Below are 115,343 nucleotides of genomic sequence, written 5' to 3'. Positions count from 1 at the left end.
GAGACGGCGTCCACGCTCACGGGCCCGGCGCCGGGGACGGTCAGCTCGGAGTCGAAGCTGCGCAGGGTCGCCACGACGCGGTCCTCACCGGCGACGGTGTCGTGCACCGCGGTGAGCCGGTGCCCGCGCACCGCCCGCCGGCGGTCCTCCAGACCCTCCTCGGTCGGCGCGGCCTCCAGGAAGGCCGTCCGGCTCGGGACCGCCCAGGCCCGCAGGGCCTGCCGGTCGTCGGGGTCCACCTGCGTCGTCCGGAGCTGGGGCGGGGCTGGTCGTCCGGTGTCCTGCACGGCTGCGACGGTACCGTTCCCCCGTGAGCGTCGCCGTCCGTGTCATCCCCTGCCTCGACGTCGACGCCGGCCGCGTCGTCAAGGGCGTCAACTTCACCGACCTGCGCGACGCGGGCGACCCGGTCGAGCTGGCCCGCCGCTACGACGAGCAGGGCGCCGACGAGCTGACCTTCCTCGACGTCACCGCCTCCTCGGGCTCGCGGGAGACGACGTACGACGTCGTGCGCCGCACCGCCGAGCAGGTCTTCATCCCGCTGACCGTCGGGGGCGGCGTGCGCACGGTGGCCGACGTGGAGAGGCTGCTGCGCGCCGGTGCCGACAAGGTCGGCGTCAACACCGCCGCCATCGCCCGGCCCGGTCTCATCACCGAGATCGCCGAGCGCTTCGGCGCCCAGGTGCTCGTCCTGTCCGTCGACGCCCGCCGCACGCCCGCGGGGGAGCCGGCGACCGCGTCCGGCTACGAGGTCACCACCCACGGCGGCCGCCGCGGCACCGGTCTGGACGCCGTGGAGTGGGCCGCGCGCGCCGCGGAGCTGGGGGCGGGGGAGATCCTGCTGAACTCGATGGACGCCGACGGCACCAAGCAGGGGTTCGACCTGCCGATGCTGGCCGAGGTCCGCTCCCGCGTCACCGTCCCGCTGGTGGCCAGCGGCGGGGCCGGTGCGGTGGAGCACTTCCCGCCCGCGGTGGCCGCCGGGGCCGACGCCGTCCTGGCCGCCAGCGTCTTCCACTTCGGCCAGCTCACCGTCGCCGAGGTCAAGGACGCCCTGCGCGCCGGGGGCGCCCCCGTCCGCTGAGCTACTCGCCCACCGCGCCCGGGTACGTGGCCCGGAAGCGGTCCACCGCGTGCGGGGCCCCCTCCAGGTGCACCAGGGCGCGCGTGCGGCGGCCGAAGGCGTGCAGCAGCAGCTCGGCGACCGGGCCGGTCAGGGCGACCGAGTCCGCGCCCGGCCGCACCACCGCCCGCGGGCCGTCGGGGGTTACCAGCACCACGCCCACGGGGCAGCGGCGGTAGGCGACCCGGCCCAGGACCCGCGCGGTGCGCCACAGCGCCTCCTCCTGGCCGCGGGCCAGCTCGCGCGGGCCCCAGCCGGGCTGGGCGCGCAGGACGTCCTCGTGGTGCACGAAGAACTCCGCGCTGTTGACCAGACCGTCCAGCGCCCGGACCCGCAGCGGGCCGTGCGGGCCGTTGCGGACCCGCTCGACGAGCTGCTCGAACGGCTGGGACGCCAGCTCGGAGACCACCTTGTCCCGGTGCGGGCGCAGCGGCGGCAGCGCCTCACCCAGCGCCACGTCCGGGCGGTTGTCGCGCACGGCCAGGTGCACCACCAGGTCCCGCACGTCCCAGCCGGCGCACAGCGTGGGCGCCTGCGGTCCGACGCGCAACGCGGTCTCGCACAGCCCGTCCCGCTCGCGTCGGGCGTCACCGGGCTGCCTGGGGGAGAGGGCCATGGCGCCGATGGTGCCACCCGGACCCGCCGGCGCGCCCCGCGGCCGGTGAGACGATGACCCGCGTGTCGTCCAACCAGCTCGATCCCCGCACCGCCGCCCGCCTGAAGCGGGACGCCGCCGGACTCGTCTGCGCCGTCGTCCAGCAGCACGACACCCGGGAGGTGCTCATGGTCGCGTGGATGAACGACGAGGCCCTGGCCCGGACGCTGGCCACCGGCCGGGCGACGTACTGGTCGCGCAGCCGCGGGCAGCTGTGGCGCAAGGGCGACACCTCCGGGCACGTCCAGCACGTGCGCAGGGTCTCCCTGGACTGCGACGGCGACGCCCTGCTCCTGGAGGTCGAGCAGGTCGGTGCCGCCTGCCACACCGGTGACCGCACCTGCTTCGAGGCGACCACGCTGCCGCTGGCCGTCACGACCGCGTGAGCACCCCAACCACCCCGCCCACCCCGCCCGACCCGCCCACCGCGCGCCGGCGCTCCCCGCGCGGGCCGCTGCTGCTCGTGGCCGCGCTGGGGGCCGTGGTCGCCCTCGGCGCCGGGGCGCCCACCTGGGTCGAGGGCCGGGTCGCCACGGCGACGGGCACCACGGCCGTGCTCGCCACCGGCCGCGACGCGGCCCCCGTGGCCACGGCGCTGGCCCTGGTCAGCCTGGCCGCCGTCGTCGCCTCGACCCTGGGCCGGCGGGTGGCGCGCCTGGTCGCCGCGCTCGTGCTCGTCGCCGGTGGCGCCGGGGTCCTCGCCGCCAGCACCGGCCCGCTGCGCGAGCCCGCCACCGCGCTCAGCGCCCCGGCCCGCGCCGCCAGCGGCACGACGCAGGCGCGGGTCCAGGCCGGGACCGACGTCGCGCCCTGGCCCGTCGTCTCCGCCGCCGGCGGGGGCCTGGTCGCGGTGGCCGGGGCGGGCCTGGTGCTCGGTGCCCGCCGGCGCGAGGACCCCCGCGCCTCCGACCGCTACGCCCGCGACGCCCGCTCCGGTGCGCCCGCCCCGGCGCACCAGGACCCGGCCGCGGCCTGGGACGCGCTCTCGCACGGGGAGGACCCCACGCGCTGACCCGTCCCGGCGGACCCGGGCCCGAGTGGGTACGGTGTGCGTAGTACCCGAGCGCGCCGGCGGCGCGCCGACGACCCGCCCCGAGGAGATCCCGTGAGCACCGAGCCGAGCCAGCAGTCCCGCGGGGAGTCCGAGGTCCAGCACCTGGCCGACATCGTCGACGAGCACGGCCACGGGCACAGCATCGCGGCGTGGGCCGGGGTCGGGGTGTGCCTGGTCGGGTTCCTCATCCTGTGCCTGGCCGTCGTCTTCCCCAGCCTGACCTGGGGGATCGTCGGTGGCGTGGTCATCCTCGGCTCGCTCGTGGTCTCCGCCGTGCTCGCCAAGGCGGGCTACGGGGTCAAGGGCCCGGACGGCAAGCCCGTCGGCCTGGGGCGTCCCGGCCGCTGATCCCGGCGGTCGGTCACCGGCGGACGGGGCTGTCGGTGCGCGGCGATACCCTCGTGCCGTGACAGTCCTCGACGACATCCTGACCGGCGTCCGCGAGGACCTGGCCGCGCGCAAGGCGCTCACCTCGCTGGAGGAGCTGAAGGAGCGGGCGCACCGCCAGGTGCCGGCCAAGGACGCCCAGGCCCTCCTGAAGCCCCGCGACGACGAGCAGCGGGGGGTGAAGGTCATCGCGGAGGTCAAGCGCAAGAGCCCCTCCAAGGGCGCGCTGGCGACCATCCCGGACCCGGCCGACCTCGCGGCGCAGTACGAGGCCGGCGGGGCCAGCGTCATCAGCGTGCTCACCGAGCAGCGCCGCTTCGGCGGCAGCCTGGACGACCTGCGGGCCGTCCGCTGCGCCGTCGACGTCCCGGTGCTGCGCAAGGACTTCGTCGTGGAGTCCTACCAGTTGTGGGAGGCCCGCGCCTGGGGGGCCGACGTCGTCCTCCTCATCGTCGCCGCCCTCGAGCAGGAGGCCCTCGTGTCCCTCGTCGAACGCACCCGCTCCCTGGGGATGACCGCCCTGGTGGAGGTCCACACCGCCGAGGAGGTCGCGCGCGCCCTGGACGCCGGTGCGCGCGTGGTCGGGGTGAACAACCGCGACCTCAAGACCCTCGCGGTCGACAACGGCACCTTCGCCGACCTCGCCCCGCTCATCCCCGACCACGTGGTCAAGGTCGCCGAGTCCGGGGTCTCCGGCCCGCGCGACGTCGTGGAGTTCGCCCGCGCCGGCGCCGACGCCGTGCTCGTGGGGGAGACGCTCGTCACGGGCGAGGACCCGCGCCGCGCCGTGGCCGACCTCGTCGCCGCCGGTGCGCACCCGGCCGTGCAGGCGGTGCGCCCGTGACCACCTCGGACACCTCGACCACGCCCACCGGGTCCCTCAGCGGCGAGCGCGGGCCCTACTTCGGCGCCTTCGGCGGCCGGTTCGTGCCCGAGGCCCTGGTGGCCGCCCTCGACGAGATCGACGCCGCGCACACCGCCGCGATGGCCGACCCCGGCTTCCTGGCCGAGCTCGCCGAGCTGCACCGCACGTACTCCGGCCGCCCCAGCATCATCACCGAGGTGCCCCGCTTCGCCGCCCACGCGGGGGGCGCGCGGGTCCTGCTCAAGCGCGAGGACCTCAACCACACCGGCTCGCACAAGATCAACAACGTGCTCGGCCAGGCGCTGCTGACCAAGCGCATGGGCAAGAACCGCATCATCGCCGAGACGGGCGCCGGCCAGCACGGCGTCGCGACGGCGACGGCGGCCGCCCTCATGGGGCTGGAGTGCGTGGTCTACATGGGCGAGGAGGACACCCGCCGCCAGGCCCTGAACGTGGCCCGGATGCGCCTGCTCGGCGCCACCGTCGTGCCCGTGACGGCCGGCAGCCGCACGCTCAAGGACGCCGTCAACGAGGCGTTCCGCGACTGGGTCTCCTCGGTCGACACGACGCACTACGCCTTCGGCACCGTCGCGGGCCCGCACCCGTTCCCGGTGCTCGTGCGCGACTTCCAGCGCATCGTCGGCATCGAGGCGCGCCAGCAGGTGCTCGACCTCACCGGCCGGCTGCCCGACGCGGTCGCGGCGTGCGTCGGCGGCGGGTCGAACGCCATCGGCATCTTCCACGCCTTCCTCGACGACCCCGGCGTCGCGCTGCACGGCTACGAGGCCGGCGGTGACGGGGTGGACTCGGGCCGGCACGCCGCGCCCATCTCGGCGGGGGCGACGGGGGTCTTCCAGGGCGCCCGGCAGTACGTCATGCAGGACGAGGACGGGCAGACGGTCGAGTCGCACTCGATCTCGGCCGGTCTGGACTACCCCGGGGTCGGGCCGGAGCACTCGTGGCTGGCCGCCAGCGGCCGGGCGCAGTACCACCCCGTCACCGACACCCAGGCCATGGAGGCGTTCCGGTTGCTGTGCCGCACCGAGGGGATCATCCCGGCCATCGAGAGCGCGCACGCCCTGGCCGGGGCCCTCGACCTCGGCCAGGAGCTCGGGCCCGAGGCCACCGTCCTGGTGAGCCTGTCCGGGCGGGGGGACAAGGACGTGGACACGGCGGCCCGCTGGTTCGGGCTCGTCAGCGACGCCGACCTCGTCGCCTCGGAGGTCGAACGGGTCGCCGGCGCGCCCCAGGACGCGGAAGGGTCGGGCTGGTGAGCACCGAACTGCACCCCGGGACGGGGTCCACGGCACGGGCGGGGACGGCGGCCGCGGCCGTCGACGCGGCGACGGCCGAGGGGCGGGCCGCCCTCGTGGCCTACCTGCCCGTGGGCTACCCCGACGTCGACGGCTCCATCGCGGCGGCCAAGGCGGCCGTCGCGGGCGGGGCCGACGTCGTCGAGCTGGGCCTGCCGTACTCCGACCCCACGATGGACGGGGCCACGATCCAGCGGGCCGCGGAGGTCTGCCTGGCCAACCGCACCCGCCCGGCCGACGTGCTGCGCGCGGTGGAGGAGGTCGCCTCGACCGGGGCGGCCGTCCTCGTCATGACCTACTGGCCCCCGGTGGACCGCTACGGCGTCCGGCGCTGGGCGCAGGACCTGGCCGCCGCCGGCGGGGCCGGGCTCATCACGCCCGACCTCATCCCCGACGAGGCCGGGGAGTGGCTGCGGGCCAGCGACGAGCACGACCTCGAGCACGTCTTCCTCGTCGCCCCCAGCTCCACCGACGCCCGGCTGGCCACGACCGCGAGCGCCTGCCGCGGGTTCGTCTACGCGGCCTCGTTGATGGGGGTCACAGGAACGCGTGCCACGGTGGGCGCGGGGGCGGCCGAGCTGGTGCGGCGCACCCGGGCCGCCGGCGCCGAGCGCGTCTGCGTGGGGCTCGGCGTGTCGACCCCGGCGCAGGCGACCGAGGTCGCCCAGTACGCCGACGGCGTCATCGTCGGGTCCGCGTTCGTCCAGCGCCTGCTGGACGCGGACTCGCCGGCCGCCGGCGCGCGGGCCGTCGGGGAGCTGGCCGAGCAGCTGGCCGCCGGCGTCCGCACCCGACCCTGACGAGCACCACCGCGGAGGAGACGAGCGTGAGCACGAAGAAGCCCGGTGGGCACCCGGCGCGAGCGGGCCAGGCCGAGGACGCGCGCGAGGCGCGGCGGGCCAAGGCCGCCGCGCTGCGCCAGCGCGAACTGGCCCGTGAGCGCAGCCGGCGGGTGCTGCTGGTCAGCACCGCCGTCGTCGTGGTGCTCGCGATCGTCGCCGTCGTCGTGGTCGTCATCAACCGCTCGCGCCCGGCGGAGGTGGCCCTGGCCGAGCAGCAGGTCCCGCCGAGCGCGAGCGCGATGGGGGCCGGTCTCACGCTGCCGGGGACCCCGGCGCCCGGCGCCCCGACGCTGGACGTCTGGCTGGACTACCAGTGCCCCTACTGCGCGCGGTTCGAGACGGCCGCGGGTGACGCGGTGGTCCAGCTCGCCGCCGACGGCCAGGCGCAGGTCGTCGTGCACACGCTGACCTTCCTCGACGGCAACCTCGGCAACGACGCCTCCCAGCGGGCCGCCGAGGCCGCGGCCGCCGCCGACGCGCAGGGGAGGTTCGTCGAGTACAACCGCACCGTCTTCGCCAACCAGCCCGAGCGCGAGGGGGCCGGGTACACCGACGCCCAGCTGCGCGACTTCGCCGAGCAGGCCGGGGTCCCGGACCTGGAGCAGTGGCAGGCCGCCTACGACGGGCACGCCTACCGCGACTACGTGCAGTCCGTCGCCGACACCATGCGCGACAACGACGTCTCCGGGACGCCGACGGTCACGGTGACCCCGCAGGGCGGGCAGAAGCAGGAGGTCCCGACGCAGGACCTGCTGGGCCCGGACCCGGCGGCGGCGCTGCAGCGGGCCGTCGCGGCCGCGACGACGACGCCGTGATCCCCGCCGCCGTCCCGAGCCCGACGGTCGCGGTCTGGCACCTGGGCCCGGTCCCGGTGCGGGCCTACGCGCTGTGCATCGTCGTCGGCATCGTCCTCGGCGTGATCATCGCCGAGCGCCGGTGGCGGGCCAGGGGCGGCCGGGAGGACTTCGTCCTCGACGTCGCCGTCTGGGCCGTGCCGCTGGGGGTGGTCGGGGCCCGGCTCTACCACGTGATCACCTCCCCGCAGGCGTACTTCGGCGAGGGCGGGGACCCCGTGCGCGCCCTGTACGTGTGGGAGGGCGGCCTGGGGATCTGGGGCGCCATCGCCGGCGGGGCGCTGGGGGCGTGGATCGCCTGCCGCCGCGCGGGCTACCGCTTCCTGCCCCTGGCCGACGCGATGGCTCCGGGGCTGCTCGTCGCCCAGGCCGCGGGCCGGTGGGGCAACTGGTTCAACAACGAGCTGTACGGCCGGGCCACCGACGTGCCGTGGGCGCTGACGGTGCACCGCTGGGACGAGTCGGCGGGCCGGGCGGTCCTGGACGCGCAGGGGAACCCGGAGGTGCTGGGCACCTTCCACCCGACGTTCCTCTACGAGTCGCTGTGGTGCCTGCTCGTCGCGGCCGTCATCGTGCTGACCGACCGGCGCTGGTCGCTGCGCCACGGGCAGGCGTTCTTCGCCTACGTCGCGCTGTACTGCCTGGGCCGGTCGTACTTCGAGGCGCTGCGCATCGACGACGCGAACCACCTGCTGGGTCTCCGGGTCAACCAGTGGGTCGCGGGTGCCGTCTTCCTCATCGCACTCATCGCATTCGTCTGGTCACGCAGGGTAAATAGTGGTCGGCCCGAGGCCCTGGAGCGGGTAGATTCCTCGCAGTCGTCGCCGGCCACCAGCCCGGACGACGACCTCGCGAACCAGTCCGGCGGGCCCACCGTCACCGCCCGTGCTGATCGCCCCTCACCGGACCGCGACCCGCGGCCGGACGCGCGGGAGTCGTGACCGAACCTCGACCTCGGTGTGATGGTCCGGTGCACGTGAGCACGGCACCACGCGCGTTACAGTGAGGTGAACGGGGGCCAGCGCCGCCCCTCGTTCGTGGTGCGCGCCCCCCAGGCGCGAACCTCATCTCGAAGAGACTGACCCGGCTCCCCGAGATCCGCCCGACCGGGCGACCCTCGAGGAGACCCGTCGAGAGACCCCCTGTCCACCGAGGTCCTGGACCTCTCTCTTCAGGACGGTGCACTGCATGTCGCTCCACACGTCCACGCACACGGCGTCGCAGCCGGGCCGGCAGGTCCGCCCGCTGCCCTTCACCGGATTCCCGGACGACGCCGGGCTCTACGACCGCGCCCACGAGAAGGACGCCTGCGGCGTCGCCTTCGTGGCGACCATGCGCGGCGAACCCGGGCACGACATCGTCGAGCACGCCCTGACCGCGCTGCGCAACCTCGACCACCGCGGCGCCGTCGGCGCCGAGGCCAGCACCGGGGACGGTGCGGGCATCCTCACCCAGGTCCCCGACGAGTTCCTGCGCGCCGTCATGGCCGAGCAGGGCGTCGAGCTGCCCGCCAAGGGGGCCTACGCCGTCGGCAACGCCTTCCTGCCGCTGGCCGAGGCCGAGCGCGCCGAGGCCGTGGCCCGCATCGAGGAGATCGCCGAGGCCGAGGGCCTGGACGTCCTGGGCTGGCGCGACGTCCCCGTGACCGCCGACCTCGTGGGGCAGCAGGCCCGCGCCTGCATGCCGTTCTTCGCCCAGCTCTTCCTCGCCACCCGCACCGACGGGCTGCGCCCGCTGGAGACGGGGGTCGACCTGGACCGCCGGGTCTACGTGCTGCGCAAGCTCGCCGAGCGCGACCTGGGCGTCTACTTCCCCTCGCTGTCGGCGCGCACGATGGTCTACAAGGGGATGCTCACCACCGGCCAGCTCGAGCCGTTCTTCCCCGACCTGTCCGACCGCCGGTTCACCTCCGAGCTCGGGCTGGTCCACTCCCGCTTCTCCACGAACACGTTCCCGAGCTGGCCGCTGGCCCACCCCTTCCGCACCATCGCCCACAACGGCGAGATCAACACGGTCAAGGGCAACCGCAACTGGACCGCCGCGCGCGAGTCGACGATGAGCACCCCGCTCATCCCCGGTGACGTCCAGCGCCTGGGCCCCATCTGCGCCACCGAGGGCTCGGACTCGGCCTCCTTCGACGAGGTCCTGGAGCTGCTGCACCTGGCCGGGCGCTCCCTGCCGCACGCGGTGCTGATGATGATCCCGGAGGCGTGGGAGAACAACACCGAGATGGACCCGGCCCGCCGGGCCTTCTACGAGTTCCACTCGATGTTCTCCGAGCCGTGGGACGGCCCGGCCAACCTGACCTTCACCGACGGCACCGTCATCGGCGGCGTCCTGGACCGCAACGGCCTGCGCCCCTCGCGGTACTGGGTGACCGACGACGGCCTGGTCGTGCTGGCCTCCGAGACCGGGGTCCTGGAACTGGACCCCAGCTCGATCGTGACCCGCGGCCGGGTCGCGCCGGGGAAGATGTTCCTCGTCGACACGGCCAAGGGGCGCATCGTCGAGGACGAGGAGATCAAGGCCGAGCTCGCCGCGGCCCAGCCCTACGCGGAGTGGCTGAAGAACGTCGTGCACCTGGGGGACCTGCCCCCGCGCGAGCACATCGTGCACAGCCACGCGTCGGTGACCCGTCGCCAGCAGACCTTCGGCTACACCGAGGAGGAGCTGCGGCTCATCCTCGCCCCGATGGCCCGCGCCGGCGCCGAGCCGATCGGCTCCATGGGGTCCGACACCCCCCTGGCGGTGCTGTCCACCCGGCCGCGGATGCTGTTCGACTACTTCACCCAGCTCTTCGCGCAGGTGACGAACCCGCCGCTGGACGCGATCCGCGAGGAGCTGGTCACCTCCCTCATCACCGTGACCGGCCCGCAGCAGAACGCGCTGTCGGAGTCGGCGGCGCACTGCCACCAGCTCGTGCTGCCGTTCCCGGTCATCGACAACGACGAGCTCGCCAAGATCGTCCACATCGACCGCGACCGCCGGAACCCGGGCCGGACGACCCTCGTCGTCAAGGGCCTGTACCGCGTGGCCGGCGGGGGAGCGGAGCTGGCCCGGCGCATCGAGGAGATCCGCGCGGAGGTCTCGCGCGCCATCGCCGACGGCGCCGTCTTCGTCGTGCTCTCCGACCGCGACTCCAACGCCGAGTACGCGCCGATCCCCTCGCTGCTGCTGACCTCGGCCGTGCACCACCACCTCGTGCGCCAGAAGCTGCGCACCCAGGTCGGTCTGGTCGTCGAGGCCGGCGACGTGCGCGAGGTCCACCACGTCGCGCTGCTCATCGGCTACGGCGCGGCCGCGATCAACCCCTACCTGGCGATGGAGACGGTCGAGGACCTCGTCCGCCACCAGGTCATCACGACGGTCGACGCCCAGACCGCGGTGAAGAACCTCATCAAGGCGCTCGGCAAGGGCGTCCTGAAGGTCATGTCCAAGATGGGCATCTCCACCGTCGCCTCCTACCGCGGCGCGCAGGTCTTCGAGGCCCTGGGCCTGTCGCAGACCCTCGTGGAGGAGTACTTCACGGCCACGACCTCCCGCCTGGGCGGCGTCGGGCTGGACGTGCTGGCCGAGGAGGTCGCCCAGCGGCACCGCCTGGCCTACCCCGTGGAGGGCCAGGAGCGCGCCCACCGCACCTTGGAGACGGGTGGGGAGTACCAGTGGCGCCGCGAGGGCGAGCCGCACCTGTTCGACCCCGAGACGGTCTTCCAGCTGCAGCACTCCACCCGCTCGCGCAACGAGACCCTCTTCCGCAAGTACACCTCCCGCGTGGACGAGCAGTCCGAGCGCCTCATGACGCTGCGCGGTCTGCTGCAGCTGAAGAAGGGCACCCGCGAGCCGGTGGCGCTGGAGGAGGTCGAACCCGTCAGCGAGATCGTCAAGCGCTTCTCCACCGGGGCGATGAGCTACGGCTCCATCTCCCAGGAGGCGCACGAGGTCCTCGCCGTCGCGATGAACCGCCTCGGCGGCCGGTCGAACTCCGGGGAGGGCGGGGAGGACGTCGAGCGCCTGTACGACCCCGAGCGCACCTCGAAGGTCAAGCAGATCGCCTCGGGCCGCTTCGGCGTCACCAGCAACTACCTGACCTCGGCCACCGACCTGCAGATCAAGGTCGCCCAGGGCGCCAAGCCCGGTGAGGGCGGTCAGCTGCCGGGCCACAAGGTGTACCCGAACATCGCCAAGACCCGGCACTCCACGCCCGGCGTGGGGCTCATCTCCCCGCCGCCGCACCACGACATCTACTCGATCGAGGACATCGCCCAGCTCATCCACGACCTCAAGAACGCGAACCCGGACGCCCGGGTGCACGTGAAGCTGGTCTCGCAGGTGGGGGTCGGCACGGTGGCGACCGGGGTGTCGAAGGCCAAGGCCGACGTCGTCCTCATCTCCGGGGCCGACGGCGGGACGGGCGCCGCGCCGCTGACGAGCCTGAAGCACGCCGGCGGCCCCTGGGAGCTCGGTCTGGCCGAGACCCAGCAGACCCTCGTCGTCAACGGGCTGCGCGACCGGATCACCGTGCAGGTGGACGGGCAGTTCAAGACCGGCCGCGACGTGGTCATCGCCGCGCTGCTCGGTGCGGAGGAGTACGGGTTCGCCACCGCCCCGCTCGTCGTCTCCGGCTGCATCATGATGCGCGTGTGCCAGCTCGACACCTGCCCGGTGGGTGTCGCCACGCAGAACCCCGAGCTGCGCGCCCGCTTCACCGGTCAGGCCGACCACGTCGTGAACTTCTTCGAGTTCGTGGCCCAGGAGGTCCGCGAGCTGCTGGCTTCCCTCGGCTTCCGCTCGCTGGAGGAGGCCGTGGGGCACGTCGAGGTCCTCGACACCCGCCGCGCCGTGGCGCACTGGAAGGCGTCCGGGCTGGACCTGGCGCCGATCCTGCAGGCCCCGGTGGGCCCGGAGGGCTCGACGCTGCACCGGTCCACCACGCAGGACCACGGCCTGGAGAAGGCCCTGGACCACGTCCTGGTCGAGCGGGCCGCCGACGCCCTCGCCAGCGGCACCCCGGTGCGCATCGAGCTGCCCGTGCGCAACGTCAACCGCACGGTCGGCACCCTGCTGGGCCACGAGCTGACGAAGAAGTGGGGCGAGGAGGGGCTGCCCGAGGGCACGGTCGACGTGACCTTCACCGGGTCGGCGGGCCAGTCCTTCGGCGCGTTCCTGCCCCGCGGCATCACCCTGCGGCTGTTCGGCGACGCCAACGACTACGTCGGCAAGGGCCTGTCCGGCGGCACCGTCGTCGTGCGCCCCGACACCGCCTCGGGCCCGCGCGAGCGCGACATCGTGGCGGGCAACGTCATCGCCTACGGCGCCACCAGCGGCAGGCTGTTCCTGCGCGGTGAGGTCGGGGAGCGGTTCTGCGTGCGCAACTCCGGGGCGACCGCGGTCGTGGAGGGCGTGGGCGACCACGCGCTGGAGTACATGACCGGCGGCGAGGTCGTCGTCCTGGGCCGCGTGGGCCGCAACGTGGCCGCGGGCATGTCGGGTGGGTTCGCCCACGTGCTCGACCTGCCGCAGGCCCGGGTCAACCGCGACATGGTCGACCTCGTCCCGCTGACCGACGAGGCCGCCGCCCGGGTCCACGACCTGCTCGTGGCCCACCGCGAGCACACCGACTCCACCGCCGCCGCGAAGCTGCTCTCCGACTGGGGAGCCGCCCGGCAGCGCTTCACGACGATCGTCCCGCGGGACTACGCCCGCGTGCTCGAGGTCCGCGCCCAGGCCGTCTCCGACGGGCTGGAACCGGACTCCGACGCCGTGCTCACCCGCATCATGGAGGCTTCGCATGGTTGACCCCCGGGGGTTCCTCAAGGTCCGCGAGCGGGAGCTGCCGCCCCGCCGCCCCGTCCCGCTGCGCCTGATGGACTGGCGCGAGGTGTACGAGAAGCAGGACCAGCAGCAGTTGCAGCGCCAGGCCGGGCGCTGCATGGACTGCGGCATCCCGTTCTGCCACAACGCCTGTCCGCTGGGGAACCTCATCCCCGAGTGGAACGACCTGGTCAGTCGCGGGGACATGCGCGAGGCCATCGAGCGCCTGCACGCCACGAACAACTTCCCGGAGTTCACCGGCAAGCTGTGCCCGGCGCCGTGCGAGTCGGCGTGCGTGCTGGGGATCAACCAGCCGCCGGTGACCATCAAGCAGGTCGAGGTGATGATCGCCGAGAACGCCGCCGAGGCCGGCTGGATCACCCCGCAGGTGCCCGAGCGCCTCACCGGCAAGACGGTCGCGGTGGTCGGCTCGGGTCCGGCCGGGCTCGCCGCCGCCCAGCAGCTGACCCGCTCGGGGCACACCGTCGTGGTGTACGAGCGCGACGACGCCGTCGGCGGGCTCATGCGCTACGGGATCCCCGAGTTCAAGATGGAGCGTTCCGTCCTGGACCGCCGCCTGGCCCAGATGGAGGCCGAGGGCACCCGCTTCCGGGCCGGCGTCGACGTCGGCGCCGACATCACCGGTGAGCAGCTGCGGGACCGCTTCGACGCGGTCGTCGTGGCCACCGGCGCCACCCAGTGGCGCGAGGTGGACCTGCCCGGGCGCGACCTGGCCGGCATCCACCAGGCCATGGAGTACCTGCCGCCGACGAACCGCGTCGCCGTGGGCCAGGAGGCGCCCGCCGACCTCATCGACGCCCACGGCCTGGACGTCGTGGTCATCGGCGGGGGCGACACCGGCTCGGACTGCTACGGCACGGCCCTGCGCCAGGGGGCCCGCTCGGTCACCCAGCTCGACATCTACCCGACCGCGCCGGAGGAGCGGGCCGACCACGAACCGTGGCCGACCATGCCCAAGGTGTTCTCCGTCTCCTCCTCCCACGAGGAGGGGGGCCAGCGGAAGTTCTCCGCCTCCACGCAGGCCTTCGTCGGCGAGGACGGGCGCGTCAGCGGGCTGCGCATCGTCGAGGTCACCAAGGTCGACGGGGTGTGGACGCCGGTGGAGGGGACCGAGCAGGACCTGCCGGCCCAGCTGGTGCTGCTGGCCATCGGGTTCGCCGGGCCCGAGCACGGCGGCCTGGTGGCCCAGCTCGGGCTGGAGGCCGACGCGCGGACGCGGTTCACCCGCACGCCGGGCTACGCCACGGGCACCCCCGGGGTCTTCGTCGCCGGGGACGCCGGCCGGGGCCAGTCGCTCATCGTGTGGGCCATCGCCGAGGGCCGCGCGTGCGCGGCGGCGGTGGACGAGTTCCTCATGGGGGACACGGCGCTGCCCGTGCCCATCCGGGCCGACGCGGTGCCGCTGACCGCCTGAGGGCCGGGCACGACACGCACGAGAGGGGGTGGGCACCGGCCGGTGCCCACCCCCTCCGGTGCGTCGTGCCGGCCGGCTACCAGCCGGCGACCTCGTCGCGGTCGAAGGTCCACACGGCCTGGTCCGAGAGCACCGTGACGTCGGCGGCGTGCCCGGCCAGGTCCCGGGCCGCCGCGGCCGCCGTGACGCGGCCCAGCGCGTGCCGGGCGGCGCCCTCGGCGTCCAGGCCGTCGCCGTCGACGCTGATGACGACGTCGTGCTCGGGGGCCTGCCCGCCGGCCAGCGCCCGTTCCACCCGCGGGTGGGCCGCGTGCAGGTCCGCCAGCAGCCCGGCGAGGGCGCCCTCGGGCCACCGGCCCCCCTCGTGCAGCCGGACGTACACGGCGTACTCGTGGTCCAGGCTCTCCTCGACCACCTCGTCGATCTCGCGCTCGAAGTCGAGGTCCCGGGCTGCGTCGCGCTGCGGTTCGTGCGTGGTCACGCCGCCATGGTGGGGTGGACGCCGGGACGGCGCACCCCGGCGCACCCCCGCGGGCGGCGGCCGGCCGGTGATGATCCGGTGACCGTCCGGGGTGCGGCACGCCCCACGCGTCGGCCCGCGTCCGGGGCGCAATAGGCTCGGTGCATGCGCAGAGCGAAGATCGTCTGCACCCTCGGACCCGCTGTGGCCGGTCCCGAAGGGTTGCGGTCACTGGTGGACGCCGGGATGGACGTCGCCCGGATGAACCTGAGCCACGGCTCCCACGACGACCACCGGGCGAACTTCGAGGGGGTGCGTGCCGCCGCTGAAGGCACCGGCCGGTCCGTCGCCGTCCTCGCGGACCTGCAGGGTCCGAAGATCCGCCTGGGGAAGTTCGCCGACGGCCCGCACGCCCTCGCCGTCGGTGACGTCTTCACGATCACCACCGAGGACGTCGTCGGCACCAAGGACGTGTGCTCCACGACGTACGAGGGGCTGACGGGCGACGTCGCGGTGGGCGACCGGATCCTCATCGACGACGGCAAGGTCGGCCTGGAGGTCACCGCGGTCGAGGGACCCCGCGTCGTCACCACGGTCACCGTGCCGGGTCCGGTGAGCAACAACAAGGGCATCAACCTGCCCGGCGTGGCCGTCAGCGTCCCGGCCCTGTCCGAGAAGGACGTCGAGGACCTGCGCTTCGCGCTGCGCCTGGGCGTGGACATGGTCGCCCTGTCCTTCGTGCGCTCGGCCGCCGACGCCGAGGACGTGCACAAGATCATGGAGGAGGAGGGCGTCACCGTCCCCGTCATCGCCAAGGTCGAGAAGCCGCAGGCGGTGGAGAACCTCCGCGAGGTCGTGGCCGCCTTCGACGGGATCATGGTGGCCCGCGGTGACCTCGGCGTGGAGCTGCCGCTGGAGGAGGTGCCGCTGGTCCAGAAGCGCGCCATCGAGCTGGCCCGCCGCCAGGCCAAGCCCGTCATCGTCGCCACGCAGATGCTCGAGTCGATGATCACCGCTCCGCGCCCGACGCGCGCGGAGGCCTCCGACTGCGCCAACGCCGTCCTGGACGGCGCCGACGCCCTCATGCTCTCGGGCGAGACGAGCGTGGGGGCCTTCCCGTTCGAGGCGGTGCGCACGATGTCCCGCATCATCGAGAACACCGAGACCCACGGCGCGGACCGCATCGCAGCCCTGGGCACCGTCCCGCACACCAAGGGCGGCGCCATCACCCTGGCGGCCTCGGAGATCGGCAAGCAGCTCGACGCCAAGCTGCTCGTGACCTTCACCCAGTCGGGTGACTCCGCCCGCCGCCTGTCCCGCTTGCGCGCGGGCATCCCCCTGGTGGCCTTCACGGCCGAGGAGACCACGCGCCGCCGCTTGGCGCTGTCGTGGGGCGTGGACCCGCAGTACGCCGCGTTCATCTCCACGACCGACGAGATGGTCAAGGAGGTCGACCGCCGCCTGCAGGAGATGGGCCGCTGCTCCGTGGGCGACCTCGTCGTCATCGTCGCCGGGGCCCCGCCCGGGATCGTCGGGTCGACCAACGCCGTTCGCGTGCACCGCATCGGCGACGCCACCGCCGGCGTCTCCAGCGCCTACGCCTGACCGGCCGCCCGAGACGGGGAGAGCCCCGGAGCCGCTGCTCCGGGGCTCTCCCCGTCTCACGTGGTCCTGCGCGGTGCCCTGGGTGGGATTCGAACCCACACTGGATCGAGTTTGAGTCGATTGCCTCTGCCGGTTGGGCTACCAGGGCGCGTGCCGATCACCCTACACAGCGCGGCGGCGCCCTCCGTGCACCCTCCCCGCCACGACGGCCGGTAGTAGGCGCGGTGTGCGGCCGGCGCGCGGACGACTAGGATGCCCGCGTGACGAACACTGCCGACACCGCCGCCGCGTCCGCCACGACCACACGTCGGGTGGTCGTCGCGGAGGACGAGGCCATCATCCGTCTCGACATCGTCGAGATGCTCACCGAGGCCGGCTACGACGTCGTGGGTCAGGCCGGGGACGGGGAGCAGGCCGTGGCCCTGGCCGAGGAGCACAAGCCCGACCTGGTCGTCATGGACATCAAGATGCCCGTCCTGGACGGCATCTCGGCGGCCGAGCGGATCGCCAAGGCGCGCATCGCCCCCGTCGTCCTGCTCACCGCGTTCTCCCAGGCCGAGCTGGTCGAGCGTGCCCGCGACGCCGGGGCGATGGCCTACGTCGTCAAGCCGTTCACCTCCGCCGACCTGCTGCCCGCCGTGGAGATCGCGGTGAGCCGCCACCAGCAGATCATGGCCCTGGAGGACGAGGTCGCCGACCTCGCCGACCGCTTCGAGACCCGCAAGCTGGTGGACCGCGCGAAGTCGAAGCTGCAGACCCAGTTCGGGATGACCGAACCGGAGGCGTTCCGCTGGATCCAGAAGACGTCGATGGACAAGCGCCTGACGATGCGCGAGGTCGCGAACACCGTCATCAGCGCCGGCGACGACCGCGGCTGACCCGGCTCCGACCCGCTCGACGACGGCCCCGCACCCTCTGGTGCGGGGCCGTCGTCGCACCCTCGCCGCACCACTGTCGCCGCCGAGGGTGGTGAACCGGTCCATCTGCGCAGTTCCAGGCCGCCCCGGTGGCCGGAATGTGTAACGACCCGATGAACTCGTGCACCGAATCCACCCGAATGCGCCGGGCTACCCCTAGTGTTCACCACGGCTCCACCGCTCCCGGGTGGTGCTGACGGGAACGCGCGTCGTGGCGCGTGCTCCGTGCCCTCTCCTCCAGGAGGACAAGCCCAGTGCGCTCCATCGTCAAACTCGCGGCCCCGGCCGCTGCGGCCGCCCTGCTGCTGGCCGCGTGCGGCACCACCGGTGGGGACGAGACCTCCTCCGGTTCGGCGTCCGGCTCCTCCGGGGGCGACTGCCCCGAGGGCATCAGCATCGGGTTCTTCGGTGCCCTCACCGGGCCGAACGCCAACCTCGGGGTGAACATCAACAACGGCGTGAAGCTGGCCGTGGACCAGCACAACGCCGAGTCCGGTGCCTGCCAGGTGGCCCTGAAGCCCTTCGACTCCCAGGGCGACCAGAACCAGGCCCAGGGCCAGGCGCAGCAGGCCGTCGGGGACTCCGACGTCGTCGGCATCGTGGGCCCGGCGTTCTCCGGGGAGTCCAAGGTGGCCGACCCGATCCTCGCCGAGGCCGGCCTCGTCGGGATCACGCCGTCGGCGACGAACCCGGCGCTGGCCGAGAACGGCTGGAAGACCTTCTTCCGGGTCCTGGGCAACGACGCCACGCAGGGCCCGGCCGCGGCGACGTTCATCACCGACACCCTCGGCAAGCAGAAGGTGTACGTCGTCGACGACTCCTCCGAGTACGGCAAGGGCCTGGCCGACCTGGTCCGCGAGGACCTCGGCAGCGCCGACATCAAGGACAACACCATCCAGACGGGGCAGACGGACTTCTCGGCCGTCGTCGCCGACATCCGCGCCTCGGGGGCCGACGCGGTGTTCTTCGGCGGGTACTACTCCGAGGCCGGGCTGCTGCTGAAGCAGATGCGCGACGCGGGCCTGTCCAGCGACCAGGTCGCGTTCATCAGCGACGACGGCGCCAAGGACGAGGGGCTCATCACCGCCGCCGGGGTCGAGGCCGCGAACGGTGCGTACGTGACCTGCCCGTGCCTGCCGCCGGACCAGGCCGAGGGCAGTTTCGTGGAGGACTACACCGCGGCCTACGGCACCGCCCCGGCGACGTACTCGGCCGAGGGGTACGACGCCGCGACGATCCTGCTCGACGGGATCGCCGAGGGCAACGTCACCCGCGAGGACCTGCTGTCCTACGTCGCCTCCTACGACCAGCCGGGTGTGACCAAGCAGCTGAAGTTCGACGACCAGGGCGAACCGAGCGCGGTCAGCGTCTGGTCCTACAAGATCGAGGACGGCCAGATCGTGGCCGACCAGGAGATCGGCTCCTGATCCCGTGACGGCCCCACCCGCCCACCGGCGGGTGGGGCCGTCCCACGTCCGACCCTCCCTCCCCGTCAGTTCACCTCACCCCGGGTGGTTCCCCTGTCCACGTTCCTCGACCTGACCTTCACGGGTCTGGTGATCGGCGCGATCTACTCGCTGTTCGCGCTGGGCTACACGCTCGTCTACGGCGTCCTGCGCCTCATCAACTTCGCCCACTCCGAGGTCTTCATGTGGGGGAGTTTCGGTGCGGTCTGGGCGCTGACCTTCCTCGGCTCGCGCCAGGGCATGGCCTGGCCCGCGGCCGTCGGGCTCCTGCTCGTCGCCCTCGTGGTCGCGATGGCCGTCAGCGGCGGGGTCGCCCTCGTCGTGGAACGCATCGCCTACCGCCGCCTGCGCGAGAAGAACGCCCCGCCGCTGGTCGCGCTCATCTCCGCCATCGGGGCCTCCTTCATGCTCTCCGAGCTCATGGGCCTGCGCGACCGCATCGCCGGCTGGGTCGGGCTGGACGGCGTCCTGGCCCCGTACGTCCGCCAGGCCCGCGAGAACACCGCCTTCGTCAACCCGCTGCCGAACGTCACCGTCCTGTCGGTCGGCGGGTTCGAGATCCGCAGCAACCAGCTCATCGTCCTGGTCGGCGCGATCGTCATGATGATCGCCCTGGACCAGTTCGTGTCCCGGTCGCGGCTGGGTCGCGGGGTGCGCGCGGTGTCCCAGGACCCCGAGGCCGCCGCGCTCATGGGCGTCAACCAGAAGCAGGTCGTCCAGCTCACCTTCCTCATCGGCGGGCTCATGGCCGGGGCCGCCGCGGTCCTGTACCTCATCCACATCCCCGTGACCCGGTACAACGTCGGGTTCATCCTGGGCATCAAGGCCTTCACGGCCGCGGTCCTGGGCGGCATCGGCAACATCCGCGGCGCCCTCGTCGGCGGTCTGGTCCTGGGCCTGGTGGAGAACTACGCCACGCTCGTCGGGCTGGCCAGCTCGTGGAAGGACGTCGTCTCGTTCCTGCTGCTGGTCGTGGTCCTGCTGTTCCGCCCCACCGGAATCCTCGGTGAGTCCCTCGGGAAGGCCCGCGCATGAGCACCGACACCGCCCCCACGCCCCGCGGTTCGACCCGCGCGTCGCGCCCGTCGTTCGCCGACCGCTGGACGGCGCTGCCCCGACCGGTGCAGATCCTCGTCTGGTGCGCGATCGCGGTCTTCTTCTTCGTCCTGCCGCTGCTGAACCTGCCGATCGTGTCCACCCCGGACGCGGAGTTCGGCGCGGTCCTGGCGACCGTGGCGAACTACGCCCTGGTCGCCCTCGGCCTGAACATCGTCCTCGGCTACGCCGGCCTGCTCGACCTGGGGTACGTCGGCTTCTACGCCATCGGCGCGTACACGGTCGGGGTGTTCGGTTCCCTGCACGGCCAGGTCAACTGGTTCGTCCTCGTCGTCATGGCCGTCACCATCTCCACGGCCAGCGGGCTGCTGCTGGGCGCGCCGACGCTGCGGGTGCGGGGGGACTACCTTGCGATCGTGACCCTCGGGTTCGGGGAGATCATCCGCATCACGGCGCTGAACTCGGAGTGGCTGAACCAGGCCCGCGGCATCACCGGCATCCCGCGCCCGCCGTCCACGGAACTGTTCGGCCTGCCCAGCCTGCTGTGGGACGGGGCCACGGCCAAGGTTGACCTCGGCGAGGGTGCGCGGTCGGTGTTCCTGAAGTTCGGGCTCATCGACGCGGTGCCGTACTACTGGCTCTCGCTCATCGTCATCATCGTCGTGATCTTCGCGGACAAGCTGCTGCAGGCCAGCCGCGTCGGCCGCGCGTGGGAGGCGACCCGCGAGGACGAGGAGGCCGCCGAGCTCAACGGCGTCCCGACGTTCCGGTTCAAGCTGCTGGCCTTCGCCATGGGCGCGTTCGTCGGGGGTCTGTCCGGGGCGCTGTACGCCAGCCGCATCGGGGCGATCAACCCGGACTCGTTCATGATCCAGCTGTCGATGATGTTCCTGGCCGCCGTCGTCATCGGCGGGCAGGGCAACCGCTGGGGCGCCATCGCCGGCGGGGTCGTCGTGGCCTACCTGCCCGAGCGGTTCCGCGAGTTCGCCGACTTCCGCATCGTCGTCTTCGGCCTGCTCCTGCTGCTGCTGGCCAACTTCCGCCCCCAGGGCCTGCTGCCCCCGCGCCGGGCCCGTCGGGCCCGGCGCGCCGACGAGGCGACCACACGACTCGAAGGGACCGAGGAGGGCGCTCGTGCCTGACCTGACCGAGGACACCGCGGCCGCGGCTCCCCGCGAGCCCGGCCTGCCCCTGCTCACCATGGAGAACGTCACGCTGCGCTTCGGCGGCGTCGTCGCGCTGAACGACGTCTCCTTCGACATCCGCCAGGGCGAGATCCTGGGCCTCATCGGCCCCAACGGGGCCGGCAAGACGACGTGCTTCAACGCCCTCACCGGCGTCTACCAGCCGACCGAGGGCCGGGTCGTCTTCGACGGCAAACCCCTGGGCCGGCGCAAGCGGTACCAGATCAACCGCCTGGGCATTGCGCGCACGTTCCAGAACATCCGCCTGTTCGGCAACATGACGGCGCGCGAGAACGTCCTCGTCGGAGCGGACTCCCACCACCGCTCCGGCGTCGTGAACTCGCTGTTCCGGCTCCCGCGGCACCGGCGCGAGACCCGCGAGGGTCACGCCCTGGCCGAGGAGCTGCTGGAGATGATGGACCTGGCCCACCGCGGGGACGACCTGGCCCGCAACCTGTCCTACGGCGAGCAGCGCCGGCTGGAGATCGCCCGCGCGCTGGCGACCCGGCCCAAGCTGCTGTGCCTGGACGAACCGGCCGCGGGGTTCAACCCGGTGGAGAAGCAGCGCCTCATGGACCTCATCCGCAGGGTCCGCGACCTGGGCAACACCGTCCTGCTCATCGAGCACGACATGCGCCTGGTCATGGGCGTCACCGACCGCATCGTCGTGCTGGAGTTCGGCAAGAAGATCGCCGAGGGCCTGCCCGCCGACATCCGCAACGACCCGGCCGTCATCGCCGCCTACCTCGGCGTCGACGACGACCAGCTCTCCGCAGAGGACGAGGACCTGTGACGACTCCCGCAGGCACCAGCAAGGGTGCCGACCAGCTCGTCGTCACCGGTCTCAGCGTCAACTACGGGCGCATCGAGGCCATCCGCGACGTCTCCTTCACGGTGCCGACCGGTGCCATCGCCACGCTCATCGGCGCCAACGGGGCCGGCAAGACGACGACCCTGAAGACGGTCTCGGGGCTGCGCACCGTGCGCACGGGCTCGATCGTGTTCGAGGGTGAGGACATCACCAAGGTCCCCTCGCACAAGCTCGTCACCCGCGGGCTGTGCCAGGCGCCCGAGGGCCGCGGGACGTTCGTCGGGATGACGGTCGAGGAGAACCTCGACATGGGGGCCTACACCCGCAAGGACCGCCGCTCACCGGCGTACCGGCAGGACCTCGACCGCGTCTTCTCCCTGTTCCCGCGGCTGGCCGAGCGCCGCTCCCAGATCGCCGGGACGATGTCGGGCGGGGAGCAGCAGATGCTGGCCATCGGCCGGGCCCTCATGAGCCGCCCGCGGGTGCTGCTGCTCGACGAACCGTCGATGGGGCTGGCCCCCAAGCTCATCCAGCAGATCTTCTCGATCATCGTGGAGATCAACCAGCAGGGCACGACCGTGCTGCTGGTGGAGCAGAACGCCGCCCAGGCCCTGCGCATCTCCGACGTCGCCTACGTCCTGGAGACGGGCACGGTGGTCCGTTCGGGCACGGGCGCCGAGCTGGCCGCCGACGACTCCATCCGCGCCGCCTACCTCGGCGGCGACGTCTAGGCCCCCGTCCACAGCCCGGGTGGGTCGTTGACGCGCAGCGCCGGTAGGTTCGGCGCTCCGCGTCAACGACCTCCCCTCAGCGCGCTGGTGAGGTGGCTCGCTGTGGAGCGTTCGCCACTCCGGGTGAAGGTCACGGTGTGATCGCGGGGGGATCTTCCGCCCGCGCGCGCCGTGCCCTAGTGTCCGGCGCAGTCGCCCTCTCCGAGGAGGGGACCACCGGAGCGGGGGCCCGGTCTGCTTCGTCGTGCGCACCGTGCGGTGCGCCGCGCGGAAGGGGATCCACCCGTGGCACGACCCGCAGTCGAGGTCCGCGACGCCGGCACCGGTGACGTCGACGTCCTCATGGGCCTGTACGCCTCCGCCCGCTTCGACCAGGCCCAGCTGCGCGCCTCCGTCGAGAACGTCCGGGCCCGGCTCCTGCGGGCGCTGGCCGACGGTGAGGTGCGGGTCCTGCTGGCCTTCTGCGGCGCCGAGCCGGCCGGGTACGCCCTGCTGACGACCTCCCCGCTGCTGCCGCTGGGCAACTGCGCCGGCCCCAGCATCGAGCACCTGCACGTCGTGCCGGGCCTGCGCCGGCGCGGGGTGGGCCGGGCCCTGCTGCGGCGGGCCGTGCACGTGGCCGACAGCGAGGGCGCCGACCAGATCGCCTGCACGGTGCTGCCGGGGGACCGCGACTACACCCGCTACCTGGCCCGCCTCGGCTTCGCCCCCGTCGTCGTGCGCCGGGCGGTGTCCCTGTCGGTGCTGCGCCGCCGCCTGTCCGACGGCCCCGCCGCCGCCCACACCACCGACGTGGTGGCCCGGCGCCGGTCGCTGCGGGCCCGGCTGGCCCGCGCCGGGGGGACCGTCGAGGTGCCCACCGCCAGCTGACCGGCGAGCTGAGGTGGGGGCCTGTCCGAGGGGCTGACTACCCTGGCCGACGTGACCCCCGCCCCGAGCACCAGCGCAGCCCGCACGACCAGCTCGTCCCGCTCCGGCGCGAAGGGGGGCGCGGCGGGGAAGGCGGCGCCGACGAAGCCGCGGCTGCTGCTCGTCGACGGGCACTCGATGGCCTACCGCGCCTTCTACGCGCTGCCGGTGCAGAACTTCTCCACCACCACGGGCCAGCCGACCAACGCGGTCTACGGCTTCACCTCCATGCTCATCAACCTCCTGCGCGACGAGGAACCCACGCACGTCGCCGTCACCTTCGACGTCTCCCGCGCCTCCTTCCGCACCGAGGTCTACGCCGACTACAAGGGCACCCGGACCAAGAGCCCGGACGAGTTCCGCGGCCAGGTCGACCTCGTCAAGGAGGTCCTGGCCGCGCTGCGCGTACCGGTCGTGGAGGTCGAGGGCTACGAGGCCGACGACGTCATCGCCACCCTCACCGAACGCGCCGTCGCCCAGGACGTCGAGGTGCTCATCTCCTCGGGGGACCGGGACGCCTTCCAGCTCGTGCGCCCCGGCGTCACGGTGCTGTACCCGGTCCGGGGCGTCTCCGAGCTCATCCGCATGACCCCGGAGGCCGTGGAGGACAAGTACGGCGTCCCGCCGCAGCGCTACCCCGACCTGGCCGCCCTCGTGGGGGAGACCTCCGACAACCTGCCCGGCATCCCCGGGGTCGGGGCCAAGACGGCCGCGAAGTGGATCACCGCCTACGACGGTCTCGACGGCGTCATCGCCAACGCCGACCTCGTCAAGGGCAAGGCGGGGGAGAACCTGCGCGCCCACCTCGACTCCGTCATCCGCAACCGCCGCCTCAACGCCCTCGTCGGCGACCTCGCCCTCGACGTCGACGTCCCCGACCTCCTGCGCCGCGCCTGGGACCGCGAGCAGGTCCACACCGTCTTCGACGGCCTGGAGTTCCGCGTCCTGCGCGACCGGCTGTTCGCCACGCTGGAGTCGGCCGAACCCGAGGCCGAGGAGGGCTTCGGCGTCGACGGCGCCGTCCTGCTGGCCGGGGAGGTCGGGCCGTGGCTGACCGAGCACGCCGCCGACCGCACCGGCGTGCACGTGCAGGGGCAGTGGGGCCGCGGGACGGGGGAGGTGACGGGCCTGGCGCTCGCGGGCGCCGACGGCGTCGCCGCCTGGGTCGACCCGGTGACGCTGGAACCGGCCGACGAGCAGGCGCTCGCCGCGTGGCTGGCCGACCCCGTCCGCCCGAAGGTCGCCCACGACGTCAAGGGCCCCTCGCACGCGCTGCGCGCCCGCGGCTGGGACCTGGCCGGGGTCGTCTTCGACACCGCGCTGGCCGCCTACCTGTGCCGGCCCGACCAGCGCAGCTACGACCTGGCCGACCTCGCCGTGCGCCACCTCAAGCGCGAGCTGCGGGCCGAGGGGTCCGGGGCCGCCGCGGCGCAGGAGGCGGCCGAGCAGCTCACCCTCGACGGCGGCGAGGGCCCCGTCGGCGGGGACCAGCAGGCGCGCGCCGAGGAGGGCATGATCCGGGCGCTGGCGACCACCGAGCTCGCCGGGGTCCTGGCCACCGAGCTCACCGAGCGCGGGGGCACCCGGTTGCTGGCCGAGGTGGAACTGCCGCTCGTGGACGTCCTGGCCCGCCAGGAGCGTGTCGGGATCGCCGTCGACACCGGTCTGCTGGCCGACCTGGAGCAGCACTTCGCCGACCGCGTCGGGCAGGCCCAGGCCCAGGCCTACGAGGTCATCGGCACCGAGATCAACCTCGGCTCGCCCAAGCAGCTGCAGACGGTCCTGTTCGACCAGCTCCAGATGCCCAAGACCAAGCGCACCAAGACGGGCTACACGACCGACGCCGACGCCCTGGCCGCGCTGTTCGTCAAAACCGAGCACCCGTTCCTGGCCCACCTGCTGGAGCACCGCGACGCCTCCCGGCTGCGCCAGACGGCCGAGGGGCTGCGCAAGTCGATCGCCGACGACGGCCGCATCCACACCACCTACCAGCAGATGATCGCCGCGACGGGCCGGCTCAGCTCCACCGACCCCAACCTGCAGAACATCCCCATCCGCACCGAGGAGGGCCGGCGCATCCGCGAGGCCTTCGTCGTGGGGCCCGGGGCCTCGGACGCCGGCTCGGACGCCGGCTCGGGCGCCGGCTCGGGCGCCGGCTCGGGCGGCGGGTACGAGTGCCTGCTGACGGCCGACTACTCCCAGATCGAGATGCGGATCATGGCGCACCTGTCCGGGGACGAGGGCCTCATCGCGGCCTTCCACTCCGGGGAGGACCTGCACCGCTTCGTCGGCAGCCGCGTCTTCGCCGTCGCGCCCGCGGACGTGACGCCGGAGATGCGCGCCAAGATCAAGGCGATGTCGTACGGCCTGGCCTACGGGCTGTCCGCGTTCGGGCTGTCGAACCAGCTGAAGATCTCCACCGAGGAGGCCAAGGGCCTCATGGACGAGTACTTCGAGCGCTTCGGCGGGGTCCGCGACTACCTGCGCGGTGTCGTGGAGGAGGCGCGCCGCACGGGGTGGACCGAGACGATCCTGGGCCGGCGCCGCTACCTGCCGGACCTGGCCAGCGACAACCGCCAGCGCCGGGAGATGGCCGAGCGGATGGCGCTGAACGCGCCCATCCAGGGCAGCGCCGCGGACATCATCAAGGTCGCGATGCTCGACCTGGACCGCGGCCTGCGCGAGTCCGGCCTGCGCTCGCGGCTGCTGCTGCAGGTCCACGACGAGCTCGTGCTGGAGGTGGCGCAGGGCGAGCGCGAACCGCTGGAGCAGCTCGTGCGCTCCACGATGGCCGGGGCCGCCGACCTCGCCGTCCCCCTCGACGTCTCGGTCGGCGTGGGCCGGTCCTGGCACGAGGCGGGTCACTGACCCCCTCGGGTCAGGCGCGGTCGGCGACCAGGACGAGGGTGCCGGGGACCAGCTCCCCGCGCAGCCGGCTCCACCCGCCCCAGACCGCCTCGCCCGAGCCCCACTCCGGCTCGACGAGGTCGCACACGACGAGACCGGCCGCCACGAGCAGCCGCACCCAGTCCCCGACGGTGCGGTGGTGCTCGGCGTAGGTGACGGTGCCGTGCTCGTCGGCCTCGACGTAGGCGTTCCGGTCGAAGTAGGAGTGCGTCACGGTCAGCCCCTCCCGTCCGGGCACGTCGGGCAGGGCCCAGCGCAGCGGGTGCGGCACGCTGGCGGCGAACCGGCCGCCCGGGCGCAGCACGCGCGCGGCCTCGGCCAGCACCCGGCCGGCGTCGGCGACGAAGGGCAGCGCGCCGTAGGAGGTGAACACGACGTCGAAGGCGGCGTCGGGGAGGGGCAGCGCCCGGGCGTCGCACTGCACGAGCGGCACCCCGGCCGCCCGCGCCGGCCCCGCACCCTCGCGCAGCATCCCCAGGGACAGGTCGGTCGCCACGACGCGGGCGCCGCGCCCGGCGACCCACCGCGCGCACTGCGCCGCCCCGGCCCCGATCTCCAGCACGTCGCGGCCGGCCAGGTCGCCCAGGAGGTGCGCGTCCTGCTCCCGCAGCCCGTCCGGGCCCCACACGAGGTCGGAGCCGGGCCGGGCGTCGCCGAGGAAGGCGCCGTGCTCGCGGCGGTACTGCGCCGCCTCGGCGTCCCACCAGGACCGTTGCGCGGCAACGGTCTCGGCGGCTCCCACGGCCCGGCGGCCGACGCTGGGCTGGGCGGTCTGGTCGGGGTCCACCCGGTGATCCTGCCAGCCCCGCCCGGCCGGTGCGGGGGGTGCTTTGCCCGCCCCGGCGCGCGCCGCTAGTCTTGGACGGCGCGCGCCCGGTGGTCCGACCCGAGGTGGACGAACCGCTCCTCCCCGGAGATCGACGGCCCGGCGGGCACGCGTGACGGACGGGAACCCCCGGACGTGCACCTACGACTGTCCCTGACGGAGCCCCTACCTCCATGACGACCACCACGACCGCGCCGGCGGGCACCACTCCTCAGATCGCGATCAACGACATCGGGTCGGCTGAGGACTTCCTTGCCGCGGTCGACGCGACCATCAAGTACTTCAACGACGGTGACATCGTCTCCGGCACCATCGTGAAGGTCGACCGGGACGAGGTCCTCCTCGACATCGGTTACAAGACCGAGGGCGTCATCCCCTCGCGCGAGCTCTCGATCAAGCACGACGTCGACCCCAACGAGGTCGTCGGCGTCGGCGACGAGGTCGAGGCCCTGGTCCTCCAGAAGGAGGACAAGGAAGGCCGCCTGATCCTGTCCAAGAAGCGCGCCCAGTACGAGCGCGCCTGGGGCACGATCGAGGCCAAGAAGGAGGCCGACGAGGTCGTCGAGGGCACCGTCATCGAGGTCGTCAAGGGTGGGCTCATCCTCGACATCGGCCTCCGTGGCTTCCTGCCCGCCTCGCTGGTCGAGATGCGTCGCGTCCGCGATCTGCAGCCGTACGTCGGCAAGACGATCGAGGCCAAGATCATCGAGCTGGACAAGAACCGCAACAACGTGGTCCTGTCCCGCCGCGCCTGGCTCGAGCAGACCCAGTCCGAGGTCCGCCAGAACTTCCTCACGACCCTGCAGAAGGGTCAGGTCCGTTCCGGCGTCGTCTCCTCGATCGTCAACTTCGGTGCGTTCGTCGACCTCGGCGGCGTCGACGGTCTGGTGCACGTCTCGGAGCTGTCCTGGAAGCACATCGACCACCCCTCCGAGGTCGTCGAGGTCGGCCAGGAGGTCACGGTCGAGGTCCTGGACGTCGACATGGACCGCGAGCGCGTGTCCCTGTCGCTCAAGGCGACCCAGGAAGACCCGTGGCAGCAGTTCGCCCGGACCCACGCGATCGGTCAGGTCGTGCCGGGCAAGGTCACCAAGCTCGTCCCGTTCGGTGCGTTCGTGCGCGTCGACGACGGCATCGAGGGCCTGGTCCACATCTCCGAGCTGGCCGAGCGCCACGTCGAGGTGCCCGAGCAGGTCGTCCAGGTCAACAGCGACATCTTCGTCAAGGTCATCGACATCGACCTGGAGCGTCGCCGGATCTCGCTGTCGCTGAAGCAGGCCACCGAGTCCCTCGCCGCCGCCGGCGACGAGTTCGACCCGTCGCTGTACGGCATGGCCGCGGACTACGACGAGCAGGGGAACTACAAGTACCCCGAGGGCTTCGACCCCGAGACGAACGAGTGGCTCGAGGGCTACGAGGCCCAGCGCGAGGAGTGGGAGGGGCAGTACGCCCTGGCCCACGAGCGCTGGGAGCAGCACAAGAAGCAGGTCGCCGAGGCCGCCGAGGCCGAGGCCAAGGCCGAGGCCGAGGGCACCACGGCGACCGCCTCGAGCAGCAGCTCCAGCAGCAGCAGCAGCTCGTCGTCGGCTCCGTCGTCCTACACCTCCGAGGCTCCGGAGGCCGCGGGCACGCTCGCGTCCGACGAGGCCCTCGCCGCCCTGCGCGAGAAGCTGACCGGTGGCAACTGAGGCTGACCGCCCCGGTGCTCCGCTGAGCTGACGAGCGAAGGCCCCGACCGCTGCTGCGGTCGGGGCCTTCGTGCGTCCGGCGGGCCGCTCAGCGCAGCAGGGGCGGGGCAGCGGTGCTGGCGCGGACGACCAGGCCCGGGGTGGAGGTGCCCGCCTCCACGACCCGGTCGTGCAACCGGCCCAGCAGCACCCGCACGCAGCGCCGGCCGATCTCGGCGAAGTCCTGGTGCACCGTCGTCAACGGCGGGGCGTAGTACGCCGCTTCGGGGACGTCGTCGAACCCCACGACGGACACGTCGTCCGGGACGTGCATCCCCTTGCCCGCCAGCGCGCTCAGGGCCCCGACGGCCATGGCGTCGTTGGCCACGAACAGCGCGGTGACCTCCTGCAGCGGCAGGCCGAGGGTGGCGGCGTGCCCGGAGGCGGCGCTCCAGTCGCCCCGCACGGGGCGCGGCACCACGCGCATCCGCTCCACCAGCGCCGTGCGCCACCCGGTCGCGCGCGCCCGGGACTCGGCCCAGTCGGAGGGGCCGGCGACGTGGTGCACGGTGCGGTGCCCCAGGTCGAGCAGGTGGTCGGTGGCCGCGCGCGCGGCGGCGACCTCGGCCCAGTAGGCGTCGGCCACGCCGGCCCCGTCCAGGCCCGGGGCCAGGACGCAGGGGAAGGCGGCGTCCACGGCGCGCACCGCGTCCTGGGCCCCGTCCTCGGGCACGACGGCGATCGCGCCGTCGACGTACTGGGCGCGCAGCTCCTCCAGCGCCTCCTGGACGCTGACCGTCGTGAGCTCGGGGAGCATGACGAGCGAGACCGAGTACCCCGTGGCGCGGGCCGCCTCCTGGATGCCCTGCAGGGTCATGGCCGCGCCGTAGAGGGAGGCGTTGGCGGCGACGACGCCGATGCGGTGTGAGCGCTTGGTGACCAGGGTCCGGGCGACGACGTTGGGGCGGTAGCCGACCTCGGCGATGGCGGCCTCGACCCGTTCCCGGGTCCGGCGCGCGACCGAGGGGCTGCCGCGCACGACGCGGGAGACGGTCTGCTGGGAGACGCCGGCGAGCTGGGCCACGTCGGCCAGGACGGGCACCCGCGCCTCGGCGTCGGCGCTCGCGCCCCGCTCGTCGGAGTCCGCGGACATGACGGTCCCACTTCCTGCAGGCCTGCCTCGGCGTCGAGGACCGGTGGTGGACGGGTGGCGAGGGAGCGTCGCACCGTCCTCGCCGGAGCAGAGTAACCCAGCTCCGGGGCCGTGCGGTCGCTCCCGGGGACGGTGCGTGCAACCGGGTGATCGGCTTGACGGTGCCGATTGGCAACGCTAACAATGAGCACATCCGATCCACCCGCCGGTGGCTGACGAGACGAGGAAGCTCGGCTCCCACCCGGCGACCCCCGCGCCACCACGGCGCACATCCCCATCCCGTCGCGGCCGGTCGCCGCGCGGGTTCACGAGGTACAGAGGAGTCCCGCCGTGATGAAACGCCGCAGTGCCCTTGCCGTCTTCGGGGCCGGTCTGGCCCTGACCCTCGCCGCCTGTGGCGGTGGCGGGGCCGGGACCGGGACCGACGGGGGCGACGGCGGGTCCGCCGACGCCTCCGACATCACCGTCGGCGTCGCCATGCCGACCCAGACGTCCGAGCGCTGGATCGCCGACGGCAACAACGTCAAGGCGGGTCTGGAGAAGGCCGGCTACAAGGTCGACCTCCAGTACGCCAACGACGACATCCCGACCCAGTCGCAGCAGATCGACCAGATGATCACCAAGGGCGACAAGGTCCTCATCGTCGCCGCGATCGACGGCACCGCGCTGAGCAGCCAGCTCGCGAACGCCGCGTCCTCGGGCGTGAAGATCATCTCCTACGACCGCCTCATCCGCGGGTCCGGCGACGTGGACTTCTACGTCTCCTTCGACAACTACAACGTCGGTGTGCAGCAGGGCACCTCGCTGCTGACCGGGCTGGGCCTGAAGAACGCCGACGGGTCCGAGGGGACCGCCCCCGGCCCGTTCAACGTCGAGCTGTTCGCCGGTTCGCTGGACGACAACAACGCGCAGTTCTTCTGGGACGGGGCGTTCGACACCCTCAAGCCCTACATCGACTCCGGCAAGCTCGTCGTGAAGTCCGGCCAGACGAAGATCGACCAGGCCGCCATCCTGCGCTGGCAGCAGGAGACCGCGCAGAAGCGCATGGAGGACCTGCTCACCTCCGCCTACAACGACGGCAGCACCGTCGACGGCGTCCTGTCGCCCTACGACGGCATCTCCCGCGGCATCATCACCGCGCTGCAGAACGCCGGCTACGGCGGGTCCGGCAAGCCGATGCCGGTCATCACCGGTCAGGACGCCGAGATCGCCTCGGTCAAGCTGATCAACGACGGTGTCCAGTACTCCACGATCTTCAAGGACACCCGCAAGCTCGCCGACGAGGCCGTCAAGGTGGCCTCGGCCCTCGTCGAGGGTGACGAGCCCGAGGCGAACGACACCGAGACCTACAACAACGGCGTCAAGGTCGTCCCCTCGTACCTGCTGGAGTCGCAGATCGTGACGAAGGAGAACGTCACGAGCGCGCTCGTGGACACCGGGTACTACACCCAGGCCCAGGTCGACGCCGGCAAGTGATCCACCCCACCCACCCCGCTCCGGAGCACTCCGGAGCGGGGTGTCGTGGCGTCAAGACTCCCCACCCAGAACGAGGGACGACGGTTCACCGATGACCGAGAACACCCGCGCCACCGGCGCCGAGAACATCCTCGAGATGCGCTCCATCACCAAGACCTTCCCGGGGGTCAAGGCCCTGTCCGAGGTCTCCCTGTCGGTGCGTCGCGGTGAGGTCCACGCGATCTGCGGGGAGAACGGCGCCGGGAAGTCGACCCTCATGAAGGTCCTGTCCGGGGTCTACCCGCACGGCACCTACGAGGGTGAGATCCACTTCGACGGCAAGCTCTCGACGTTCTCCGGGATCGTCGACTCCGAGAAGGCCGGTATCGCCATCATCCACCAGGAACTGGCCCTCGTGCCGTACCTGTCGGTGGCCGAGAACCTCTTCCTGGGCAACGAGATCAAGGGCCGCGGCGGGCTGATCGACTGGAACCGCACGAACGGCGAGGCCTCGAAGCTGCTGGCGCGCGTGGGGCTGGCGGAGAACCCCACCACGCCCATCGGCCAGCTCGGCGTCGGCAAGCAGCAGCTCGTCGAGATCGCCAAGGCCCTCAGCAAGGACGTCAAGCTCCTCATCCTCGACGAGCCGACCGCGGCGCTGAACGACAACGACTCCGCGCACCTGCTCGACCTCCTGCGCCAGCTGCGCGAGGAGGGCATGACGAGCATCATGATCTCGCACAAGCTGAACGAGATCGAGGCGATCTCGGACGCGGTGACCATCATCCGCGACGGCCAGACCATCGAGACCCTGGACATGCGGGCCGACGCCGTCACCGAGGACCGCATCATCCGCGGCATGGTCGGCCGCGACCTGGACAGCCGCTACCCCGAGCGCGAGTCGCGCCCGGGGGAGGAGATCCTGCGCATCGAGGACTGGACCGTGGGGCACGCCTCCCAGGACCGCCTCGTCGTCGACCACGCCTCCCTCAACGTGCGCGCCGGTGAGGTCGTCGGCATCGCCGGTCTCATGGGCGCCGGGCGCACCGAACTGGCCATGAGCGTGTTCGGCCGCAGCTACGGCCGCTACCTCGGCGGGAGGCTGTACCTGCACGGCAAACCCGTGCAGGCCCGCTCGGTGCGCGAGGCCATCAAGGTCGGGCTGGCCTACGCCACCGAGGACCGCAAGAAGTTCGGCCTGAACCTCATCGACGACATCAAGCGCAACGTCTCGGCGGCCGCGCTCGGCAAGCTCGCCACGGGCGGTTTCGTCGACGCGAACGAGGAGATCAAGGTCGCCGAGGACAGCAAGCGGAGCATGAACATCAAGGCTCCGACCGTCAGCGCGCTGACCGGGAAGCTGTCGGGCGGGAACCAGCAGAAGGTCGTCCTGTCCAAGTGGATCTTCTCCGACCCCGAGGTCCTCATCCTCGACGAGCCGACGCGCGGCATCGACGTCGGCGCCAAGTACGAGATCTACACGATCATCAACCGGCTCGTGGCCGCCGGCAAGGCCGTCATCGTCATCTCCTCCGAACTGCCCGAACTGCTCGGCATCTGCGACCGCATCTACACGCTGTCGGCCGGTCGCATCACCGGCCAGCTGCCGATCGAGCAGGCCTCCCAGGAGAGCCTCATGGTCCTCATGACCAAGGGCGGTGGTCTCACCACCGAGCCCGACCCCCACCCGACCACCCCGTCCGGCGACGACCTCCCCCCGTCCGGCGACGACCTCACCCCGCAGGAGCGCACCGCATGAGCGGCAGCACGCTGACCAAGGACAAACCCGCACCGACGCCGCGCACGGGGACCGCCAACCCGTTCGTCGCGATCACCCAGAACCTGCGCGAGAGCGGCATCTACATCGCCTTCGTCGTCGTGGTGGTGCTGTTCGCGATCCTCACCGACGGGCTGTCCCTCAGCCCGGGCAACATCACCAACATCGTCCTGCAGTACTCCTACGTGCTGGTGCTGGCCATCGGCATGCTCATCGTCATCGTCGCCGGGCACATCGACCTCTCCGTCGGGTCGGTCGTGGCGCTGACGGGGGCCGTCTCGGCCCAGCTCGTCATCGGGTCCAGCCAGCCGTGGTGGGTCGGCGTCCTGGCCGCCCTCGGCGTCGGGCTCGTCATCGGGGCCTGGCAGGGCTTCTGGGTCGCCGTCGTCGGGATCCCGGCGTTCATCGTCACCCTGGCCGGCATGCTGCTGTTCCGCGGTCTGACGTTCTTCGTCCTCAACAACGTCTCGCTCTCGCCGTTCCCGCAGCAGTACGGCAAGATCGCCACCGGGTTCTCCAACGGGCTCATCGGCGGCAACGGCTACGACGCCTTCACCCTGCTCATCGCGGTCCTGGCCGTCGTCGCCTTCGCGGTCAGCCAGGTCCGCACCCGCATCGTGAAGATCCGCTACCAGCAGGTCGTGGACGCGATGCCGCTGTTCGTCCTGAAGATCGTCGCCGTGGCCGCGGTCGTCATGGCCTTCGCCTGGCAGCTCGCGAACAGCCGCGGCCTGCCCTACGTGCTCGTCATCCTCGCCGTGCTCATCCTGACGTACTCGATGGTCATGAAGTCGTCCGTCTTCGGCCGGCAGGTCTACGCCATCGGCGGGAACCTCGCCGCGGCCCAGCTCTCGGGCGTCAACGTCCGCCGGGTCAACTTCTGGATCTTCGTCAACATGGGCTTCCTGGCCGCCGTGGCCGGGGTCATCTTCTCCTCGCGCTCCAACGGGGCCCAGCCCAGCGCCGGCAACAGCTTCGAGCTGGACGCCATCGCCGCGGCCTTCATCGGCGGCGCCGCCGTCACCGGTGGGGTCGGCAAGATCCAGGGCGCGATGATCGGTGGTCTGCTCGTCGGCGTCATCTCCAACGGGATGCAGCTGCTCGGGGTCGACCAGTCGCTCCAGTCGGTCATCAAGGGCCTGGTCCTGCTGCTGGCCGTCGCCTTCGACGTCTTCAACAAGCGCCGCAGCGGCGTGCGCTGACCCGTCCCGCCTCCCGCAGGGCCCGTCCGGTCGAGCGGACGGGCCCTGCGTGCGTGCGCGGTGGGACGGGCTGGGCTGAGTAGGGTCGGACGCGTGCTGCGCGTGGGGCTGACCGGCGGGATCGGGGCGGGCAAGTCGACGGTGTCGCGGCTGCTGGTGCAGCTCGGGGCCGTGCTCGTGGACGCCGACGTCGTCGCGCGCGAGGTCGTGGCCGCCGGCACCCCGGGCCTGGCCGCCGTGGTCGCGGAGTTCGGGCCGGCGGTGGTGGCGCCCGACGGGTCGCTGGACCGCCCGGCCCTGGGCCGGGTCGTCTTCGGCGACGCCGGCCGCCGCGCCGCGCTCAACGCGATCGTGCACCCGCTGGTGGCGGCCCGGCGCGCCGAGCTGGCCGCGGCCGCCCCCGCGGACGCCGTCGTCGTCGAGGACGTGCCGCTGCTGGTGGAGACCGGGGCCGCCCCGACCTACCCGCTCGTCGTGGTCGTCGACGCCGGCGCCGCCGAGCGGGAGCGGCGGCTGGTCAGCGACCGGGGGATGGACGCGCCGGCGGCCCGGGCCCGCATCGCCGCGCAGGCCGACGACGAGGAGCGCAGGGCGGCCGCCGACGTGCTCCTGCCCAACCCGCGCCGCGACCCCGGCGTCCCGGACCCGCTGCCCGGCCTCGTCGGGCGGTTGTGGCGCGAACGGCTCGTCCCCTTCGAGGAGGGGACGCGCACGGGCCGGCCGGGGGCGACGCCCGAGGGGAGGCCCACCGGCGGGGACGAGCGGCGCGTGCTGGCCCGGCTGGAACGGGCGGCCGGCCCCGCCCGGCTGACCGCCACCGGCACCTGGCCGTTGCGGGCGGTCGTGTCCGCCGAGGGCGCCCTGGCCGGGCTGGGGTACGTCCGGGCGGGTCGGGGCCGGTGGGCCAGCGCCGACCCGGGGTGCGCCGTGCGCGCCGAGGTCCGGGTCGAGGCCGGGGCGCGGTGAGGGTGGGCCTCGCCGGGAAGGCCCGTGTCGGAGGTCCGACCTAGGCTTCCCCCCATGCGGCCCACGACTGACCTCCAGCGCCGGGTGGCCCCCTTCGAGGTGGTCTCCGAGTTCTCCCCCTCCGGGGACCAGCCCACCGCCATCGCCGAGCTGGCGCGGCGGGTGAACGCGGGCGAGCAGGACGTCGTGCTCCTGGGCGCCACCGGCACGGGGAAGTCGGCGACGACGGCCTGGCTCATCGAGCAGGTGCAGCGCCCGACGCTGGTCATGGCCCCGAACAAGACGCTCGCCGCGCAGCTGGCCAACGAGTTCCGCGAGCTGCTGCCGAACAACGCGGTGGAGTACTTCGTCTCCTACTACGACTACTACCAGCCCGAGGCGTACGTCCCGCAGTCGGACACGTACATCGAGAAGGACTCCTCGGTCAACGACGAGGTCGAGCGGCTGCGGCACTCGGCGACGAACTCGCTGCTGACCCGCCGCGACGTCGTCGTGGTCGCGACGGTCTCCTGCATCTACGGCCTGGGCACCCCGCAGGAGTACGTCGACCGCATGGTGACCCTCAGGGTCGGCGACACCATCGAGCGCGACGAGCTGCTGCGCAAGTTCATCGTGGAGCAGTACACCCGCAACGACCTGGCCTTCACCCGCGGCACCTTCCGGGTCCGCGGCGACACGGTCGAGATCATCCCGCAGTACGAGGAGCACGCGCTGCGGATCGAGTTCTTCGGCGACGAGATCGACAAGCTCTACACGCTGAACCCGCTGACGGGGGAGGTGCTGCGCGAGGAGGAGCTGGTCTACGTCTTCCCCGCCTCCCACTACGTCGCCGGGCCCGAACGCCTCGAACGGGCCATCGGCACGATCGAGGCCGAGCTCACCGAGCGGCTGGCCGAGCTGGAGCAGCAGGGCAAGCTGCTGGAGGCCCAGCGGCTGCGGATGCGCACGACGTACGACATCGAGATGCTGCGCCAGGTCGGCGCCTGCTCGGGGGTGGAGAACTACTCCCGCCACCTCGACGGCCGCGGTCCGGGGTCGGCGTCGAACACGCTGCTGGACTACTTCCCCGAGGACTTCCTCCTCGTCCTCGACGAGTCCCACGTGACCGTCCCGCAGATCGGGGCGATGTACGAGGGGGACATGTCCCGCAAGCGGACCCTCGTCGACTTCGGGTTCCGGCTGCCCAGCGCCATGGACAACCGGCCGCTGCGCTGGGAGGAGTTCCTCGAGCGCACGGGCCAGACGGTCTACCTGTCGGCGACCCCGGGGGACTACGAGCTCTCCCGGGGCGAGGGGGTCGTGGAGCAGATCATCCGCCCGACCGGCCTGGTCGACCCGGAGGTCGTCGTGAAGCCGACCAAGGGGCAGATCGACGACCTGCTGCACGAGATCTCGCTGCGCACGGCCCGGGACGAGCGCGTCCTGGTCACCACGCTGACGAAGAAGATGGCCGAGGACCTCACCGACTACTTCCTGGAGCAGGGCGTGCGGGTGCGGTACCTGCACTCCGAGGTCGACACCCTGCGGCGCGTGGAACTGCTGCGCGAGCTGCGCCAGGGCGACTACGACGTCCTCGTCGGCATCAACCTCCTGCGCGAGGGCCTGGACCTGCCGGAGGTCTCCCTCGTGGCGATCCTGGACGCCGACAAGGAGGGGTTCCTGCGCTCATCGAAGTCGCTCATCCAGACGATCGGGCGCGCGGCCCGCAACGTCTCGGGCCAGGTGCACATGTACGCCGACCGCATCACCCCCTCCATGGCCGAGGCCATCGAGGAGACCAACCGCCGGCGCGAGAAGCAGATCGCGTACAACACCGAACGCGGCGTCGACCCGATGCCGCTGCGCAAGAAGATCGCCGACATCACCGACCTCATCGCCCGCGAGGACGCCGACACCGCCGAGCTCCTCGCCGCGGCCAAGGGCGGGCAGGGCGGCAGCGGGCGCGCGCAGTCGCGGGGCAAGGCCCCCGCACCGGCCAAGGGGGCCAAGGGCAAGAACGTCGGTCGCGAGGTCGGGCCCGAGCCCCGGGCCGGGATGCCGCAGGCCGACCTCGCCGACCTCATCCAGGAGCTCACCGACCAGATGCACTCCGCGGCCGCGGAGCTGCAGTTCGAGCTGGCCGCGCGGCTGCGCGACGAGGTGGGCGACCTGAAGAAGGAGCTGCGGGGGATGCGCGCGGCCCAGGGGGCCTGAGCCCCGCCCCGGCCCCGCCCGGGGGCCGGCCGTCCCCTCCTGACCGGCCGGCACCCGGGGTGGGCGGGTCGCCTGCGACCCTCAGGCCGCTCCGGGGGCCGGCGGGACGGGGGAGACGCTGCCGGTGTCCTGCAGGTGGGTGAGCAGGACGGTGCTGATCTCGCGCAGCTGCCGCTGCTGCTCGGGGGACAGCCGGTCGAACAGGGTGGCGCGCACCGTCTCCACGTGCCCGGGGGCGGCCGCCGCGAGCGCGGCCCGCCCCTCGTCGGTGAGGACGGCGAGGAAGCCGCGGCCGTCGGTGGGGCAGGCCTGCCGCTGGATCCAGCCGCGCTCCTCCATGCGGGCCACCGCGTGCGAGACGCGGCTGCGCGAGGACAGGGAGGACTCGGCGAGCTCGCTCATCCGCAGCGAGCGGCCGGGGGCCTCCGAGAGCCGGACGAGCATCTCGTAGTAGGTCAGGAGGATGCCGGAGTCGCGCTGCAGCTGCCGGTCGAAGCGGTCCAGCAGCAGCTGGGTCGCCGACAGGAAGGTCCGCCAGGTCACCTGCTCGTCGTCGTCGAGCCAGCGCGTCCCCGCCGGCTCGTGCGCTGCCGCCGCCTCGGGCGTCACCACCGGGGTGCCGGGGGGCGTGTCCTGCAGGGCAGATCCGGGTGGAGCCATGCGCCGAGGGTAAGCAGAACGCTCAACTACCTGCCTCCCCCGAACGGTGGACGCCCACCCGTGCAGTCCTCACGGGTCCGGCGCCCCGACCTCGTGCGCGGGCCCGTGTCGGAGGTGACGCCTAGGGTTGCCCCGTGGCATCCCGGACCCCCTCGAAGACCCCCTCGAAGACCCCCTCGACGACCCCCTCGACGACCCCCTCGGCCAGCGCCGGGCAGGCCGTGCCGGCCCAGGGCAGCGGTGGCCCCCGCCGGGCCCGGACGGCGGCGGGCGCGTCGGCGGGTACGTCGGCGGGTACGTCGGCGCGCGCGGTGGGCGGTGCCCGCGCCTCTGGCGACCGCCTCGTCGTGCGCGGGGCCCGGGAGCACAACCTCAAGAACGTCTCGGTCGAGCTGCCCCGGGACAGCCTCGTCGTCTTCACCGGCCTGTCCGGGTCGGGCAAGAGCTCGCTGGCCTTCGACACCGTCTTCGCCGAGGGTCAGCGCCGCTACGTGGAGTCGCTGTCGGCCTACGCCCGCCAGTTCCTCGGTCAGATGGACAAGCCCGACGTCGACTTCATCGAGGGTCTGTCCCCGGCGGTCTCCATCGACCAGAAGTCGACCTCGCGCAACCCGCGCTCGACGGTCGGGACGATCACCGAGGTCTACGACTACCTGCGGCTGCTGTTCGCCCGCGCGGGCACGCCGCACTGCCCGGTCTGCGGTGAGCCGGTGGGCCGGCAGACGCCGCAGCAGATCGTCGACCAGCTCCTGGAGATGGAGCCGGGCACGCGCTTCCAGGTGCTGGCCCCGGTGGTGCGCGAGCGCAAGGGCGAGTACGCCGAGCTGTTCCGCGAGCTGCAGGCCAAGGGCTTCGCCCGCGCCCGCGTCGACGGCGAGGTCGTCCCGCTGGAGGCCCCCCCGACGCTGCAGAAGCGCCTGAAGCACACCATCGAGGTCGTCGTGGACCGCCTCGTGGTCAAGGACGGCGTCAAGCGCCGCCTGACGGACTCCGTCGAGACGGCCCTGCAGCTGTCCTCGGGCCTGCTCGTCGCCGACCTCGTCGACGTCGAGGGCCCCGAGGGCGAGCGCCGCTTCTCCGAGAAGATGGCCTGCCCCAACGAGCACCCCCTGGAGCTGGACGAGATCGAGCCGCGCTCGTTCTCCTTCAACTCCCCCTTCGGGGCGTGCCCGGAGTGCACGGGCATCGGCACCCAGCTCGAGGTGGACCCCGAGCTGGTGGTCCCCGACGAGGACCTGTCGCTGCAGGAGGGCGCGATCGCGCCGTGGGCGGCGGGGTCGGCCGACTACTTCGAGCGCCTGGTCACCGCCCTGGCCGACGACCTGTCGTTCTCGATGACGACGCCGTGGCGGGCGCTGCCCAAGCGCGCCAAGGACGCCCTGCTGCACGGCAAGGACCACCAGGTCCACGTCCGCTACAAGAACCGGTGGGGCCGGGAACGCTCGTACTCCACCGGCTTCGAGGGCGTGGTGGAGTTCGTCAAGCGCCGGCACGCCGAGACGGAGTCGGACTCCTCCAAGGAGCGCTACGAGGGGTACATGCGCGAGACACCGTGCCCGGTGTGCCACGGGGCCCGGCTCAAGCCCACCTCCCTGGCCGTGAAGATCGCCGGGCACTCCATCTCCGACATCTGCGCGCTGCCCATCGACGAGTGCTCCCGCTTCCTGGACACGATGGAGCTGTCCCCGCGGGCCCGGAAGATCGCCGGGCAGGTGCTCAAGGAGATCCAGGCCCGGATGGGGTTCCTGCTCGACGTCGGCCTGGACTACCTGTCCCTGTCGCGGCCCTCGGGCACGCTGTCCGGCGGCGAGGCCCAGCGGATCCGGCTGGCCACCCAGATCGGCTCGGGCCTGGTGGGCGTGCTGTACGTCCTGGACGAGCCCTCCATCGGGCTGCACCAGCGCGACAACCGCCGCCTCATCGACACCCTCACCCGGCTGCGGGACCTGGGCAACACCCTCATCGTCGTCGAGCACGACGAGGACACCGTGCGCGTCGCGGACTGGATCGTCGACTTCGGCCCGGGCGCCGGGGAACGCGGCGGGGAGGTCGTGCACTCCGGGGACCTGCAGGGGCTGCTGGAGAACCCGACGTCCCTCACGGGCCAGTACCTCTCCGGGGCGCGCGCCATCGAGGTCCCCGACCAGCGCCGGCCGCGGGACGGGCGCACGCTCGTCGTGACCGGGGCCCGGCAGAACAACCTCAAGGACGTGACCGTCGAGTTCCCCCTCGGTCAGCTCGTCGCGGTGACGGGCGTGTCCGGCTCGGGCAAGTCCACCCTGGTCAACGACATCCTCTACACGGTGCTGGCCAACAAGCTCAACGGCGCCCGCCGGGTGCCGGGCCGGCACAAGTCGGTGGAGGGGCTGGAGCACCTCGACAAGGTCGTGCACGTCGACCAGAGCCCCATCGGGCGCACCCCGCGGTCGAACCCGGCGACCTACACCGGCGTCTTCGACCACATCCGCAAGCTGTTCGCCTCGGCCCCGGAGTCGAAGCTGCGCGGGTACCAGCCGGGCCGGTTCTCCTTCAACATCAAGGGCGGGCGCTGCGAGGCGTGCGCGGGCGACGGCACCCTGAAGATCGAGATGAACTTCCTGCCCGACGTCTACGTCCCCTGCGAGGTGTGCCACGGGGCCCGGTACAACCGGGAGACGCTGGAGGTGCACTTCAAGGGCAGGACCATCGCCGAGGTCCTCGACATGCCCATCGAGGAGGCCGCCGACTTCTTCGCCGCCGTCCCGGCCATCTCCCGGTACATGAGCACGCTCACCGAGGTCGGCCTGGGCTACGTCCGTCTCGGGCAGCCGGCCACGACGCTGTCCGGTGGGGAGGCCCAGCGCGTGAAGCTGGCCTCGGAGCTGCAGCGGCGCTCCAACGGCCGCACCGTCTACGTCCTGGACGAACCGACGACGGGGCTGCACTTCGAGGACATCCGCAAGCTGCTCGGCGTCGTGCAGGGGCTGGTCGACAAGGGCAACAGCGTCCTGGTCATCGAGCACAACCTCGACGTCATCAAGTCCGCCGACTGGATCGTGGACATGGGTCCCGAGGGCGGCAACGGCGGGGGGACCGTCGTGTGCGCCGGCACCCCCGAGGAGGTCGCGGCGGACCCGGCCAGCTACACCGGCCAGTTCCTCGCCGAGGTCCTGCAGACCCCGGCCACCGGTACCGGGACGCGGCGCCGGCGCGCCCGCGCGAGCTGACGCTCGGAGACGTCCGCGGCTGCGTCGAGTCGCGGGCGTCCTACTCTCCGTACGTCTTTCCCCGTCTGGTGACGACCGACGGTGAGGTGCGGGGGACTCCTCGTGGTGGTCTCTGACCGGTGCGGGAGAACGCCTCCGGGACCGCCCCGTGGCCTGCCACACTCGGCCGCGATCACGGGCCGCCCGCACGGGGATGGACGGCCCCCGCGCGGGAGGGGACCCATGAGCCAGACACCGACGAGCACCGACCAGCACGGGCCCACCGTCGAGACCGGCGTGGCGACCGGTGTGGGGAGCGGCGTGGGGACCGGCGTGGGGACCGGGTCGGGCCCGGTCGGTCTCGGCGTCCTCCCGCGTCCCCGCAGCGCCGAGGCGGCCCGCGCCCTGCGCGCGGCCCGCGCCGGGGTGCGGTGGCTGCAGGAGTCGGGGATCCAGAGCGCCGGCGGCGGTTACCACTCCTGGTTCGACCGCGACAGCCGCCGCTACCCCTTCGAGTACGCCGAGGTCACCGGCTACCAGGTCACCCTCGCCGCCTGGCTGGCCGCGCGGGGCGACCTCGCGCTGCGGGAGGTCGCCCTCGGCGACGCCGAGCGCGCCGTGCAGTGGCTCAGCACCGCCGTCCAGCCCGTCCCCGGCGCCTTCCGCTGCCTGGCCCCCTCCGCCGACGGCGAGGAGGCCGCCGGCCGCTTCGCCGGCAAGGCCGCGCGGCTCTACACCTTCGACGCCGGGATCATCCTGCAGGGCCTGGTCGCCCACCACGTCGCCACCGGCAGCCAGGACGCGTTGCGGACCGCCCGCGACACCGGTGACGGGCTCCTGCGGCACGTCGACGCCGACGGCGTCGTGCAGCCCTGGCCGTCCACCCCCGAGGCCGGTCGCTGGCAGGACGCCGCCGGTGACTGGTCCACCCGCCCCGGCGTGCACCACGCCAAGATCGGCATCGGCCTGGCCGCGCTGGGCGACGTGACCGGCGAGCAGCGGTACACGCGCGCCGCCGTGGCCGTCTGCGAGGACGCCCTCACCCGCCAGCTCCCCTCCGGGCGCTTCGTCACCCACCCCGCGGCCGGCACCACGAACATCCACCCGCACTGCTACGCCGCCGAGGCGCTGTGGGCCGTCGGCACCGCCACCGGCCGGGGCGACCTCCTCGAGGCCTCCGAACGGGCCACCCTCTGGGCCCTGGCCGCCACCGACGGCGACGGCCTGCCCCCGCGGCGCTACGGCGACGCCCCCGACGGGCACGTCAGCGTCGTGCGCCACCCCCGCCTCGACGGCGTCGCGCAGGTGCTGCGGCTGGCCGCGCTGCACTCGGCCCACGCCGGCCACGCGGCCCGGCGCCTGGTGACGACCCTGCTCGCCCACCAGGTCGACGCCCCCGGGGAGCCCCGCGCCCACGGCGGGTTCGCCTTCGGAGCCGGCACGGACGGCACCCCGCTGCCGCACGCCAACGTCTGGGTCACCGCCTTCGCCGTGCAGGCCCTCGTCCTCGCCGCCGGGGAGCGCCGCGGAGCCGCGGTCCTCGACTGGCGCCACCTGGTCTGAGGGGGCGAGCGTCGTGGCCCGCGTCCTGCTGCTCATGACCCGGCCGCTGGCGGGGGCCGGCGGCCGGGGACTGGTGCTGCGCACCATCGTCGACTCCCTGGCCGCCGCCGGCCACGACGTCGTCTGCGCCGTCGTCGGCGGTCCCGACCCGGCGGTCCCGGTGGACCGTTCCGTGGCCACCCACCGGCTGCCCGACGTCCGCTGGTGGGAGGTCGCCGGACCCGGCGCCCGCCGCCGTGGCCTGCGCTCGTGGAACGAACGGCTCTACTGGTCCCCGCGCGTGGCCCGGGTCGTGCGCGAGCTGGTCACCGCCGAGGGCATCGACGCCGTCGTCGCCGACGGGGTGCGCCTCGCGCCCCACGCGCAGGACTCTGGCCGGCCCTGGTTCGTCGACCTCGACGACCTGCTCTCGGACCGCTACGAGCTGTGGCGCTCGCGGGCCCTGGACCTGCACCAGCTCCTGGGGCACCGGCGACCCGCCTGGGCGCCGGCCGCCGGGGTGCTGCGTCGCGTCCCCGTCGCCCGCGTCCTGGCCACCGAGGCGCGCCGGCTGCGCGTCCGCGAGGACGACCTGGCCCGCACCGCCGACGGCACCTCCCTCGTGTCCCCGACCGAGGCCGCCCGGCTCGCCGCACGCTGCGGCGCGCCGGTGCGGGCGCTGCCGATGGCGGTCACGGCCGCGGTCCGCCGCGACTGGACGGCGGGGGCGGGCCTGGACCGCCGCCTGGCCTTCCCCGGCGCCCTGACGGCCTACGCCAACGAGGAGGCCGTCCGCTGGTGGATCGAGGAGCTGGAACCGGCCCTGCGCGCCCACGGCCTGCACGGCTGGCAGCTCCACGTCTTCGGTGCCGTCCCCGACGCGGTGAAGGCCCGGGTGCAGGCCCCCTCGGTCGTCCTGCGCGGCAGCTTCGACCGCGAGCGGCTGCACGACGAGCTCGTCCAGCACTCCTTCCTGCTCGCCCCGCAGCGCGAGGCCCTCGGCCTGACCGTCAAGGTCGTCGAGGCCGCCGTCCTGGGACTGGTGCCCCTGACCACGCCGCAGGGCGCCTCGGGCCTGGACGTGGAGCACGGCCGGCAGGTGCTGCTGTTCAGCGACGGGCACGAACTCGCCCGCGTCCTGGCCACCCTGGAGGGGTGGGCCGCCGACGGCGGGGCCCGCACCGCCGAACTGGCGGACCGGGCCCACGCCTGGGCCCGGGACGGCTTCGCCCCCGAGGTCCTCACCCGGCGCTGGGCGGCGGTGGTGGACGACCTCGTGCCCGAGGGTCGGACGGCGCGGACGGCGCGGACGGCGCGGACGGCGCCGGCGGGACCCGCCGGGAACCACGGGGAGGGGAGCCGACGGTGAGCGCACCGAGCGTGGCCGCAGGCGGCCCGGGTCTTCCCCGTGGGGAGGACCCCGTCGTCGTCATCGGCGCCGGCCCGGCCGGACTGGCCGCCGCCGAACACCTCCTCGACGCGGGGCGGCGGGTCGTCGTCGTCGACGGGGCCCCCGTCGTCGGCGGGCTCAGCCGCTCGGTCGAGCGCTGGGGCCACCGCCTCGACCTCGGCCCGCACAGCTTCCTGTCCTCCTCCCACCCGGAGTCGGTGGCCCGCTGGCTCGACCTGGCCGGCGCCGCGGGCGGCGTCGAACGCACCGAGGCCGTCCGCGCCGCCGTGTGGCGCGGCCGCGTCGTCGGGTTCCCGCCCCGCCCCCTCGACGTCCTGCGCACGGCCGGGCCCGTGACCACGGCCCGCTTCGCCCTGGACCGCCTGCGGCCCCGCCGGCCCGCACCCGGCACGACCGGTGGCTCCGCGTACGACGCGCTCGTCGCCCGGCACGGTCTCGCGGTCGTGGCCGACCTGTTCGTCCCCTACTGCCGCAAGTACCTCGGCGTGCACCCCCGGGACCTGTCCCCGGCGTTCGCCCACAAGCTGCAGGGCACGCGCCGGGGGTGGACCGGACCCGTCGACCTGCTCACCCCGCGCGCGGGTACCGGTGCCGTCTGGGACGAGCTGGCCCGCCGGTTGCGCGCCCGCGGGGCCCGCGTCCTCCTCGGCACCCCCGTCGTCGGCCTGACCGTCGCGGGCGAGCGCGTCACGGGTGTCCGCTGCGGGCGGGCCGGGGCGACCGGCCCGGAGCAGGAGCAGACCCTGGCCGCCTCCGCCGTCGTCTCCAGCGCCCCCGCCGCCGTCCTGCGCCGCTGGCTGCCGGGGACCGGGACGAGCACCCCCACCCCGGCGGCCGCCCCCGCGTTCACGGCGCGCGACACCTACCTCGTGCACCTGCGGCTCGCCGCCGGGCCCGGGGGAGGTGTGGGGCAGAACGCCCACTACGTCACCGCCTACGACCCGCAGGTGCGCACCGGGCGGCTGAGCAACACGCGTTCCTGGCGGCCGGAGACCTTCGGCCGGGCCCCCGACACCGTCCTGTGCGCGGAGTTCTGGAGCTCGGGCCAGGACGACCTGTCGGCGCGCACCGACGACCAGCTCGCCGCGCTCGCGGTCTCCGAGCTCCCGGTGTTCGGGGTCGACCCGCGGGTGCGGGTCCTGGACCACGACGTCCTGCGGCTGCCCCGCAGCGTGCCGGTGCTGACGCGCGGGGTGGAGGCCGCGCGCGCCGGGCTCGACGCCGCCCTGGACCGCTGGACCAACCTGACCCGGGTCGGCCGCCACGGGACGCACGACTGGGACGGGCAGGAGGACGCGCTGCTCACCGGCCGCAGCACCGGTGCGCACGTCCTGCGGGGGGCCTGAGCGCCCGCCGCCCGGGCCTCAGGACGGCGCGACGAGCTTGACGATCGACTCCACCACGACGCGGCTGGCCGACCCGTCCCCGTAGGGCGAGGGCAGCGAGCGCAGCGCGGCGGGGTCCTCGGCCAGCGCCGCGCGCACGGCCGCCCCCAGGCGCACCCCGGCGGGCACCAGGGAGGCGAAGGTGCCGAGCACCTCGGGGCGCTCGGTCGAGCGGCGCACCACGACGAGCCGCTTCTTGAGGACCGAGACCTCCTCCTGCACCCCGCCGGAGTCCGAGACGATCAGCCGGGCCCGGTTCGCCAGGGCGAGGAACTCGGCCGGGGGCTGCGGGGGGATTGTCGTGAGGCGGTCGAGGAGGTCGCTGAGCCCGTGGCCGTGCAACCGGGCCAGGGTGCGCGGGTGGGCCGGGAAGACCACCGGCAGCCCCTCGGTGACGAGGCCGGCGACCTCGGTGAGGATCTGCCGCAGCACGTCGGGGTGGTCGGCGTTCTCGGGGCGGTGCACCGTCAGCAGCAGGTACTGCGCGGGCAGTCCCAGCCGGGCGAGCACCGCGTCCTGGGCGCTCTCGTCCGGCAGCAGGTGGTGGACGGACTCCACGACCGTGTTGCCCGTCAGCAGGATGCGTTCGTCGGCGACGCCCTCGGCCCGCAGGTGGGCGACGGCGGTCGGCGTCGGGGCGCAGCACAGGTCGGCGAGGTGGTCGATGACGACGCGGTGGTGCTCCTCGGGCATCCGCCGGTCGAAGCTGCGCAGGCCCGCCTCGACGTGGACGAGCGGCAGCTCGGCGGCGTTGGCCGCCAGCGCCCCCGCCAGGGCCGCGGTGGTGTCGCCCTGCACGACGACGGCGCTGGGGCGGTGCTCGGCGAACGTGGCGTCCAGGGCCGCCACGGCCCCGCCCAGCTGCCGGCCGCGCGGGCCCCCGCCGACGCCCAGCGACAGCGGCGCGGCGGCGAACCCGAGCTGGGCCGTGACGTCGGACCACATCGTCGCGTCGTAGTGCTGGCCGGTGTGGACCACCAGGCCCGCGGCGCCGAGGCGGCGGACCACCTCGGCGAGCTTGATGGCCTCCGGGCGGGTGCCGAGGACGACCGCGACGGGACCGGGAGCACCGTCGCCCACCGGGAAGCCCAGCGGCCGGCGGAGCCGGGGCGGCGTCCCCCGGGACGACCCCGGGCGCAGGGGGGTGCTCGCGGGGGTGCTGGCGGGGGTGCTGGCGGGGGTGATCGTCGGCGTGGCCACAGGCGGACGGTAGGCGCTGGACCCGGTCCGGGGAGCCGTTCGCGACGATCCGACCACGGAGGTCGTGCGCCCGCACACGTGTTGTCGCACAACGTGTCTGCCCACTCGCTCAGCGTCGCGGGTCAGGGGCGGCGGGCCCGTGTCGGAGCCGCGACCTACCCTCGATGCCGTGCCCGACCCTGCCACCTACCGCCCCAAGCCGGGGGAGATCCCGCTCGAACCGGGGGTCTACCGCTTCCGCGACCCGCACGGCCGGGTGATCTACGTCGGGAAGGCCAAGAACCTGCGGGCGCGCCTGTCGAACTACTTCCAGGACCTGTCCGCCCTGCACCCGCGCACCATGACCATGGTCACCACGGCCGCCAGCGTCGAGTGGACCGTCGTGACCACCGAGGTCGAGGCCCTGCAGCTGGAGTACTCCTGGATCAAGGAGTACGACCCGCGCTTCAACGTCAAGTACCGCGACGACAAGTCCTACCCCTACCTGGCCGTCACGATGGGCGAGCAGGTCCCGCGGGTGCAGGTCATGCGCGGGGCCAAGCGCAAGGGCACCCGCTACTTCGGCCCCTACACCCACGCCTGGGCCATCCGCGAGACCGTCGACCTGCTGCTGCGCGTCTTCCCCGTGCGCACCTGCTCCACGGGGGTGTTCAAGCGCGCCGGCCAGGTCGGCCGGCCCTGCCTGCTGGGCTACATCGACAAGTGCTCGGCCCCGTGCGTCGGCAAGATCTCCGAGCAGGACCACAAGGACCTCGCGCAGGACTTCTGCGACTTCATGGCCGGCAACACCGCCAGGTTCGTCCGCCGCGCCGAGCGGGAGATGCAGGCCGCCGCCGCCGAGATGGACTACGAGCGCGCCGCCCGGCTGCGCGACGACCTCGGCGCCCTGACCAAGGCCCTGGAGAAGTCCGCCGTCGTCCTGCCCGACGCCACCGACGCCGACGTCTTCGCCATCGCCGACGACGAGCTCGAGGCCGCCGTGCAGGTCTTCCACGTCCGCGGCGGCCGCGTCCGCGGTCAGCGCGGCTGGATCTCCGAGAAGGTCCAGGACGTCGCCACCCCCGACCTCGTCGAGCAGCTCCTCCTGCAGGTCTACGGCGGGGAGTCCGGCGAGGGCGTCCCCCGCGAGGTCCTCGTCCCCGAACTGCCCGCCACCGTCGAGGCCGACGTGGAGGACTGGCTCAGCGAGCTGCGCGGGTCCCGCGTGGACCTGCGCGTGCCCCAGCGCGGGGACAAGCGCGCCCTCATGGAGACCGTGCACCGCAACGCCACCCAGGCCCTGGCCCTCCACAAGACCCGCCGCGGCGGGGACCTGACCACCCGCAGCCTGGCCCTGCAGGAGCTGCAGGAGGCGCTCGGCCTGGACGAGGCCCCCCTGCGCATCGAGTGCTACGACGTCTCCCACACCCAGGAGACCAACGTCGTGGCCTCCATGGTCGTCTTCGAGGACGGCCTGCCCAAGAAGGGCGACTACCGCCGCTTCGCCGTGCGCGGTGAGGAGGGCGGCCTGGACGACACCCGCGCCATGCGCGAGGTCCTCTCGCGCCGCTTCCGCCGGGCGCGCACCGAGCAGGACGGCGAACCGGGACAGCCGCAGGACGGCCGCATCACCGAGACCGCCGACGGCCTGGAGGTCGAGACCTCCGGCGCGGTCGGCGGGGAGGTGCTGGCCGGCCTGGACCCCGACACCGGCCGCCCCCGCCGGTTCGCCTACACCCCCCACCTCGTCGTCGTCGACGGCGGCCGGCCCCAGGTCGAGGCCGCCGCCCGCGCCCTGGCCGACGTCGGCGTCGTCGACGTCGCCCTGTGCGGCCTGGCCAAGCGCCTGGAGGAGGTCTGGCTGCCGGGGGAGGAGCACCCCGTCGTGCTGCCCCGCACCAGCCAGGGCCTGTTCCTCCTGCAGCGCGTGCGCGACGAGGCCCACCGCTTCGCCATCACCTACCACCGGGCCAAGCGGTCCAAGGCCATGACCACCTCCGCCCTCGACGGCGTCCCCGGGCTCGGCCAGGCCCGCAGGAGCGCGCTGCTGAAGCACTTCGGCTCCGTCAAGAAGCTGCGCGCCGCCACCGAGGACGAGGTCGCCGCCGTCCCCGGCATGGGCGTCAAGACCGCCCGGGCCGTCGTCGCGGCGCTCGCGGGCGCCGCCGCGGCCGAACCGGCCGTGAACACGGCCACGGGTGAGCTCCTGGACTGACCCCCACCACGACCGGGGGAGGAGAGCACGGCAGGTGACCACCCGAACGCGGCGGGTACCCACCTCGTCGCGGCCGACACGCCCGGGGTGACAGGATGAGCGCGTGCAGGAGACGGTGCGGGGCGCAGGCCCGGGGGACGGCGCGGAGGACCGGCAGGCGCGGGACGCCACGGGCACCGCACCCGCCCGCCCCCGGCGGCCGGAGCTGCTGATCATCACCGGGATGTCCGGGGCGGGCCGGTCCACGACCGGCAAGGCCCTGGAGGACCTGGGCTGGTACGTCGTGGACAACCTGCCCCCGCAGATGCTCGAACCGCTCGCCGAGCTGGCCGCCCGCGCCGGGCAGGCGATCCCCCGGCTGGCCGTCGTCGTCGACGTGCGCGGGCGCAGCTTCTTCGCCGAGCTCACCGGCGCCCTCGCCTCCCTCGACACCCGCCACGTCTCCCCGCGGGTGCTGTTCCTCGACGCCACCGACGAGGTCCTCGTCCGCCGCTTCGAGTCCGTCCGCCGCCCCCACCCCCTGCAGGGCGACGACCGCATCGTCGACGGCATCGCCCGCGAACGCGCCCTGACCGGGGAGCTGCGCGCCCGCGCCGACGTCGTCGTCGACTCCAGCTCCTTCAACGTCCACCAGCTCGGCTCGCTGGTCGCCTCCCTGTTCGAGGCCGAGCGCGCCGACGACCTGCGCGTGACCGTCATGAGCTTCGGGTTCAAGTACGGCACCCCCGCCGACGCCGAGCACGTCGCCGACGTCCGGTTCATCCCCAACCCGCACTGGGAACCGGAGCTGCGCCCCCTCACCGGCCAGGACCAGCCCGTGTCCCGGTTCGTCCTGAGCGCCGAGGGCGCCACCCCCTTCCTGGACCGCTACGAGTCCGCGCTGGCCCCCGTCTTCGACGGCTACCGGCGCGAGAACAAGCGCTACGCGACCATCGCGGTGGGCTGCACCGGCGGCAAGCACCGCTCCGTGGCCATGGCCGAGGAGCTGGGCGCCCGCCTGCGCCGCGACGGCGTGCCCGTCCGCGTCCTGCACCGCGACCTGGGCCGGGAGTGAGCCCGCTGCCCGGTGCGGGCCACCCCTCCTCGACGAGCTTCCCCACCGGCCTCGTCCCCACCGTGGCGGCGGCCCCCGCCGCGGCCGCCCACCCCGCGGGGGCCTCCCGCGCCCCCTCCGTCGTCGCCCTCGGCGGCGGCCACGGCCTGGCCGCCTCGCTGTCCGCCCTGCGCCACCTCACCGACCGGCTCACCGCCGTCGTCACCGTCGCCGACGACGGCGGCTCCTCGGGCCGGCTGCGCCGCGAGCTCGGCGGCCTGCCGCCGGGGGACCTGCGGATGGCCCTGTCGGCCCTGTGCGACGACTCCGAGTGGGGCCGCACGTGGCGCGACGTGCTGCAGCACCGCTTCACCAGCGAGGGCTCCCTGCACCAGCACGCCACCGGCAACCTGCTCATCGCGACCCTGTGGGAACTGCTCGGCGACGAGGTCGCCGGCCTGGACTGGGTGGGCCGCCTGCTCGGCGCCCGCGGCCGGGTGCTGCCCATGGCCGCCGTCCCCCTCGACATCGTCGCCGACGTGCTCGGGCTCGTCCCCGGAGCACCCGGGCAGGTCACCGAGGTGCGCGGCCAGGTCGCCGTCGCCTCCACCACCGGCCGGGTCGCCACCGTCCGGCTGCTGCCGCCGGACCCGCCGGTACCCCCCGAGGTCGTGGAGGCCGTCGCCACCGCCGACTGGGTCGTGCTCGGTCCGGGGTCCTGGTTCACCAGCGTCCTGCCGCACCTCATGGTCCCGGCGCTGGCGCACGCGCTGACGCGGACCGCGGCGCGCACCTGCGTCACCCTCAACCTCGCGGCCCAGCCGGGGGAGACCGACGGCTTCAGCGCCGAGGCCCACCTGGAGGTCCTCGCCGCCCACGCCCCGGGCCTGCGGGTGGACACCGTCCTGGCCGACCCGGTCGCCGTCACCGACGAGTCCGCCCTGCGCGCCAGCGCGGCCGCCCTGGGGGCGGACGTGGTGCTGCGCACGGTCTCCGCCGGCGACGGCACCCCCCGGCACGACGCGCTGCGGCTCGCCGCGGCCTACCGTGACGTCTTCGCGGCAGGCACCTGACGGTGCGCCCGAGCGAGCACGGCACGAGCACACGGACACGGACACGGACGCTGGACGAGGAACCCCGGGGAGGACGCGCCATGGCGATGACGGCGGCGGTCAAGGACGAGCTGAGCCGGTTGCCGGTCACGACGACGGCGGCCCGCAAGGCCGAGGTGTCGGTCATGCTGCGCTTCGCCGGGGGTCTGCACATCGTCTCCGGGCGCATCGTCATCGAGGCCGAGCTGGACTCCGCTTCCATCGCCCGGCGGTTGCGGCGCGACATCGCCGACGTCTTCGGCCACCCCAGCGACCTGCTCGTCGTGCAGGCCGGGGGGCTGCGCCGGGCCACCCGCTACGTCCTGCGCGTGGGCCGCGACGGGGAGTCCCTGGCCCGCCAGACCGGCCTGCTCGACGGCCGCGGCCGGCCCGTGCGCGGGCTGCCCTCCCACATCGTCTCCAGCTCCACCCAGATCGCCGAGGCCGCCTGGCGCGGGGCCTTCCTGGCCCGCGGTTCGCTCACCGAACCCGGCCGCTCGGCCGCCCTGGAGGTCACCTGCCCGGGGCCGGAGGCGGCGCTGGCGCTCGTGGGCGCGGCCCGCCGCCTGGAGCTGGCGGCCAAGGCCCGCGAGGTGCGGGGGGTGGACCGGGTCGTGCTGCGCGACGGGGACGCCATCTCGGCGCTGCTGACGCGCCTGGGCGCCCACGACGCGATGATGACGTGGGAGGAGCGGCGGATGCGCCGCGAGGTGCGGGCCACCGCCAACCGCCTCGCCAACTTCGACGACGCCAACCTGCGCCGCTCGGCGCGGGCCGCGGTCGCCGCCGGTGCCCGCGTCGAACGCGCCCTGGAGCTGCTCGGGGAGGACATCCCCGACCACCTGCTGCAGGCCGGCCGGCTGCGCCTGGAGCACAAGCAGGCCAGCCTGGAGGAGCTGGGCCAGCTGGCCGACCCGCCCATGACCAAGGACGCCATCGCCGGGCGGATCCGGCGGCTGCTGGGGATGGCCGACAAGAAGGCCATCGAGCTCGGTGTGCCCGGGACCGAGTCCGGTCTGACCGCGGACATGCTCGACGCCTGAGGCCCCGCGCACCCTCCCCGCACCCCCGCCCACCCACCCCGGGTCCGCGCGGACGTGACGCAGGCCATAGGGTCGTGCCGACGCCGCGGGGCCCGCGGCGGGTGTCCCCCGGCCCTCGGCGGGGGAGTCAGCACCAGTACTGATCACGTACGGGACGCACGAGACGCACCCGGCCCGCCCGGTCACGGGGTGCGTCAAGGGATGGAGAGCGCATGACCACTCGGGTCGGCATCAACGGATTCGGCCGCATCGGCCGCAACTTCTTCCGCGCCGCACTCGCGCAGGGCGCGGACGTCGAGATCGTGGCGGTCAACGACCTCACCGACGCCAAGGCGCTGGCGCACCTGCTCAAGCACGACTCGGTCCTCGGCAAGCTGTCCGAGGACGTCCGCGTCGAGGGCGACTCGATCGTCGTCGGCTCCCGGACCATCAAGGTCCTGGCCGACCGCGACCCCGCCAACCTCGGCTGGGGCGACCTGGGCGTCGACGTCGTCGTGGAGTCCACCGGCTTCTTCACCGACGGCGAGAAGGCCAAGGCCCACCTGGCCGCGGGGGCCAAGAAGGTCGTCGTCTCCGCGCCGGCCACCAACAACGACGTCACCGTCGTCATGGGCGTCAACGACTCCGACTACGACGCCTCGCAGCACTCGATCATCTCGAACGCGTCCTGCACCACGAACTGCCTGGCCCCGCTGGCCAAGGTCCTCGACGACGCCTTCGGCATCGAGCGCGGCCTCATGACCACCGTGCACGCCTACACCGCCGACCAGAACCTGCAGGACGGCCCGCACAAGGACCTGCGCCGCGCCCGCGCCGCCGCCCTGAACATCGTGCCGACCTCGACCGGGGCCGCCAAGGCCATCGGCCTGGTCCTGCCGACGCTGAAGGGCAAGCTCGACGGGTACGCGCTGCGGGTGCCGGTCCCGACCGGCTCGGCCACCGACCTGACGGTCACCCTGGGCCGCGAGGTCACCGCCGAGGAGGTCGACGCCGCGTACAAGGCCGCGGCCGAGGGCCCGCTGAAGGGGTACCTGACGTACTCCGACGAGCCGCTGGTCTCCTCCGACATCGTCACCGACCCGGCCTCGTGCATCTACGACTCGGGCCTGACCAAGGTCAACGGCAACCAGGTCAAGGTCGTCGGCTGGTACGACAACGAGTGGGGCTACTCCAACCGCCTCGTCGACCTCGTCACGCTGGTGGGATCCTCCCTCTGAGCTTCTGACACACTCCGGCCCGGGTGCCCGCGCGACCGCGGGGCCCGGGCCGTCGTCCGTCCGACCCCGGGTGGCAGCGGACCCGGACAGCAGCAGAAGGGAACGTCCGTGAAGACCATCGACGACCTCCAGGCCCAGCTCGGCGGCCTCACCGGCCAGCGGGTCCTCGTCCGCAGCGACCTCAACGTCCCGCTGGACCACTCCGGGGACCGGTCCGTCATCACCGACGACGGGCGCATCCGCGCCTCGGTGCCGACGCTGCGGCGCCTCCTGGAGGCCGGGGCCCGCGTGGTCGTCACGGCCCACCTGGGCCGCCCGAAGGGGGCCCCCGAGGCCAAGTACTCCCTGGCCCCCGTGCACGCGCGCCTCGCCGAGCTGCTGGACGGCGTCGACGTCGCCTTCTGCCCCGAGACCGTGGGGGAGCGGTCCCGCGCCGCCGTGGAGGCGCTGGGCGAGGGCCGGCTGCTGCTGCTGGAGAACATCCGCTTCAACGCCGGGGAGACGAGCAAGGACGAGGCCGAGCGCGGCGCGTTCGCCGACGAGCTCGCCGCCCTGGCCGACGCCTACGTCTCCGACGGCTTCGGCGCGGTGCACCGCAAGCACGCCAGCGTCTACGACGTCGCGCTGCGCCTGCCGCACGCCGCCGGCGGTCTCGTGGCGACCGAGGTCGAGGTCCTGCGCCGCCTGACGAGCGAGCCCGAGCGGCCCTACGCCGTCGTCCTGGGCGGTTCGAAGGTCTCCGACAAGCTCGGGGTCATCGACAACCTCCTCGGCTCCCTGCTGGCCCCCGGCGACCGCCTGCTCGTGGGCGGCGGGATGGTCTTCACCTTCCTGGCCGCGACCGGCCACGAGGTCGGCAAGAGCCTGCTCGAGGCCGACCAGCTCGACCGCGTCCGCGGGTACGTGCAGGCGGCGCAGGACAAGGGCGTCGACCTCGTCCTGCCCACCGACGTGATCGCCGCCACGGCCTTCGCCGCCGACGCCGACCCGCAGGTCGTCCCCGCCGACGCCATCCCCGCCGACCGCCTCGGCCTGGACATCGGCCCCGACTCCGCCGCGGCCTTCGCCGCCGCCCTGGCCGACGCCCGCACCGTGTTCTGGAACGGGCCCATGGGCGTGTTCGAGATGGAGCCCTACGCCGGCGGCACCCGCGCCGTGGCGCAGGCCCTCGTCGAGGCGAAGGCCGCCACCGGCGCGTTCAGCGTCGTCGGCGGCGGCGACTCGGCCGCCGCGGTGCGCACCCTCGGCTTCACCGACGAGCAGTTCGGGCACATCTCCACCGGCGGTGGGGCGAGTCTGGAGTACCTCGAGGGCAAGCGGCTGCCCGGCCTCGACGTCCTCGACTGACCCCCGCGACCCCGCCCACACCCCGCAGGAAGGCGCACCCATGCCCCGCACCCCGCTGATCGCCGGCAACTGGAAGATGGTCCTGGACCACCAGCAGGGCACCCTGCTGGTCCAGAAGCTCGACTGGACCCTCAAGGACGCCCGGCACGACTACTCGGCCGTCGAGGTGGCCGTCCTGCCCTCGCACCCGAGCCTGCGCACCGTGCAGACGCTCATCGAGGGCGACAAGCTGTCCATCCGCCTCGGGGCCCAGGACGTCTCCGCGCACGAGGCGGGCGCCTACACCGGTGAGGTGTCGGCGGCCCAGCTCGCCAAGCTCGGCGTCACGTACGTGGCCGTGGGTCACTCCGAGCGCCGCCAGCACCACGGCGAGGACGACGCGGTCGTGCGGGCCAAGACGGCCCGGGCGCTGGCCGGTGGGCTCGTCCCCATCGTCTGCGTCGGCGAGCCCCTGGAGGTGCGCAAGGCCGAGCAGCACGTCGAGCACACCGTCGGGCAGGTCACCCAGGCCCTGACGGGCCTGAGCGCCGAGCAGGTCGCCGGGCTCGTGCTGGCCTACGAGCCGGTGTGGGCCATCGGCACCGGCGAGGTCGCCACGCCGCAGGACGCCCAGGAGGTGTGCGCCGCGCTGCGCTCGGCCGTGGCCGAGCAGTTCGACCAGGCGAGCGCCGACGCGGTGCGGGTCCTGTACGGCGGCAGCGTCAAGCCCGCCAACATCGCCTCGATCATGCAGCAGCCCGACGTGGACGGGGCCCTGGTCGGCGGGGCCAGCACCGACGCGGGGGACTTCGCCGCGATCGTGCGCTTCCGCGATCACCCGGCCTGACCACCGCCGGTGATGGCCTAGGCTGAGCGGCGTGAGCGTCCTCCGCATCGTGCTGCAGGTGATCCTCGCGATCTCCAGCCTGTTCCTGACCCTGCTCATCCTGCTGCACAAGGGCAAGGGGGGCGGCCTGTCGGACATGTTCGGCGGTGGCGTCACCACGAGCCTGTCGGGGTCGAGCATGGCCGAGCGGAACCTCAACCGCTTCACGATCACGGTCGGTTGCGTCTGGTTCGCCACCGTCGTGCTGCTCGGCCTGGTCGAGCGCTTCACCCACGAGTTCTGAGGAGACGACCGACGTGGCAGGTGGCAACGCCATCCGGGGCAGCAGGGTCGGCGCCGGCCCCATGGGCGAGGCGGAACGGGGCGACACCGCGCCCCGCGTCCGCATCTCGTACTGGTGCGCGAACGGGCACGAGACCAAGCCCAGCTTCGCCGAGGAGTCCGGGGTCGAGCCGCCGGAGACGTGGGACTGCCCGCGCTGCGGCTTCCCCGCCGGCACCGACCGGGCCAACCCCCCGGCCCCGCCGAAGAACGAGCCCTACAAGACGCACCTCGCCTACGTGAAGGAGCGCCGCTCCGACGCCGACGGCGAGGCCATCCTCAACGAGGCGCTGGACTCGCTGCGGGCGCGCGGTCTCATCCGCTGAGCCCCCCCCGCACCGAGCACGACGAAGGCCCCCCGCACACCGCGCGGGGGGCCTTCGTCGTGCTCGGTGCCGGACGACCGACCTCAGAGGTCGCCGGCCGCGGCCTCGTCGATCAGCCACAGGGTCCGCTCGGTCCCGGCCACCCCGGCGGCCGGTGTCTCGGACACGTCACCGGCGGCGACCCCCCGGGCGACGGCGGCGGCCTTCTCCGCCCCGGCGGCCACCAGCCACACCTGCCGGGCCCGGGCGATGGCCCCGAAGGTGAACGAGACCCGCAGCGGCGGCGGCTTCGGGGACTCGCGGATCCCCACGACGCTGGACTCGTCGCGCGCCAGCCCCGGGTGAGCGGGGAACAGGGACGCGACGTGCCCGTCCGGGCCCATGCCCAGCAGCAGGACGTCGAAGGCGGGGACCTCCGCCCCCTCGCCGTGCTGCAGCAGCTCCGCGGCGTACCGGGCGGCGGCCGCGTCCAGGTCGTCCCCGTCCGGACCGTCCGTGGCCGGCGGGTAGTGGACCGTCGACAGGTCCAGGTCCAGCGCGTCGAGCAGCGCGTCCTGGGCCTGCGTGGCGTTGCGCTCGGGGTCGCCGGTGGGCAGGAACCGCTCGTCGGACCACCAGAAGTGCACCCGGCGCCAGTCCACCGCGTCCCGGGTCGCGGCCGCGGCGACCGCGGCCAGGGTCCTGCCGCCGATCGTGCCGCCGGTCAGGGCGACGTGGGCGGTGCCGCGGGCCGCCTGCGCGTCGGCCAGGGCCGACAGCAGGCGGTCCGCGGTGGCCGCGGCCAGCAGGTCCGGGGTGGCGTACCGGACGACGGAGGTGCCCTCGCGGGTCACCGGTCCACCGCCGGACGCGCCGACCGGGACCCCGAGCCGGTGCTCTTCGCCGCGGTCTTCGTGGCGGTGGTCTTCTTCGCCGCCTTCGTCGCCGTCTTCGTGGCCGTGGTCCTCTTCGCGGTCCGCGACCCGGTCGTCGCCGCGACCGCCTCCTCCGCGCGGTCGGTGGCGTCGGCGGTGCGCGTGCGGGCCGAGCGGACCTGCGGGCTCTCGGACTCCGGGGCCTCCCCGGCCACGGGGGAGGAGCCGTCGGTGCGTTCCTGCTCCGGCGGGGCGCCCTTCATCTGCTCCGAGACCGCCGCCGAAGCCGCCTCGGCCGCCGCCTGGCGGGCCGCGGCGCGCCGGCTGCCGGACAGCTTCCCGGCGTGCTCGGCGTCCCGGGCCGACATGACCTTCTTGCCCACCTGGGGCAGGCCGTCGCGCAGGACCTCGCCGTAGACCTCGTCGGGGTCCAGCCGGCGCAGCTCCTCGGTCAGGCAGTCCTTGACCTGGCGGCGGGCCAGCGACAACCGCCGGTCCGGCTGACCCGGCTGGGTCAGCGTGGCGACGGTCGCGTCGGGCCGGATGAGCTCGACCGCACCGGAGGGGCGTTCCAGGCGCACGCTCTGGACCCCGGTGCCGCGGCGGGTGCGGGCCCGCACGACCGGCGCCTTGAGCTTGGCCGCGAGCCAGGCGGCGAGCAGCTCGGTGCTCGGGCTGTCCGGGGCACCGGCGACCGTGATGGAGGTGACCCGCTCGTACGGCGGCTGGTCCAGCGCCGCGGCCAGCAGGGCGCGCCAGTTCGTCAGGCGCGTCCAGGCCAGGTCGGTGTCGCCCTCGCGGTACGTCGCCCGGCGGGACTCCAGCGCCTTGGCCGGGTCGCGCGACTCCGCGGAGTCGGTGATCCGGCGCTGGGCGATGCGCCCGATCGGGTCGGCGCGCAGGTCCTCCGGCGCCGCCCCGGGCCAGTAGGCCACGATCGGCGCGTCGGGCAGCAGCAGCGAGACGATGGTGGTCTCCCCGTGCTCGACCAGCGGGCCGTACGCGCGCAGCACGATGACCTCGCTGGCCCCGGCGTCGCCGCCGACGCGGATCTGCGCGTCGAGCCGGGCCGCACCGCGCTTGTTGCCGCGGGCCAGCACCAGCACCCGGCACGGGTGCTCGCGGCTGGCCTCGTTGGCCGCGGAGATGGCGTCCTCGGCGTGCGCGTCGTCGGTGATGACGACGAGCGTCAGGACACGGCCCAGGGCCACGGCCCCGCCGGAGTCGCGCAGGTCGATGAGCGCCTTGTTGATCGCGCTCGTCGACGTGCTGGGCAGGTCGATGATCATCGCGAGACCTCCTCGGTGCCGGTCACGGTCGCCGCCACTGCCGGCCGGTGCGTTCGAGCATGGCGTCCGCCGACGGCGGCCCCCACGTGCCCGACGAGTACGGCTCGGGCCGGCCGTTCTTGGCCCAGAACGAGGTGATGGGGTCCAGGATCTTCCACGACAGCTCCACCTCCTCGTGCCGGGGGAACAGCGGCGGGTCCCCGAGCAGGACGTCGAGGATGAGCCGCTCGTACGCCTCGGGGCTGGACTCGGTGAAGGAGTGCCCGTACCCGAAGTCCATCGTCACGTCCCGCACCTCCATCGCGGTGCCCGGGACCTTGGACCCGAACCGCATGGTGATGCCCTCGTCGGGCTGGACCCGCACCACGAGCGCGTTCTGCCCGAGCTCCTCGGTGGCGGTGCGCTCGAACGGCAGGTGCGGGGCGCGCTTGAAGACGACGGCGATCTCGGTCACCCGCCGGCCCAGGCGCTTGCCGGCCCGCAGGTAGAACGGCACGCCCGCCCAGCGGCGGGTGTCGATCTCCAGCTCGATGGCGGCGTACGTCTCGGTCCGGGAGTCCGGTGCGATGCCGTCCTCGTCGAGGAAGCCCTTGACGAACTCCGAGCCCTGCCAGCCCGCGGCGTACTGCCCGCGGGCGGTGGACCGGCTCAGGTCCTTCAGGGGCCGCACGGCCGAGAGGACCTTGGCCTTCTCCGCGCGCAGGTCGGCCGCCTCGAAGGAGACCGGTTCCTCCATCGCCGTCAGGGCCAGCAGCTGCAGCAGGTGGTTCTGGATGACGTCGCGCGCCGCGCCGATGCCGTCGTAGTACCCCGCCCGGCCACCGATGCCGATGTCCTCGGCCATGGTGATCTGCACGTGGTCGACGTGGTTGGCGTTCCACAGCGGCTCGAACATCTGGTTCGCGAAGCGCAGCGCCAGGATGTTCTGGACCGTCTCCTTGCCCAGGTAGTGGTCGATGCGGAACACCGAGTCCGGGGGGAAGACGTCCTCCACGACGGCGTTCAGCTCGCGCGCGGACTTCAGGTCGTGCCCGAAGGGTTTCTCGATGACCACGCGACGCCACTGGTCCCCGTGCTGGGCGCTCAACCCGCTGCGGGCCAGCTGCTTGGCCACGACGGGGAAGAACCGCGGCGGGATCGACATGTAGAACGCGTGGTTCCCGCCGGTCCCGCGGACCCGGTCGAGGTCGGCGACGGTGGTGGCGAGCTGGTCGAACGCCTCGTCGTCGTCGAACTCCCCGGGCACGAACCGGAAACCCTCGGCGAGCTGGGCCCACACCGATTCCCGGAACGGGGTCCGGGCGTGCTGGCGCACCGAGTCGTAGACGATCTTGCCGAAGTCCTGGTCGACCCAGTCGCGCCGCGCGAAACCCGTCAGCGCGAACCCCGGGGGCAGCAGCCCCCGGTTGGACAGGTCGTAGATCGCCGGCATGAGCTTCTTGCGCGCCAGGTCACCGGTGACGCCGAACATCACCATGCCGCACGGGCCGGCGATCCGCGGGAGCCTGCGGTCCCGCGGATCGCGCAGCGGGTTCTCCGCGTGCGTCACCCGCGAGGGGCTCACCGGGCCTCTGCCTGCGTCTTCACGCGCTCCAGCTCGTCGGTGACGGTCTGCAGCAGCTCGGTCCAGCTCGCGGCGAACTTGTCCAGGCCCTCGGTCTCGAGCTGGTCGACGACCTCGGTGTAGGAGATCCCCAGGCGCTCCAGGGCGTCCAGGACCTCCTGGGACTCCCCGTAGGAGCCGCGGATCGTGTCGCCGGTCACCTCGGCGTGGTCGACGGTGGCGTCCAGCGTCTTGCCGGGCATGGTGTTGACGGTGTTCGGCGCGACGAGCCCGGTCACGTAGAGGGTGTCGGGCAGGTTCGGGTCCTTCACCCCGGTCGAGGCCCACAGCGGACGCTGGGGACGGGCCCCGGCCTCCTTGAGGACCTGCCAGCGCGGGGTGGAGAAGACCTCCTCGTAGGCCTGGTAGGCCAGGCGCGCGTTGGCCAGACCCGCCTTGGAGCGCAGGCCCTGCGCCTCCTGGGCGTGCTCGCCGCCGACGTCCTCGAGCCGCTTGTCGATCTCGGTGTCGACGCGGGAGACGAAGAAGGAGGCCACCGACTCGATCGTCGAGAGGTCGTGGCCGTTGACCTTGGCCTGCTCCAGACCGGTGAGGAAGGCCTGCATGACGGCGCGGTAGCGGTCCAGGGAGAAGATCAGCGTGACGTTGACGCTGATGCCCTCCGACAGCGCGGTGGTGATGGCGGTCAGGCCCTCGACCGTCGCGGGGATCTTGATGTAGAGGTTCTCGCGACCGACCGCGGTCCAGAGCTGGCGGGCCGACTCCTCGGTCTTGGCGGTGTCGCGGGCCAGGCGCGGGTCGACCTCGAGGGAGACGCGGCCGTCGAGGCCGTCGGTGCGGTCGAAGACCGGCTTGAGCACGTCGCAGGCGCGCCGGACGTCCTCGGTGGTGATCTCGAAGACGGCCTTCTCGGTGTCGGCGCCGGCGGCGACGAGCTCGGAGACCTGCTCGGTGTAGCGGTCGCCCTTGGACAGGGCCGTCGCGAAGATCGTCGGGTTGGACGTGACGCCCAGGACGCCGAGGTCGACGAGGCGCTGCAGCTCCCCGCCGTCGGTCAGCTCGCGGGACAGGTCGTCCAGCCAGACCGAGACGCCGTTCTGGCGCAGGGCTTCGAGGTTGGTGCTGGTGCTGGTGGTGTCGTTCACGGGGTGCTCCGTTCCTTCGTCCACGGGGTGGGTGGGCGCCGGGACGGCGCCCGCACGAGGTCCCGGGGGCCCGCGGTGCGGGCCCCCGGGTGGTGCTCACTGCAGACCGGTGAGCGATTCCTTCGCCGCGGTCACGACCGCGGTGTCGGTCAGGCCGAACTCGCGGTACAGGTCCTGGTAGTCCGCCGAGGCGCCGTAGTGCTCGATGGAGACCGAGCGACCGGCGTCACCGACGATGCCCTCCCAGCCGAAGGCCAGGGCGGCCTCGACCGAGACGCGGGCCTTGACCTGCGGCAGCAGGACGGTGTCGCGGTAGGCCTGGTCCTGCTCCATGAACCACTCGCGGCACGGCATCGACACGACGCGGGTGGGGATGCCCTCCGCCTCGAGCTTCTCGCGGGCGGCCACGGCGATCTGGACCTCCGACCCGGTCCCGATGAGGATGACCTGCGGGGTCGCGGCCGAGCTCTCCACGAGCGTGTACGCGCCCTTGGCCACGCCGGAGGCCTCGCCCCAGCCGTCCTGGGAGCGGTCGAACGTCGGCAGGTTCTGGCGCGACAGGGCCAGGCCGGCCGGGCGGTCGGTGTGCCCCAGGACCGTGCGCCAGGCCCACGCCGTCTCGTTGGCGTCGCCGGGGCGGACGACGTCCAGGCCCGGGATCGCGCGCAGCGCCGCGAGGTGCTCGATCGGCTGGTGGGTCGGGCCGTCCTCGCCCAGGCCGATGGAGTCGTGCGTCCACACGTACGTCACCGGCAGGCGCATGATCGCCGCGAGGCGGACCGCGGGGCGCATGTAGTCGCTGAAGACGAGGAACGTGCCGCCGTAGGGGCGGGTGCCGCCGTGCAGGGCGATCCCGTTGAGGATGGCGCCCATGGCGTGCTCGCGGATCCCGAAGTGCAGGGTGCGGCCGTAGAGGTTGCCCTCCCACGTCTTCGTCGTGCGGCTCTCCGGCAGGAAGCTCGGCTCGCCCTTCATCGACGTGAGGTTGGACTCGGCCAGGTCGGCCGACCCGCCCCACAGCTCCGGCAGGGTCGAGGCCAGGGCGTTGAGCACCTCGCCGGAGGCCTTGCGGGTGGCGATGGACTTCCCGGCCTCGAACACCGGCAGGGCGTCCTCCCAGCCGGCGGGCAGGGTGCGGGTGCGCATGCGGTCGAACAGCTCGGCGCGCTCACCGGCGCCGGCGTGCCAGGCGTCGAAGTCCTGCTGCCAGGCGGCGTGCTCGTCCTTGGCCCGCTCGCGCAGGGCGCGGGTGTGGGCGATGACGTCGTCGGCCACCGCGAAGTCGGCCTCGGGGTCGAACCCGAGCAGCTCCTTGGTGGCCTTGACCTCGTCGGTGCCCAGGGCCGAGCCGTGCGACTTGCCGGTGTTCTGGGCGTTCGGCGCCGGGTAGGCGATGATCGTGCGCAGGACGATCATGGACGGCTTGGACGTCTCGGCCTTGGCGGCCTCGATCGCCGCGTGCAGCCCGGCGACGTCCTCGGTGTACTCGCCCTCGCCGCCGTTGGTCCAGTCGATCGTCTGGACGTGCCAGCCGTAGGACTCGTAGCGCTTGCCGGTGTCCTCACCCAGGGCGATGTTCGTGTCGTCCTCGATGGAGATGTGGTTCGCGTCGTAGATGACGACGAGGTTGCCCAGCTCCTGGACCCCGGCGATGGCCGAGGCCTCGGAGGTCACGCCCTCCTGGATGTCCCCGTCGGAGGCCAGCACGTAGACGTGGTGGTCGAACGGGCTGGTGCCGGGGGCGGCGTCGGGGTCGAACAGGCCGCGCTCGCGGCGGGCGGCCATGGCCATCCCGACCGCGGAGGACAGGCCCTGGCCCAGGGGGCCGGTGGTCATCTCCACACCGGCGGTGTGCCCGTGCTCGGGGTGGCCGGGGGTCTTCGAACCCCACTTGCGCAGCGCCTTGAGGTCGTCCAGCTCCAGGCCGTACCCGGCCAGGTACAGCTGGATGTAGAGGGTGAGGCTGGAGTGCCCGCAGGAGAGCACGAACCGGTCGCGGCCGACCCAGTCCGGGTCGGCCGGGTCCTGCCGCAGCATCTTCTGGAACAGCAGGTAGGCCACCGGGGCCAGGCTCATGGCCGTACCCGGGTGCCCGTTGCCGGCGCGCTGCACGGCGTCCATGGCCAGGACGCGGACGATGTCGACCGCCTTCGTGTCGAGTTCGCTCCACTCGAGGGGCTGGCTCACGTGTCTCCTCCCGTGCGAACCAGCTGACCGCCCAGCGCCCGGATGGCGGTGGGGGACCGGCCGTTGGTCCGCTCTGTCGTCTTCCGTCGCGGCCGGGACCGTGCTGTTCTGGTCCGGTGTCCGAGGCGTTCTCTGTAGTGACGCTCCGTGACCATCGCGTGGGACGGTGTGGAGCGCGTCACCTGTGGTGAGCCTACTCGCACGGGGTTCGGGCGCAGCCTGGCAGGGGTCCGGGGCCCGCCAGCCGGCCGTGACGGGCCGGCGACGGGCCGGTGACGCGCCCGCGACGCCCTCCCGGGTACGACAGCGCGTAGCAGAGGCGTAAGCTCAGGGCTGCCCGTCGTCACCTCGCCCTGAGGACACTGTGACCGTCGCCGACCCGCGTCTCTCCGACGCCCCCGCGCACTCCCGGACCACCCTGCTGGGCCGGCGTCGCGGTGGGCGCCCCCCGCGCTTCCCCCGGGTCGCGGCGTACGTCGCCCTGACCAAGCCGCGCATCATCGAGCTGCTGCTCATCACGACGATCCCCGTGATGATCTTCGCCGCCGGCGGGCTGCCCCCGGTGCGGCTGGTGCTGACGACGTTCGTCGGCGGGGCGCTGGCCGCCGGCTGCGCGAACACGCTGAACTGCTACTTCGACCGCGACATCGACGCCCTCATGAAGCGCACCGAGAACCGGCCGCTGGTCACCGGCGCGGTCAGCCCGCACCAGGCCCTCGTCTTCGCCGCCGTCCTCGGCCTGGCCTCCACGGCCCTGTTCGTCGCGTTCGTCAACGTGCTGTCGGCGGCCCTGGCCGTGGGCGCGATCCTGCTCTACGTCGTCGGGTACACGCTGCTGCTCAAGCGCCGCACCTCCCAGAACATCGTCTGGGGCGGGGTCGCGGGGTGCATGCAGGTCCTCATCGGCTGGACGGCCGTGACGGGCTCGCTGAGCTGGGCGCCCTTCGTCCTGTTCGGGGTCATCTTCCTGTGGACCCCGCCGCACTACTGGCCGCTGTCGGTGCGCTACCGCGAGGACTACGCCAACGCGGGCGTGCCCATGCTGCCGGTCGTGGCCAGGCCGACGACCGTCTCGCGCCAGGTCGTCGCCTACACCGTGGCGATGGTCCTGTGCTCGCTGCTGCTCGTCCCGCTCGGCGGGGCCGGGGTCGTCTACGGCCTGGCCGCCCTCGCCCTCGGGCTGGCCTTCCTCGGCCAGACGATCGGCCTGCACCGGCGTGCCTCCCGCTTCGAGCGCGAGACCGGCGGCCGGGACGCGGGCACGCTGGAGCAGCTGCGGCGCATCTCGCCCATGGGCGTCTTCCACGGCTCGATCACGTACCTGACGCTGCTGTCGGTGGCCGTGGCCGTCGACCCGTTCCTGCGGATCTCCTGGCCCTTCTGAGGCCCCCTGGCGAGGAGGGGGCCGCGCCGGCGCCTCCCGAGGCCCGTCAGCGGCCGAGGAGCAGGTGGTCGTCCGGGCCGTGCGGGGCCGGCACCCGCTCCTCGCGCCAGCGGCCGGGCCCGAACACCTCCCCGGCCACGGTCCGCCAGAACGTGCCCGCGCCCGCGTTGGCGTGCTGGAACCCCACGCGCCACGGCCCCGGCCGCGAGCGCAGCACGGTCACGGCCAGCGCCCGGCCCACCCCGTCGCGGCGGGCACCGACGGCGACCCACAGCGCGGTGAGCTCGTGGGCACCGGACGACGCCTCGGCCACCGCGAACCCGACCGGGGCGTCCCGGCCCGTGCGCGGGTGGGGCCGCCAGGCCAGGACGGCACCGTGGACGTCCTGCGGCGCCGTGGGCATCCCGGCGGTCTGGTAGCGCCCGTCGGCGTACGGCAGGGCGCCGGTGAGCGCCGCGAGGTCGTGCCGGAAGCACTGCCACAGCCACGCCAGCGCCGGCAGGTCGCCCGCCGTCGCGGGCCGCACGTCCACGGCTGCCACCCCGCTCACCGCCGCCGGTCGCGCACGGTGAGCGCCAGCGAGGCCAGCGCGGCGAGGACGGCCAGGGCCCACCACGCGCTGCGGGAGTAGACCGTCCCGCCGGCGTCGGCGCCGCCGGCGGTCAGGACCACCCACAGCACCAGCAGCGCCCCACTGGCCAGCGCACAGCCGATCGTGGCCGGGGCGCGCCGGCGCCCGGTGAGGGCCAGGACGACCGCGGCGAGCACGACGAGGACCCCGAGGGCCAGCACGGCCAGCCCCAGCACCGGTGCGCTCACTCCCAGCGGAACCACCGCGCGCAGGCCAGGCCGCCGGCCAGGGCCCACAGGGCCAGCACGAGGAGCGGTCCGAGCGCGAGCGTGCCGGCGCCCAGGGCCTCGCGCAGCGCGGTGCCCAGGGCGGCCGAGGGCAGCGCGTCGCTCACCGGGGCCAGGGGGGAGGGCAGCACGAGACCACCGCCGGCCAGCAGCAGCACCCAGACGAAGTTCGCCGCGGCCAGCGTCCCCTCGGCCCGCACGGTGCCCGCCAGCAGCAGCCCCAGGGCGGTGAAGGCCGCGACGCCGAGCAGGACGGCGGGGACGGCGAGCAGCAGGCGGCCCGAGGGCGACCAGCCCAGCGCGCCTGCCAGGGCGCCGAGCACGAGGACCTGCACGAGGACCAGGGCCAGCACGGCCAGGACCTTGCCGGCCAGCAGCCCGCCGCGGCCCAGCGGGGAGGTCGCCAGCAGCCGCAGGACCCCGTTGCGGCGGTCGAAGCCGGTCGCGATGGCCTGGCCCGTGAAGGCGGTGGACACGACGGCCAGGGCCAGCACCCCGCCCAGGGCCAGCGCGGGCCGGTCCCCGGCCCCCAGGTCCAGGGAGGTGACCCGGGTGAGGGCCACGAGGACCAGGGCCGGCAGCAGCAGCGTCAGCAGCAGCTGCTCGCCGTTGCGCAGCGCGATCGTGGCCTCGAAGCGGGCCTGGCGCAGCACGCGCCGGGCGAAGGGGGCCGCGGCCCCGCCGGGGGTGAAGTCGAGCCGGCCGGGGCCGTCCGCGTCGGTGTCCTTCGTCAGGGGCGCGCTCACCGCAGGGTCCTCCCGGTCAGGTCGAGGAAGACGTCCTCGAGGGTCTTGCGGACCGGGCCGATGCCTTCGGCCAGGACGTCGTGGGAGGCGCACCAGCTCGTCACGGTCGCCACCACCCGGGGGTCGACGTCGACGCCGGTGACGGCGTACCGGCCGGCCTCGGCCTCGCTGACGTCGGCCCCCACGGGCAGGGCGCGGGCCAGGTCCTGCGTCGGCAGACCGGGCCGGGAGCGGAACGTGAGCGAGGCGGGCCCGGCGGTCAGCTCCGCGGGGGTGCCCGTGGCCACGACGCGGCCGTGGTCGACGACCACGACGTCGTCGGCCAGGCGCTCGGCCTCCTCCATGAGGTGGGTGGTCAGCACGACGGCGACCCCGGCCGCGCGCACCTCGCGCACGACGTCCCAGACCGCCAGGCGCGCCTGCGGGTCCAGGCCCGCGCTGGGCTCGTCGAGGAAGACCAGCTCGGGCCGGCCGACGAGCGCGCACGCCATCGCCAGTCGCTGGCGCTGCCCGCCGGACAGCCGCCGCACCCGGGTGCGGGCGAAGGAGGTCAGGCCCAGCCGCTGCGACAGCGCGCCCAGGTCCAGGGGGTCGGTGTGCAGGGCGGCCACGTGCCTCAGGGCCTCGCGGGCCGAGACCCCGGTGGGCAACCCGGAGTCCTGCAGCATGACCCCCACGCGCGGGCGCAGGGCGCCGGCGCCGGCGACCGGGTCCAGGCCCAGGACCCGGACCGTACCGGAGTCGGCGCGCTGCAGCCCCTCGCAGATCGCGACGGTGGTCGTCTTGCCCGCCCCGTTGGGGCCCAGCAGTGCCGTGACCCGGCCGCGGGCGGCGGTGAAGGACAGCCCGTCCAGGACGGCGGGCCCGGCGCCGAAGGCCTTGCGCAGGTCGCGGACCTCGACGGCCGCGGCCGCGCGACCGTCAGTCGCCGTCGCGGGGGAGGGGGAGCCGAGCGCCACGAGGGGTGAGTCTACGAGGGCGGTAGTAGCGCGGCCGACCGCTCCGGCGGGGGTGGTTCCGGCCGCGCGGCGCATTTAGGTAACATGGACGTTGTGGAAATGGTGAGGACAGCCTCACCGGGACGCCCCGCCGCCCCGGTGGGTGAGGCGCTGCCCACCTCCGGGCCCACCTCCGGGCCCACCCCCGGGCCCACCCCCGGGCCCACCCCCGGCGCGGAGGAGGCGGGCACCCGTACCCGCGTGCGCACCACGGTCGCCGAGCTCGGGCCCGTCACCGCCGCCCGCCTCGCCGACCTCCTGGGCCTCAGCGGCCCGGCGGTGCGCCGCCACCTCGACGCGATGGTCGCCGAGGGGGTCCTGCAGGTGCGCGAACCGCGCCCGGAGGCCCGCCGCGGCCGCGGCCGCCCCGCCAAGGAGTACGTCATCGGCTCGGCCGGGCACGACGACCTGCCCGCCGGGTACGACGAGCTGGCGCTGACGGCCCTGCAGTACCTGGCCGAGGCGCTGGGCCCGCAGGCCGTCACCGACTTCGCCCGCCGCCGGTTCGCCGGCCTGGAGGAGGCGCTGGCCGGTCTGGACGGTTCGCTGCCCGAGCGGGTCGACGCCCTCGTGCGGGCCCTGGCCGACCAGGGGTTCTCGGCGAGCTCGCGGCCGGTGGCCCGGGGAACAGCCGCCGAGGGCGTCCAGTTGTGCCAGGGGCACTGCCCCGTCCAGAAGGTCGCCGAGGCCTTCCCGCAGCTGTGCGAGGCCGAGCGGCGGACCTTCGAGACCGTCCTCGGCACCCGGGTCCAGCGCCTGGCGACCCTCGCCCACGGCGACCACGTCTGCACGACGTTCGTCCCCCTCGAAGCTCTCCACCCGCACGAACCCCCGCACGACCACCCGCACGCCCCCCAGCACCACGACCAGCACCACGACCAGCACGCCACGGAAGGACGACGACTGTGACCGACACCGTGTCCGAGACCCCGACCACCGCGGGCCCGCCCGAGCTCGAGGGCCTGGGCAAGTACCAGTACGGCTGGGCGGACTCCGACTCCGCCGGCGCGTCGGCCCGTCGCGGCCTGTCCGAGGACGTCGTGCGCGACATCTCGGCGAAGAAGAGCGAACCCGAGTGGATGCTCGCGCTGCGCCTGAAGGCGCTGCGGATGTTCGGCCGCAAGCCGATGCCGGACTGGGGTTCGGACCTCACCGGGATCGACTTCGACAACATCAAGTACTTCGTGCGGTCGACCGAGAAGCAGGCGACCAGCTGGGACGAGCTGCCCGAGGACATCAAGAACACCTACGACCGGCTCGGCATCCCCGAGGCCGAGAAGCAGCGCCTCATCGCCGGCGTCGCGGCCCAGTACGAGTCCGAGGTCGTCTACCACCAGATCCGCGAGGACCTGGAGGAGAAGGGCGTCGTCTTCGTCGACACCGACACCGGCCTGCGCGAGCACGAGGAGCTGTTCAAGGAGTACTTCGGCAGCGTCATCCCCGTCGGGGACAACAAGTTCGCCTCGCTGAACACCGCCGTGTGGTCGGGCGGGTCGTTCATCTACGTGCCGCCGGGCGTGCACGTCGACATCCCGCTGCAGGCCTACTTCCGGATCAACACCGAGAACATGGGCCAGTTCGAGCGCACGCTCATCATCGCCGACGAGGGCTCCTACGTGCACTACGTCGAGGGCTGCACCGCGCCGATCTACCAGTCCGACTCGCTGCACTCCGCGGTCGTGGAGATCGTCGTGAAGAAGAACGCCCGCGTGCGGTACACGACGATCCAGAACTGGTCGAACAACGTCTACAACCTGGTGACCAAGCGCGCCACGGCCGCCGAGGGCGCGACCATGGAGTGGATCGACGGCAACATCGGCTCCAAGGTCACGATGAAGTACCCGGCCGTCTACCTCATGGGCGAGCACGCCAAGGGCGAGACGCTGTCCATCGCCATGGCCGGTGAGGGCCAGCACCAGGACGCCGGCGCCAAGATGGTGCACGCCGCCCCGCACACCGCCAGCTCGATCGTCTCCAAGTCGATCGCCCGCGGCGGGGGCCGCACGTCCTACCGCGGCCTGATCCAGGTCCTGGAGGGCGCGCACCACTCCGCCTCCACGGTCCGCTGCGACGCGCTGCTGGTCGACACGATCTCCCGGTCGGACACCTACCCCTACAACGACATCCGCGAGGACGACGTCGTCATGGGGCACGAGGCCACGGTCTCGAAGGTCTCCGACGACCAGCTCTTCTACCTCATGAGCCGCGGCATGGCCGAGGACGAGGCCATGGCGATGATCGTGCGCGGGTTCATCGAGCCCGTCGCCCGGGAGCTGCCCATGGAGTACGCACTGGAACTGAACCGCCTCATCGAGCTGCAGATGGAAGGGGCCGTCGGCTGATGACCCTGGTCAACGAAGAGACCACCGCCGCCGCGCCGGGCACCCGCACCGGCACGGTCGACACCTCCGGGGCCCACACCCACGGCGGGCCGGTCGTGCCCGAGGCCTCGCGCGCGGCCCGCGCGACGTCCTTCGACGTGGCCGACTTCCCGGTCCCCACCGGCCGGGAGGAGGAGTGGAAGTTCTCCCCGCTGCGGGAGTTCGCGCCGCTGTTCGAGGTCGCCGAGCGCGCCGCCGGGAACGCCGCCGCCGTCGAGGTCACCGCGCCCGCCGGGGTCGAGCACACCACCGGCACCCCGGCCGAGGTCGGGGCCGGGACCGCGTTCGTGCCCGGGGACCGCGCCGCCGCCGCGTCGTGGAACGCCACCGACGTCGCGCACCTCGTGCGCGTGCCCGCCGAGACCGAGCTGACCGAGCCGGTCCTGGTGACCGTCCGGGGCGAGGCGGGCCGCACCAGTGAGGGGCACCTCGTCATCGAGACCGGGCACCACGCCAAGGCCCTCGTCGTGCTCTCCCACGTCGGGTCCGGCGCCCACCGCGGCAACGTCGAGGTCCGCGCCGGGGACGGCTCGGACCTGACCGTCGTCAGCCTGCAGGAGTGGGACGAGGACGCGCTGCACATCGGTCAGCACGACGTCCGCACCGGCCGCGACGCGCAGGTGCGCCACATCGTCGTCACCCTGGGCGGCAAGGCCGTGCGCGTCTCGGCGAACCTCGCCTACGCCGCCCCCGGCGGGTCCGCGACCGCCCTCGGCGTCTACTTCGCCGGGTCCGGTCAGCACTCCGAGCACCGCCAGTTCGTCGACCACACGGCCGTGAACTGCTCCAGCTACGTGGAGTACAAGGGCGCCCTGCAGGGCGCCGACGCCCACGCGGTGTGGATCGGCGACGTGCTCATCCGCGCCAGCGCCGAGGGCACCGAGACGTACGAGCTGAACCGCAACCTCGTCCTGACCGACGGGGCGCGGGCGGACTCGGTGCCGAACCTGGAGATCGAGACCGGCGAGATCGTCGGCGCCGGTCACGCCAGCGCCACCGGCCGCTTCGACGACGAGCAGCTGTTCTACCTGCAGTCGCGCGGCATCAGCGAGGAGGAGGCCCGCCGCCTGGTCGTGCGCGGGTTCTTCGCCAGCATCGTCGACAAGATCGGCATCCCCGAGGTGTCGCAGCGACTCATGACCACGATCGAGGCGCGGCTGGCCGAGGACCCCACCGCCGCCGCCCCCGCCGCCCAGCCCGTTGAGGAGAACTGAATGTCCACCCTGGAGATCCGCGACCTGCACGTGACGGTCGACGAGGCGGACGGGTCCGTCAAGGAGATCCTGCGCGGGGTCGACCTGACCATCGCCTCCGGTGAGGTCCACGCCGTCATGGGCCCCAACGGCTCGGGCAAGTCCACGCTGGCCTACTCCATCGCCGGGCACCCCAAGTACACCGTCACCGGTGGCACCGTCACCCTCGACGGTGAGGACGTCCTGGCGATGAGCGTCGACGAGCGCGCCCGCGCCGGCATGTTCCTGGCCATGCAGTACCCGGTCGAGGTCCCCGGCGTCACCGTGTCGAACTTCCTGCGGACCGCCAAGACCGCGATCGACGGCGAGGCGCCGAAGCTGCGCACCTGGGTCAAGGACGTCAAGCAGGCGATGGACGACCTGCGCATGGACTCCTCCTTCGCCGAGCGCAACGTCAACGAGCACTTCTCCGGCGGGGAGAAGAAGCGGCACGAGATCCTGCAGATGGAACTGCTCAAGCCCAAGTTCGCGATCCTGGACGAGACCGACTCCGGCCTGGACGTCGACGCGCTGAAGATCGTCTCCGAGGGCGTGAACCGCTCGCTGTCCGCGGTGTCCCCGGGCGTGCTGCTCATCACGCACTACACGCGCATCCTGCGCTACATCAAGCCCGACTTCGTCCACGTGTTCGTGAACGGCAAGGTCGCCGAGCAGGGCGGCCCGGAGCTGGCCGAGTCCCTGGAGGAGACCGGGTACGACCGGTTCCTCACCCCCGCCTGAGGAGGGCTGACACCGTGAGCGAGACCACCGCGCCGACCGGCGCTGCGAACGGCCCGACCCCGGCGGCCCTGGCCGACGTGGAGGAGGCCCTCAAGGACGTCGTCGACCCCGAGCTGGGGATCAACGTCGTCGACCTCGGTCTCATCTACGGGCTGACGGTCACCGACGACAACGTCGCGACGATCGACATGACGCTGACCAGCGCGGCGTGCCCGCTGACCGACGTCATCGAGGACCAGACCGCCCAGGCCCTCACCGACGTCGTGGCCGACCACCGCATCAACTGGGTGTGGATGCCGCCGTGGGGTCCAGAGAAGATCACCGACGACGGGCGCGAGCAGCTGCGCGCGCTCGGCTTCAACGTCTGAGCACCCCCGAAGGCCCCCGGACCCGCGTCCGGGGGCCTTCGCCGTGCCCGCCCGCGGCCGGCCGGCTCGTAGACTGACCCCACCCCTGCCCGCCCCGAGCCCCTGTGAGCTGCCCCCGTGATCGTCGCCACCGACATCGAACTCCGAGCAGGAGCGCGTCTCCTCATGGAGGGGGTGAACTTCCGGGTCGCCGCGGGCGACCGCATCGGCCTGGTCGGCCGCAACGGGGCGGGCAAGACCACGCTGACCAAGGTCCTCGCCGGGGAGGGCCAGCCCGCCTCCGGGACGGTGACCCGTTCGGGGGAGATCGGCTACCTGCCGCAGGACCCGCGCGCCGGGGACCCCGAGATGCTGGCCCGCGACCGCATCCTGGCCGCCCGCGGCCTGGACGCCGTGGTGACCAAGCTGCGCCGGGCCGAGGCCGACATGGCCAGCGAGGACCCGAAGGTCCGGGACAAGGCGATGGACCGCTACACCAAGCTCGACGCGCGGTTCGTGGCGCTGGGCGGGTACACCGCCGAGAGCGAGGCGGCCCGCATCTGCGCCAACCTCAACCTGCCCGAGCGCATCCTGACCCAGCAGCTCAAGACCCTCTCCGGCGGTCAGCGCCGGCGCGTGGAGCTGGCCCGCATCCTGTTCTCCGCCAGCGAGACGCTGCTGCTGGACGAGCCGACGAACCACCTGGACGCCGACTCCATCACCTGGCTGCGCGAGCACCTGAAGAACTACGCCGGCGGTCTCATCGTCATCAGCCACGACGTGGAGCTGCTGGAGGTCGTGGTCAACCGCGTCTTCCACCTCGACGCCAACCGCGCCACGATCGACCTGTACAACGTCGGCTGGAAGAACTACCTCAAATCGCGCGAGACCGACGAGAAGCGCCGCCAGCGCGAGCGCGCCAACGCCGAGAAGAAGGCCGGCACGCTGCTGGCGCAGGCGGCGAAGATGGGGGCCAAGGCCACCAAGGCCGTCGCGGCGCAGAACATGGCCAAGCGCGCCGAGCGCCTGCTGGACGGCCTGGAGGACGTGCGCGTGCAGGACAAGGTCGCCAAGCTGCGCTTCCCCAAGCCCGCCCCCTGCGGCAAGACGCCCCTGACGGCCGAGGGGCTGAGCAAGTCCTACGGGTCGCTGGAGATCTTCACCTCCGTGGACCTGGCCATCGACCGCGGCAGCCGCGTGGTCATCCTGGGCCTGAACGGGGCCGGCAAGACGACGCTGCTGCGGATGCTCGGCGGGGTGGAGGACCCCGACACCGGGCAGATCGTGGCCGGGCACGGGCTGAAGGTCGGCTACTACGCCCAGGAGCACGAGACGCTGGACCACGACCGCACGGTCCTGGAGAACATGCGCTCGGCCTCCCCGGACCTGGACGACACCCGCGTCCGGACGGTGCTGGGCTCGTTCCTGTTCTCCGGCGACGACGTCGACAAACCGGCCGGGGTGCTCTCGGGTGGGGAGAAGACGCGGCTGGCGCTGGCCACCCTCGTCGTCTCCAGCGCCAACGTCCTGCTGCTGGACGAGCCGACGAACAACCTCGACCCGGCCTCGCGCGCGGAGATCCTCGACGCCCTGAAGCACTACGAGGGCGCGGTCGTGCTCGTCACGCACGACGAGGGGGCCGTGGAGGCCCTGGGGCCCGAACGGGTCGTGCTGCTGCCCGACGGCGTGGAGGACCTGTGGAACGCCGGCTACGCCGAGCTGGTCGCCCTCGCCTGAGCGGTGCCCGTGGGGCCCGTTGAAACGTTCCCGCTGGTGAGCGGGGCGGCGCGGGGGTGGACCGACACGACTTCGACTGGCCAGGACGGCCCCCAGTGGTGACCATGGAGGGGTCTGGGGTCGGCGACGACGTGGGGACACGGGAGGAGGTCGAGGTGGCCGAGACGATCAAGCGCGGCACCCGGTTGAGCGGGTCGGAGCGCGAACAGCTCGCCGGTGAGCTGTCCAAGGGGTACGCGGAGGGCAAGAGCATCCGGGCCCTGGCGGAGGAGACGGGACGGTCCTACGGGTTCGTCCACCGCCTGCTCAGCGAGAACGACGTCACCCTGCGCAGCCGGGGCGGCGCGACGCGCGGGCGGGCGCGCCAGGCCTGAGGGTGCCGCGGCGCCGGGCCTGGCCCGGCGCCGCGGCGCGTCCCGGCCCACCCGGGCCGGTCCTTGCTCACAGGGACCGGTCAGTCCCGCCGTCGACGAGCAGGGAGGCCCCGGTGATGTAGCTGGCGGCCGGGGACAGCAGGAAGACCGCCGCCCGGGCGAACTCGTCGGGCAGGCCGGCCCGGCGCAGCGGGATGGTGTCCAGCAGGTCCCCGGCGAGGTCGGCGGGGTCCTCGAACTCCAGCGGGGAGCTGGCGTCGACGTGCCCGGCGAGCAGGTTGTTGATGCGCACCCCGCGCGGGCCGAGCTCGTCGGCCAGGGCCTTGGCGGCCATCGCCAGCCCCGGGCGCAGGCCGTTGGCGACCCCGGCGTCGGTCACGGGGCTGCGCGCGGTGCTCGACAGCAGCAGGACCATCGAGGCGCCCTCACCGGTGGCGGCCTTGCCGACCGAGCGGGCCAGTCGCAGCGGCCCCAGCAGGCTGGTCTCGAACGCCTCGCGCCAGGCGCCGTCGGCGGCCTCCAGGACGCTGGAGGTGGGCGGGGCGCCACAGGAGACGACGGCCCCGTCCAGGCGCCCGAACCGGGCGTTGGCGGCGGCCACCAGGCGGGTCTCGGTGCCGGGGTCAGAGATGTCCCCGGGCACCAGCAGCATCCGGGCGGGCTCGCCGATGCTGGGCGCCACCGCGGCCAGTTCCTCCTCGTCGGCGGCGTGCAGCACGAGCAGGCCCCCCTCGTCGGCGATCACCCGTGCGCAGGCCAGGCCCAGACCGGTGGACGCACCGGAGACGATGTACACGCGGTCAGTGAGGCCCAAGTCCATGTGCCCATTGTTGCGCAGAGTGCCCGATGAGACACACAGCATGATCCCGTACACCCGAACGGGCGAATCTGGGGCGGGTTGGCGGCCCTCCGGCCGGGCTCAGCGATGCTCGACCCGGGCGTCCAGCCCGGCGTCGAACCCGGCGTCCAGCTCGGCGTCCTCGGCGGCCTCGTCCAGCCCCTCGCGCCGCCGCCGGCGCCGCGGGACCGGGGTGCGGGCCGGTGCGACCGCCCCCGCCGCAGCTTCCGGGGTCCCCCCGGCCCGGCCACCGTCCGCCCTCTCGTCCGCCCTCTCGTCCGCCCTCTCGTCCACCGTCTCGTCCACCGTCTCGTCCGGTGCCCCGGCCGCCTCCTCCTGCGGCCCGGGCACCTCTCCCTCGGCGCGCGCCTGCAGTTCCCGCCGCCCGGCGACCCCCCACACGACGAGCGCGGTGAGGGCGAAGCCGAACCACTGCACGGTGTAGGCCAGGTGCGGTCCCTCGTCGACGGCGGGCCGCGGCGCCGCCAGCGGGGTCCGGTCCGGGGTAGGGCTCCCGGCCTCCAGGGGCGTCTCCGAGGCCAGCAGGGCGTACCCGTCGAGCAGGACGGGGGCATCGACGGGGGGATCGACGGGGGGATCCTGCCCCGCCCCGCCGGCGGCCCCGTCCACGGCGGCGGTGACGCTGTCGCGGGCGATGGAGGTCACCTGCCCGGCCGGGACGCGACCGCGCTTGTCGTCCTCCCACTGCCGCAGCCGGGCCACGACCGTGACCGGGCCCTGCGGCGGGGTCGGCACGGTGTCGGGACGCTCGGCGGAGGCGGTACCGGCCGGCACCCAGCCGCGGTCGACGAGCAGCGCCGTGCCGTCGTCGCGGACCAGGGGGACCAGGACCTCGTAGCCGAACTGCTCCTCGCGGGGGCGGTTGCGGACCAGGACGGTGGCCTCGGCGTCGTAGGTGCCGGTGACGCGCACCGGGGTCCAGACCGCCGCGTCCGGCACCGGTGTCCCGGCGGGCAGCACCGCCTCGACGGGGGCGGGCTCGCGGTCGTAGTTCTGCACCAGGGGGGCGTTGGTGGCCAGGCGCTCCTCGCGGCGGTGCCACTGCCAGCGGCCCAGGGCGCAGCACACGAGGGCGACCAGGACGGCCAGGGCCAGTCCCCGCAGCCACCGCGGTTCGCGCAGCAGTCGCAGCAGGCCCAGGGCCGGTGGCCGGTCCGTGCGTGCCGCTGGTCCGCTCACGCCCTCAACTGTGCCACTGCGACGACCTCGCGCAGGAAACCCCGCGTGCCCAGGAACTGCGCGAGGTGCTCGCGGTGGTCCCCGCACGCCAGCCACGTCTTGCGCCGCTCGGGGGTGTGCAGGCTGGGGTTGTTCCACAGCAGGCCGAAGTCGGCCGGGTGCGTGCACCCGCGGGCGCTGCACACCGGGTCCGAGGGTGGCTCGTGCGGGGACGTCGGCGCCGACCAGGACGTTCCCCGGGGTTCCACGCGAGGTTCCACCGCGTCAGTCTGGCACCGCGACCGCGGCTGTCCAACCCGTGAACGGCACCCACCGGGCCGGTGACCGGCCGCCGACGACCCGCCCGCACCCACCCGGTGACCCTCAGACACCGGGGCGTTGCTGCGGGCCGGAGGGACCGGGGTCGCTGGGGGACCACACGTGGGTGATCCTCGCCTCCAGCACCGGCAGGTCCTGCGGTTCGCGCGGGGCCTGGGGGGTCAGGTCGAAGGATTCCGGGGCCGGGCCGCGCGACTCGCGCCCGGCGTTGGCCAGCACCACGGCGACGTAGGGCAGGAACACCGCCCCGGCGATGAACAGCCACCGGCTCCAGTGGTCGATGAAGGCGAAGCACAGGAAGCACGCGGTGCGGATGAGCATCGACACGACGTACTTGCGGTAGCGCACGCCGAGGTCGTCGGTGTGCGAGGTGGGGGCCGCGGTGATGCGGAACGTCTCCTCGGGCCGTGGCTGGCCCGGCCGGCCGGAGGGGGAGGGGTGTGCCTGGTGACTGCGCTGGTCGTGCACCGTTCAACGGTACGCCCGGCCCCGTGGGCCGCCCACCGGAGCGGGCGTGGGATGCGTTACGTTCCCCGCCGTGACCACCACGAGCGACCCCACCGGCCCGACCGGCACCCCCGCCGCCCGGCCCGCCCGCAGCGTCCTGGTGACCGGCGGCAACCGCGGCATCGGCCTGGCCGTCGCGCAGGCCTTCGCCGCCGCCGGGGACGCGGTGGCGGTGACCCACCGCTCCGGTGAGCCGCCCGCGGGCCTGTTCGGCGTGCGCGCCGACGTGACCGACCCGGCGTCGCTGGACGCGGCGTTCGCGGCCGTGGAGGCCGAGCAGGGCCCGGTGGAGGTGCTGGTCGCCAACGCCGGCACCAACCGCGACCAGCTGCTCATGCGCATGAGCGACGAGGAGTTCGACTCCGTGCTGGACGCCAACCTGGCCGGGGCCTGGCGGGTGGCGCGCCGGGCGGTGCGCGGCATGGTCCGCGCCAAGCGCGGGCGGATCATCTTCATGTCCAGCGTGGTGGGGATGTACGGCTCCCCGGGGCAGACCAACTACGCGGCCAGCAAGTCCGGGATGGTCGGGCTGGCCCGTTCCATCGCCCGCGAGCTCGGCGGGCGCGGCATCACCGCCAACGTCATCGCCCCGGGGTTCATCGACACCGACATGACCCGTGAGCTGCCGGAGGCCACGCAGGCGCAGTACAAGGGGCAGATCCCCGCCGGCCGGTTCGGCGAGGCCGCCGACGTCGCCCGGGCCGCGCTGTTCCTGGCCGACGCCGGGTACGTCAACGGGGCCGTGCTGCCCGTCGACGGCGGCCTGGGGATGGGGCACTAGTGCCCGACCCTTCCGGTGGGCCTGCCGGTGGGCCCTCCGGGGGCCGGAAGCTGGCCGTGCTCGGGGCGGTGATGATCGTGTTCATCGCCGCGCTGGCGCTGCTGTCGACGTGGGCGCTGGACCGCGGCTGAGCCCGCTCGGTCCCGGACCGCTCAGCCCCGGGTCCCGCGTTCAGTCCAGGCCGAGGGCCTGCTCGGCCAGGTCGGCGTCCTCGACGTCCTCGCGGGTGATGCCCAGCAGCGGCAGGACCGCGTCGAGGTAGGGCACGTTGAGCGCGGCGTCGGCCTGCTCGCGCACGACCGGTTTGGCGTTGAAGGCGATCCCCAGACCGGCGGCGCCGATCATGTCCAGGTCGTTGGCGCCGTCGCCGATGGCCACGGTGCGGTGCAGCGGCAGGCCCTCGGCGGCGGCGAACTCCCGCAGGGCCGTGGCCTTGGCCGCCCGGTCGACCACCGGGCCCAGGACGCGGCCGGTGAAGCGGCCGTGGACGACCTGCAACCGGTTGGCCCGCACGTGCCCGATGCCCAGCTCGGCGGCGAGGGGGCCGACGACCTCGGTGAACCCGCCGGAGACCAGGGCCAGGGTGAACCCCAGCCGGTGCAGCGTGCGGCACAGCGTCCGCGCGCCGGGGGTCAGCTCGACCGCCGCCCGCACCTCCTGCACGACCGAGACGTCCAGGCCCTCCAGGCAGGCGACGCGCTCGCGCAGGGAGGCGGCGAAGTCCAGCTCCCCGCGCATGGCCCGTTCGGTGACCGCGGCCACCTCGGCCTCGCGGCCGGCGTGGGCGGCCAGCAGCTCGATGACCTCCTGGCGGATGAGGGTGGAGTCGACGTCCATGACGACCAGGCGCCGGCCCATCCGGGCCAGCCCGGCGGGGGAGACGGCGGCGTCCAGGCCGTGCCGGCCGGCCTCCACGGCCAGGGTGCGGCGCAGGGCCAGGACGTCGGCGGGGCTGCCGTGGGTGGACACGTCGAGCTCGACGCTGGTGACCGGTTCGGCCGACATCCGCCGGATGCGGTCGACGTTGGCCCCGGCGGCGGCCAGCACCGTCGTCACCCGCGCCACCGCCGCCGGGCGCAGGGGCGCCCCCAGCAGCGTCACGTGCAGCCGGCGGGGCCGGTCGGCGACGGGTTCGCGCGGTGCGGTGGCGCCGATCTCCAGACCCTCCAGGTCCAGGCCGGCGACCGTGGCGCGCACGGCGCCGGCGTGCGTCGTGAGCACCGAGAGGGTCAGGACCCCGCCGACGACGACCTGCTCGACGTCCAGGACCTGGGCGCCGGTGGGTTCCAGGGCCGCGAACAGCGCCGAGGTCACCCCCGGGCGGTCCGGCCCGGTGACGGTGAGGAGAACTCGGTCCGAGGTGGTGTCCGGGGCTGGGGTGGGCACGCCCGGAACCCTACCGGGAGGGTTCCGGGTGCGGCCGGGGTGCGCCGGGGGTCAGCCGTTCGTGCGGTCGCGCCAGGCCAGGAGGTCGGCCAGGAGCGCGGTGTCGTAGTCGGGCCCGTCGATCCCGAGGGTGAACAGGCGCGCGCCGGCGTCGAACAGCGCCTGGGCGCCCTCGACGCTGTCCACGCCCACCGACCGCTCGATCTGGTGCGGGTCGCGGCCGATCTCGGCGCAGCGTTCGTCCAGGACCGCGGACTTGCGGGTGAAGGTCTCCACGTCGCCGAAGGTGTGCCAGATGTCGGCGTGCCGGGCGACCAGGCGCAGCGTCTTCTTCTCCCCGCCGCCGCCGATGAGGACGGGGATCTTCCGGGTGGGCGCGGGGTTGAGCTTGCCCAGGCGGGCCTGGATGCGGGGCAGGTCGTCGCGCAGCTTGTCCAGGCGGCCGCCGGCGGTGCCGAACTCGTAGCCGTACTCGTCGTAGTCCTTCTGGAACCAGCCCGAGCCGATCCCCAGGACGAGGCGACCCGTCCCCGGGGCCTCGACGCTGCCGTGGGCGGAGACGTGGTCGACGGTGCGGGCCATGTCGGCGAGGAGTTCGGGGTTGCGGTAGGAGTTGCACGAGACCAGCGCGCCGATCTCGATGCGGCTGGTGGCCTCGGCCCAGGCGGCGAGCATCGTCCAGCACTCGAAGTGCAGGCCCTCGGGTTCACCGGACAGCGGGTAGAAGTGGTCCCAGTTGAACGCGACGTCGGCGCCCATCTCCTCCACCCGCGCCGCGGCGGCGCGGATCGCGGGGTACGGGGCGTGCTGGGGCTGGAGCTGGACGCCGATGCGCGCGGGGCGCTCGTCCGCCCGGCCCGCGGGGGTCTGCGCTGAGTCCTGTGCGGCGGTGGTGTTCACGAGATGGTCTGTCCCTTCCCGACGACGGTGATGCCCGAGGTGGTGACGTGGAAACCCCGGGCGCGGTCCTCCTCGGGGTCGACCCCGATGCGGGCGTCGTCGGGGATGGTGACGAACTTGTCGACGATGGCGCGCTGGACCACGGCGTGCCGCCCGACGGTGACGCCGTCCATGAGGACGGACTCGGACACGTGGGCCCAGGAGTCCAGGCGCACGTTGGGGGAGACGACCGACTTCTCCACCAGCGCACCGGAGACGACGGTGCCCTGGGAGACGATGGAGTTCACCGCGTGCCCGTAGGTGCCCTGCCAGCCGTGGACGAACTTCGCCGGCGGGTAGAAGTCCTGGGCGGCCACGATGGGCCACTCGTAGTTGTAGAGGTTGAACACCGGCAGGACCGAGATGAGGTCCATCTGCGCCTCGAAGTAGGCGTCCAGCGTTCCCACGTCGCGCCAGTAGGCGCGGTCGCGGTCGGTGGCCCCGGGGACCTCGTTGTCCTTGAAGTCGTACACCGAGGCCAGGCCCCGGCCGACGAAGTCGGGGACGATGTCCCCGCCCATGTCGTGCTGGGAGTCCTCCCGCTCGGCGTCGCGGGTCACGGCGTCGACGAGGGCGTCGGCGTCGAAGACGTAGTTGCCCATCGAGGCCAGGACCTCGTGCGGGGAGTCCTGCAGGCCCTGCGGGTCCTTGGGTTTCTCCAGGAACTGCGCGATGCGCGAGGAGCCGTGCTCGGTCTGGATGACCCCGAACTGGTCGGCCAGGGAGATGGGCTGGCGGATCGCGGCCACGGTGCACGGGGAACCGGAGGCCACGTGGGCCTCGACCATCTGGGAGAAGTCCATGCGGTACACGTGGTCGGCGCCGACGACGACGACGATGTCGGGGCGCTCGTCGGCGATGAGGTTCAGCGACTGGTAGATGGCGTCGGCCGAGCCGAGGTACCAGCGCTGGCCCACGCGCTGCTGGGCCGGGACCGAGGCGATGTAGGACCCGAAGAGGTTCGACATCCGCCAGTTCTGGGAGATGTGCCGGTCCAGGGAGTGCGACTTGTACTGGGTCAGCACCACGATCTTGCGGTAGGCGGCGTTGACGAGGTTGGACAGGGCGAAGTCGATGAGCCGGTAGGTGCCGCCGAAGGGGACGGCCGGTTTGGCCCGGTCGGCGGTCAGTGGCATGAGCCGCTTGCCCTCCCCGCCGGCGAGGACGATTGCGAGGACGTTCGGTGTGGCCACGAGGGGCAGACTAGGGCCCAGTACCCTGGCTTGCCCATCAGGTGACCCACCACGACGCCCGGAACGGTTCTGCGGCGTCGGTTCCGGAAGGACGTGCCATGCGTGTCGACCTGCTCACCAAGGAGTACCCGCCGGAGATCTACGGCGGGGCGGGCGTGCACGTGGAGGAACTGGTCAAGGCCTTGCGCGCCGTGCCGGCCGGCCCGCAGGTGCAGGTGCGCTGCTTCGGGGCCGAGCGCACCGAACCGGACGCCACCGCCTACCCCGAACCGGGCACCCTCGCCGGGGCGAACGCGGCGCTGCGCACCCTGGGGGTGGACCTGGCGATGGCCGACGGCGCCGCCGGGGCGGACCTGGTGCACTCCCACACCTGGTACGCGAACCTGGCCGGGCACCTGGCCTCCCTGCTGCACGGCGTCCCGCACGTGGTGACCGCCCACAGCCTGGAACCGCTGCGGCCGTGGAAGGCCGAGCAGCTCGGCGGCGGCTACCGGGTCTCCTCCTGGGCCGAGCGCACCGCCTTCGAGGCCGCGGCCGCGGTCGTGGCCGTCAGCGCCGGGATGCGCGCGGACATCCTGCGCTCCTACCCGGCGCTGGACCCCGAGCGCGTCCACGTCGTGCACAACGGCATCGACGCCGCGCGGTGGGAGCGCGTCGAGGGCCGGGACCTGGTGCGCGCCAACGGGGTCGACCCCGACCGGCCCAGCGTCGTCTTCGTCGGGCGCATCACCCGGCAGAAGGGCCTGCCGCACCTGCTGCGCGCCGCCGCCCAGCTGCCGCCGGAGGTCCAGCTCGTCCTGTGCGCCGGGGCGCCGGACACCCCCGAGATCGCCGCCGAGGTCGCCGGGCTCGTGCAGGAGCTGCAGCGCACCCGCGAGGGCGTCGTGTGGCTGCAGCGCCACCTCTCGCGCGCGGAGCTGCTGGAGCACCTGTCCCAGGCGACGGTGTTCGTGTGCCCGTCGGTGTACGAACCCCTGGGCATCGTCAACCTGGAGGCGATGGCCTGCGGCGCAGCGGTCGTGGGCACCGCGACCGGCGGGATCCCCGAGGTCGTCGACGACGGCGTCACCGGCTGGCTGGTGCCCATCGAGCAGGTCACCGACGGCACCGGTGCCCCCGTCGACCCCGACCGGTTCGTCGCCGACCTGGCCGCCACGCTCACCCGGGCCGTCTCCGACCCCGACCGCGCCCGCGCGTTCGGCGCGGCCGGGCGCACCCGCGCCGTCGAGCGGTTCTCCTGGGACGCCATCGCCGAGCGGACCCTGGAGGTCTACCGCTCGGTGCTCTGAGCGCGGGGCGTCAGGGGCGGGGCAGCGCGCGGCGGCGGGCCACCAGGTCCGCCGCCGCGTCCGGCCACGTCGGGTGGGCGAAGGCGAACCCCGCCCCCAGCAGCCGGCCGGGCACCACCCGCCGGCTCTTCAGCAGCAGCTCGGCGTCGGTGCGCAGCGCCAGCGCCCCGGCGCGCGCCATCCACCGGCTCGCCGGCAGCCCGACCGGGCGCCCCCACGCCCGGCGCAGCACCCGCATCGTCTCGGCCTGCGTCAGCGGGTGCGGGGCCGCCAGGTTCACCGGACCCGACAGCTCCGGGTGCTCCAGCAGGAAGTCCAGCGCCCGCACCACGTCGTCGCCGTGGATCCACGACACGTACTGCCCGCCGCCGGCGACCGGGCCGCCCAGCCCCAGGCGGGCCATCGTGGACAGCACGTCGAACACCCCGCCGCGGTCGGGGGTCATGACCATCGCCGCCCGCAGCGCGACCTTCCGCGTCGCCGGGGTGTCCGCCTCCTCCAGCGCCTGCTCCCAGCGGCGGGCGATGCGCACGCTGTACTCCCAGTACAGCGGCACGTGCGGTTCCTCCCCGCCGATCTCCCCGTCCTCCTCGTGGGCCGGGCCGCGGGTGTCGGCGTAGATCGTGGCCGTGCTCATCTGCAGCCACGTCGCCGGCGGCCGGGCCGCGGCGGCGACCGCCTGCCCCAGGACGCGGGTGGAGTCCACCCGCGAGTCCATCATCTGGCGCAGGTTGGTGTCGGTGTACCGGCAGTTCACGGTGCGCCCGGCCAGGTTCACCACCGCGTCGGCCCCCTCGAGCTCGGCGGCCCACGGGCCCAGCGTGCGCCCGTCCCAGACCGCGTGCCGCACCCCGGGTTCCAGCCGCTCGGGGCGGCGCGAGAGCACGACGACGTCGTCCCCGCGCGCCGCGCACGCCCGGCGCAGCAGCGCCCCGACCTGACCCGTGCCCCCCGGCAGGACGATCCTCACCCCGGTGACGGTAGCGGGCCGGCCCCGCCCCGGGGGTCCGCCCCGGGGACCGGCCCCGGGAACCGGATCCGCCGGGGCGGGTGGCAAGCTGCGGCGGTGGACCCGCGCACGAGGCCCCGGGTGCTGGCCGTCGAACCGGTCCTGCCCACCCACCGCCACGACCAGGACGAGATCGCCGCCGCCCTGGCGCCGCTGCTCACCGACCCCGGACCGCGCCGGGACCTGCTGCACCGGCTGCACACCGCCACCGGCGTCCGCACCCGGCACCTGGCGCTGCCGCTGGGCCGCTACGCCGAGCTGACCGCCCGCCCCGACGCCTTCGACGCCGCCTCGGCCGTCTTCGCCCAGGTCGGCCTGGACCTGGCCGAACGGGCCGTCAAGGGCGCCCTGGCCGGTGCGGGCCTGGCCCCGGAGGACGTGGACGTCCTGCTGTTCACCACCGTCACCGGCGTCGCGGCGCCCTCGCTGGACGCCCAGCTCCTGGAACGGGTCGGCCTGCGCCGCGACGTCGTGCGCTGGCCCGGGTTCGGCCTGGGCTGCGTGGCCGGGGCCGCCGGCCTCTCCCGCCTGGAGGACCACCTCGCCGGCCACCCCGGGCAGGTCGGCCTGCTGGTCAGCGTCGAGCTGTGCTCCCTGACCCTGCAGCCCAGCGACACGTCGGTGGCCAACCTCGTGGCCAGCGGCCTGTTCGGCGACGGCGCCACCGCCGTCGTCGTGGCCGGCGCCGGGCGCGCCGGGGACCGCCCGGGGTGGGCGGTGCTGGAGCACACCTCCCGGCTGCTGCCGGACTCCGCCGACGCGCTGGGCTTCCAGGTCGGCAGCCGGGGCCTGCGCATCGTGCTGTCGGCCGGGCTGCCGCAGATCCTGCACCGGCACGTCGGCGCCGACGTGCGCGCCTTCCTGGCCGGCTGCGCACCGGGCGGGGTCGAGGGGGTGGGCGGGGTCGAAGGGGTGGACCGGTGGGTCGTGCACCCCGGAGGCCCGAAGGTCCTGGACGCCCTGGCCCAGACCCTGGACCTGCCGGCCGCGGCGCTGGCCACCTCCCGGCAGGTGATGACCGAGGTGGGCAACCTGTCCAGCTCCGCGGTCCTGCACGTCCTGGCCCGCACCCCGGCGGTGCCCGGGGAACGCACCGTCCTGCTGGGCGTCGGACCCGGCGTCAGCACCGAGACCGTCCTGCTGGAGGCCGTGTGAGCGTCCTGTTCGTCGTCCTCGTCGTGGCCACCGGGCTCGAACGGCTGGCCGAGCTGGTCGTGTCCACCCGCAACGCCCGGTGGTCCTTCGCCCGCGGCGGGGTCGAGACCGGCCGGGGCCACTTCGGCCCCATGGTCGCCCTGCACACCGGCCTGCTCGTGGCGTGCCTGGTGGAGGCCGCCGTGGCCGACCGGCCCGTGCTGCCCGCCCTGGCCGCACCGATGCTCGTGCTCGTCCTGGCCTCCCAGGGGCTGCGGTGGTGGTGCATCGCCACCCTGGGCCCGCGGTGGAACACCCGCGTCATCGTCGTGCCGGGCCTGCCGCTGGTCGCCCGCGGGCCCTACCGCTGGTTCACCCACCCCAACTACGTGGCCGTCGTGGTCGAGGGGTTCGCGCTGCCGCTGGTCGGGTCGTGCTGGTGGACCGCGGCCGGGTTCACCGCCCTGAACGCGGTGCTGCTGCTGCGGTTCCGGCTGCCGGCCGAGAACCGGGCGCTCGCGGCCCTGCCCCCGGCGGGCACCGCGGGCTGACCGGCGGGCGCTCGCCGTCGCCGCGGGCCCAGCGCAGGCGGCGGTCGCTGCGGGCGACCACGACGCTGTGCGGGACGGTCAGGCACAGGACCAGGGCGAGCCCGACGACGAGGACGGAGGAGCCGCCGGCCGCGACGGCCCCGCTGCCGGCCGCGACGGTCAGCGCGGTGGGCACGGCGGCGCCGCGGCAGAACCGCGCCAGCGCCCGGCCCGGGCCGGTGCCCTCGCGCACGGCGTCGGCGGCCACCATCCGGGCCACCTGCCGCCAGGAGTGCCACAGCCCGAAGTAGACCGCGAAGGCCAGCAGCGGGGTGAGCAGGACGAACAACGCGGTCAGGGCGGCCGTCTCGGCGGCGGCGGCCCAGCGCGCCCGGGCCAGGGCCACCCCGAGGGCGCCGGTGGCCGCGGCCAGGGCCAGGACCGCCCCGAGGCGGGAGCAGGCCAGCACCAGGGGGGCGTGCCCGCCGGACAGCCCGTCCAGGACGTCGCGGACCGCGGCCCCGTGCAGGCCCAGGGGCACGGTGACCGGCACGGCCCCGGCCGCCACGGCCCGCAGCACCCGCAGCACCGGCAGCGGGGGGTGGACGGGGCCGGTGCCCCGGGCCCGCCACCGGGCGGTGACGTCGTCGGCGGCGCCGAAGTGGACCGCGGCCAGCGCGAGCAGGGTTAGCAGCGTGGGCAGCGGCAGCACCAGCCAGCAGACCACGGCCGCCGCCGCGCACCCCAGGTAGGCGGCCGTGACCAGGCGGCGGGACCGGGAGGGGGCACCGGGGTCGAGCACCTCCGGGCGCAGCAGGTCCACCGCCCCGTGGGGCAGCCCGACGAGGAGGCTGACCACGAGCAGGACGGTCCCGGCCGCCCCCGCGGAGGCGCCGGCCCCGGTCAGCGCCGTGCTCAGCGCCGTGCTCAGCGTCGAGGCCGACGTCTGCCCCGGGCTCGGCGTGGACACCAGGGCCACCACGGCTTTGGCCAGGGTCAGCGCCAGGGTCAGCGCCACGGTCAGCGCCGCGACCGCGACGGGGGCGTCCAGGACCCGGCGCCAGGCCCGGGTGGGGACCGGCAGCCGGTGCGCCGGGCCCTGGTGGGTGCTCACGACCGGGTGCTCACGGCGGTCACGTCCTCCACGTCTTCAGGACCGCCGGTCGTCGCCGGTCGGTGAGTCGCCGGCCGGGACGAGGGCGGGGGAGGGGGTCACGGTGACCGCCGCGGGGACCGACAGCAGCGTGCCGGAGACCCACACCTCACCGGGCAGGGAGTCGGGAAGGGTCACGGTGCGCCGGGTCCGGGGGTCGCCCCCGGCGGCCACGGTGTCCTCGGCCGTGCGCAGCTTGGCGACCTTGTGGATGAGCAGGCCGAAGCCGGCCTTGGCGGCGATGTCGGCGGCGGTGAACACGAGCTGCTCGGTGGTGGCCCAGCCGGCGTCGGAGGTCCCGGTCCAGGCGGGCACGAGGTAGGCCAGCGGGTAGGCGCCGAAGACGCTGAGCAGCAGGACCAGGGCGTTGCGGTAGCTGGTGCGGGTCTCCGGGCCCACGGCGTCCCGGGTGGACCGGTAGGCGCGCCAGGCCACCACGTACAGGACGACGAAGAAGACGGTGCTGACGGCGCCCCAGATCCACAGGGCGGCGGTGGTGCCCTGGCGGGCGTCGGCGCCCTGGACGACCCCGAGGTAACCGGTGACGATCATGAGGAAGGCCGAGGGGACCGCGATCGTGCGCAGCCGGAACGCCTGGGTGCGGGTCAGCGCCGCCACCGCGAGCAGCTCGACGGTGAGCAGCGGGACGGTGACCGACCAGTCCATGTAGCGCAGCTCGGTGATCACGGTGCCGGGCCGGGGGGTGAAGGTGGAACCGTCGGGGGAGGCCTGGAAGCCGAGCACCCACTGCAGGACCAGGGCGACGTAGGCGAGGGTGGCCACCCAGCAGACGAGCGTGCTGGCCAGGGCGGCGGGACGGTAGGCCTTGGAGACCTCTGAGGTGGTCTTGGCCCCGTAGACGCCGGTGGCGAACAGCGCGAAGGCGGCCACGACGAAGGCGTACAGGACGAGGGAGTACTGCGCGGAGCTGTAGGTGGAGGTCGCGGTGAACTCCGCTCCCGCCAGGGCTGTGGGCATCATGGGTCTCCGTTCGTGTGAGCGCCGCGCAACGCTTGCGCGGCGCAAGACCCGACGGTAGGTCCGGGCAACCACCGGCGCACGCCGGGACCGGGCGCACCGGCCCCGGACCGGCGCACGGCAGGATGAGCCGGTGGACGAGGACCTGCGCCGTGCCCTGCTCAAGCTGTCCTCCGACGTGCTGCAGGGCACGATGCGCGCCGCGGAGGCGGTCGAGCCGACGGTCACCCCGGCCCAGCTGCGGGTCCTGGCCGTGCTGGCCGACGGCGGCCCCCTGACGGTGAGCGTCCTGGCCTCGTACCTGGGGGTGGCCGTGTCCACCGCCAGCCGACTGGGGGACCGGCTCAGCGGCGCCGGGCTGCTGGTCCGGCAGACGGGGGCCGACAACCGCCGCGAGGTCGAGCTGGCCCTGACCCGCCGCGGGCGGCTGGTGGCCCAGCGCTGGGCCGACGCGCGGGTGGAGGTCCTGTCCGACCTGCTGGCCCAGCTGGAGCACCCCGCCCGTCGGGCCGTCGAGGACGGGTTGCGCGTCTCCCCGACCGGGACCCCGGGCCTCCCGGGCCAGGCCGTGGCGGGCGCCGGGCCCGCGGGGGGCGAACCGGCCCCCACGCCCGCCTGGGCGCGGGCGGGGGCCACGGCCCCGGCGTGCCACCGCCTGTCCGGGGCGCTGCGGGCCGCGGACCCGCACACGGCCCCCGACGTCCTGGTCGCCGAACTCGCCGACGTCCTGGGCTCCGGCGCGGTGGTCCTGCGGGTGCGTTCCCCCGACGGTCGGGTGCTGCGCCCGGTGTCCTGGCGGGGCCCGGCCGACGCGCCGGCACCGCGGGACGAACCCGTGGACCGCAGCCCGGCCGGGCAGGCCCTGCGCCACGACGACCTCGTCGTCGAGGTCGAGGGCGAGGTCGTCGTCGCGCACGCTCCGCTGACCTGCGGCGCCCGACGCCTGGGCGTGGTCAGCGTGCTCTGGCAGGACCCCGGGGCGCAGGAGGGACCCGGGCCGGCCGGTGCACCGGCACCGGGGGAGGCGGGCCCGCCGGAGCGGTGGTCGGACCTGCTGCTGGCCCTGGTCGCCACGGCCGGGGCGCAGCTGGAGGCCGCCAGCACCGGCAGCCGCCGGATGCACCTGGCCTCCCGCACGCAGGAGTGGACCGTCGCCGCCGAGATCCAGACCCGCCAGTCCGGGCCCGGTGCGCTCGCCGTGCTCGGCGCGTGCGCGGCCGCCCACACCGAGCCCTCGGCCACTGGCGGCGCCGAGGCCCACGACCTGGAGGTGGTGACGGTCCCGCCGGGCCACGACGCGCAGCCGGGCACCCCGCCCTCGGTGCACCTGGACCTGGCCCTGGTGGACTGCCGCTCCCGGGGCCGTCGGGCCGCCGCGGCCACGGGGCTGGCCCTGGGTGCACTGCGCCACGCCCGCAGCCTGGGGCTGGACCTGCCCGACCAGGCCCGCCTGGTCGACCAGGCCGTCTTCGGCGAGCACCGCGGCGAGCACGTCGTGGACGTGTTCCTGCTGCGCCTGGACTTCGACCCCTGGCAGGTGCACGTCCTGGCCAGTCCCGAGACCGCCGTCCACGTCCAGCGCGAGACCTTCCTGCAGGAGCTGGACGTGCCGCGCCACGACCCCCTGGGCCTGACCGGGGAGGCCGACTACCGGGCGGTGCCCCTGGACGTCGCCCGGGGCCAGCGTCTGCTGGTCACCGGAGACGGCTTCGGGCCCGTCCCCGCGCGTGGACGCCGCCGCGTGGAGACCGTCGCCAACCGGTTGCGCGACCTGGGCGCCGACGAGGTCGTGCGCCAGGTCATCACCGACCTGATCGAGGCCGCCGGCCCCGACGGTCCCGACGAGGACGCCACGGTCGTCTGCCTGGACCTGTGAACCGGCCCGTCAGGACCCCCGCGTCAGGGCCGGGCCGGTTCCGCGTGCGCGTTGACGGCCGCCACCAGCGCCCGCCGCGCCACCGCCGCCACCTCCCGCAGCGCGGCGGCCCGCGAGGTGGCCTCCAGGCTGGTGATGGCCGCCCCGTCGTCCTCGGTGGCCAGGTCCACGATGGCCAGGACCCGGGCCGCGGTCTGCAGCACCCGCATCGCCCGCGGCGAGGTCGCCGCCGGCACCGCGTCCGCCACCAGCGCCCCGTCGCGGACGGCGGCGATGCGGTCGGCGGCCTCCTCGCGCCAGCGCGCCACGTCCAGGCTCGCCAGCGCCGCCGTCGCGGTCGACAGCGCCGCCCGCAGCTCCCGCTCGGACTCGGCCACGCTGGAGCTGTCCGGAGCCCGCCGCGGCGCCGCCTCCAGCACCGTCCACGTCACGAACGCCCCCGGTTCCAGCACCGAGCCGAACTCCACGACCTCCGGGACCAGCGCCCACCGCTGCTCACCGCCCCCCACCTCGAGCACGACGCACTCACCGGCCCCCAGCGCGGCCACGTTCACCGCCGCCGGACCGGGCAGCCCGCGCGGGTCCCCCGGCACCGGCAGGGCCAGCAGCAACCGCCCCGGCAGACCCCCCGGGCCCCCGGGACCCCCCGGACCCTCCCGACCGTCCGGGCCCGCGGCGCACTCGGCCAGCGCGGCCAGCAGGGTCGTCACGTCGTCGGGCACCGACCGCACCCCGGGCAGGGCCGGACCCTCCCAGCGCACCACGTGCGGTTCGTCGTCGCGCAGCACGGCGGCCACGGCGGCGGCCAGGGGGACGTCGGCGCTCAGCACGCCCGTGCCCCAGGCGGCCAACCGCGCGGAGCGGGGCAGGTCCAGCACAGCGGCGAGGATACGACTCGTTAGGGTCGCCACCATGAGCGACGTGCTGGACCTGTCCGCGGTGACCGTCCGGCGGGGGAGCAGCGTGCTGCTCGACGCCGTCGACCTGGCCGTGGGCAGCGGGCAACGCTGGGTCGTCCTGGGCCCCAACGGCGCCGGGAAGTCCACGCTGCTGTCCATCGCCGCCGGCCGCCTGTTCCCCACCTCCGGCACCGTCGGCATCCTCGGGGAGGTCCTGGGCCGCGTCGACGTCTTCGAGCTGCGCCCCCGCATCGGCCTGGCCAGCACCGCCCTGGCCGGCACCGTCCCGAACCGGGAGAAGGTCCGCGACGTCGTCGTCACCGCCGCCTACGGCGTCACCGGCCGCTGGAACGAGGCCTACGACCCCGACGACGAGACCCGCGCCAGCGACCTGCTGGCCCTGCTCGGCGTCGCCCACCTGGCCGAGCGAGCCTTCGGCACCCTCTCGGACGGGGAACGCAAACGCACCCAGATCGCCCGAGCCCTCATGACCGACCCCGAGCTGCTGCTGCTGGACGAACCGGCCAGCGGCCTGGACCTGGGCGGGCGCGAGGACCTGCTGCGGCGGCTGACGGCGCTCGCGGCCGACCCGGCCGCCCCCACCCCGGTCATGGTCACCCACCACGTCGAGGAGATCCCCGTGGGCGCCACCCACGCGCTCCTGCTGCGCGCCGGGCAGGTCGTGGCCGCCGGCCCGGTCGAGCAGACCCTGACCTCACCGGCCCTGTCGGACACGTTCGGGCTGGCGCTGGAGGTCAGCGCCCGCGACGGCCGGTACGCCGCCCGCGCGGTCTGAGACCGGGCCCTCGCGCCACGCCGGCAGCAGCGGACGACGCACCGGGAGGAGCAGCGGTTGACACGCGGGTTCGTCCCCCAGCGCGACGAGAACGGCGACGAGGACCGGAGCGTCGTGCGGGTCGACCTCGACGTCGAGGTGCCCGACCACGTCCTGGACGACGCCCCCTCCTGGCGCGCCGCTGCACCTCGCCGCTACGCGCGCTACCCCGGCGTGGAAGGCCGCGACATCGTCGACGTCCTCGTGGGCAACGGCGTGCCGGTGGGCGCTCACGACGTGACCACGGCCGTCCGGATCGCCCGCGATCTCGACTCCGCCACCATGCTGACGCTGCTGTCCTGGGTGCGCCGCGCCCGTGACGCCCGGCCCGGCTGAGACGCGGTCGCAGCGCCCTCCACGAGGCCGTCGGGCGCTGCCGGCTACCAGACCCCGACGTCGCTGGTGCTGCCCGCCTGGCTGACCTGGACGACTCGGCCGGCCAGCGGTCGCTCTTCCTCGCCGACCTGCTGAGCGACACCACGGACATGGCGGCGAGCGGGGTGGTGGGGCGTCACTGGAGTGGTACGTTCCATGCCACGTCTTCGTGGTGAACGGGTTGCAACGCACCACTTCCGCGGTGACGTCGCGGTCATCCCGCCGTCCGCGCGCTCATCGAGCCCATGATCGTGGTGGCCTGGTCGCAAGACGCTCTACGCCGAGGCACGCTTGCAGCCGTGCTCGCAGACCCCAGGCTCGCCGCACGCCGTCACCGATCCCACCAGGCTCGCGACGACGAAAGGTCCTCACGCAGCGCCGACACACCCCCTGAGCGATCGCGGCCCCCGTCCGGCCCGGCAGAGCTCCCCGTGGGCAGCAAGCCGTGAGCTCGGACAACGAAGAGTGGATCCTGGTGATCGGCTGCGTCTTCCTCCTGAAGCATCCCCGCGGCTACGCACAGCAGCTCGAAAGGGCGCTCCAGCGGTCAGCTGCCGATGAGTCCATGGAGCGCGCCTGGCGCAGCGTCGAGGACCGACCGGTCGAGGTCTTCGTGTGGTTCCACGAGGACGACGCCGGAGCCAAGTCCATCCCCCACCCCGGCGACATCTCGATTCGAGCGCTGAAGACCACGGTGCGTGTGCGCATGACTTCCAGTGCGGCCTGGACCGGCACGACCACGAGCACCGCCGCGGCAGTAGCTGAAGATCACCGCCTGATCGTGCAAGCGCTCGAAAGACGGTACGGAGTGACCCTGCTCGCCCCCTGAACTCGACTGCCCTCCGACGTCACGGTCACCCGCTCTCCGGGTGACGTCGCGGTCGTGTCCGCGCATGAACGGGCTGGGCGCGACCATCGACAGGGCACACACCCTGAACTGCTGACCACCGCGCGGCTCTCAGCACTGCCCGCGAACGGCCGTCCTGCCGCGAGGGGCTACAGACGCCTCAAAGCGCTTCTCGACGCTTCCTGGTGCGAAAGCGGAACCAGAACCCGCCGACGAGCACCGCCATGCCCAGGCTCGTCAGCGGCAGGAGCATCCGACGCGCGAGCGGGAACGCGTTGTCCACGTTGTCCGTCCCGTGCGGGTCGTAGACGATGGGGACCTGCTGGCCAGGGCGGTAGTCGTAGTCCATCACGCTGCCGTCGGCCACCCCAGCTGATGTACGCCACGTCAGGTCAGCCCACACGATCGGCGCCCGAGCGCCATCGAGCACTCCGGTCGACTCGACGACTGCCGTCGTCTGCACGCCGCGCACGCTCAGCAGTACCGCCTCGGCGCTCTCATAGCTGCCGATCGCCAGAAAGACGACGGTCAGTGACCCGACGATGGTGTGGAAGCCGGCGTCGCCCAGGCGTTTTCGCCATGGTGCCTGGTCAGGTTCCGGGGGGCGAGGGCTCGGCGTGTGCGGCTGCTGCGCTGAGGCGAGGTGGCGCGGCCTACGGCTACCGACCGGTCGCATGCCGGTCCAGTCCTCCTCGCGTGCCGCCACCCATCCATCATGCCCAGGATCTCGGTCACGCACCTTGAACGTCACACTCCCGGCGCGCAGCGCGCGACCGTCCGGTGATCTCGCGAGGTGCGCGCTCTTGAGTTCCCGCTGCCGTCGTCGTGGTCGTGGCGATGGGAGTGGGGGGCATGAGGACGAGGGCCGGCGAACCCCACTCATGATCACCGGTCCGCTCACGGCGGTGTCGTGTCGTTCGCTCGTCCTGTGGTCAGCGTGCGTTCGAGGCTGGCGCGGGAGCCATGTTGTAGGTGATGACCGGGCTTCGATCGGCGAGCTGGTCGTAGAGCTTCTGTGCGTTGTTGGTCTGGCCTGTCGTCCACCGCACCGTGCTCCAGCCGTGCTCTGCTGCCAGGACCCGCAGGTGCTCCAGCACCGCACGAGTTCCACCGCGGCCGCGGTGACTGGGGTCGACGAAGAGGTCATCGAGCCAGCAGCCGACCGACCCGGCGAGGGGCCGCTCGAAGAGGCGGTAGTGAGCGAGCCCCACCACGCGCTGGCGCTCACCTTCACGCAGCACCAGGCAGGCGGTCTGGCCCGCAGGGGTACCGATCCAGGACCAGACCCGGTCGAGGTGCTCGGTGCTCAGACGTTCTCCAGCGACCTCGCCGTAGGCCAGGTACAGCCGTTCCCAGTCTGAACGGTCGTCGTCGGTGGCAGGGGTGATGGTCCAGGTGGTCGTGCCCGTGGTGCTCACGCGCTCACCCTCTCGTGAGTTGTCCCCGGCGAGCCGCGACGGCGAGGACGTCGTTCTGACGGCCACCAGGCCGTTCCCACCGCCGTTCTCATCCCCAGTTCGACGTCACGATCATCCCGCGAGCCAGGACGTCAGCCACGTCGTGGACACGCCGACGCGCGAGGCGGCGGAACGTCGCCGGAGGGGTGCGCCCCGTCCCGTTGCTCCGCGGTGAACGGGTTGCGACGCACCACGTCCGCGGCGCGGCACGTCTCGTCGCGGCGCACCCGGCGACCACCCGGTCATCCCGCGTCACGGGCGGTGCGGTCCGCGAGCAGCAAGGCGTCGAAGGCCGGAGCGTTGCTCACCAGGAGGCGTCCGGCACCGGCGGAACGCCTGCTGACGCTGTCACGTCGCAGGGTCGTGCGACCTCGTGGGTGGCTCCTCCTCGTCTGCAGCCTGGTGGCGTCGTTGCCGGCGTGCAGCCTCACCTCGCGCGCCTGCACGACGTTGGGCGGGTCCAGCGGGGTGATCTTCGACGGCTCGGCGCTGCCCACCTCCGCCCCGCTGCCGTGGCAGAGCACGTCCTGCGCCGGCGACGTGTGCCAGGACCAGGTGATCGACGACCACCAGAGCATCTGGCCCGGGGTGGAGAACGACCGACGGGGCGCAGATCCCGTCACCGCCCGCCTGAAGGTCGTGGCCGCCGACGGCACGGTCCTCGTGGACTCCGCGACGCAGGTCACCCCGGAGCGCGTCGACGTCAACGGCAACGGCTGCGGGCCCGTCATCTGGACCGCCCGGGTCACCGTCGGGGTCGACGGTTCCCTGGCCGCTGCCCCCGTCGGCGAGCAGTCCTGACGCGGCCCACGGTCACCCCACGGGCACCGCGCACTCGTGCCGGTCGCGGCGCCGTCCCGTCCTCGACGGCTGGGTTCTCCCCGTGGAGGTCATCGTCGAGGTGGGCGGCTGGGAGCACGAGTGCTGCGGGGCCGCCGTCGAACGCGGTGACGTCGTCACCTTCACCTGCTTCCGCCACCTGGGACCGGACGGCCGGGTGCGGCTCATCGAGAGCCACCACGACCTCGGCGCCGACGAGCGGGTCCACGGCCGGGTGCTCGACGTCCACGTCGTGGAGGGAGCAGGGTCGTGGAGGGAGCAGGGTCGTGGAGGGAGCAGGAGCGAGCCGCCCCGTCCAACAGCACCGACGTCCTCGTCACCGTCCTGACCACCGGCTAGCGCGCCCCGCCGGACCTGAGCCGTCGGCGGTGCCGGTGGCCCTCACCCGCCACCCGGGCACCGCGGTGGTTCAGGGCCGCAGGAGCTCGGTCTCCCAGCCCCGGCCCTCGTGGCGGGAGTACCGCAACCGCACGTGGTGACCCTCGAGGTCGGCCTGGAAGAACTCCATGCGCCCCGCGTCGACCCCCCACAACCGCCACGACGGGGCCGAGACCGCGCCCGGCTCCTCCAGGCGCAGCAGCTCACCGGCATCGCCCAGGGCATCGGACAGCCACGCCTCGTCGTGCAGGGGGCGGCTCTGGCGGTCCACCAGCGCCTCGGTGCGGGCGTGGGCGGACAACCGCTCGAACGCCGCGGCCGTGCGGGCCTCCTCGGCCGGGCGCACGCTGCCGCGCACCCGCACCTGCCGGCCCTGCTGGGCCCAGTGGAACACCAGCGCCGCGACCGGGACCCGGCCCAGCTGCTTGCCCTTGGGGCTGGTCTCGCTGGCCGCCACCCAGAAGGCGTGCTCGTCGACGTCCTCCAGCATCGTCACCCGCGCGTCGGGGCGGCCGGCGACGTCGACGGTGGCCAGCGTCATCACGTGCGCGGCGGGTACGCCGGCGGCCACGGCCTCGCGCAACCAGCGCTCGAACAGCACCACCGGGTCGGCCGGAGCGGCCCCGGCGTCGAACGCGGGCGCCTGCGGACGGGGCCAGGACAGCTCGGTGAGGAACCCGGACAACTCACTGCGCACCCCGCGACGGTAGCCCGTCCCGCAGCCGGTACCGACGCCCCGGCGCCCGCCGGCGGGTCACGGACCCGCAACACTCACCGACCCGTGGGGGCCACCACGGTCAGGGACCCACGTCCCACAGCGCCCGGTAGTACGCCGTGCGCACCGGGTCCGGGTCGACCCCGTACGCCCGCAGGAACACCTCCTGCCAGCCCGGCCCGTAGTTCCACTCCAGGCTCATCGTCGCCACCGCGATGTCGGCCCAGCGGTCACCGGTCCCCAGCCCGGACAGGTCCACCCACGCCACCGCCTCGGCCCCGGCCTCGGCCCCCGCCCCGTCGCTCGCGCTCTCCGCCAGCAGCGTGTTCGGCGCGCACGCATCGCCGTGGCACACCACGAGCCGGTCCACCGCCGGCGCCTGGCCCAGCGCGCCGGTGTCCCCGACCGCCCGCGCCAGCCGGTGCGCCACCGACCACTCGAACGGGCACCCGTCCACCGGCAGCGCCTCGTGCCAGCGGCGCAGCGCCCGGCCCAGCGCCGGGACCGTCACCCGCGGACGCGCCCGCCAGTGCGGGTCCACCGCCGAGCGCCCCGGCAGCGCCCGGGAGACCAGCCACGACCCGTCGGCGTCCGCGCCGGTCTCCACGACCTGCGGCACCGGCAGCCACCGCGCCGCCCACCGCGCCTTGCGGGCCTCACCGGCCAGGTCCAGCGCCACCCCCGCCGGGGCCCACTTGCAGAACAGCGTCCCGGCCGGCCCCCGGACCCGGAACGTCGTCCCGCCCAGCGCGTTGACCCACACCGCCGGCAGCGCGGCCACCGGCGCCGGGGCGCCCCAGCGGGCCAGCACCGGACGCAACGACACCGGCACCGGCACCGGCTGCGGTGCCGGGCCGCCGAGCCCCTGACCGGTCGGTGCGCTCACCCGCACCACCCTAGGGACCAGCCCGGGGACCGGGTCCCGCCGGCATCCCGCCGGCATCCCGCCCAGATCCCGCCCACGGCGGCGAACCGTTCCCCCGGCTGCCTCGTGGTGTCCTCGACGGGGCGCACAGCCACGACCGGCGCGGACGGGGAGGACCAGCGGTGACCGAGACCGACGAGGAGCTCGTGCGTGCCCTGCACGACGAGCACGCCGGCGCCCTGTGGGCCTACGTCGTGTCCCTGACCGGTGACCGCGTCAGCGCCCACGACATCGTCCAGGAGACGATGCTGCGCGCCTGGCGCCACCCCGAGTCCCTCGACCCCGCCCGCGGCTCCACCCGCGCGTGGCTGTTCACCGTCGCCCGCCGCCTGGTCATCGACGACTGGCGCTCGGCCCGTCACCGCCGCGAACGGGTGCACGCCGACGTCCCCGACCGCGCCGTCGTCGACGAGTCCGAGCAGGTCCTGCAGCAGTGGGTCCTGACCCGGGCCCTGACCCGGCTGTCCACCGAGCACCGCGCCGTCCTGCGCGAGTGCTACTTCGCCGGCCGCTCCGTGGCCGAGGCCGCCCGCACCCTGGGCATCCCCGAGGGAACCGTGAAGTCGCGCACCCACTACGCCCTGATGAACCTCAGACTGGCCCTGCAGGAGATGGGGGTGAGCCGCCGATGACCGGACCGTCCGACGACGCGTTCGACGACGCGTTCGACGACCCGTTCGACGACCCCTACGACGACCCGTACGCCACGACCGCCGGCCCCTACGTCCTGGGCGCTCTCAGCCCCACCGACCGCGCCGACTTCGAACGCCACCTGCACACCTGCCCCGACTGCCGCCGTAGCGTGGCGGAACTCGCCGGGCTGCCCGGGCTGCTCTCGCGCACCCCCCGCGACGTCCTCGACACCCCCACCGAGGACGCGCCCCACCCCGACCCCCACCCCGGGCCCCCCGACGGCGTTGCCGCGGACCCGCTGCCCGACACCGTCCTGCCCGCCCTGCTGCGCGCCGTCCGCCGCCGCCGGCGCACCCGCCGCGCGGCGCTCGCCAGCGCCCTGGCCACCGCCGCCGGGATCGCCGCCGTCCTCACCACCGTCCTCACCACCGGCCCGCTCAGCGGGGGACCGGCCGGCACACCCCAGGCGCAGGGCCCGGCCGCCGGGACAGCGCACGGGCAGGCCCTGCTGATGGACCCGGTCGCGGACACCGCCATCACCGCGACCGTCGCCCTCACCCAGGTCCCCTGGGGCACCCAGGTCGACCTGGTCTGCGCCTACGCCGACGCCGGCGCCACCCGCGCCGACCGCTACGCCCTCGTCGTCACCGGCGCCGACGGCGCCACCGAGCAGATCGGCACCTGGACCGCCCTGCCCGGCCGCGACGCCCAGCTCAGCGGCGCCACCTCCTGGAGCCCGGCCCAGATCCGCAGCGTGCAGGTCAGGACCCTCACCGGCCTGACCGTCCTGCAGCACCGGGAGACCTGAGCACCCGACCCGAGCACCCCCAGACCTGCACCCCCGCGGACCCGGGCACTTCAGCTCCCGAACCCCTGCCCCTGCAGCTCGTCGGCCAGCCGCTGCACCAGCTGCACGTACCAGTCGGCGTGGTTGTACCGGAACACCGCCGACGCCTCCGCCTCCCGGCCCCGCCCGGCCCCGTTCGCGCACAGGTACGCCGCCGCGCTGAACACCGCATCGGCCGGGTCCTGCGCCTCGACGTCCCCGTCCCCGTCCCCGTCCACCCCGTACGCCGCGAACGTCGCCGGCATGAACTGCATCGGCCCCACCGCCCCGGCCACCGACGGCCCCGTGTTCACCCCGTGCCCGCTCTCGACCTGCCCCACCGCCGCCAGCAGCGCCGGACGCATCCCCGCACACGTCGCCGCCGCCCGCACGTACAGGTCCGCCCAGTCCGCCGGCACCCCCCGCGCCCGCACCGCTGCCGCCCGCCCCGCCGCCGACACGTTCACCGCCGCAGCCGCCGCCTGCGCCGCAGCCAGCGCCGCCGCGGCCTCCTCGGCGGCCTGCAACCGCGCCGCCTCCCCCCGCAACCCCTCCACCCGCGACCGGGCCACCTGCAGCGCCTCCTCGGCGCGGGCGACCTGCACGGCCACGTCCCGCACCGCCGCGACCGCCTCGACCGCCCCCGCCCCGCTCTCACCCGCCCGCACCCGCGCCTGCGACGCCGCCACCACCCCGGCCTGCACCTGCGCCCGGTCCCGGCGCCGCACCGCCGAGACCGCCCGCTCGGCCACCGCCGGATCGGCCCCCCACACCGCCGAGCTCAGCAACGCCAACCCCCGCCGGGCACCGGACGACGCCGGCCCCAGCGCCCCGTCCATGTACAACGACCGCACCCGCGCCGTCGCGGCGGCCTCGCTGGCCCGCGCCCGCGCCGCCGACCGGTCGGCCTCCACCTGCGCCTGCACGCTCGCGCTCACCGCCACCCCCACGGCCGCCCCCGAGCGGGCCAGCTCCTCCTGCGCCGCCTGCACCGCCGCACCCGCCGCCTGCGCGGCCCGCACCGCCGCCGCCGCCTCGGCCCGCGCCTGCTGCGAGGTCCGCTGCGCGGTCGGCTGCGAGGTCCGACCCGCCGGATCCGGCGCGGCGCTCGCGGGCCCGGCCACGACGCCGACCGCGGTCACGGCGGCCACCGCGGTGAGGACCAGTCGCCGGCCCCTGCGCCGCACCGGGCGGGCAGCGGGCGGAGCCGGGGGAGGGGCGGGCAGGTCCTCGCGCGCTCGGGTGGTCACCGGGAGGGCATCGACACCCCGGGGAACGCCCTTGACACTCCCCGGACAGCCCGACGTCTCAACAGCGTGTGACCATGCCGTCACCCCGATATGCTCCCCGGCACGACGCAGGATCCTCACGGGCTGGTCATGGCGAGGATTTGACGACACTGTGGTCGGGAACAGCTACGGGGAGTGATTTCGGCGGTGTTCCGCGACGAGGGGGTGGACAGTGGCCGCTGCGGGTGAGGTGGCGCACCGGGGCCGGTGGCACCGGCGACTGGACGCCGTCTGCGCCGACCCCGACGCGCTGCGCCTGGTCCTGCACCCCGTCGTCGACGTCGCCGCCGGCCGCGTCGCCGGCTACGAGGTGCTCAGCCGGTTCACCTCCGACGTCCCCACCGAGCAGTGGTTCCGCGCCGCCCGCGCCCTGGGCCGCGACAGCGACCTGGACCGCGTCGTGGTGGCCGGGGCCCTGCGACGCCTCCCGCACCTGCCGCCGGGCACCTTCCTCACCGTCAACGTCAGCCCCACGTCCCTGGCCGACGAGCGCGTCGTGGCCGAGCTGCTGGCCCACGACCTCACCGGCGTCGTCCTGGAACTGACCGAGCACGCCGACTGCGACCCCCGCCAGCTCCTGGAACCCCTGCGGGTGCTGCGGGACCGCGGCGCCCTCGTCGCCCTCGACGACGTCGGCACCGGGCACTCCGGGCTGCTGCGGATGGCCGTCGTGCGCCCGGAGATCCTCAAGGTCGACCTGCAGCTCGTGCGCGACCTGCACCACGACCTCGTCAAACGCTCCCTCGTGCAGTTCCTCGGCGAGTGCGCCGGCCGCCTCGACGCCTGGATCATCGCCGAGGGCGTCGAGACCGTCGACGAGCTCGACGTGCTGCGGGGCATGGGCGTCCCGCTCGTGCAGGGCTTCCTGCTGGCCCGCCCCGGCACCGAGTTCACCGACCTCGACGCCCAGGCCCGCACCCTGCTGCACCTGCCCACCGCGACCGGCTCCTCCCGGCGCCCCCCCGGGCACGCCCGCCGCACCCGCGACCTGGCCCGGCGCACCAAGACCGACCGCACCGTCCGCGACGCCGTGCGCTCCGCGCGGGAACAGGGCGCCCCCGTCGTCGTCGTCGACGGCGAGGACGTGCCCCGCGTCATCGTCCTGCCCGCCCAGTGCCCCGACGGCCCGCCCCGGGTGGAGACCGTCGAGACGACCGTGGCCCCCGAGACCGCCGTCGCCGACGCCGCCGCCCGCGCCGTGGCCCGCTCGGCCGCGGTCCGCTTCGACCCCCTCGTCTGCACCGACGCCGCCGGCCGCTACGTCGGCGTCGTCGGCGTCGAGGACCTCGTGCTCGACCTCGTGGCCGCCACCGGCGCTCACCCCGCCGCCCCGGCCGGGCACCCGGGCTGGAGCATGGGAGCGTGAAGGCCTTCCGCTGCGGCGACGTCGTCCCCGGCTGCACCCGCGAGTTCACCGGCACCGACCGCCAGGACATCCTCGACCAGGTCGCCGAGCACGCCCGCAGCGACCACCACGTCGAGGTCGACCTCACCCTCGTCCAGGCCGTCGAGCAGCACCTGCGCGACCGCTGACCCCCAGCGGCCCCTCAGCCCGCCGGTCGGTCCCCTGCCGGTCCGCCGGTCAGCCCGCCAGGCGGGCCGGGAACCCACCCGTCGCGATCGGCCCCCACCGCCGGATCGTCAACCGCAGCAACGACTTGCCCTGCTCACGCATCGCCTGCCGGTACTCCTGCCAGTCCGGGTGCTCCCCGGAGATGCACCGGAAGTACTCCACCAGCGGTTCCACCGCCTCCTCCCCGTCGAGGACCTCCCACTCACCGTCGACCTGCACCCACGCCCCACCGAAGTCGTCCGAGAGCACCAGCACCGACCCCCGCCGGTCGCGGCGGGCGTTGCGCGCCTTGGCCCGGTCCGGGTACGTCGAGACCACGATCCGCCCCGACCCGTCGACCCCGGCGGTGACGGGGGAGGACTGCGGGAACCCGTCGGCGCGGAACGTGGAGAGCACGACGTGGTGACGGGGACGGACGAAGTCCAGCAGCTCGGGCAGTTCGACGCGACGCTCGGTCGCGATGGTTCGCGGGCTCATGCCCCGGACGCTACCCCCACCCCTGGACCTGCACCGCGCTGCAGCACCTACCGTCGAGACACCCAGCGTCAAGACACGGAGACCCACCAGTGAGCATGGACAACGCCGCCCACACCGCGCTGTGGAAGGCGATGAGCACCCCCGGCCACCGCTCCTACCGACCCACCACCCCCCGCCGCGTCCTGGACATGGCCCGCCAACGCTCCCGGCTGCTCGCCCTGTTCGTCACCGGCAGCGTCGCCCTCGCCGTCCTGGCCGTCGCCACCCCCGTCCTGGCCGGCCGCGCCGTCGACGCCGTCGGCACCGGCGACCGCGACCGCGTCCTGACCCTCGCCCTGCTCATCGCCGCCGTCGCCCTCGCCGAAGCCGGCCTCGGCCTGGCCGTGCGCTGGCTCTCCTCCACCCTCGGCGAAGACCTCATCCTCGACCTGCGCACCCGCGTCTTCGACCACGTCCAGCGCATGCCCGTCGCCTTCTTCACCCGCACCCGCACCGGCGCCCTCGTCAGCCGCCTCAACAGCGACGTCCTCGGCGCCCAGCGCGCCTTCAGCGACACCCTCTCCGGCATCGTCAGCAACGTCGTCGCCGTCGCCCTCACCGCCGTCGTCATGATCGGCATCTCCTGGCGCATCACCGCCCTGGCCCTGGTCCTGCTGCCCGTCTTCCTCCTGCCCGCCCGCCGCATGGGCCGCTCCCTGGCCCTGCTCGCCCGCCGCGCCGCCGACCTCAACGCCGCCATGACCAACCAGAGCACCGAACGCTTCTCCGCCCCCGGCGCCACCCTCGTCAAGCTCTTCGGCCGCCCCGAGGAGGAATCCCGCTCCTTCGCCGCCGCCGCCCGCGCCGTGCGCGACATCGGCGTCACCACCGCCGTGCGCCGCGCCGTCTTCGTCACCGCCCTCACCCTCGTCTCGGCCCTCGCCCTGGCCCTCGTCTACGGCGTCGGCGGCCTCGCCGCCATCGCCGGCACCCTCGACGCCGGCAGCATCGTCACCCTCGCCCTCCTGCTCACCCGCCTCTACGCCCCCCTCACCGCCCTCGCCAGCGCCCGCGCCGACGTCACCAGCGCCCTCGTCAGCTTCGACCGCGTCTTCGAGGTCCTCGACCTCGTCCCCCTGGTGCGCGAACGCCCCGACGCCCACGCCCTGCCCGAAGGACCCCTCACCGTCGAGTTCGACCACGTCGGCTTCGGCTACCCCGCCGCCGCCGACGTCTCCCTCGCCTCCCTGGAGGACGTCGCCACCCTCGACGCCCGCGGCGGCGTCCCCGTCCTGCACGACATCACCTTCACCGTCGAACCCGGCCAGGTCATCGCCCTCGTCGGCTCCTCCGGCGCCGGCAAGTCCACCCTCGCCCAGCTCCTGGCCCGCCTCTACGACGTCGACACCGGCGCCGTCCGCATCGGCGGCCACGACGTCCGCGACCTCACCGCCGACACCCTGCGCCGCACCGTCGGCGTCGTCACCCAGGACGGGCACCTCTTCCACGAGTCCCTGCGCTCCAACCTGCGCCTGGCCCGCCCCGAGGCCACCGACGCCGACCTCCTCGACGCCCTCGACCGCGCCCGCCTCACCGACCTCCTCGCCCTCCTGCCCGAAGGGCTCGACACCGTCGTCGGCGAACGCGGCTACCGCTTCTCCGGCGGGGAACGCCAACGGCTCACCATCGCCCGCCTCCTGCTGGCCCACCCCCGCATCGTCGTCCTCGACGAAGCCACCGCCCACCTCGACAACGCCTCCGAGGTCGCCGTCCAGGCCGCCCTCGACGAAGCCCTCGAAGGCCGCACCGCCATCGTCATCGCCCACCGCCTGTCCACCATCCGCGGCGCCGACCAGATCCTCGTCCTGGAAGCCGGCCGCATCGTCGAACGCGGCACCCACCACGACCTGCTCGCCCGCGGCGGCCGCTACGCCGAACTGCACCGCCACGGCGGCGAGCAGACGGGCCAGGACACCCCCGCCGCCGGGCTCACCCCCTGAACCCCGCCCCACCCGACCTCGCCCTGAGGACCTCGCCCCCGAGGACCGCGCCCCCGAGGACCACGACCCCGAACGCCTCCCGGTCGCGGCCTGGCGCTCAGGCGGGCGGGGCCGGGGGAGTCGACCGCGCCGCGACGCGGGCGGCGTGCGAGGGCGGGTCGCTCGGCACGCCGGGGGCGCGGCGGGCCTCGAACTCCTTGCGCAGCACCGGGACGACGTGCTCACCCAGCAGGTCGAGCTGCTCCAGGACGGTCTTCAGCGGCAGCCCCGCGTGGTCCATGAGGAACAGCTGGCGCTGGTAGTCGCCGAAGAACTCCTGGAAGGTCAGGGTCTTCTCCACCACCTGGTCGGGGGTGCCCACGGTCAGCGGGGTCTGCCGGGTGAACTCCTCCAGCGAGGGCCCGTGCCCGTAGACGGGGGCGTTGTCGAAGTAGGGCCGGAACTCGCGCACCGCGTCCTGGGAGTTCGCGCGCATGAACACCTGCCCGCCGAGCCCGACGACCGCCTGCGCGGGGCTGCCGTGCCCGTAGTGGGCGTAGCGCTCGCGGTAGAGGTCGATGAGCCGGATGTAGTGCTCCTTCGGCCAGAAGATGTTGTTGGCGAAGTAGCCGTCCCCGAAGTACGCGGCGATCTCGGCGACCTGCGGGGTGCGGATCGACCCGTGCCAGACGAAGGGCGGCACACCGTCCAGCGGACGCGGGGTCGAGGTGAACCCCTGCAGCGGGGTGCGGAACTCGCCCTGCCAGTCGACGACCTCCTCGTCCCACAGGCGGCGCAGCAGCTGGTAGTTCTCCACCGTCAGCTCGACCCCGCGGCGGGGGTCCTGCCCGAACCAGGGGTAGAGCCGGCCGTCGTTGCCGCGGCCGAGGACCAGGTCGACGCGGCCCTCGCTGAGGTGCTGCAGCATCGCGTAGTCCTCGGCCATCCGCACCGGGTCGTTGGTGGTGATGTGGGCGATGGACGTCGAGACGGTCAGCCGGGTGGTGCGCGCGGCGATCCACCCCAGCAGGGTCGTCATGGCCGACGGCACGAACGGGGGGTTGTGGTGCTCACCGACGGCGAAGACGTCCAGCCCCACCTGCTCGGCGTGCTCGGCCATGGTGACCAGCGCCTTGATGCGCTCGTGCTCGTCCGGCGCGCGGCCGGTGGTGGGGTCGGGCGTGATGTCGCCGACGCTGAAGATCCCGAACTGCATGCCGTCCTCCTCGCAGGGGCGTGCGTCCGCACGCACCTGGTTGAAGGTTACAGGACCTCGGGGCCCACCGGAGGGTCGCGGCGCGGGTCAGGCGGTGCGGGCCACGCGGATGATCTTGCGCCGGAGCCACACCTTGCGGTTGCCGCCCATGTACAGGCGGACCCGGGCCAGCTCCCAGCGGCCGTACTCGGCGTGCTCGGTCAGGAGGCGGCGAGCGTCTGAGCGGGACGTCTCCCGCGTCAGCGTCAGCACCCGGTACTCGTACTCCTCGCCACCGCCCGGGCCCGGCGTCCCGCCCGTTCCGCGACGGTCCCGGCGACCGGTGGACCGGTCGGGCGTGTTCCCCTCGTGCGCAGCCATCGGGACCATGATGCACCCGGTGGGGCGAGGGCACCCGTTCCCGGTACGGTCGGACCATGACGCCCGACCCGCGCGCGGCCCTGGCCCGACTCGTGGCCGCCCTCGAGGACCACCTCGCCGCCGCCGCCAACCGGCGGGGCGAGACCGACCCCGCCGTCGCCGACGCCTACCAGCGCGTGGCGGACGCCTTCGAGGTGTACGAGGAGGCGATCTACGACGCCTACGACGAGGTCACGCCCTTCGTCCTCTACGACGACGTCGAGGACGAGCGCGACGACGACGACGACGACGATGATGACGACGGTGACGATGACGACACCGATGACGACGACACGGACGACGACACGGACGACGACGAGGGTGCGGACGGCCCCACGCCCCTCTGACCACCCCGTGTGAGGGTTCGGTGCGCCCCGCGTGACGCACCGCGCCGCTCACGGAGTGGGGCCCGGGGGAGCCGATAGCGTGCCGCCGTGCTCACCCCCAGGTCGTCCGTCGTCTCCCCCTGCCCGCTGACGGGGGGTGCCCCGGCGTGAGCATGGGCGTCCTCGAAGGAGCGTTCCTCGGTCTGGTCCAGGGCCTGACCGAGTTCCTGCCCATCTCCTCCAGCGGCCACCTGGCCATCGTCGGCACCCTCATCGGGGCCCAGGACCCCGGCGCGGCCTTCACCGCCATCAGCCAGCTCGGCACCGAGGCCGCCGTCATCCTCTACTTCCGCCGCGACATCGCGCGGATCATCACCCGCTGGGTCCGCTCGCTCGCCGGCCGGGTCCCGCGCGACGACCCCGACGCCCGCATGGGCTGGCTGGTCATCCTGGGGACCATCCCCATCGGCGTCCTCGGGCTGGTCTTCCAGGACGCGATCGAGACGACGCTGCGCGGTTTCGCCGTCATCGCCACGACGCTGTGGGTCTTCGCCCTCCTGCTGGGGGCCGCGGACCGGGTCGGGCGCAAGGAGCGGACCCTGGACCGGCTGACGTGGAAGCACGGCCTGCTCTTCGGCCTGGCGCAGTCGATGGCGCTCATCCCCGGGGTCTCCCGCTCGGGCGGGACGATCACCATGGGGCTGCTGCTCGGCTACACCCGCGAGGCCGCCGCCCGCTACTCCTTCCTGCTGGCGATCCCGGCCGTCGTGCTGTCCGGCTTCTACCAGCTGTACGACGAGGTGAGCACGGGCGCGGCGATCGCGTGGGCGCCCACGGCGGTGGCGACCCTCGTCGCCTTCGCCGTCGGGTACGCCGTCATCGCCTGGCTCATGCGCTTCATCACGACGCACAGCTACACCGTGTTCGTCGTGTACCGCATCGCGCTGGCCCTCGTGGTCTACGTGCTGGTGCTCGCCCAGGTCCTGCCGGCCTGGCACGGCACCAGCTTCGGGTGAGGACGGCCCCTCACAGCCACCCGGAACGCTTGAACAGGCGGTACAGGACCGTGCAGACGGTCACCATCGCCAGCAGGCAGACCGGGTAGCCGTAGCGCCAGCTCAGCTCGGGCATGTGCTGGAAGTTCATGCCGTAGACCCCGGCGATCATCGTGGGGACGACCGCGATGGCCGCCCACGCCGAGATCTTGCGCGCGTCGTCGTTCTGCTGCACCGACACCTGGGCGAGGTGGGCGTTGAGGATGTCGGTCAGCAGCCGGTCGTACGTCTCGACGTGCTCGACGGTGCGCACGAGGTCGTCGAGGACGTCCCGCAGGACGAACAGCGCCTGGGCGTCGGCGAGGTGGTGCACCGCGCCGGGCGACGGCGTCCCGCCCTCGTCCCCCCGCCCCGCGACGCCGGCGTCGACGAGCTTCCTGAGGGGGGCCACCAGGGGGAAGGCCCCGCGACGCACCTCGAGCACCTCGCGCTTGAGGGAGTAGATGCGCTGGGCGTCGGAGCTGCGGTCGGGGGAGAAGACCTGCTCCTCCATGTCCTCCACGTCCCGCCCGAGCTCGCCGTCGATGGCGGCGTACCCGTCGACGACGTGCGCCATGACGGCGTGCAGCACGCCCTGGGGGCCGCGGGCCAGTCGCCGCTCGTCAGCCTCGACGGCCGACCGGACCCCCGCCAGCGAGCCCGCGGGGCCGCGGCGGACGGTCACGACGAACCGGCGGCCGACGAACAGCATGATCTCGCCGGTCTCGACGCTGGAGGTCTCGTCGAAGTACTCCAGCACCTTCAGCACGACGAAGACGGTGTCGCCGTACCACTCGATCTTGGGCCGCTGGTGGCCCTCGACCGCGGCCTCGACCGCGAACCGGTGCAGCTGCAGGGAGGACGCGACGTCGGCGAACTCCTCGGCCGTGGGGTCCGTCAGGCCGAGCCAGAGGAACTCCGCCGGCCCCGGGGCGGGGGAGGGGCCGGCACCGTCCTCGTGGCAGGAGCGCAGGGCGGCGGCGAGGTCGGGGACCTCGTGGCGACGCCCGTCCCGGTAGGTCGCCACATCGATGATCACTGCTGCATCACGGGGGTCATCGTGCCCTGCCGGGTCCGTGTTCGCAGTAGCTGTAGAAGTTCAGTTACCGGCACTAATACTGTTACGTTTGTTGTACGTCACCCAACAGCTACCGCACACCCCGGCCCTTACAGTGGGGCCGTGCCGACCCTCCTGCTCGTCCGCCACGGCCGCAGCACCGCCAACACCGCCGCCGTCCTGGCCGGCTGGACGCCGGGGGTGCACCTCGACGACACCGGTCGCGCCCAGGCGCAGGCGCTGGCCCAGCGGCTGGCTCCGGTGCCCGTCGCCGACCTCGTCGTGTCCCCGCTGGAACGCTGCCAGGAGACCGCGGACGCGTTGCGCGCGGTGGACGGACCGTCGGGTCCCCGCCCGGCGCTGCGCACCGAGGAGCGGCTGGGGGAGTGCAAGTACGGCGACTGGACCGGCAGGGCGCTGAAGGACCTGACCAAGGAACCGCTGTGGCGGACCGTGCAGTCGCACCCCTCGGCGGCGGTGTTCCCCGGTGAGGGCGGGGAGGGGCTGGCGACGATGCAGCACCGCGCCCTGGAGGCGGTGCGCGAGCACGACGCCCGGGTCGCGGCCGAGCACGGCGACGATGCCGTCTGGGTCGCCGTCAGCCACGGCGACGTCATCAAGGCCGTGCTGGCCGACGCGCTCGGCATGCACCTGGACCTGTTCCAGCGGCTGTCGGTGGACCCGTGCTCGGTGTCGGTCGTGCGGTACGCGCCCCTGCGGCCCTTCGTGCTGCGGATGAACGACTCCGGTGGGGACCTGGCCGGGTTCGCGCCCGCGAAGAAGAAGCGCCGCTCGACGCGCCGCACGGTCAGCAGCGACGCGGTCGTGGGCGGCAGCACGGGCGCGGCGTAGGGTCGCCCCCATGCCCGTGCACGAGTACGACCCGCCCGAACGCTTCGTCGCGGGCACCGTCGGCCAACCGGGGCAGCGCACCTTCTTCCTCCAGGCCCGGGCACGAGGGCGCGTGACGTCCGTCGCACTGGAGAAGACCCAGGTCTCCGCGCTGGCCGAGCGCGTCGGGGAACTCCTCGACGAGATCGTGCGCCGCTCCGGCGGGGCCGCACCGGTCCCGGCGATGCCCCCGGCCGGCAGCGAGGACACCGCGCCGCTGGACCTGCCCATCGACGAGGAGTTCCGGGTCGGGACGATGAGCCTGGCCTGGGACGGCGAGCGCGACGTCGTGGTCATCGAGTGCTTCGAGGTCAGCGACACCGACGTCGACCCCGAGGAGCCCGATCCCGGGCCGGACCAGAACCTGCTGCGGGTGTCCCTGGACGGGGCCGCGGCCCGGGCCTTCGCCGCGCGGGCCCTGGCGCTGGTCTCGGCGGGCCGGCCGCCGTGCCCGTTCTGCGCGGGTCCGCTGGACCCGGTCGGTCACGTCTGCCCGCGCGCGAACGGGTACCGGCGCTGAGCGCGACGTTCGCCGGGGTCGAGGAGCAGGAGGCGCTCGTCCGGCTCGCCACGGGGGAGCTGCACGTCCGCGGCCGCCTCGCGGACGCGTCGAACGCGACGCTGTACGCGACGGCCACGACGGACGAGGGTGACCTCGCGTGCGTGTACAAGCCGGTCTCCGGGGAGCGTCCGCTGTGGGACTTCCCGGACGACACGCTGGCGCGGCGGGAGGTCGCGTCCTACGCGGTGTCGGCCACGACGGGGTGGGACGTGGTGCCGCCCACGGTGTTCCGCGACGGGCCGCTGGGTCCGGGGTCGGTGCAGCTGTGGTTGCAGCAGGACGGTGCCGACCCCGCCGACGCCGCCGGGGTGGTGCTTCCGTCGCCGGGCGCGGGGCTCGTGGACATCCTGCCGCCGCGCCAGGTCGAGCCGGGCTGGCTGACGGTGCTGGAGGCCGAGGACGGCGCGGGGCGCCCGGTCTCGCTGGTGCACGCCGACGACCTGCGGCTGCGGCGGATGGCGGTCCTGGACGTCGTGCTGAACAACGCCGACCGCAAGGGCGGGCACGTGCTGCCGGGGTGGTCCGGGGCCGTGCACGGGGTGGACCACGGGCTGACGTTCCACGAGGAGCCGAAGCTGCGGACCGTCCTGTGGGGGTTCGGCGGGACGCGGTTGCTGGCCGAGGAGCGCGAGGTGCTGAGCGTCCTGGTCGCCGACCTCGACGGCGCGCTGGGGGAGCTCTTGGGCGAGCTGCTGGCCACCGAGGAGGTCGTGGCGACGCTGGAGCGGACCGAGCGGCTGCTGACGGCCGACCGGATGCCCCGGCCGCGGGGGCACCGGACCATCCCGTGGCCGCCGTTCTGAGGGAAGCCGGGTAGGTTCGGCCCGTGCGTTCCTGGCCCGTCCCTCCCGTCCCGTCCCTGCCCGGTCGGGGTTCCCGCGTCCACCTCCACGACACCTCGACCGGTGCGGTCGTGCCGGTCGGTCCGGTCGAGGGCACCGCGACGCTGTACGTGTGCGGCATCACCCCGTACGACGCGACGCACCTGGGTCACGCGAACACCTACGTCGCCTTCGACCTGCTGGGCCGCGCCTGGCGCGACGCGGGGCTGGACGTCCGGTACGTGCAGAACGTCACCGACGTCGACGACCCGCTGCTGGAGCGGGCGACCGCGACCGGGGTGGACTGGCGCGACCTGGCGGCGTCGCAGATCGACCTGTTCCGCGCGGACATGGAGGCGCTGTCGGTCGTCCCGCCGCAGGAGTACCTGGGCGTCGTGGAGGCCGTCGACCTCGTCTCCGCCGCCGTGCGGGACCTGCTCGCGGCCGGGGCGGCCTACCGGGTGCCGGGGGTGGACGGGGGGCCGGACGGGGACGTGTACTTCCCCGTCGCCGCCGACACCGCGTTCGGTGAGGTGGGCGGCTACGACCGGGCGACGATGCTGGAGCTGTCCGCCGAGCGCGGGGGGGACCCGCAGCGGCCGGGCAAGAAGGACCCGCTGGACCCGTTGCTGTGGCGGGTGGAGCGCGAGGGCGAACCGGCGTGGGACGCCGGTGACCTCGGCCGGGGCCGGCCGGGCTGGCACGTGGAGTGCACGGCGATCGCCCTGGAGCACCTGGGGATGCCGATCGACGTGCAGGCCGGCGGGTCGGACCTGGTGTTCCCGCACCACGAGATGGGGGCCTCGCACGCGCACCTGCTGCGCCCGGACTCCCGTCCGTTCGCCCGGGCCTACGCGCACTCGGGCATGGTCGCCTTCGACGGCGAGAAGATGAGCAAGTCCAAGGGCAACCTCGTCCTCGTCTCCAAGCTGCGGGCGGCCGGGGTCGAACCCGGCGCGGTGCGGCTGGCGATCGTCGCCCACCACTGGCGCAGCGAGTGGGAGTGGACCGATGAGGTCCTCGCCACGGCGCGCGAGCGGTTCGCGGCGTGGAGCGCCGCCGTCGCCCGCCCGGCCGGTCCGCCCGCCGACGAGCTGCTGGCCAGCGTGCGGGAGCGCCTGGCCGACGACCTCGACGCGCCCGGGGCGGTGGCGGCCGTCGACGCGTGGGTCGCGTCGGGGGAGGGCACCGACGAGACCGCGCCCGGGTTGGTGCGGGACCTCGTGACCGCGCTGCTGGGCGTGGAGCTGGCCCGCTAGTCCACCGACGTGCCGTCCTGCGCCTCCGCCAGGACGCGCAGGGCGTTGCCGCAGGTGAGGGCCCGCAGGTCGGCGGCCGACCACCCGCGGTCGGCCAGGGCCTGCAGCAGCGCGGGGTAGCGGGACACGTCCCCCAGCCCGTCGGGGAACGCGTCGGTGCCGTCGTAGTCGCCGCCGAGGCCGACGTGCTCGATCCCGACGACCTCGCGGGCGTGCTCGAGGTGGCGGACGACGTCGTGGAGGGTTGCCCGGTCGGCGCCGGGGGCCGCGACGAACGCGGGGACGAACGTCACCATGAGCACGCCCCCGTTGCCCGGCAGGCGTTCCAGGACGGCGTCCGGGACGTTGCGGGGGTGGTCGGTGACCGCGCGGCACGAGGAGTGGGAGAACAGCACCGGGCGTGTCGTGACGTCCAGGGCGTCGTGCATGGTCCGCTCGTGGACGTGGGAGAGGTCGACGAGGACGCCGGTCCGGTTCATCTCGCGGACGACGTCGCGGCCGAACCCCGTCAGCCCGTGGTCCACGGGTTCTCCCGTCGCCGACGCCGCCCACGGGGTGTTGTCGTGGTGCGTGAGCGTCAGGTACGCCAGGCCCGCGCGGCGCAGTTCCCGCAGCACCCCGAGCGAGCCGGCGATGGAGTGCCCGCCCTCGGCCCCGACGAGGGAGGCGATGCGTCCGGCGGCGAGCGCCTCCCGCACGTCCGGGGCCGTGGGGGTCCAGGCGAGGACGTCGGGGTGGGTGGCGACGAGGCGGCGCACGACGTCGATCTGTTCCAGGACGGCGACGGTGGCCGCGGCGGGGTCCTGGTCGGAGGGGACGTAGACGGACCAGAACTGCGCTCCGACGCCTCCGGCGCGCAGGCGGGGGACGTCGGTGTGCAGGATGGGCTGGTCGAGCAGCCCCGCGGCGCGGGGGTCGGAGGCGAACCGTTCGCGCAGTTCCCAGGCGAGGTCGTTGTGCCCGTCGAAGACCGGGTGGGTGGCCAGGACGTCGCGGTGCAGGTCGATGCTCACTGCTGGTGCTGCTGCAACTGCTGCTGGATGACCCCTGAGAGGTGCCGCAGCTGGTTCGGGCCCAGTTGCCGCACCTCGCCCTCGAGCCGGCGCACGACCTGCGGGTCTTCCAGCATGCGTTCGGAGCTCTGCAGGAGGACGGTCCCGGCGCCGGTGAAGTCGTACTGCCGTTCCTCCCCGGAGCGGGTGCCGAACAGGGCGCCGCGGGCGGCGCCGAGGAAGTGCCCCATCCAGCCGGCGTCGAAGTGCTGGGAGGGGGCGGGGCAGTCGGCCCAGCCGACGAGCGCTTCGGGGTCCACGCGGACGGGGGGTTCGACGAAGATGACGGGGCCGGAGGAGCTGGCGAGGAACTTGCCGGTCCCGATGAGGGTGAGGAACCCCGGGATGATCGACTCCTTGAGCTCCAGGCTCGCGTCGAAGGCCAGCAGGTTCGCGGCGCGGACGGTGAGGTTGCCGTCGTCGAGGTCGTAGGAGTTGATGTCGTACCCGCGGTCGCCGAGCAGGACGTGGCCCTGGCCGTTGGCGACGACCCAGTCCCGGCTGTAGAGGGGGGAGGAGAACGTGGAGGCGACCATCGCGGTCATGGACGTCGCGGTGAGGGGTTCGAACCGGATGGTCCCGCCGCCGGCGGGGTAGTAGGCGATCATGCGGCCGGTCTGCATGAACAGCGGCCCGGTGAGCCGGACGCAGTAGGCGTACGGGTTGTCGGGCAGGTTGTCGTGGTCGGGCAGCGTCGACGGGTCGAGGGGCTGGGGGCTGGTGGAGGCCATCAGAGCTTCTCCTCGCTCGCCTGGACGTAGACGGTGCCCTGGCCGGACACCTTGAGCTGCACGCCTTCCCCGGACCCGCGGCCCACGGCGTCGCGCCAGGAGACGGCGGTGGCCACGTCCAGGCGCAGGTTGCCGACGTGGGCGACGTAGGCCTGGGGGTCGACGACGACCTGGCGGTTCCCGCCGACGGGGAGGGCGAAGGTGCCGCCGTGGGACAGGACCGCGACGGCACCGCGGCCGGAGAGCTGGGTGGTGAACAGGCCCTGGCCCGTCACCGCGCCGCGCACGGCGCCGCGCAGCCCGCCCTGCTGGCCGAGGAAGACCACGGAGCTGGAGAGGTTCGCGTCGTGGGCGAGGAGCCGGTCGGCCTCGACCGACATCGGCTGGGAACCGTCGAGGTCGATGACGGTGACGTGGTGGCCGCGGAACCCGTAGTGCACGGTGCCGTCGCCCTCGGCGACCATGAGCGGGACGGCTTCGCCCTGCACGCCACGGGCGAGCGCCGAGGCGATGCCACCGCCGTAGGCGCCGCCGCCGGGCCCGCCGACGACGGGGGAGAAGGCGATGCGGCCGGTGGTGGCGAGCATGGCGCCGCGGCGGGCGAGGACCTCGGCGCCGGGGCGGACCTGCGCGAGGACGACCTTGGAGGTGACCTGGGTGAAGCCCATCAGCGCTCCTCGGGCTGGAGGTAGACGACGCCGTGGCCCTCGAACCGCAGGGAGAACGCCTCTCCGGAGCTCTCGCCGATGAGGTTGCGCCAGGAGACGTCGGTGACGAAGGACTGGGAGAGGGTGCCGACGGCGCCGATGTAGGCGTCGGGGTCGACGACGAGCGGGGTCTGCGGGGTGACGCGCAGCGCGATGGGCGGCCCGCCGAGGGACAGCAGCGCGACCTGGCCGTGGCCGGTGACGGTGGTGGTGAACAGGCCCTGGCCGCTGGAGGCGCCCTGCAGGCCGGTGAAGGTGACGTCGGTCGTCAGGCTGTCCTGCAGGCAGAGCAGACCCTCGGACTCGGCCTTGAGGGTGTCCCCGGCGAGGTCGAGGACGAGGACGTAGCCGGCGTCGACGGCGAAGTGGACGGTGCCGCGGCCGGTGACGTCCATGAGGGATAGGGACTCGCCGGTGACGCGTTGCTTGAAGGCGGCGCGCAGGCCGCCTCCGCCGCCCATCCCGGCGTTCTTGAACTGCACGTCGCCCTCGTAGGCGACCATCGAGCCGGTCTGGGCGCGCACGGCGCTGCCCTTGGACCCGTCGAGGTCGACGACGAGGACGCGCGGTGTTTCGAGCCGCCAGGACACGAGCTCCTCCTCGGTGTTCGGCACGTCGTTGCGCACGTCGGGGACTGCTGGTCGGACCATCATGGCGCGGGCCGGGCCGGGGACGCCGCGGGGGCGGTCACCCGGTGGTGACCGCCCCCGCGGGGTGGTGCTGCCGGCTCAGGACCGACCGGGCTGGCCGTACTGGTTCGGACCGCCGAACTGCGGGGGCTGGCCGGGGAACTGGCCGTGACCGGCGTCGAGGCCCTTGGGGTTGGGTCCGTACTGGTTGGGGCCCGGCTGGCTGTCCTGGCAGAACCAGACGATGAAGACGATGGCGAAGACGATGTTCGCGATCGGGATGAAGTAGGCGAGGAACCACAGACCCGGCTTGCCGATGTCGTGCATGCGACGCCAGAAGATCGCCAGGCTGGGCAGCAGCAGGGCGAGGGAGGTGATGGTGGAGAACAGCCCGACGCCGCGGCTGGTGCTGGTGTCCAGGACGGCGTCGAGGATCGAGGCCACGACGCCCACGAGGACGTTGAAGAGGACCCAGTACCAGTACTCCGAGCGCCGGGCTCTCCCGGAGAACGTCACGTACTGGGAGAAGCCGGTCTTGATCGCGGTCTGGAAGTTCACTGCGTCCCCCTCGAACGGCTGGGCGGTCCGGGCCCGCACCAGTGTGCCGTGATCTTCGTCGTGGTGCGGGGAGATCGACCGGCCGTGTCACCCACGCTCACCCGGCAGGGTCAGCCGCGTCGCGGCGGGTCGTCGCGCCGGCGCAGGTAGCGCTCGAACTCCCGGGCGATGGCCTCCCCGGAGGCCTCGGGGAGCTCGGCGGTGTCCTTGGCCTCCTCGAGCTGCTGGACGTACTCGGCGATCTCGGAGTCCTCCCCGGCGAGCTCGTCGACGCCGCGTTCCCAGGCGCGGGCGTCCTCGGGCAGCTCCTCCAGGGGGATGGACAGGTCCAGGAGCTCCTCGATGCGGCGCAGGAGGGCGAGGGTGCCCTTGGGGGAGGGGGGCTGGCCGACGTAGTGGGGGATGGCCGCCCACAGGGAGACCGAGGGGATGCCGGCGGCGGTGACGGTGTCCTGGACGACGCCGACGATGCCGGTGGGGCCCTCGTAGCGGGAGGGTTCGATGTCGAGCTTCTCGATGAGCTCGGGGTCCTCGCTGCTGGAGGTGACGGGCAGGGGCCGGGTGTGGGGGACGTCGGCCAGGAGGGCGCCGAGGGTGAGGACGAGGGAGGCGTGGTGGGTGCGGGCGACGTCGACGAGCTCGGCGGCGTAGGTGCGCCAGCGCATGGAGGGTTCGATGCCGCGCACCAGGATGACGTCGCG

General features: G+C 73.9%; 111 protein-coding genes and 1 tRNA gene (2 of these 112 running past the window's edge). 69 read left to right on the top strand and 43 right to left on the bottom strand.

Annotation, left to right across the window (positions count from 1 at the left end; genetic code table 11):
• Positions 1-287: the 5' end (the start) of a GNAT family N-acetyltransferase gene (locus AB2L27_RS02530; RefSeq protein ID WP_370439892.1), read on the bottom strand. The gene continues 1,009 nt to the left of window position 1, outside the view; only the first 287 of its 1,296 coding nucleotides appear in the window; its start codon is at positions 285-287; the stop codon falls past the left edge of the window.
• Positions 288-310: 23 nt separating this feature from the next.
• Between AB2L27_RS02530 and hisF the strand changes: the two genes are divergently transcribed.
• A complete protein-coding gene (gene hisF, locus AB2L27_RS02525) occupies positions 311-1,084 on the top strand; it encodes an imidazole glycerol phosphate synthase subunit HisF (RefSeq protein WP_370439891.1) in 774 nt (257 codons plus the stop codon).
• Between the two features lies 1 nt (position 1,085).
• Here the strand turns inward: hisF and AB2L27_RS02520 are convergent, their stop codons facing one another.
• The gene (locus tag AB2L27_RS02520; RefSeq protein ID WP_370439890.1) at positions 1,086-1,739 is read right to left on the bottom strand and encodes a TIGR03085 family metal-binding protein; all 654 of its coding nucleotides are present in this window, start codon (positions 1,737-1,739) and stop codon (positions 1,086-1,088) included.
• 53 nt (positions 1,740-1,792) lie between these two features.
• Between AB2L27_RS02520 and hisI the strand changes: the two genes are divergently transcribed.
• From hisI to AB2L27_RS02470, 10 genes are all read left to right on the top strand, one after another.
• Positions 1,793-2,164 (top strand): phosphoribosyl-AMP cyclohydrolase, encoded by a 372-nt coding sequence (hisI, locus tag AB2L27_RS02515; RefSeq protein ID WP_370439889.1) that lies wholly within the window; start codon positions 1,793-1,795, stop codon positions 2,162-2,164.
• Positions 2,161-2,790: a Trp biosynthesis-associated membrane protein gene (locus AB2L27_RS02510; RefSeq protein ID WP_370439888.1), complete on the top strand. Its 630-nt coding sequence runs from the start codon at positions 2,161-2,163 to the stop codon at positions 2,788-2,790. Before hisI ends, AB2L27_RS02510 begins: the two co-directional genes overlap by 4 nt.
• Positions 2,791-2,883: 93 nt before the next feature.
• On the top strand, positions 2,884-3,180 hold the full coding sequence (locus tag AB2L27_RS02505; protein ID WP_370439887.1) for an HGxxPAAW family protein: 297 nt from the start codon (positions 2,884-2,886) through the stop codon (positions 3,178-3,180).
• 58 nt (positions 3,181-3,238) lie between these two features.
• On the top strand, positions 3,239-4,063 hold the full coding sequence (gene trpC, locus AB2L27_RS02500) for an indole-3-glycerol phosphate synthase TrpC (RefSeq protein WP_370439886.1): 825 nt from the start codon (positions 3,239-3,241) through the stop codon (positions 4,061-4,063).
• The gene (gene trpB, locus AB2L27_RS02495; protein ID WP_370439885.1) at positions 4,060-5,358 is read left to right on the top strand and encodes a tryptophan synthase subunit beta; all 1,299 of its coding nucleotides are present in this window, start codon (positions 4,060-4,062) and stop codon (positions 5,356-5,358) included. The genes trpC and trpB overlap by 4 nt, the downstream gene beginning before the upstream one ends.
• Entirely contained in the window at positions 5,355-6,197 is an 843-nt protein-coding gene (gene trpA, locus AB2L27_RS02490; RefSeq protein WP_370439884.1) for a tryptophan synthase subunit alpha, read from the top strand. The genes trpB and trpA overlap by 4 nt, the downstream gene beginning before the upstream one ends.
• Positions 6,198-6,223: 26 nt before the next feature.
• Entirely contained in the window at positions 6,224-7,054 is an 831-nt protein-coding gene (locus AB2L27_RS02485) for a DsbA family protein (protein ID WP_370439883.1), read from the top strand.
• On the top strand, positions 7,051-8,034 hold the full coding sequence (gene lgt, locus AB2L27_RS02480) for a prolipoprotein diacylglyceryl transferase (RefSeq protein ID WP_370439882.1): 984 nt from the start codon (positions 7,051-7,053) through the stop codon (positions 8,032-8,034). Before AB2L27_RS02485 ends, lgt begins: the two co-directional genes overlap by 4 nt.
• Positions 8,035-8,281: 247 nt before the next feature.
• Entirely contained in the window at positions 8,282-12,889 is a 4,608-nt protein-coding gene (gene gltB, locus AB2L27_RS02475) for a glutamate synthase large subunit (protein ID WP_370439881.1), read from the top strand.
• Entirely contained in the window at positions 12,882-14,339 is a 1,458-nt protein-coding gene (locus AB2L27_RS02470) for a glutamate synthase subunit beta (protein WP_370439880.1), read from the top strand. Before gltB ends, AB2L27_RS02470 begins: the two co-directional genes overlap by 8 nt.
• Positions 14,340-14,415: 76 nt before the next feature.
• On the opposite strand, the gene AB2L27_RS02465 is transcribed toward AB2L27_RS02470, so the two are convergent.
• Positions 14,416-14,820 carry a hypothetical protein gene (locus AB2L27_RS02465; protein ID WP_370439879.1) on the bottom strand — a complete coding sequence of 135 codons (405 nt, stop codon included), beginning with the start codon at positions 14,818-14,820 and terminating at the stop codon, positions 14,416-14,418.
• 144 nt (positions 14,821-14,964) lie between these two features.
• Between AB2L27_RS02465 and pyk the strand changes: the two genes are divergently transcribed.
• Positions 14,965-16,404, top strand: coding sequence for a pyruvate kinase (pyk, locus tag AB2L27_RS02460; protein ID WP_370439878.1), 1,440 nt, complete (start codon positions 14,965-14,967; stop codon positions 16,402-16,404).
• 74 nt (positions 16,405-16,478) lie between these two features.
• Here pyk and AB2L27_RS02455 read toward each other — a convergent pair.
• Positions 16,479-16,552, bottom strand: a tRNA-Leu gene (locus AB2L27_RS02455).
• Between the two features lie 112 nt (positions 16,553-16,664).
• Between AB2L27_RS02455 and AB2L27_RS02450 the strand changes: the two genes are divergently transcribed.
• The 8 genes from AB2L27_RS02450 (at position 16,665) to polA (ending at position 26,346) form a co-directional block, all read left to right on the top strand.
• Positions 16,665-17,282: an ANTAR domain-containing response regulator gene (locus AB2L27_RS02450; protein WP_370439877.1), complete on the top strand. Its 618-nt coding sequence runs from the start codon at positions 16,665-16,667 to the stop codon at positions 17,280-17,282.
• Positions 17,283-17,575: 293 nt separating this feature from the next.
• Positions 17,576-18,748, top strand: a complete 1,173-nt coding sequence (locus AB2L27_RS02445) for a branched-chain amino acid ABC transporter substrate-binding protein (RefSeq protein ID WP_370439876.1) — start codon at positions 17,576-17,578, stop codon at positions 18,746-18,748.
• 84 nt (positions 18,749-18,832) lie between these two features.
• Entirely contained in the window at positions 18,833-19,822 is a 990-nt protein-coding gene (locus AB2L27_RS02440) for a branched-chain amino acid ABC transporter permease (RefSeq protein ID WP_370439875.1), read from the top strand.
• Positions 19,819-20,985: a branched-chain amino acid ABC transporter permease gene (locus AB2L27_RS02435; protein ID WP_370439874.1), complete on the top strand. Its 1,167-nt coding sequence runs from the start codon at positions 19,819-19,821 to the stop codon at positions 20,983-20,985. Before AB2L27_RS02440 ends, AB2L27_RS02435 begins: the two co-directional genes overlap by 4 nt.
• Positions 20,978-21,820 (top strand): ABC transporter ATP-binding protein, encoded by an 843-nt coding sequence (locus AB2L27_RS02430; RefSeq protein WP_370439873.1) that lies wholly within the window; start codon positions 20,978-20,980, stop codon positions 21,818-21,820. The genes AB2L27_RS02435 and AB2L27_RS02430 overlap by 8 nt, the downstream gene beginning before the upstream one ends.
• Positions 21,817-22,569, top strand: a complete 753-nt coding sequence (locus AB2L27_RS02425; RefSeq protein WP_370439872.1) for an ABC transporter ATP-binding protein — start codon at positions 21,817-21,819, stop codon at positions 22,567-22,569. The genes AB2L27_RS02430 and AB2L27_RS02425 overlap by 4 nt, the downstream gene beginning before the upstream one ends.
• Before the next feature lie 285 nt (positions 22,570-22,854).
• Entirely contained in the window at positions 22,855-23,439 is a 585-nt protein-coding gene (locus AB2L27_RS02420) for a GNAT family N-acetyltransferase (RefSeq protein WP_370439871.1), read from the top strand.
• A gap of 51 nt (positions 23,440-23,490) precedes the next feature.
• Positions 23,491-26,346, top strand: a complete 2,856-nt coding sequence (gene polA, locus AB2L27_RS02415) for a DNA polymerase I (RefSeq protein ID WP_370439870.1) — start codon at positions 23,491-23,493, stop codon at positions 26,344-26,346.
• A gap of 10 nt (positions 26,347-26,356) precedes the next feature.
• Here polA and AB2L27_RS02410 read toward each other — a convergent pair whose 3' ends face one another.
• Complete coding sequence (locus AB2L27_RS02410; RefSeq protein ID WP_370439869.1) at positions 26,357-27,172, bottom strand: class I SAM-dependent methyltransferase; 816 nt, start codon at positions 27,170-27,172, stop codon at positions 26,357-26,359.
• A gap of 212 nt (positions 27,173-27,384) precedes the next feature.
• On the opposite strand from AB2L27_RS02410, the gene rpsA reads away from it, so the two are divergent.
• The gene (gene rpsA / locus AB2L27_RS02405; protein WP_370439868.1) at positions 27,385-28,899 is read left to right on the top strand and encodes a 30S ribosomal protein S1; all 1,515 of its coding nucleotides are present in this window, start codon (positions 27,385-27,387) and stop codon (positions 28,897-28,899) included.
• Between the two features lie 88 nt (positions 28,900-28,987).
• On the opposite strand, the gene AB2L27_RS02400 is transcribed toward rpsA, so the two are convergent.
• Complete coding sequence (locus AB2L27_RS02400) at positions 28,988-30,031, bottom strand: LacI family DNA-binding transcriptional regulator (protein ID WP_370439867.1); 1,044 nt, start codon at positions 30,029-30,031, stop codon at positions 28,988-28,990.
• Between the two features lie 333 nt (positions 30,032-30,364).
• Here AB2L27_RS02400 and chvE point away from each other — a divergent pair, with 333 nt between their 5' ends.
• The 5 genes from chvE (at position 30,365) to uvrB (ending at position 37,624) form a co-directional block, all read left to right on the top strand.
• Positions 30,365-31,507 carry a multiple monosaccharide ABC transporter substrate-binding protein gene (gene chvE / locus AB2L27_RS02395; RefSeq protein ID WP_370439866.1) on the top strand — a complete coding sequence of 381 codons (1,143 nt, stop codon included), beginning with the start codon at positions 30,365-30,367 and terminating at the stop codon, positions 31,505-31,507.
• A gap of 91 nt (positions 31,508-31,598) precedes the next feature.
• Positions 31,599-33,245: a multiple monosaccharide ABC transporter ATP-binding protein gene (gene mmsA, locus AB2L27_RS02390; protein WP_370439865.1), complete on the top strand. Its 1,647-nt coding sequence runs from the start codon at positions 31,599-31,601 to the stop codon at positions 33,243-33,245.
• Entirely contained in the window at positions 33,242-34,465 is a 1,224-nt protein-coding gene (mmsB, locus tag AB2L27_RS02385) for a multiple monosaccharide ABC transporter permease (protein ID WP_370439864.1), read from the top strand. Before mmsA ends, mmsB begins: the two co-directional genes overlap by 4 nt.
• Positions 34,466-34,558: 93 nt before the next feature.
• A complete protein-coding gene (gene coaE, locus AB2L27_RS02380) occupies positions 34,559-35,431 on the top strand; it encodes a dephospho-CoA kinase (protein ID WP_370439863.1) in 873 nt (290 codons plus the stop codon).
• A 54-nt stretch (positions 35,432-35,485) separates the two neighbouring features.
• Positions 35,486-37,624: an excinuclease ABC subunit UvrB gene (gene uvrB / locus AB2L27_RS02375; protein ID WP_370439862.1), complete on the top strand. Its 2,139-nt coding sequence runs from the start codon at positions 35,486-35,488 to the stop codon at positions 37,622-37,624.
• Positions 37,625-37,705: 81 nt separating this feature from the next.
• On the opposite strand, the gene AB2L27_RS02370 is transcribed toward uvrB, so the two are convergent.
• Positions 37,706-38,284 carry a MarR family winged helix-turn-helix transcriptional regulator gene (locus AB2L27_RS02370; RefSeq protein WP_370439861.1) on the bottom strand — a complete coding sequence of 193 codons (579 nt, stop codon included), beginning with the start codon at positions 38,282-38,284 and terminating at the stop codon, positions 37,706-37,708.
• Positions 38,285-38,595: 311 nt separating this feature from the next.
• On the opposite strand from AB2L27_RS02370, the gene uvrA reads away from it, so the two are divergent.
• From uvrA to AB2L27_RS02350, 4 genes are all read left to right on the top strand, one after another.
• Positions 38,596-41,490 (top strand): excinuclease ABC subunit UvrA, encoded by a 2,895-nt coding sequence (gene uvrA, locus AB2L27_RS02365; protein ID WP_370439977.1) that lies wholly within the window; start codon positions 38,596-38,598, stop codon positions 41,488-41,490.
• 222 nt (positions 41,491-41,712) lie between these two features.
• Positions 41,713-43,032, top strand: a complete 1,320-nt coding sequence (locus AB2L27_RS02360; protein ID WP_370439860.1) for a glycoside hydrolase family 127 protein — start codon at positions 41,713-41,715, stop codon at positions 43,030-43,032.
• 13 nt (positions 43,033-43,045) lie between these two features.
• Positions 43,046-44,380 (top strand): glycosyltransferase, encoded by a 1,335-nt coding sequence (locus AB2L27_RS02355; RefSeq protein WP_370439859.1) that lies wholly within the window; start codon positions 43,046-43,048, stop codon positions 44,378-44,380.
• Complete coding sequence (locus tag AB2L27_RS02350) at positions 44,377-45,768, top strand: FAD-dependent oxidoreductase (protein WP_370439858.1); 1,392 nt, start codon at positions 44,377-44,379, stop codon at positions 45,766-45,768. The genes AB2L27_RS02355 and AB2L27_RS02350 overlap by 4 nt, the downstream gene beginning before the upstream one ends.
• 18 nt (positions 45,769-45,786) lie before the next feature.
• Here the strand turns inward: AB2L27_RS02350 and wecB are convergent, their stop codons facing one another.
• Positions 45,787-46,887 carry a non-hydrolyzing UDP-N-acetylglucosamine 2-epimerase gene (gene wecB / locus AB2L27_RS02345; RefSeq protein WP_370439976.1) on the bottom strand — a complete coding sequence of 367 codons (1,101 nt, stop codon included), beginning with the start codon at positions 46,885-46,887 and terminating at the stop codon, positions 45,787-45,789.
• Positions 46,888-47,176: 289 nt separating this feature from the next.
• On the opposite strand from wecB, the gene uvrC reads away from it, so the two are divergent.
• The 9 genes from uvrC (at position 47,177) to AB2L27_RS02300 (ending at position 56,405) form a co-directional block, all read left to right on the top strand.
• A complete protein-coding gene (uvrC, locus tag AB2L27_RS02340; RefSeq protein ID WP_370439857.1) occupies positions 47,177-49,201 on the top strand; it encodes an excinuclease ABC subunit UvrC in 2,025 nt (674 codons plus the stop codon).
• A gap of 103 nt (positions 49,202-49,304) precedes the next feature.
• A complete protein-coding gene (rapZ, locus tag AB2L27_RS02335) occupies positions 49,305-50,255 on the top strand; it encodes an RNase adapter RapZ (protein ID WP_370439856.1) in 951 nt (316 codons plus the stop codon).
• Positions 50,252-51,307 (top strand): gluconeogenesis factor YvcK family protein, encoded by a 1,056-nt coding sequence (locus tag AB2L27_RS02330; protein ID WP_370439855.1) that lies wholly within the window; start codon positions 50,252-50,254, stop codon positions 51,305-51,307. Before rapZ ends, AB2L27_RS02330 begins: the two co-directional genes overlap by 4 nt.
• An 80-nt stretch (positions 51,308-51,387) precedes the next feature.
• The gene (gene whiA / locus AB2L27_RS02325) at positions 51,388-52,368 is read left to right on the top strand and encodes a DNA-binding protein WhiA (RefSeq protein WP_370439854.1); all 981 of its coding nucleotides are present in this window, start codon (positions 51,388-51,390) and stop codon (positions 52,366-52,368) included.
• A gap of 212 nt (positions 52,369-52,580) precedes the next feature.
• The gene (gene gap / locus AB2L27_RS02320; RefSeq protein WP_370439853.1) at positions 52,581-53,585 is read left to right on the top strand and encodes a type I glyceraldehyde-3-phosphate dehydrogenase; all 1,005 of its coding nucleotides are present in this window, start codon (positions 52,581-52,583) and stop codon (positions 53,583-53,585) included.
• Between the two features lie 108 nt (positions 53,586-53,693).
• The gene (locus AB2L27_RS02315; protein ID WP_370439852.1) at positions 53,694-54,932 is read left to right on the top strand and encodes a phosphoglycerate kinase; all 1,239 of its coding nucleotides are present in this window, start codon (positions 53,694-53,696) and stop codon (positions 54,930-54,932) included.
• A 40-nt stretch (positions 54,933-54,972) separates the two neighbouring features.
• Positions 54,973-55,758 (top strand): triose-phosphate isomerase, encoded by a 786-nt coding sequence (gene tpiA / locus AB2L27_RS02310; protein ID WP_370439851.1) that lies wholly within the window; start codon positions 54,973-54,975, stop codon positions 55,756-55,758.
• 31 nt (positions 55,759-55,789) lie between these two features.
• Positions 55,790-56,041, top strand: a complete 252-nt coding sequence (secG, locus tag AB2L27_RS02305; protein ID WP_370439850.1) for a preprotein translocase subunit SecG — start codon at positions 55,790-55,792, stop codon at positions 56,039-56,041.
• A gap of 13 nt (positions 56,042-56,054) precedes the next feature.
• Positions 56,055-56,405, top strand: a complete 351-nt coding sequence (locus tag AB2L27_RS02300) for an RNA polymerase-binding protein RbpA (RefSeq protein WP_370439849.1) — start codon at positions 56,055-56,057, stop codon at positions 56,403-56,405.
• Positions 56,406-56,488: 83 nt separating this feature from the next.
• Here AB2L27_RS02300 and pgl read toward each other — a convergent pair whose 3' ends face one another.
• From pgl to tkt, 5 genes are all read right to left on the bottom strand, one after another.
• Positions 56,489-57,238 (bottom strand): 6-phosphogluconolactonase, encoded by a 750-nt coding sequence (gene pgl / locus AB2L27_RS02295; RefSeq protein WP_370439848.1) that lies wholly within the window; start codon positions 57,236-57,238, stop codon positions 56,489-56,491.
• On the bottom strand, positions 57,235-58,548 hold the full coding sequence (locus tag AB2L27_RS02290) for a glucose-6-phosphate dehydrogenase assembly protein OpcA (protein ID WP_370439847.1): 1,314 nt from the start codon (positions 58,546-58,548) through the stop codon (positions 57,235-57,237). The genes pgl and AB2L27_RS02290 overlap by 4 nt, the downstream gene beginning before the upstream one ends.
• A 22-nt stretch (positions 58,549-58,570) precedes the next feature.
• Positions 58,571-60,112, bottom strand: coding sequence for a glucose-6-phosphate dehydrogenase (gene zwf / locus AB2L27_RS02285; RefSeq protein ID WP_370439846.1), 1,542 nt, complete (start codon positions 60,110-60,112; stop codon positions 58,571-58,573).
• A complete protein-coding gene (gene tal / locus AB2L27_RS02280; RefSeq protein WP_370439845.1) occupies positions 60,109-61,257 on the bottom strand; it encodes a transaldolase in 1,149 nt (382 codons plus the stop codon). Before tal ends, zwf begins: the two co-directional genes overlap by 4 nt.
• Before the next feature lie 96 nt (positions 61,258-61,353).
• Complete coding sequence (tkt, locus tag AB2L27_RS02275; RefSeq protein WP_370439844.1) at positions 61,354-63,444, bottom strand: transketolase; 2,091 nt, start codon at positions 63,442-63,444, stop codon at positions 61,354-61,356.
• Positions 63,445-63,808: 364 nt separating this feature from the next.
• Between tkt and AB2L27_RS02270 the strand changes: the two genes are divergently transcribed.
• Positions 63,809-64,828, top strand: coding sequence for a heme o synthase (locus AB2L27_RS02270; protein ID WP_370439843.1), 1,020 nt, complete (start codon positions 63,809-63,811; stop codon positions 64,826-64,828).
• A 46-nt stretch (positions 64,829-64,874) separates the two neighbouring features.
• Here the strand turns inward: AB2L27_RS02270 and AB2L27_RS02265 are convergent, their stop codons facing one another.
• Genes AB2L27_RS02265 through AB2L27_RS02250 form a run of 4 tightly spaced genes read right to left on the bottom strand, consistent with a single transcriptional unit; the run spans position 64,875 to position 67,391 of the window.
• Complete coding sequence (locus tag AB2L27_RS02265) at positions 64,875-65,378, bottom strand: GNAT family N-acetyltransferase (RefSeq protein WP_370439842.1); 504 nt, start codon at positions 65,376-65,378, stop codon at positions 64,875-64,877.
• On the bottom strand, positions 65,375-65,647 hold the full coding sequence (locus AB2L27_RS02260; protein WP_370439841.1) for a hypothetical protein: 273 nt from the start codon (positions 65,645-65,647) through the stop codon (positions 65,375-65,377). Before AB2L27_RS02260 ends, AB2L27_RS02265 begins: the two co-directional genes overlap by 4 nt.
• Positions 65,644-66,432, bottom strand: coding sequence for an ABC transporter permease (locus AB2L27_RS02255; RefSeq protein ID WP_370439840.1), 789 nt, complete (start codon positions 66,430-66,432; stop codon positions 65,644-65,646). Before AB2L27_RS02255 ends, AB2L27_RS02260 begins: the two co-directional genes overlap by 4 nt.
• Positions 66,429-67,391 (bottom strand): ABC transporter ATP-binding protein, encoded by a 963-nt coding sequence (locus AB2L27_RS02250; protein WP_370439839.1) that lies wholly within the window; start codon positions 67,389-67,391, stop codon positions 66,429-66,431. The genes AB2L27_RS02255 and AB2L27_RS02250 overlap by 4 nt, the downstream gene beginning before the upstream one ends.
• A 102-nt stretch (positions 67,392-67,493) precedes the next feature.
• Between AB2L27_RS02250 and AB2L27_RS02245 the strand changes: the two genes are divergently transcribed.
• The 7 genes from AB2L27_RS02245 (at position 67,494) to AB2L27_RS02215 (ending at position 74,242) form a co-directional block, all read left to right on the top strand.
• Positions 67,494-68,339 (top strand): helix-turn-helix transcriptional regulator, encoded by an 846-nt coding sequence (locus tag AB2L27_RS02245; RefSeq protein WP_370439838.1) that lies wholly within the window; start codon positions 67,494-67,496, stop codon positions 68,337-68,339.
• A gap of 53 nt (positions 68,340-68,392) precedes the next feature.
• Positions 68,393-69,772 (top strand): Fe-S cluster assembly protein SufB, encoded by a 1,380-nt coding sequence (gene sufB, locus AB2L27_RS02240; protein ID WP_370439975.1) that lies wholly within the window; start codon positions 68,393-68,395, stop codon positions 69,770-69,772.
• Positions 69,772-71,025, top strand: coding sequence for a Fe-S cluster assembly protein SufD (gene sufD, locus AB2L27_RS02235; RefSeq protein ID WP_370439837.1), 1,254 nt, complete (start codon positions 69,772-69,774; stop codon positions 71,023-71,025). Before sufB ends, sufD begins: the two co-directional genes overlap by 1 nt.
• A complete protein-coding gene (sufC, locus tag AB2L27_RS02230) occupies positions 71,026-71,784 on the top strand; it encodes a Fe-S cluster assembly ATPase SufC (protein ID WP_370439836.1) in 759 nt (252 codons plus the stop codon). It abuts the gene before it with no gap.
• Positions 71,785-71,798: 14 nt separating this feature from the next.
• Entirely contained in the window at positions 71,799-72,152 is a 354-nt protein-coding gene (locus AB2L27_RS02225) for a metal-sulfur cluster assembly factor (protein ID WP_370439835.1), read from the top strand.
• A gap of 117 nt (positions 72,153-72,269) precedes the next feature.
• The gene (locus tag AB2L27_RS02220; RefSeq protein WP_370439834.1) at positions 72,270-73,868 is read left to right on the top strand and encodes an ABC-F family ATP-binding cassette domain-containing protein; all 1,599 of its coding nucleotides are present in this window, start codon (positions 72,270-72,272) and stop codon (positions 73,866-73,868) included.
• 155 nt (positions 73,869-74,023) lie between these two features.
• Entirely contained in the window at positions 74,024-74,242 is a 219-nt protein-coding gene (locus AB2L27_RS02215) for a helix-turn-helix domain-containing protein (protein ID WP_370439833.1), read from the top strand.
• 67 nt (positions 74,243-74,309) lie between these two features.
• Here AB2L27_RS02215 and AB2L27_RS02210 read toward each other — a convergent pair whose 3' ends face one another.
• The 4 genes from AB2L27_RS02210 to AB2L27_RS02195 form a co-directional block, all read right to left on the bottom strand.
• Positions 74,310-75,062 (bottom strand): SDR family oxidoreductase, encoded by a 753-nt coding sequence (locus tag AB2L27_RS02210; protein WP_370439832.1) that lies wholly within the window; start codon positions 75,060-75,062, stop codon positions 74,310-74,312.
• A 99-nt stretch (positions 75,063-75,161) separates the two neighbouring features.
• Complete coding sequence (locus AB2L27_RS02205) at positions 75,162-76,280, bottom strand: SURF1 family cytochrome oxidase biogenesis protein (RefSeq protein WP_370439831.1); 1,119 nt, start codon at positions 76,278-76,280, stop codon at positions 75,162-75,164.
• The gene (locus AB2L27_RS02200) at positions 76,277-76,528 is read right to left on the bottom strand and encodes a hypothetical protein (RefSeq protein ID WP_370439830.1); all 252 of its coding nucleotides are present in this window, start codon (positions 76,526-76,528) and stop codon (positions 76,277-76,279) included. Before AB2L27_RS02200 ends, AB2L27_RS02205 begins: the two co-directional genes overlap by 4 nt.
• A gap of 115 nt (positions 76,529-76,643) precedes the next feature.
• A complete protein-coding gene (locus AB2L27_RS02195; protein WP_370439829.1) occupies positions 76,644-77,066 on the bottom strand; it encodes a DUF3099 domain-containing protein in 423 nt (140 codons plus the stop codon).
• A 70-nt stretch (positions 77,067-77,136) separates the two neighbouring features.
• Between AB2L27_RS02195 and AB2L27_RS02190 the strand changes: the two genes are divergently transcribed.
• Positions 77,137-77,886 carry an SDR family oxidoreductase gene (locus tag AB2L27_RS02190; RefSeq protein ID WP_370439828.1) on the top strand — a complete coding sequence of 250 codons (750 nt, stop codon included), beginning with the start codon at positions 77,137-77,139 and terminating at the stop codon, positions 77,884-77,886.
• Complete coding sequence (locus AB2L27_RS02185) at positions 77,886-78,017, top strand: hypothetical protein (protein ID WP_370439827.1); 132 nt, start codon at positions 77,886-77,888, stop codon at positions 78,015-78,017. Before AB2L27_RS02190 ends, AB2L27_RS02185 begins: the two co-directional genes overlap by 1 nt.
• A 40-nt stretch (positions 78,018-78,057) precedes the next feature.
• Here AB2L27_RS02185 and serB read toward each other — a convergent pair whose 3' ends face one another.
• Genes serB through glgC form a run of 3 tightly spaced genes read right to left on the bottom strand, consistent with a single transcriptional unit; the run spans position 78,058 to position 81,404 of the window.
• A complete protein-coding gene (gene serB, locus AB2L27_RS02180; protein ID WP_370439826.1) occupies positions 78,058-79,272 on the bottom strand; it encodes a phosphoserine phosphatase SerB in 1,215 nt (404 codons plus the stop codon).
• 51 nt (positions 79,273-79,323) lie between these two features.
• Positions 79,324-80,172: an LLM class F420-dependent oxidoreductase gene (locus tag AB2L27_RS02175; protein WP_370439825.1), complete on the bottom strand. Its 849-nt coding sequence runs from the start codon at positions 80,170-80,172 to the stop codon at positions 79,324-79,326.
• Positions 80,169-81,404: a glucose-1-phosphate adenylyltransferase gene (gene glgC / locus AB2L27_RS02170; protein ID WP_370439824.1), complete on the bottom strand. Its 1,236-nt coding sequence runs from the start codon at positions 81,402-81,404 to the stop codon at positions 80,169-80,171. The genes AB2L27_RS02175 and glgC overlap by 4 nt, the downstream gene beginning before the upstream one ends.
• 98 nt (positions 81,405-81,502) lie before the next feature.
• On the opposite strand from glgC, the gene glgA reads away from it, so the two are divergent.
• Positions 81,503-82,693: a glycogen synthase gene (gene glgA, locus AB2L27_RS02165; protein WP_370439823.1), complete on the top strand. Its 1,191-nt coding sequence runs from the start codon at positions 81,503-81,505 to the stop codon at positions 82,691-82,693.
• Positions 82,694-82,703: 10 nt separating this feature from the next.
• Here glgA and AB2L27_RS02160 read toward each other — a convergent pair whose 3' ends face one another.
• Positions 82,704-83,663 (bottom strand): TIGR01777 family oxidoreductase, encoded by a 960-nt coding sequence (locus AB2L27_RS02160; RefSeq protein WP_370439822.1) that lies wholly within the window; start codon positions 83,661-83,663, stop codon positions 82,704-82,706.
• 96 nt (positions 83,664-83,759) lie between these two features.
• On the opposite strand from AB2L27_RS02160, the gene AB2L27_RS02155 reads away from it, so the two are divergent.
• A complete protein-coding gene (locus AB2L27_RS02155) occupies positions 83,760-84,857 on the top strand; it encodes a type III polyketide synthase (protein ID WP_370439821.1) in 1,098 nt (365 codons plus the stop codon).
• A complete protein-coding gene (locus AB2L27_RS02150; RefSeq protein WP_370439820.1) occupies positions 84,854-85,387 on the top strand; it encodes an isoprenylcysteine carboxyl methyltransferase family protein in 534 nt (177 codons plus the stop codon). The genes AB2L27_RS02155 and AB2L27_RS02150 overlap by 4 nt, the downstream gene beginning before the upstream one ends.
• Here AB2L27_RS02150 and AB2L27_RS02145 read toward each other — a convergent pair.
• Together AB2L27_RS02145 and AB2L27_RS02140 are read right to left on the bottom strand one after the other, a co-directional pair.
• Positions 85,293-86,480, bottom strand: coding sequence for a beta-carotene 15,15'-dioxygenase, Brp/Blh family (locus AB2L27_RS02145; RefSeq protein ID WP_370439819.1), 1,188 nt, complete (start codon positions 86,478-86,480; stop codon positions 85,293-85,295). The genes AB2L27_RS02150 and AB2L27_RS02145 overlap by 95 nt on opposite strands.
• A 36-nt stretch (positions 86,481-86,516) precedes the next feature.
• Positions 86,517-87,500, bottom strand: coding sequence for a bacteriorhodopsin (locus tag AB2L27_RS02140; protein WP_370439818.1), 984 nt, complete (start codon positions 87,498-87,500; stop codon positions 86,517-86,519).
• 130 nt (positions 87,501-87,630) lie between these two features.
• Between AB2L27_RS02140 and AB2L27_RS02135 the strand changes: the two genes are divergently transcribed.
• A complete protein-coding gene (locus AB2L27_RS02135) occupies positions 87,631-89,373 on the top strand; it encodes a SpoIIE family protein phosphatase (RefSeq protein ID WP_370439817.1) in 1,743 nt (580 codons plus the stop codon).
• Positions 89,374-89,396: 23 nt separating this feature from the next.
• Here the strand turns inward: AB2L27_RS02135 and AB2L27_RS02130 are convergent, their stop codons facing one another.
• Complete coding sequence (locus AB2L27_RS02130; RefSeq protein WP_370439816.1) at positions 89,397-90,251, bottom strand: hypothetical protein; 855 nt, start codon at positions 90,249-90,251, stop codon at positions 89,397-89,399.
• Positions 90,252-90,285: 34 nt separating this feature from the next.
• Here AB2L27_RS02130 and AB2L27_RS02125 point away from each other — a divergent pair, with 34 nt between their 5' ends.
• The 3 genes from AB2L27_RS02125 to AB2L27_RS02115 all read left to right on the top strand — a co-directional run bounded on the left by AB2L27_RS02125 (position 90,286) and on the right by AB2L27_RS02115 (position 92,311).
• Positions 90,286-91,068 (top strand): ABC transporter ATP-binding protein, encoded by a 783-nt coding sequence (locus AB2L27_RS02125; RefSeq protein ID WP_370439815.1) that lies wholly within the window; start codon positions 90,286-90,288, stop codon positions 91,066-91,068.
• Between the two features lie 57 nt (positions 91,069-91,125).
• Entirely contained in the window at positions 91,126-91,443 is a 318-nt protein-coding gene (locus AB2L27_RS02120) for a hypothetical protein (protein ID WP_370439814.1), read from the top strand.
• Positions 91,444-91,927: 484 nt separating this feature from the next.
• Positions 91,928-92,311, top strand: coding sequence for a hypothetical protein (locus AB2L27_RS02115; RefSeq protein WP_370439813.1), 384 nt, complete (start codon positions 91,928-91,930; stop codon positions 92,309-92,311).
• Between the two features lie 178 nt (positions 92,312-92,489).
• Here AB2L27_RS02115 and AB2L27_RS02110 read toward each other — a convergent pair whose 3' ends face one another.
• The gene (locus AB2L27_RS02110; RefSeq protein ID WP_370439812.1) at positions 92,490-93,035 is read right to left on the bottom strand and encodes a hypothetical protein; all 546 of its coding nucleotides are present in this window, start codon (positions 93,033-93,035) and stop codon (positions 92,490-92,492) included.
• Positions 93,036-93,261: 226 nt separating this feature from the next.
• A complete protein-coding gene (locus tag AB2L27_RS02105) occupies positions 93,262-93,747 on the bottom strand; it encodes a GNAT family N-acetyltransferase (RefSeq protein WP_370439811.1) in 486 nt (161 codons plus the stop codon).
• A 441-nt stretch (positions 93,748-94,188) separates the two neighbouring features.
• Here AB2L27_RS02105 and AB2L27_RS02100 point away from each other — a divergent pair, with 441 nt between their 5' ends.
• Together AB2L27_RS02100 and AB2L27_RS02095 are read left to right on the top strand one after the other, a co-directional pair.
• Positions 94,189-94,587 (top strand): hypothetical protein, encoded by a 399-nt coding sequence (locus AB2L27_RS02100; RefSeq protein ID WP_370439810.1) that lies wholly within the window; start codon positions 94,189-94,191, stop codon positions 94,585-94,587.
• 82 nt (positions 94,588-94,669) lie between these two features.
• Positions 94,670-94,954 carry a DUF6578 domain-containing protein gene (locus tag AB2L27_RS02095; RefSeq protein WP_370439809.1) on the top strand — a complete coding sequence of 95 codons (285 nt, stop codon included), beginning with the start codon at positions 94,670-94,672 and terminating at the stop codon, positions 94,952-94,954.
• An 81-nt stretch (positions 94,955-95,035) separates the two neighbouring features.
• Here the strand turns inward: AB2L27_RS02095 and AB2L27_RS02090 are convergent, their stop codons facing one another.
• Both AB2L27_RS02090 and AB2L27_RS02085 read right to left on the bottom strand, forming a co-directional pair.
• Positions 95,036-95,701, bottom strand: a complete 666-nt coding sequence (locus tag AB2L27_RS02090) for a pyridoxine/pyridoxamine 5'-phosphate oxidase (RefSeq protein WP_370439808.1) — start codon at positions 95,699-95,701, stop codon at positions 95,036-95,038.
• A 100-nt stretch (positions 95,702-95,801) separates the two neighbouring features.
• Positions 95,802-96,605 carry a phosphotransferase gene (locus AB2L27_RS02085; RefSeq protein WP_370439807.1) on the bottom strand — a complete coding sequence of 268 codons (804 nt, stop codon included), beginning with the start codon at positions 96,603-96,605 and terminating at the stop codon, positions 95,802-95,804.
• 161 nt (positions 96,606-96,766) lie between these two features.
• On the opposite strand from AB2L27_RS02085, the gene AB2L27_RS02080 reads away from it, so the two are divergent.
• The gene (locus AB2L27_RS02080; protein ID WP_370439806.1) at positions 96,767-97,276 is read left to right on the top strand and encodes a sigma-70 family RNA polymerase sigma factor; all 510 of its coding nucleotides are present in this window, start codon (positions 96,767-96,769) and stop codon (positions 97,274-97,276) included.
• Complete coding sequence (locus tag AB2L27_RS02075; protein WP_370439805.1) at positions 97,273-98,085, top strand: zf-HC2 domain-containing protein; 813 nt, start codon at positions 97,273-97,275, stop codon at positions 98,083-98,085. The genes AB2L27_RS02080 and AB2L27_RS02075 overlap by 4 nt, the downstream gene beginning before the upstream one ends.
• Positions 98,086-98,135: 50 nt before the next feature.
• Here the strand turns inward: AB2L27_RS02075 and AB2L27_RS02070 are convergent, their stop codons facing one another.
• Entirely contained in the window at positions 98,136-99,353 is a 1,218-nt protein-coding gene (locus tag AB2L27_RS02070; RefSeq protein WP_370439804.1) for a lytic transglycosylase domain-containing protein, read from the bottom strand.
• Positions 99,354-99,564: 211 nt separating this feature from the next.
• Here AB2L27_RS02070 and AB2L27_RS02065 point away from each other — a divergent pair, with 211 nt between their 5' ends.
• Complete coding sequence (locus tag AB2L27_RS02065; RefSeq protein WP_370439803.1) at positions 99,565-100,758, top strand: EAL domain-containing protein; 1,194 nt, start codon at positions 99,565-99,567, stop codon at positions 100,756-100,758.
• Positions 100,755-100,925: a DUF1059 domain-containing protein gene (locus AB2L27_RS02060; protein WP_370439802.1), complete on the top strand. Its 171-nt coding sequence runs from the start codon at positions 100,755-100,757 to the stop codon at positions 100,923-100,925. The genes AB2L27_RS02065 and AB2L27_RS02060 overlap by 4 nt, the downstream gene beginning before the upstream one ends.
• A gap of 49 nt (positions 100,926-100,974) precedes the next feature.
• Here AB2L27_RS02060 and AB2L27_RS02055 read toward each other — a convergent pair whose 3' ends face one another.
• Entirely contained in the window at positions 100,975-101,442 is a 468-nt protein-coding gene (locus AB2L27_RS02055; RefSeq protein WP_370439801.1) for a PPOX class F420-dependent oxidoreductase, read from the bottom strand.
• A gap of 89 nt (positions 101,443-101,531) precedes the next feature.
• Here AB2L27_RS02055 and AB2L27_RS02050 point away from each other — a divergent pair, with 89 nt between their 5' ends.
• Positions 101,532-103,421 carry an ABC transporter ATP-binding protein gene (locus AB2L27_RS02050; RefSeq protein WP_370439800.1) on the top strand — a complete coding sequence of 630 codons (1,890 nt, stop codon included), beginning with the start codon at positions 101,532-101,534 and terminating at the stop codon, positions 103,419-103,421.
• Positions 103,422-103,518: 97 nt separating this feature from the next.
• Here the strand turns inward: AB2L27_RS02050 and AB2L27_RS02045 are convergent, their stop codons facing one another.
• Together AB2L27_RS02045 and AB2L27_RS02040 are read right to left on the bottom strand one after the other, a co-directional pair.
• Entirely contained in the window at positions 103,519-104,616 is a 1,098-nt protein-coding gene (locus AB2L27_RS02045) for an LLM class flavin-dependent oxidoreductase (RefSeq protein ID WP_370439799.1), read from the bottom strand.
• Positions 104,617-104,703: 87 nt separating this feature from the next.
• On the bottom strand, positions 104,704-104,976 hold the full coding sequence (locus AB2L27_RS02040; protein WP_370439798.1) for a DUF5703 family protein: 273 nt from the start codon (positions 104,974-104,976) through the stop codon (positions 104,704-104,706).
• A 92-nt stretch (positions 104,977-105,068) separates the two neighbouring features.
• On the opposite strand from AB2L27_RS02040, the gene AB2L27_RS02035 reads away from it, so the two are divergent.
• Both AB2L27_RS02035 and AB2L27_RS02030 read left to right on the top strand, forming a co-directional pair.
• Positions 105,069-105,362, top strand: a complete 294-nt coding sequence (locus AB2L27_RS02035; protein WP_370439797.1) for a primosomal protein — start codon at positions 105,069-105,071, stop codon at positions 105,360-105,362.
• Between the two features lie 152 nt (positions 105,363-105,514).
• Complete coding sequence (locus AB2L27_RS02030) at positions 105,515-106,357, top strand: undecaprenyl-diphosphate phosphatase (RefSeq protein WP_370439974.1); 843 nt, start codon at positions 105,515-105,517, stop codon at positions 106,355-106,357.
• A 10-nt stretch (positions 106,358-106,367) separates the two neighbouring features.
• Here AB2L27_RS02030 and AB2L27_RS02025 read toward each other — a convergent pair whose 3' ends face one another.
• Positions 106,368-107,414 carry a magnesium and cobalt transport protein CorA gene (locus tag AB2L27_RS02025; protein WP_370439796.1) on the bottom strand — a complete coding sequence of 349 codons (1,047 nt, stop codon included), beginning with the start codon at positions 107,412-107,414 and terminating at the stop codon, positions 106,368-106,370.
• A gap of 141 nt (positions 107,415-107,555) precedes the next feature.
• On the opposite strand from AB2L27_RS02025, the gene AB2L27_RS02020 reads away from it, so the two are divergent.
• The 4 genes from AB2L27_RS02020 to mshC are packed head-to-tail and all read left to right on the top strand — an operon-like array spanning position 107,556 to position 110,965.
• Complete coding sequence (locus tag AB2L27_RS02020) at positions 107,556-108,284, top strand: histidine phosphatase family protein (protein ID WP_370439795.1); 729 nt, start codon at positions 107,556-107,558, stop codon at positions 108,282-108,284.
• 10 nt (positions 108,285-108,294) lie between these two features.
• The gene (locus AB2L27_RS02015) at positions 108,295-108,843 is read left to right on the top strand and encodes a DUF3090 domain-containing protein (protein ID WP_370439794.1); all 549 of its coding nucleotides are present in this window, start codon (positions 108,295-108,297) and stop codon (positions 108,841-108,843) included.
• The gene (locus AB2L27_RS02010) at positions 108,840-109,688 is read left to right on the top strand and encodes an SCO1664 family protein (protein WP_370439973.1); all 849 of its coding nucleotides are present in this window, start codon (positions 108,840-108,842) and stop codon (positions 109,686-109,688) included. The genes AB2L27_RS02015 and AB2L27_RS02010 overlap by 4 nt, the downstream gene beginning before the upstream one ends.
• Before the next feature lie 23 nt (positions 109,689-109,711).
• Positions 109,712-110,965: a cysteine--1-D-myo-inosityl 2-amino-2-deoxy-alpha-D-glucopyranoside ligase gene (mshC, locus tag AB2L27_RS02005; protein WP_370439793.1), complete on the top strand. Its 1,254-nt coding sequence runs from the start codon at positions 109,712-109,714 to the stop codon at positions 110,963-110,965.
• On the opposite strand, the gene AB2L27_RS02000 is transcribed toward mshC, so the two are convergent.
• The 6 genes from AB2L27_RS02000 to AB2L27_RS01975 all read right to left on the bottom strand — a co-directional run.
• Entirely contained in the window at positions 110,962-111,978 is a 1,017-nt protein-coding gene (locus AB2L27_RS02000) for a dipeptidase (RefSeq protein WP_370439792.1), read from the bottom strand. The genes mshC and AB2L27_RS02000 overlap by 4 nt on opposite strands.
• Positions 111,975-112,748: an AIM24 family protein gene (locus tag AB2L27_RS01995; protein WP_370439791.1), complete on the bottom strand. Its 774-nt coding sequence runs from the start codon at positions 112,746-112,748 to the stop codon at positions 111,975-111,977. Before AB2L27_RS01995 ends, AB2L27_RS02000 begins: the two co-directional genes overlap by 4 nt.
• Entirely contained in the window at positions 112,748-113,416 is a 669-nt protein-coding gene (locus tag AB2L27_RS01990) for an AIM24 family protein (protein WP_370439790.1), read from the bottom strand. The genes AB2L27_RS01995 and AB2L27_RS01990 overlap by 1 nt, the downstream gene beginning before the upstream one ends.
• Entirely contained in the window at positions 113,416-114,045 is a 630-nt protein-coding gene (locus AB2L27_RS01985; protein WP_370439972.1) for an AIM24 family protein, read from the bottom strand. Before AB2L27_RS01985 ends, AB2L27_RS01990 begins: the two co-directional genes overlap by 1 nt.
• Before the next feature lie 138 nt (positions 114,046-114,183).
• Positions 114,184-114,642 carry a DUF805 domain-containing protein gene (locus AB2L27_RS01980; protein ID WP_370439789.1) on the bottom strand — a complete coding sequence of 153 codons (459 nt, stop codon included), beginning with the start codon at positions 114,640-114,642 and terminating at the stop codon, positions 114,184-114,186.
• Between the two features lie 110 nt (positions 114,643-114,752).
• Positions 114,753-115,343 carry the 3' portion of a PAC2 family protein gene (locus AB2L27_RS01975; RefSeq protein ID WP_370439788.1) on the bottom strand. The gene runs 294 nt beyond the window's last position, so only the last 591 of its 885 coding nucleotides appear in the window; its start codon lies beyond the right edge, outside the window — the gene reads right to left on this strand; its stop codon occupies positions 114,753-114,755.

Origin of the sequence: Kineococcus halophytocola, assembly GCF_041276425.1 — a bacterium.
GTDB lineage: Bacteria > Actinomycetota > Actinomycetes > Actinomycetales > Kineococcaceae > Kineococcus > Kineococcus halophytocola.
Note: the sequence above shows the minus strand (reverse complement) of the source record. Positions and strands in the feature narration are given on the sequence as shown.

What these genes read in the sequence shown, in the direction of transcription:
- AB2L27_RS02520 (WP_370439890.1), bottom strand. Translation starts at nt 1,739, where the DNA reads ATGGCCCTCTCCCCCAGGCAGCCCGGTGACGCCCGACGCGAGCGGGAC.
- hisI (WP_370439889.1), top strand. Translation starts at nt 1,793, where the DNA reads ATGACCCGCGTGTCGTCCAACCAGCTCGATCCCCGCACCGCCGCCCGC.
- gltB (WP_370439881.1), top strand. Translation starts at nt 8,282, where the DNA reads ATGTCGCTCCACACGTCCACGCACACGGCGTCGCAGCCGGGCCGGCAG.
- AB2L27_RS02470 (WP_370439880.1), top strand. Translation starts at nt 12,882, where the DNA reads ATGGTTGACCCCCGGGGGTTCCTCAAGGTCCGCGAGCGGGAGCTGCCG.
- pyk (WP_370439878.1), top strand. Translation starts at nt 14,965, where the DNA reads ATGCGCAGAGCGAAGATCGTCTGCACCCTCGGACCCGCTGTGGCCGGT.
- AB2L27_RS02435 (WP_370439874.1), top strand. Translation starts at nt 19,819, where the DNA reads ATGAGCACCGACACCGCCCCCACGCCCCGCGGTTCGACCCGCGCGTCG.
- rpsA (WP_370439868.1), top strand. Translation starts at nt 27,385, where the DNA reads ATGACGACCACCACGACCGCGCCGGCGGGCACCACTCCTCAGATCGCG.
- AB2L27_RS02400 (WP_370439867.1), bottom strand. Translation starts at nt 30,031, where the DNA reads ATGTCCGCGGACTCCGACGAGCGGGGCGCGAGCGCCGACGCCGAGGCG.
- chvE (WP_370439866.1), top strand. Translation starts at nt 30,365, where the DNA reads ATGAAACGCCGCAGTGCCCTTGCCGTCTTCGGGGCCGGTCTGGCCCTG.
- mmsA (WP_370439865.1), top strand. Translation starts at nt 31,599, where the DNA reads ATGACCGAGAACACCCGCGCCACCGGCGCCGAGAACATCCTCGAGATG.
- mmsB (WP_370439864.1), top strand. Translation starts at nt 33,242, where the DNA reads ATGAGCGGCAGCACGCTGACCAAGGACAAACCCGCACCGACGCCGCGC.
- uvrB (WP_370439862.1), top strand. Translation starts at nt 35,486, where the DNA reads ATGCGGCCCACGACTGACCTCCAGCGCCGGGTGGCCCCCTTCGAGGTG.
- AB2L27_RS02370 (WP_370439861.1), bottom strand. Translation starts at nt 38,284, where the DNA reads ATGGCTCCACCCGGATCTGCCCTGCAGGACACGCCCCCCGGCACCCCG.
- AB2L27_RS02360 (WP_370439860.1), top strand. Translation starts at nt 41,713, where the DNA reads ATGAGCCAGACACCGACGAGCACCGACCAGCACGGGCCCACCGTCGAG.
- whiA (WP_370439854.1), top strand. Translation starts at nt 51,388, where the DNA reads ATGGCGATGACGGCGGCGGTCAAGGACGAGCTGAGCCGGTTGCCGGTC.
- gap (WP_370439853.1), top strand. Translation starts at nt 52,581, where the DNA reads ATGACCACTCGGGTCGGCATCAACGGATTCGGCCGCATCGGCCGCAAC.
- tpiA (WP_370439851.1), top strand. Translation starts at nt 54,973, where the DNA reads ATGCCCCGCACCCCGCTGATCGCCGGCAACTGGAAGATGGTCCTGGAC.
- AB2L27_RS02290 (WP_370439847.1), bottom strand. Translation starts at nt 58,548, where the DNA reads ATGATCATCGACCTGCCCAGCACGTCGACGAGCGCGATCAACAAGGCG.
- sufD (WP_370439837.1), top strand. Translation starts at nt 69,772, where the DNA reads ATGACCCTGGTCAACGAAGAGACCACCGCCGCCGCGCCGGGCACCCGC.
- sufC (WP_370439836.1), top strand. Translation starts at nt 71,026, where the DNA reads ATGTCCACCCTGGAGATCCGCGACCTGCACGTGACGGTCGACGAGGCG.
- AB2L27_RS02210 (WP_370439832.1), bottom strand. Translation starts at nt 75,062, where the DNA reads ATGGACTTGGGCCTCACTGACCGCGTGTACATCGTCTCCGGTGCGTCC.
- glgA (WP_370439823.1), top strand. Translation starts at nt 81,503, where the DNA reads ATGCGTGTCGACCTGCTCACCAAGGAGTACCCGCCGGAGATCTACGGC.
- AB2L27_RS02140 (WP_370439818.1), bottom strand. Translation starts at nt 87,500, where the DNA reads ATGATGCCCACAGCCCTGGCGGGAGCGGAGTTCACCGCGACCTCCACC.
- AB2L27_RS02125 (WP_370439815.1), top strand. Translation starts at nt 90,286, where the DNA reads ATGAGCGACGTGCTGGACCTGTCCGCGGTGACCGTCCGGCGGGGGAGC.
- AB2L27_RS02075 (WP_370439805.1), top strand. Translation starts at nt 97,273, where the DNA reads ATGACCGGACCGTCCGACGACGCGTTCGACGACGCGTTCGACGACCCG.
- AB2L27_RS02055 (WP_370439801.1), bottom strand. Translation starts at nt 101,442, where the DNA reads ATGAGCCCGCGAACCATCGCGACCGAGCGTCGCGTCGAACTGCCCGAG.
- AB2L27_RS02045 (WP_370439799.1), bottom strand. Translation starts at nt 104,616, where the DNA reads ATGCAGTTCGGGATCTTCAGCGTCGGCGACATCACGCCCGACCCCACC.
- AB2L27_RS02040 (WP_370439798.1), bottom strand. Translation starts at nt 104,976, where the DNA reads ATGGCTGCGCACGAGGGGAACACGCCCGACCGGTCCACCGGTCGCCGG.
- AB2L27_RS02030 (WP_370439974.1), top strand. Translation starts at nt 105,515, where the DNA reads ATGGGCGTCCTCGAAGGAGCGTTCCTCGGTCTGGTCCAGGGCCTGACC.
- AB2L27_RS02015 (WP_370439794.1), top strand. Translation starts at nt 108,295, where the DNA reads ATGCCCGTGCACGAGTACGACCCGCCCGAACGCTTCGTCGCGGGCACC.
- AB2L27_RS01995 (WP_370439791.1), bottom strand. Translation starts at nt 112,748, where the DNA reads ATGGCCTCCACCAGCCCCCAGCCCCTCGACCCGTCGACGCTGCCCGAC.
- AB2L27_RS01990 (WP_370439790.1), bottom strand. Translation starts at nt 113,416, where the DNA reads ATGGGCTTCACCCAGGTCACCTCCAAGGTCGTCCTCGCGCAGGTCCGC.